This window comes from Tissierella creatinophila DSM 6911, from assembly GCF_001940565.1.
GTDB classification, from domain to species: domain Bacteria; phylum Bacillota; class Clostridia; order Tissierellales; family Tissierellaceae; genus Tissierella_A; species Tissierella_A creatinophila.
Map to the genome: position 1 here is coordinate 1 of NZ_LTDM01000011.1, position 115,343 is coordinate 115,343.

The window sequence follows — 115,343 nt, forward strand, 5'->3', positions numbered from 1 at the left end:
TTCAATTTCCGTTTTGAGTTATAAACAACTTGATACTGTATATATACCCAAAATCGGGGGAATCCCAGCCATTTCAATAGATTGAAATGCAGTAAAATAGCTCGCTACAGAGTTCTGCAACGAGCTATAAGCGGTAATTTTAGGGGGGATTTTATGTTTAATATAGCCATTTGTGAAGATGATAAAAATTTTGCTTTAGAACTGAATAAAACTATTTATAGAAAGTTTCTTAATTATAATTTAAAATGTAAAATCCAAATATTTTATTCTGGAGAAGATATTCTTCATAATATATTTGACTTAGGGGAAAGATACGATATTATATTTTTTGATATAGAACTTCCAGGAGTAGATGGGATAGAAGTAGCCAAAAATATTAGATACTTAGATGAAGACTCAATATTTATATTTATTACATACTTAAATGAAAAGGTATATGAAGCTTTAAACTTAAATATATTTCATTTTATTAGAAAAGATTATTTTCATAAAGAAATAGATAACATTTTAGAACTATTAATTAAAAAATTAGATTACTTAACTAAGTCTTATTTATTTTCTATAGGCGATGAAGAAATTTATTTTAAACTACATGATATCTTATATTTTGAAGTATTAAATAGAAAACTTATATTGAATACAGAAGATAAAAAACATATTTCAAATTATCGCTCTTTAAAAGATATTCCTTTTAACTTAATAGAAAATTACTTTTATGAAGTCTATAGAGGTGTAGTAATAAATTTAAATCATGTGAGGGATTTTAAAGATGATAAAATAATTTTATCTAATGATGCAGTTATATATATAGCAAGAAGAAGAAGTAATGATTTTAAACAAGAGTTTTATAAATTTATTGCTTCTAAAAGAGAGGAATAGATATGTATAATCCCAATACTATAATAAGCCTTATATTTACTATTATACATGCATTTATTTTTATAGGCTTACTATCGGTGTTTAGAAAAGGCAAAGATTATAAATTGTTTGATATAATTGCAATAATAAGTATAGTTATTGTATCTCACATACTTACTTTCTTAGGAATAGCTACTTATATTAAAGTAATTCTTATTTCTATAATGCTATTTTTAATAACATTTTTATATAAAATAAGATTTTATGAAAGAATACTACTCGTTATACTCTATTATTTTATAATAATTGTATCAGAACTTTTAGTCACTCTTTTTCTTTCAAATATTCTATATATAAATTTAGAAACTATAGAATCAACCTATATATACTCATATCTATTTTTAGGGATAATAAGTGAGTTTTTAGCTATAATTATATTTTCTATAGTTAAAAGAAGTTTTTCACTTAAAAAGGTTATACTTCCAAGGTACCTTAATTATATTTTAATATTGATAATACTCTTATCTATTACCTCTATGCTTTTATTATTTAATGCGGCTTTAAATACGGTTTCTAAAAATATACAGTTCATCTTATTTATAATTTGTCTCCTTATATTATTTATAAATCTAAGTATACTTATAATATATTTTTCAGCTAATAACTTTTATATAGGCCTTCAAAAGAAAACAACAAGAAAAATTTATAATAAATCTTATAAAAAGTTTATTATAAATGCTGAGAAAAGAGAAGACTCTCTATCTAAGATGTGGCATGATATAAATAATCACATTAAAACTTTGGAGAAAATGAATGATTTGGAAAGCAATAAGAGCATTGATTATATTAACGCTCTTAAAAACCAGATTGAAAGTATTCCCAATAAAATAAATTCTGGAAACAAGTTAATTGATATAATTTTAAATGATAAATACTTAGAGGCAATTTCACACAACATTATATTTAACATAAAAGTAATAGCCCCACCAAAATTAAATATGGATGATTTAGATTTAAGTTCTATTCTATTTAATACTATAGATAATTCTATTGAAGCCTGTTTAAATAGCAATTTAGAGAATAAATATATCTATTTACAATTGTATCCAGATGGAAACTTTTTATATTATAAAATTAAAAATAATTATGATGAATCTAATAGTTCCTTTAATAAAAAACTTTTTTTAAATAAAAAAGAATATATTCAAAAAGGATATGGGCTTAGGATTGTAAGAGATATTGTAGAAAAATATGATGGCTACATTGATATAGATAAAGGTGATAATGAATACTCTGTGACCATAGTACTACCTTTAAGATATTTAACATTTTAATTAATACTATCAATTTACTTTTTATTTCTCCTAGAGTCAATTATTGAGCCTATAACCATACCAAAAATCATAGTTAATACAGCTGTCATACTATCTGTCTTAATTAAAAAATTTAATGAGAATCCTAATATTAATCCAATTGCTCCTCCAATAGAGGAGTTATTAAGTTATAGTTTCTTTTTTAATGCCTTTCGATTGTTTATAAAAACTTGTAATAAGTGAATATCCAAGTACTAATTGAAATACAAAGACAAAACCAGAACCATTTTGTATAAATATAAAACCAGGGTATGTTAATATTCTATATATTAAATTATCATTATATAAATACATAAAGAGATAACTCATTGAGAAATATAAAGATGGTATTACCATCAAGATTATTTTAGATAAATTAATTTTCCAATTTCCTTCTTTCCTTATCTCCTTAATTATATATTCTAAACCTAATAATAAGCCTATACTTATTTTAATAATCATAGATATTGCAAAATAAACAAAACTTAAATTAAATGTTTCTCTTTGATATATATATTGTTGTTTTTCTACATACCCATCTAAATATATTAATGCAGCTATCAATAATATATACCCTGAATATTTAAGCCAATTGTTATTTTTCATAAATAGAAATTCTCCTTTAAGATATAATATGTTAACCGATTTCTATACTATCACTATATACTTATTTTCTAATTTGTACTTGTTTTTTAGAAATTAAAAAATACTATAGTTTATAAAGTAAAATAATGAGACTTTGTAAATGATGTGCCATAATAAAATAAATAAATTTTTAACTATTGTATATTATTATTGATATCATTTACTTGTCCACCCTTTTCTAACAACATAGTTTTTACTTCTTTAAGTTCTTCGATAATTATGACAGTACATCCAGCAATTAAGCCTGATAGTAATACAATTCCACCATAAATAGGATATAGGTACTCTTGTTCCGCACCTCCTTGAAGAAAGCTCCTAAATAATACAATCCAAATTCCAGCTCCTACAGTCATTAATAAAAAAAATGTAACTAGTGTTCCTAAAATCTTTTTCATATTATCCTCCCTTAAAAATATTAACGTTTTATTTAAAATGTTTGCTATAATTTAATAATTATTTAGGTGTGTTTTATAATTATTATGATTATAAAACACACCCTTTAACAACATCATTAGAAAAGAAGTTATTTATAATAATGTACTCTATAAAGTTAAGGATAAATACAAACAATCTTACCAAAGGATATATAAATTAATCCCCAGTTTAGATAATTATGTGAGCGCTACAAACTTTATCATTATTCTTTATAGTTATACCATTTTACAGTTTCGTTTACCCCGCTACCAAATACTATAGATACACCACCAGGGTATGTAACGGATATATTTCCAGTCAAATACTTATGTCCATATTTAACCAAAACCTCTGCGTTAGATATTCTCGAGTTGTCATAAAGATATAAATGTGCTGTTCCTGACTTTCCTACATATCTAGCATCATCTGGATGTGTTAGGGGAAATTTAAAGTCACATCCACTTCCTGGAACTTTCCCACTAATATTATAGGTTTTATATTTTGTTTTATCAAGATATACATATCTTACCAAATTATCAGAGCCACTTCCAGAACTATATCCTTTGCTCCATGAAAATGCTAATGCGTCAGTTTTTGTGAATACTGGCATTACGTTCCAACTCCAATCTACTAACATGTTTAAGTACGAGTAGGTATTAGAAACACCAGATGCTGCTTTATAAACAGATAATGTTAATGTGCTTGATAGTGCTTCTATTTGATAGTCTTCACCATTAAAATTCTTCATTATTTCTAATTGATCACTATTATATCCCATATCCTTTAATTCTGATTCAGTATGGTTTTTTATTCTTTCTCTTATCTTTTCCTCAATATCTATATTTTTAACTTCTTTAACTTCTAGTTCTGTAAAACCCATATCTACTAATTCTGCATCATCCATGCTTTTTAGTTCTTCAACTAACTCAAGTTCATTAATTACAGTTTCCGATAATAATCTTGGTTCCATTTCCATTGTGCCTTCTGCATTTACAAGTCCCGTAAACGATAGACTAAAAATACAACAAATCATTATAAAACACCTTAATCCTGACTTTGTTTTCATAACATCCTATCCCCTTTCAAATTAGATATGTTTAGTTTTACATGATAAATAACGATTATAATCATAATTCAAATTCCATTTCCCATATAACATCGCCTCCCATTCAATATTGAATTATATGAAAATTACAAAACATTACTATCCTATCAATTCTTTATAACTTTACTTGTTATAATTTTTGTTTCAACAGAAGAGTTATTATATGCTTTCACTTAAAGATGTCCGGTGAGAATTAAATTTTTGTGTAAAGATTCTTATATTTATCCTTCTATCCACTTTATACTGCTATAAATTTGCTGTAATCGAAGCTTTAGTTGTTATTCCTTGATATACATCTATAGAACATTTAGTTTTCTAATATATTAACTCTTTAACAATCACCATTTTTATATCTTATCATATTTATATACTAGTACTAAGCGTAAGATGTAATAAGTTTACTTATCACTTTAATTTTTATCTCCTTCTGTTATAATAATAATATCATGTATAACTTAGACTTTGTTAGATTTTGGTTTAAGTGGTCTTTTTTTGGTCTGAGCGGTAATTTGAGGAGGGATTTCATGTTTAATATAGCAATTTGTGAAGACAATAAAAACTTTACACTAGAATTAAAGAAAATCATTTGTCGAGGTAATACAGCATGGTCATCACAAAACTAATAAATATAATACAGAGCATATTATTAATTTTAATTATATTTACAATTACATTTTTTGTATTTATTAAGAATACATTAGTAAATCCTAAAACTACAGATATTAGAATAATTTCTACATTAATACTATTATTTATAATAACATGGATTATAAAATTTCTACTAAGAAATACTAAAAAATAAAAAGGAGATTACCTCTTCATTTTTATGTATATAGATAAAGCACCAAATGATAATATCACTTGGTGCTTTATTTAAATTATTACATTTTGAGGATTTCCTTCTAGAAACTTTTCTATATTTTTAAATACTATCCCTGCTCTTCTTACCATAGCCTCTTCACTTGCATATGCAATATGAGGAGTTAATACTGTATTTTTAGCATTTAATAGTGGATAGTCACTAGGAATAGGCGGTTCCATATCAAATACATCTATACCTGATCCAGAAATCTTTTCTTCATTTAAAGCCTTAGCTAGTGCATTGTTATCTATAATGGGGCCTCTAGCTGCATTTATTAGTATTGCATCTTTTTTCAACATATTAAGATATCTTTGATCTACTATTCCTCTAGTTTTATCGTTTAGTGGTAGATGGATTGTAACTATATCACTTGTTTTAAATACATCTTCCATACTCATATACTCTACTCCAAGATTCTTTAGTTCTTCATTCTCACTTCTATTAAAAGCTATAACTTTCATACCAAAGGCAATAGCTACCTTTGCTACATCTCCTCCAATGTCGCCTGTTCCAAGTATACCTAAAGTTCTACCATGGAGTTCTCTTTGTCTAAACCCTTCCATAGTTCCACCTTCACGAGTTACTTTGTGGAGTGGTACGACATTCCTTAAAATGCCTATCATAAGTCCAAAGGTAAGTTCAACTACTGCTGGGGTGCTATATCCTGCTGCATTAGAAACTAAGATATCATTTTCTTTTGCTATATCTAAGTCTACATGGTCAACTCCAGTAAATGCAACTGAAATCATTTCTAGGTCACTAGCTGCTTTTATAACTTCTCCTTTAAGTGGAGAATTTGCTATAACTAGTATATTTGTATCTTTTACTCTTCTTTTTAACTCTTCTATATCAGTAGATTTCTCTTCAAATATCTCTAATGTATGTCCTTTTTCTATTAATGGTCTAGCTATTTCCTCTAATTTTTCTTTTTCAACTCCAAGTGGTTCAAGCACTGTTATTTTCAATATCTTCACCTTTCTTATTTAAATATTTAAATGTTTTTTTGGTGGCATTGGTATAAATTTATTAGTTCTTTGCTTATATTCTTCAAAATCAGGTCTACCTTCATATTTCTTTTCTAGAAGTGGTACTCCAGAAACCTTTAATAGCAAGAAATTTATAGCTACTGGTCCTATTATTCCAATAAATGATATAGGTTCAACTAGTGATATTAAAAAGATTCCCCACCACATAGTTGCTTCCCCAAAATAATTTGGATGCCTTGTGTAAGCCCAAAGACCTTCTGTCATAAGTTTTCCCTTATTACTCTTATCAGCCTTAAACTTTTTAAGCTGGGCGTCTCCAACAACTTCAAAGAAGTAGCCAACTATCCAAACTGCTATCCCTATATAGTTTATAAGTTTTAGTCCATTTCCAGGTCTTGTGTTTGCAAGAAATACTGGCTGAACTATAATTATTAAAAGTAGCATCTGAAGCATAAAAACTCTTAAATAAGCTGCTACTGCAACATTTTTCCCTTCATCTTCCCATCCTTTTCTCATAGTAACATATCTTCTATCTTCTTTACTATTCCAGTTTCTCCTAAATAGATGATACGCAAGTCTTCCTCCCCATAGTAATACAAGTATAGTTATAACTGATCCATTTAAAGATTCTGTATTCGAGAAGAAGTAGCTATATAATGCTACAACTATAAATCCACCTCCCCAAGCAATATCTTGTAACCCATTGTTCTTTTTAGCTTGTGCTATGAAAAATACAATTGTAAAAAATACCCATAATGAAATCACAGTTCCTATATATACATTTATCATCATTTTTCACCCCTTTATTTTGTACTGACAGATATAGCAACAGAACCAATACCAGCATTCATTGCAACTATAGTCGATATCTCCATTATATATTCTGGTTCTTTTCCTATCAATTTTGTATAGTATTCCTTAAACTCATTTACTCTTTCATCTCTATTTGCATGGACAAGTGAGTATTTGTCAATGTTGCCCTTTTTCATTATTTCTTTTATCAAATCTTCAATTTTTCTTGTGTTTCCTTTTTCACTAAATGCTTTTCCTATTATTATACCATCTCCATTTTCATCAATGGAGACTACTGGCTTTAAATTTACAATATTAGCTGCTATTGCTTGTGCCTTTCCTATACGTCCTGATTTTAGCATATATTTAAGAGTTGGTACACTTACAAATATATCTGTCTTTTCTCTTGTATCTTTTACACTTTCTATAACTTCATCAAAACTTTTCCCGTTTGCTATTTCTTCAGCTGCCTTTAACACTACAAGCCCCTGCCCACCAGAGTTGAGCTTTGAATCTATAACTTCTATACTTGTTCCATCTTTTTTTAGGTTTTCACTAGCCTTTTTAAGAACTTCATAAGTTCCACTCATTTTACTTGATACAGTTATTACTATTATAAATTTATAATGAGCTGATAGTTCTTTTAATATCTTTTCTGCTTCTTTTAAAGTAGGTTGGGAAGATGAAGGATAATTTTCTAGTTTATCCATAAGTTCATAAAAATGACTTGATGATATAGTAACTTTATCAAAATAGTTTGTATCTTCTATGATTATATTTAAAGGAAGTAGATGAATTTGGTGCTTGTCCATAAGCTCTTTAGGGAGATCTGCTATCGAGTCAGTTACAAGTGCTATTTCACTTTTCCTATCATATATGGATTCATATTGTCTTTTCATATCTTCTACTTTTTGAAAAATTGTATTTCCATAGTTGCGAATTTTAAAGAAAAGTTCTTCGGGTTTACTTGTATGGATGTGAATCCTAACTTTGTTTTTATTTCCTGCCAAGATTAAAGAATCTCCTAAATTATCTATTTCTTTTTTTATTTTTTTAATATCTAAATCTTTTCCTTGTAAAAGTGCTTCGCTGCAATATCTATAATTTAGATCGAAGTTCTCATGAACATGAACATTTGTTGCTTTAAAGTCTATTTTATCTATAAGGATCTTTAAATTTTGTATTTCACCAGTTTTAATAAAGTTTAAAAACCCTTCTATAAAGTGAACAAATCCCTTCGCTCCTGAATCTACTACATTTGCATCTCTCAATACTTTTAATTTTTCAGGTGTCTGGCTTAAACTCTTTAATGCTACTTTTAAAGAGTGTGTAAATAGTTCACTAAAGTCTTTTATAGTTCCTCCTAACAGACAAAGTGAGTTAGCCCAATCATTTATAACTGTTATCATAGTACCTTCTACAGGATTTGATATTGCATTATAAGCGTATTCTCCTGCTTTTTTTACAGAGTTTGCAAAATCCACTACTTCAATATCGTCTTTATCTTCTAATTCCATATACATTCCATTTACAAATTGAGCAAATATGATTCCAGAGTTTCCTCTTGCACCTACAAGTGCTGCATCTGCAATTGATCCAAGGGTTTTTTTAGGAGAATTTTCTATATTTGCATTTTCTATAATAGCGTTCATAGTATACGCTAGATTGCTACCAGTATCTCCATCTGCTATTGGAAATACATTTATTCTGTTTAGTTCTAATTTTTGCTTTATAACTTCATTTGCTCCTGAAACAAATCCATAGTAAATATTTTCACCGTTTATTTGAGTAAATTTCATAGCTTATCACCCTTCAAAATGGATTTTAAATCTATTTGTCAATAAGTTTTATAATATAAAAACTTATCCCTGCAGTAAGTGCATTTAAAGTTGTGCCCCATATAATGTCTATTATAGTTATCTTTAAAGGCCAATCTTTTAATGTTGCTAAATTAGTCATATCATAAGTTGCATATGTCATAAATCCAAACAATGCTCCTATTGAAATTGCATAGATTATACTATCTTTTTTAAGTGCAGGATTTATTGCAAAGAATATTAATCCACCTATAAAAAGCGCATAAAATATTATAGCCGCAGTCCAATTTGTACTATCTGCCATAAGATGGCTTAGGTTTTCTTTATATAATTTTTTAGCTACAATACCTAACCAAACTATATCTATAGCAAAAAACACTAAAAAAGTTACTATATAATGTTTTATAATTTCCATAGTTCTTATCTCCTTTCATTAAAAGTAAAATATGAAGATAATTATCTTCATATTTTACTGCCCCTTGCAATTAAAACTACCTTGTATATCTTTTGTTAAATTGTTTTGTGTTTATATGTCATTTTTACCCCTAATTTACGTTTTTAATTAAACAATAATAAAAACCACAAAAAACTTTAATATAACAAAGTTTTTTGTGGTTTTTCTATCTTTTTTTACTATTTTCTAATACCTTTTTTAAAAACTTTCCTGTGTAAGAATTTTTATTTTTAGCTATTTCTTCTGGAGTTCCCATCGCAACAATGTCTCCTCCCTGATCTCCACCTTCAGGTCCTAAGTCTATTACGTAGTCGGCAGTTTTTATTACATCTAGATTGTGTTCTATAACTATAATGCTATTTCCACCTTCTACTAATTTATTTAAAACTTCTACTAATTTGTGAATATCTGCTGAATGAAGTCCCGTTGTAGGTTCATCCAAGATATAGATAGTTTTACCAGTGGATCTCTTGGAGAGTTCAGTTGCAAGTTTTATCCTTTGGGCTTCTCCTCCTGAAAGCTCTGTTGAGGGTTGCCCTATCTTTATATAGGAGAGTCCAACATCAAATAGAGTCTGAAGTTTTCTCTTTATCTTTGGAATATTTTCAAAAAAACTTAGTCCTTCTTCTACTGTCATATCTAATATATCTGCTATTGTCTTATCTTTATACTTTACTTGCAGAGTTTCTCTATTGTATCTCTTTCCATGACATACTTCGCATGGAACATAGACATCAGGTAAAAAGTGCATTTCAACTTTTAGTATTCCATCACCCTTACAAGCTTCACATCTTCCGCCCTTCACATTGAAACTAAATCTTCCTTTTTTATACCCACGCATCTTAGACTCATTGGTCATTGCAAAAATGTCTCTTATATCATCAAATACACCAGTATAAGTTGCAGGATTAGATCGAGGAGTTCGTCCTATTGGACTTTGATCTATTGCTATTACTTTGTCTATATTTTCTAAGCCCTTTATCGCCTTATGGATTCCAGGTCTTACTTTAGCTCCATTTACCTTTTGAGCTAATGATTTATATAAAATCTGATTTATAAGTGAACTCTTACCAGAACCTGATACTCCAGTTATAACGGTGAAAAGTCCTAGAGGAATCTTTACATCTATATCTTTTAAATTATTTTCTTTTGCTCCTATTATCTCTATCCATTTTCCATTTGGGGTTTTTCGATCCAAAGGAACTTCTATTTCAAGCTTGTGTGAAAGATACTGTCCCGTTATAGAATTTGGATTAGCTTTTATATCTTCAACTGTTCCTTGAGCTACTATATATCCCCCATGAATCCCAGCACCTGGTCCAATATCTACTATGCAGTCGGCCTCATACATAGTATCTTCATCATGTTCTACAACTATAAGTGTGTTTCCAAGCTCGGTTAAGTTTCTTAGTGTTTTTAAAAGTTTTTCATTGTCTCTTTGATGAAGTCCAATGCTTGGCTCATCTAAAACATAGACCACTCCAACAAGACTTGAACCTATCTGCGTTGCAAGTCTTATCCTTTGACTCTCTCCACCGGATAGAGTTCCTGCCATCCTGGATAATGTAAGATAACCAAGTCCTACATCTTCTAAAAACCAAAGTCTTTCGTTTATCTCTTTTAAGATCTGTTCTCCTATTATCTTTTCAGTTTGTGTAAGTTCTAATGTACTAAAAAACTCAATTGATTTTGTGATAGAAAGATTTGTAGTTTCTATAATATTTAGTCCATCTATCCTTACAGATAAAACTTCTTTTTTAAGTCTATCTCCATGACATGTAGGACAAGGAGTTTCAGCCATAAAGGAGTCTATCTTACCCCTCATATAATCAGATGCAGTAGATCTATATCTTCTTTCAAGATTTGGGATTATGCCTTCAAAAGTCCCTCTAAAGTTTTTCATTCCTTCATATCTACTATCAAATTTAAAGGAGATAACTCTATTTATACCGTAGAGAAGTTCATCTAAAAACTTTTTAGGTGCTTCTTTTAATGGTGTTTTCATACTAAAGCTGTTTTCTTCTGCTATAGCTTTAAATATTTCATAATAATAAGTTCCATCAGAGGAGCTTGAAAAAGGTGCTATACCTCCTTCATCTATACTTAAATCTCTATTTGGTATTACAAGATCTGGATCTATCTCTTTGTAAAATCCAAGTCCATTACATGTCATACACATTCCAAATGGACTGTTAAAGGAAAATAGTCTTGGTTCTAGTTCTTCCATAGATATATTGCAATCTGGGCAGGAAAGTTTTTGACTAAACATTACTTTTTCTCCATCTATTATATCTACAAGTACCAGTCCTTCTCCTAGTTTTAGTGCTGTTTCTAGAGAATCACTAAGTCTTCCCTCTACTCCTTCTTTTACAATTATTCTATCAACTACTACCTCTATAGTATGTTTCTTGTTTTTTTCTAAGTTTATATCATCACTTATTTCAATAGCCTCTCCATCTATTATAAGACGCACAAAGCCTTCCTTTTTTATCGTTTCAAGCAGCTTTGTATGTTCTCCCTTTTTACCTCTAACTATAGGTGCTAGGATTTGGAGTCTAGTTCTATCAGGAAATTCCATAATTTTATCTACCATTTGGTCTACTGTTTGACTACTTATCTCTTTACCACAGTTGTAACAATAAGGTGTTCCTATTCTTGCATAGAGTAGTCTTAAATAGTCATAGATTTCTGTAACAGTTCCAACTGTAGACCTTGGATTTTTACTAGTTGTCTTTTGGTCTATTGATATAGAAGGAGATAGTCCTTCTATATATTCTACATCTGGCTTATCCATCTGCCCTAAGAACTGTCTAGCATAACTAGATAAACTCTCTACATATCTTCTCTGCCCCTCTGCATAAATTGTGTCAAAGGCAAGTGAAGACTTTCCTGATCCACTTAATCCTGTAAAAACTATAAATTTATCTCGGGGGATTTCTAGACTCACATTTTTTAAATTGTTTTCTTTAGCACCTTTAATTATTATCTTATCTTTTAACATTTTTTCACCTCTATAACATCTTCTTAAGTTCTATCATCTTATCCCTTATTTCAGCTGCTTTTTCAAAGTCTAGTTCTTCAGCTGCTTTCATCATAGCCCCTTCTAGTCCTATTATCATAGACTCTATCTCATCTTTTGAAAAACTATCATTATATTCTATCTTTTCTTCTGCCACGATAGTTGCCTCTATTACATCTCTTATAGCTTTATTTATAGTAGTAGGAGTTATATTGTGTTCTTTGTTATATTCATTTTGAATTTCTCTTCTTCTTTCAGTTTCCGATATTGCCTTTTGCATAGAGTTGGTGATTCTATCTGCATACATTATTACTCTACCATTTACATTTCTTGCAGCCCTTCCTACTGTCTGAATAAGTGAAGTCTCCGAACGAAGGAACCCTTCTTTATCAGCATCAAGTATAGCTATAAGGGATACTTCGGGAAGGTCAAGACCTTCTCTTAAAAGGTTTATTCCTATTATTACATCATATTTACCAAGGCGTAAATCCCTTATTATCTCCATTCTCTCCATAGTAACTACATCAGAATGAAGATAGTTTACCTTTATACCTATCTCTTTAAAGTATTTTGTTAAATCTTCTGCCATCTTCTTAGTGAGAGTTGTAACAAGAGTTCTTTCATTGTTTTCTATAGTCTTTCTTATCTCTTCTACAAGATCATCTACTTGGTGGTTTATAGGTCTTATATCTATAATAGGGTCAAGAAGCCCAGTAGGTCTTATAATCTGTTCTACTGTCCTTTGTGTGTGAGCTAATTCATATTTTCCAGGTGTTGCTGATACATAGAGTATTTGATTTACAAGTCCTTCAAATTCTGTAAACTTTAAAGGTCTATTGTCCAGTGCTGATGGCAGTCTAAAACCATATTCTACCAGATTCATCTTTCTTGATCTATCGCCTTCATACATTGCACCTATTTGAGGAATTGTAACATGTGATTCATCAGTTATTATTAAGAAATCCTCTGGAAAATAGTCTATTAATGTATAGGGTTTGCTTCCAGCTGCTCTTCCACTTAAATGCCTTGAATAGTTTTCAATCCCTGAACAAAATCCCATCTCTTCAAGCATTTCCATATCATATCTAGTTCTTTGTTCAAGTCTTTGAGCTTCTACAAGTTTATCTTTATCCCTTAACTCTTTTAGTCTCTCTTCTAGTTCTTCTTCAATAGTTATAAGTGCTCTCTTTACTTTATCTTCTGTTGTTGCATAGTGGGAGGCGGGGAAAATTGCCACATGATTTCTATATCCTATTACCTCTCCTGTTAAATGATTTACTTCAACAATTCTTTCTATTTCATCTCCAAAGAATTCTATTCTAACTGTGTTTTCACTAGAGGAAGCAGGAAATATTTCAAGTACGTCTCCTCGAACTCTAAATGTACCTGCTACAAAGTTTATATCATTTCTCATATATTGAATTTCTATAAGTTTTTTCATGACTTCATCTCTATCTTTTATCATTCCTGGTCTTAAAGATACCATTAGATTTTTATAATCTATAGGGTCTCCTAATCCATAGATGCAAGAAACAGAAGCTACTACTATTACATCACGCCTTTCAAATAAAGCGGCAGTAGCTGAGTGACGAAGCTTATTTATCTCATCATTTACAGATGAGTCTTTGGCTATATAAGTGTCGGTATGTGCTACATATGCTTCTGGCTGATAGTAATCATAAAAACTTACAAAATATTCTACCGCACTATCTGGGAAGAATTCTTTAAATTCACTTGCAAGTTGATATGCAAGAGTCTTGTTGTGAGCTATGACCAAAGTAGGCTTTTGAGTTCTTTCAATTATATTTGCCATAGTAAAGGTCTTTCCAGAGCCTGTAACTCCAAGAAGAGTCTGGTGCTTTAAATTATTATTTATTCCATCGACTAGTTTTTCTATTGCTTCAGGTTGATCTCCTGTTGGTTTAAAGTTTGAACTTATCTTAAATTTATTCATAATTTCACCTCATTTGAACATTTGTTCATTATTATATTATATAGTATCTTTCATAAAAGTCAAAATAAATATTTATTCCTTGAGAAAACCTTCAATTTATTATAAAATAGATTAAGGAGTGTGATTTTATGAAACGTTTTTTACTTATTATTATGATGTTACTTATTATATCAGTTTTTACAGCTTGTAACTCTCAGGAGGTAAGTCCTCTCTTATATAAAGATAATCCTAGTGGTAGAGTTATTTCTCATAGTGATGATGTCACCAAATTAAAGTATACTATAGATAAGATTACCCTATCTAAAAGTTATCAATCTATAGATCCAGGTGTAGAAGTTATAACAAATGGATTAGATGCTACTATTCTCTTATCTCTTGGAATAGTGGAATCATCTGGAATAGAAATAGAAAAAATAGAAAAAGATCATAGTAATATAAATATTTATGTCCAAAATGAAAATAAAGATACAAACCCAGAAATAGTTGTTCCTCAAGCTCTAATACATTTCGATGATTTAACCCCCAATGATATTGAAACTTTAAACTTTAATATTATAAATCAAAATTATAGTCCTATCAAGGTAAATATTGATATTGGAGAAGCGATAAGTAAAATCGAATCATCTTTAAAGATTTCTGCCTCTACTTTTCCCGATATAAGTATTGATAGAAAAAATGATAATCTCTTTTTAAATTTAAACTTTATAAATGTAGTAGATTTAGAAAACAAAGAAAATCCTATAATAAATTTAAATGTACTTATTGATCTTACAGATGCTAAAATCGTTAAATCTTCTAAGAGCACTGTTTCATCTTTAATAGATGAGGGAATTATACTAGAATATGTACCCAATAAATATATATTGTATATAAAAGAAGAAACTATTAAAGAGGATATTAATACAGATTTATGGATTTATGATATACAAAAAGAAAGTAAAGAAAAGATATATTCTACAAAGAATAAGATAAAATCTTTAAAGTTTAATGAAGATGAAGACAAAGCATTTTTAATAGAATCCTCTTTAGAATACAATCAACTCTATATTCTAGAAATTAAAGATTTAAAAATGTATAAGGCTAATATAGATAAGGAAATAAACCCTTTTATAGGAACCTGGAAAAACAATGAAACAATAGTTTTAGTGGGTAAAAATGATACTATTTGTGGAGTCTACGATTTGAATATATCTTCTAACAATTTAAATTATATAACATCTATTGATAAAGAAATAAAAGAAATCGACTATTTAAATGATTACTTTCTCTTTTCTGTAGAAATTGATAATTTAAAAGAAATATATATAACAAAAAACTTTATAGATAATTTGTTTATAGATAAAGGTAGTAATCCTTTATTTGTAAATAATAATACTATAGGATATTTAAAAAATGACCCATTGAAAAATAAAAACTTGTTATGGTTTTATGATATAGAAGATAAATCTACAAATTTTCATTCTGAAATGGATGTGCAGGCGTTTTTAAAGTGGAAAGACAATTTGGGAATTATAGAAAAAAGTCAAATTGGTTCTGATAATCCGCTTCATATTTATAATCTTGATAAAAAAGAAATGAAATTTGTAACTTCGGTAAGAAGTGATAAGATATTTTTAAATTCAGATAAAAATATTCTATATATAAATTCTTATATGAATATAAAAGAAAATAAAACTAAAGTTATATCTTTTATAAATTTAAAGCCTTAAAAAAGCCCCTTTAGGAAATTTTTATTCCTAAAGGGGCTTTTTTCCCTATATATCTCTTTTTTATAAGTCCTCTTTTATGGTTAAAGTATTCTATTTTAACTCTATTAAAATCTTTATAAGACAAATCTATAAAGTCTCTCTTATCTCGTAACTGGAGATGATTTACCTTTAATATTACATCACCTCTTTTAATCCCAAGCTTTCTTCCAATCCCTATATAGCTTACATCTGTTACATTTACACCTTTTATAATCATTTTTTTACTATTTAAATTTCTCTTTTCTCTATGTTTATTTATAAATATTATAAACTCATGTCCTATGAGCGAAAACATAGGAGGGATAAATTTATAGGGGCTTATCATCGTTATAATAAAGAGAAATGAACTATATAAAAATAAATAGATAGCTGTTTCTAAAGATTTTTTCTTAGGTGATCTTCCAATTGTAAAATCTCCATAACTTACAATTGCAAAGAGTAAAAATGGTTTTATCATTGTATCTCCTATAAATATTACAAAAGGTATAGGCCAAAACCTATTGAATTCATAGCCATCTTTTATTTGTCCTTTTATATTAAATATATTAAACATCTTTTGACTGTTTCCGTTTATTAAGATTAAAAGACCTTCTATAGCATGGAGTAGGGATATAACTATCATTAATTCATAGATATCTATCTCTGGATAATGAAAGATTAAGCTTATAAGGGAGAGAATACTTCCACCATAGGAAAAACAAATAAATCTTGAATCCATCATAGATAGCACTAGTGAAATAGATAGAATATAGATATATTGTAATGGAAGAATATATATTCTAAGATATATTAAAACAACAGTTGCTATAGCCCCTCCAATTATCCCATAAAAAATGGAGACAATAGTAGATTTTATAGGTTTTTCAACTCTTTTATAGTACTGAAAATATATTATTAAAGCTATTAGTATAAAAAAAGGAGATACTAATCCTTTAACGATATCAAGTATAGTAAATAAAACTATTTGATATAGCCCGTACATGTTAGTATCCCCTTTTTTATATTTTCTTTATTTTATTTTTTCCTTTATAACTTCTAATGCTTTTTTAAGCTGAGTATCTTCTTTTAAGTTTTCTACTCCTATAACTTTTATATCTTCGGGAAGTTCTACCACTATATCTGGTTCTATACCTATTCCATGTATATTTGTTCCATTTGGAGTGAAGTATTCAGATATTGTAAGTTTAATCGCCGATCCATCCTTTGTAGGTAGAGGTCTTATTCTTTGAACTATTCCCTTACCAAATGTTTTAGTTCCTATAAGTTCTCCTCTTTTATAATCTTTTATAGCTCCTGAAAGTATTTCTGAAGCACTTGCACTTCCTCCATTTACTAGTACTACTAGAGGAATATCTATTTGAGATGGTTTAGATTTATAATATTCTTTTTCTCCACCCTTAGTTTCAGTATAAACTATAGTTCCTTCTCCTAAAAGTTCATCTGCTATATCTGCCGTTACATCTAAAAGCCCTCCAGGATTGTTTCTTAGGTCAATTATAAGACCCTTTACATCTTTTCCTTGTAGCTTTTTAAGATCTTTCATAAAGTCTTTATATGTTAATTCATCAAAAGAAGTTATATTTATATAACCTATATTATCATCTACTATGCTTGAATTTACAGTTTCAAGTCTTATTTTTTCTCTAACTATATCTAAATCAAATGTTTTATTTGAACCATCTTTATTTTTCCTTAAAATAGTTAAAACTACCTTTGTTTTAGGCTTTCCTTTCATTATTTTTACTGCCTTATCCATATCTTCTGCCATAAATTCTTTACCATCTACGGCTATGATTTTATCTTCTGGTTTAATTCCAGCTACCTCTCCTGGAGTTCCTTTTATAGGAGAAACTACCGTTATAAGATTATCTTCTCCAGGAGTAACTATTACTCCTATTCCCCCATATTCTCCAGATGTTTGCTGAGATAAATCAGTGTATTCATCTGCTGTTAAGTATTGAGAATAAGGATCTCCTAAAGATGCAACAATACCTTTAAGTTGACCTTCTCTTAAAGTTTCATTATCAACATCCTTTAAATAACTTTCCTTTATAAGTGATTCTACTAACTGAACTTTTGAAAACTCTTTAGCAGTTGATTTTAAATAATCATAATCAGTCTTAGGGATTACAACTTTAGAGTTTAATTGTAAACTAAGGCTATTACTCAAACTAAATGTTGTTATATTTGTTAATATAAGTACTATTACAAAGAAAACAATCAATCTTTTTTTTGACATTTACTTCACCTCTTGTTTTAAGCTTATAAGCTATTTTATTATATGCATTATAATATTATACCACATACCTATTAATTTATAATAAAAAAAAAGGGGATTAATTCCCCTTTATCCATGGCAATGGATCTACAAAGTCTCCATTTTTTCTAACTTCAAAATGACTGTGTGGTCCAGTAGATCTTCCAGTACTACCTACCTTGGCTATTCCAGTTCCTCTTTCTACAGACTGCCCTACACTTACTGATGATGATGAATTGTGTGCATAAAGAGTAACTATTCCCCCACCGTGATCTACCATTACTGCAATTCCATAACTCCCTAGCCATCCGCTATATATTACTGTTCCACTTGACGCGGCTACTACATTACTTCCCGCTGGAGCTGCTATATCAATCCCTGTGTGAAGTTTCTGAGTATGCAGTACAGGATGAATTCTATATCCATAATAAGAACTTATTCTGCCTGAACTAGGTACTGGCCAAGCCATTGTTCCTCCTGTATATGACTGGGAAGATGACGAACTACTTGAGGAAGAGCCTGGAGATGAACCACTTGAAGGTGAGCTATTTGATGCAGCTTGTTTTTTAGCTTCTTCTTCTCTTCTTTTAGCTTCTTCACGTGCTCTTTGCTCTTCTTGTAATTGAAGTATTTTTCCTTTAATGCTTATAGCATAATCATTGAGTTTATCGTATTCTTTTTCAAACTCACCTATATCTTCTTGTAATCTTGACATAAGGTTTTCTTTTTCTCTAGTAGCTGTTTGTAAATCTTTTTTACGAGATTCAAGTTTTGTTTTAGCTGCTGAAAGAGATGCTCTTTGAGCTTCTAATTCTATCTTTTTTTCTTCTATAATATCCTTTTGTTCTCTCATCTCTTCTAATAGTTCTTTATCTTGTTCTGCTATAGCTTGTACCATGTCTTTTCTAGAAAAGAAATCCTGTATATCTTTAGAAGTAAGAAGTAGCTCTAAATAACTTACATTTCCATTAACATACATAACTTTTATTCTAGCTTCAAAGTTTTCTTGTTTTTCTATTAGTTTTTGTTCAGCTTCTTTTAATTCTTTTAAATTCTTTTCTATATTTTTTTGGATTAATTCTAATTCATCTTCTACTTTTGCAAGTTCTATAGAAGCTTTGTTCATTTTTCTATCTAGGTCTCCAATTTGATCTTCCACACTCTTTGACTCACTTTGAGCTCTTTTAATCTTTTCTTGAGTTGTTTTAATCTCATTTTTAATTCCATCTTGTTCTTTTTTTAAATCCTGAACTTTATCTGCAAAGCTTGTGCTTCCAAATGATAAAACCATTGAAGTAAGTAATACTGTTGAGATCTTTCTAATATCTTTTTTTAGCATTTTTTCCCCCTTAAACATTTAAATATTTTTTCATGGATATAATGCTTCCTAAAGCACCTATTCCAGAACCTATAACTAAAAACATAATCGAGATATCTTTTAATATAGTTTCAGGTGGTACAAGCATTATACTATATAGTACACTTAATTTTCCATTTATTAAGTCGAATAAATATCCATATCCAAAATATACTATTAATATAGACATAATAGCTGCTACAATTCCAAATAATACTCCTTCCAATACAAAAGGTGTTTTTATATATGAATTGGTAGCTCCAATATATTTCATTATGCCTATTTCTCTTCTTCTAGATGCTACTGTAAGCTTTATAGTATTTGAAATTATAAATACTGATATGGCGATTAAAACCGCTATGACTATAATTCCACCAAACCTTATATATTTTGCAAAAACTTTAAGCTTATCTATTATGTCCTTATGATATTTTATTTTATCTATACCTTCAATATCATTAATCTTTTCTACTATTTTATCTGTATTTTGTATGTCTATTATTTTTATTTTATAAGAATCAGGCAAAGTAGTTACCCCTTCTAAAAGGTCCGCTTCTTCTCCCCAATCTTTTTTCAATATTTCTAATGCTTTTTCTTGGGATATATATTCTATTGACTTTATACCATCTTCATTTTGGGCAAAGTCTTCTATTAACTTCTTGTTTTCCTCAGTAATATCTTCTTTTAAAAATATTTCTACTTCATCAAATTTACTTTGAACATCTACAACTAAAGCATTTATACTCATTATAAGAACCAAAACAAACCCAAGTATTATTAAGACTGCAGATATAGAGGATATAGAAGCTAAACCCATACCGCGGTTTCTCCACATACTTTTAAAGCTCTGTCTAAAAGTACTTTTTATTATCCTAAAATTATTCATCATATCCTCCTCTTTTTTGATCCCTTACAATCACTCCGTCTTTTAATTGTATAACTCTACGTCTTAAATTGTCAACTATTTCTTTTGCATGAGTGGCCATTATTACTGTGGTTCCTCTTGCATTTATATCATTTAAAATCTTCATTATCTCTAAACCATTGTCAGGATCTAAGTTTCCCGTAGGTTCATCAGCTAATAGTATAGGAGGATTGTTTACTATAGCTCTAGCGATAGAGACTCTTTGTTGCTCGCCACCTGAGAGTTGTTCCGGAAAGCTAGATGACTTTCTACTTAAATCTACTCTATTTAGTACGACAGGAACTCTCCTTCTTATATCTTTAGGGTCAGCCCCTAGTATTTCCATTGCAAAAGCTATATTTTCATAAACTGTCTTATTATTTAAAAGCCTAAAATCCTGAAATACTACTCCTAAATTTCTTCTAATATATGGAATGCGTCTATTATTTACTTTTGTAACATTTACACCATTTATATACATCTCTCCAGATGTGGGAGCCTCCTCCTTTAATAAAAGTTTTATTAGAGTTGACTTACCAGCTCCACTTTCCCCAACTATATATACAAATTCACCTTTGTGTATGTGAAGATTTATATCCGTAAGAGCTTTTACTCCACTTTTATATTCTTTACTTATATTTACTAATTTTATCAAAACTTCACCTCACAATCAGACACTATAATACTATAAATATAATATTATTTTTATTCCTTGATATATCTTATAATCCATTATAGTATATATTCAAGAATAAATAAACACTTTGAGGTGATTTAATTGGAAAAAAAGTTAATTAGAGAACAAATTCTTAAAAAAAGAAAAACTTTAAGCGAAGAAACACGAGAAATTTATAGTCAAAAAATAACAAATAAATTGCTCGCTTCTTCTCATTATATGAATGCAAAGACTATTATGTGCTTTATTAGCTTTTCAGATGAAGTAGATACTCATGATTTTATAAAAAGCGCCATACAGGATGGAAAGAAAATTGTAGTTCCTGTTACCTTCCCTAAAACTCATGAACTCAAGCCCTCTAGAGTAAAGGATTTTAATGAGCTTGAGCCTGGTTATTATAATATATTAACTCCAAAAAAAGAGTTTGAAAGATTCATAGACCCCAAAGATATAGATTTAGTAATAACTCCTGGTGTGGCTTTTAGAAAAGATGGATATAGGGTAGGATATGGAGGGGGGTATTATGATAGATTTTTAAGTAAAATCCCTAATACTATAACCATTGCAATCTGTTTTAGTATTCAATTAGTAGATGAACTTCCAACAGATAGCTTTGATATACCAGTTGATTATATCTATACTGAAAAAAATATAGTCACTTGTAAATAGATGATTAATATTTTATATAGATTTATGATATAATATAAAAGTGTTTAATAAAAGTACGGGAGGGAAATAAAATGAGTAGAGCTGTAGGCACTACAGTAAGAGGAATTAGAACCCCTATTGTTAAAGAAGGGGACGACCTTATAAATATAGTTGTAGATTCTATATTAGAAGCATCAACATTAGAAGGTTTTAAATTTAACGACAAAGATGTGGTTGGTATTACAGAGTCTTTAGTAGCTAGAGCACAAGGTAATTATGCTACCGCAGAAGCAATTTCAAAAGATATAGACAATAAGTTTTCTGGAGATATAGGTTTAGTTTTTCCTATACTTAGTAGAAATAGGTTTTCTATACTACTAAAAGGTATCTCAATGACCGGAAAAAAGGTACATCTTCTTTTAAGTTATCCTTCTGATGAAGTTGGAAATCATCTTATGGATGTAGATAAGATGGATAGCTTAAATATAAATCCATATTCTGATCTTTTAACTGAAAAAGAATACAGAAAACTCTTTGGAGAGAAGGTAAGCCATGAATTTACAGGTATAGACTATGTGAGTCTATATAGAAAAATGGCCAATGACAATATAGATATTTACTTTTCAAACGATCCTAAAGATATATTAAAGTACACTAAAGATGTATTGGTGGCAAATATTCATGATAGAAAAAAGACTAAGAGAATATTAAAAGATGCTGGTGCAAATGTGGTATTGGGAATAGATGACATATTAACTTCTTCTATAGATGGAAGTGGATACAATGAAGAGTATGGACTTCTTGGTTCAAATCTTGCGTCAGATAATGAAGTAAAACTCTTTCCTAGAAATAGCCAATATTATGTAGAAGAGATACAAAAGTTACTTATCGAAAAGACAGGTAAAAATATAGAAGTTATGGTTTATGGAGATGGAGCATTTAAAGACCCTATAGGGAAAATCTGGGAACTAGCTGACCCTGTGGTTTCCCCTGGCTTTACTGAAGGGCTTAAAGGTACTCCTAATGAGCTTAAACTTAAATATATAGTAGATACGGAACTAGGCGAGTTAAAAGGTGATGAAATATTAACTGCTATGAAAAATAAAATCTATAGTAAAGATATAGATCTTTTAGCAAATGCAGAGTCTTTAGGTACAACACCAAGACAAATCACAGATCTTTTAGGTAGTCTTTGCGATCTTACAAGTGGTAGTGGAGACAAAGGTACCCCAGTAGTTCTTGTGCAAGGATATTTTGATAATTTAGCTAGTGAATAAAAATAGGCTATTGCAATTTAATTGCAATAGCCTATTTTGTAAAAAATAACAAGATTAAAATTTATCTTTTCTCTATTATTCTAGCTGGAACGCCTACTGCTGTAGCATAAGGAGGAACTGATTTTAATACTACTGCATTGGCACCTATCTTTGCACCTTTTCCAATTGTTATAGGACCTAATACCTTTGCTCCTGCACCTATTATTACATCATCTTCTACAGTAGGGTGCCTCTTTACATTTTTGTCTCCTCCTACGCCTCCAAGAGTGACTCCATGATACATCAATACATTATCTCCTATTTCTGCAGTCTCTCCAATTACAACTCCCATCCCATGATCAATAAATACATCTCTTCCTATTGTAGCGCCAGGATGTATTTCTATACCTGTAATCCTTCTAGCTCTTTGTGCTATCATCTTAGCAAGTATATTGTGGTCTTTTTTATAGAGTTTATTAGTTAGTTTATAATAGCACATAGCCTTTATACTTGGCGATGATATTATTGCATCAAATAAGTTTTTAGCAGCTGGATCTTTTTTGAGTACATTATAACCTTGCTCTTTTAAAAATTTTATCATAACATCACTCTCCCAATAATAGATCTGTCGATAGATACCTCTCTCCTGTATCAGGTAATACTGTTAGTATTCTATGATTCTTTCCTAATCTTTTTGCCATTATCATAGCTGCGGCTAAGTTTGCCCCAGATGATATCCCACAAAGTATGCCTTCTTTCTCTCCCAACAATCTGGCATATTTAAAAGCTTCTTCAGCTCCAATATGAATTATTTCATCTACTACTTCTCTATCAAATATACTAGGTACAAAGTTTGCACCTAACCCTTGAATCTTATGAGGTGCAGGATCTTTACCAGATAAAACTTGAGATTCTGTTGGTTCTACTGCAACTATATATATTCCTTTTATAACTTCTTTTAACTTTTTACCTACCCCTGAAACTGTACCACCAGTTCCAACTCCAGCTATAAATACATCTAATTTCTTTTGTGTATCTTTTATTATTTCCTCAGCTGTTGTCTCATAATGGGCTTTTGCATTGTTTTGGTTTGAAAACTGATCTGGCATAAAATATCTATTTTCCTTTGCAAGTTTCTTTGCCTTTTCAACTGAACCGGACATCCCCTTCTTACCATCGGTCAGTATTAGTTCTGCTCCATATGCCTTTAATATCTTTCTTCTCTCAAGACTCATAGTATCAGGCATAACTAATATCACCCTATATCCTTTTGATGCTCCTATCATAGCTAAGCCAATTCCGGTATTGCCACTTGTGGGCTCTATTATGGTGTCCCCTTTTTTTAATATCCCTTTTTGTTCTGCCCCTTCTATCATATATAGTGCTGCTCTATCCTTAATACTACCAGATGGGTTAAAGGATTCTACTTTGACAAATATTTCTGCACTATCTTCTTCTTGTAAGTTATTTAACTTTATAATTGGTGTATTTCCTATAGACTCATAAATATTATTTAATATCATGCTATCTACCTCCTGGTTTTTTTATTGTTTTTTCCTACAAATTATAAAAAAACCTTTTGCCTTTCTGTATAATACAGAGGCAAAAGGTTTTTTCGCGGTTCCACTCTGCTTAGGAGAAACTCCCAGCTCATTAAGGTATATCTACCTTAGTTCTATAAGGGGAACAACCCTATAAGTCTACTTTTCTTCGACTTTAAACTCCTTGGTGCACTTGGGCTATATTTGTATAGGTTCTTTTCACCATAGAACCCTCTCTGTAATACACTTTATAGCTTACTCTACCAATTCATAGTATTTTAGTATATTTTAATATTATATGAGATTATATCACAAAAGGTACTAATTTAAAAGTTTAAATAATTAAATTTTTAAAAAAATTTAAAATAAATCTTTTTTGTTCTTTTATTGCCCATAGCTCACATTATTATAGTCTGTTTCTATTAAAAGAGAACTAATTCTAAAATTTTAAAACTTTAGAATTAGTTCTCTTTGTTTAATTTTTAATCATCATAATTTGTATCTAAATAAATTTTCTCAGGAACATCTTTAAGTTTTGTCTTTACTATTGTATAAGGATAAGAGTATTCTTGAGGAAGTACTTCATCAGGCTTTGGATCTTCAAACTCTGCAAATACTCTTATGTCAAATTTATCCTTATCATGATTTTCCCTTACTATCTTTTCTATCTCTACACTGTATCCTTTAGATTTTTTCTCTCCTCTAGTTACTATAATGTATACTTCTCCTTCATATTTACAGCTAAGAGCTCTTTCCTCCATTATATATGTAGGAAGCATCTCTTTTATTTTTTCTGGAATATCTTCTTTTAAAACTATCTTATAATTTATCTCTCCATCATCCCCCTTCAGGATCTTGGGTACTAAGAGACTTCCAATAATAACTAATAGTGCTACTCCAAAGATTATATACCTTTTCAAATCCATCCCCTCCATTTAATTCTTTAACCTATTAGTATTCTTAAGGGTTTTAAAATATGTATATCTAGTCCTATAATAAATTTAAAAGGTCAATATTAGATAATCTCTAATACTGACCTTTTTTATATGTATATTCATTTTACTTTAAAGATACAAGCCCTATACTTATTCTTAATGCATCATCTATATATCTCATCATGTTTTCATCAAATCTTCCTACTTTTTCTCTAAGTCTCTTTTTATCTATAGTTCTAATTTGTTCTAATAGAACCACCGAATCTTTAGGAAGTCCGTATTCTTGACCTAATATCTCCACATGTGTGGGTAGTTTTGCTTTATTGATTTGGGATGTGATTGCTGATATTATGATAGTTGGACTATATTTGTTGCCTATGTCATTTTGAATAACAAGTACTGGACGAACTCCGCCTTGTTCTGAACCTATTACAGGACTTAAATCTGCATAAAAGACATCTCCTCTTTTTACTATCACAGCTTTTCACGTCCTATTAATCTTGTTTCATAAAAATATAAATCTTCCATATCACATTCGAGTCCTATCTCAGCTAAGTCCAAATTAATTTCGCTCATTTCATTGTATCCTGTTTTAAGATTTTCGCAAATATCATGACGCCATTTTTGCTCAAAATATGATTTCAAATATTCTAAAGCAAAATCTTTATGCACGCTATATTTCATCGGGCTCCTCTGATCAAATTCAATCATAAATTCCCCCCCTTTTTTAATTATATACATATAATCAATAAAACAAATATATAAAGAAAACTTTTGTCAGATGCTTTTGTGATTTAAAATCTCTACTTTATCCATTAGCTATACTTTTTCTTACCATAGCCTAAGAGGATAAGGTATTGTAAGAAAAAGCTATCAGATAAAATAATTATATCTTTATATAGAGCCTTATGTCAACTAATTAAACACTTAATTAATCTAAAATATAATCAACAATATGACTAAGTTTATTATTCTTAATATATATTCTAGGTACCCTCCTACCCATCATACATACGACCTCATAATTTACTGTACCTAACCAACTAGCAATTTCTTCTACTGAAGGGCAGTTTTCTTCTTCATATCCAAATAAAATTACTTCATCGCCTATTTTTATATCATCTATACCTGTTATATCTATCATTAATTGATCCATACAAATCTTTCCAACTACTTTAGCTCTTTGCCCTTTTACGTAGACTTCAGCTTTCCCTGTAAGCATTCTTGAATATCCATCAGCATATCCGATAGGAAGAGTTGCTATTTTGGTTCTATCTTTTGCTATGTATAGATGGTTATAACTTATTCCACTTCCCTTTGCTATAGTTTTGATATGAGATATGCTTGACTTTAAAGTCATAGCAGGGATTATATGGAGATTTTCTTCATTTACTTCTTCTGAAGGATAGTGTCCGTAAATAAGAATTCCTGGTCTTATCATATTTAGATTATATTTTTTTATATCTAGTGTTGCCGCTGAATTGGAAGCATGCTTTATTTCTATATAGAGTCCCTTTTCTTCTAACCTTTCTACTACATCCATAAATCTTTTAAATTGCAAATCAGTAAAACTCTTATCTCGTTCATCTGATTTTGCAAAATGTGTAAATATACCTTCTATTTTTATATTTGGAAGTTTTGAAATCTTTATTATATCTTCTATAGATCTATTGTTTGGATAAAATCCTATCCTACCCATCCCTGTATCTATCTTTATATGGATAATTGCATCCTTCTTTAGTGAAACTGCTACATCAGAAAGTATTTTAGCATCTTCATAGCTATATATGTTTTGTATAAGATCATACTTGACTATATTTTTATATTGACTAGGTGGAGTATAGTTTAATACTAAAATTGGCGCTCTTATACCCTCTTTCCTAAGCTCCATACCTTCGGGCATTATAGAAACACCTAGTCTATCTGCTCCATTTTCTAAAAACACTTTCGAAGCACTAATAGCACCATGTCCATATCCATTAGCCTTAACTATTGCCATAATAAGTGTATTTTTATCTGTATTATTTCTCAAGTTTTTTATATTATATGCTAAATTATCTAAGTTTATTTCAAGTATCGCTGGCCTTGTTTCTTGTAAATACTTCATATAATCTTTCTCCTTATTGCCTAAAGTAATATTAATATTAAAATCTTATTATATTATACCACTAAGCCTCAGTCTATGGAAGAAATTTAAAATTTTCATATAAGATAATCGTTCGTGTTACTCCTTCTCTATCCAATATCTCTAAGCTAAAAGGAGTAAGTTCTCTTTTATCAAACAATAAAATCTTCTTATTATTATATTTATTTTTATCTTTTATAGGATAGTCAAAAGCAAAGTATTGCTTACCATCTATTTCTTTTTCCTCTATAAATTTTAATTTTTTTATATTATCAAATATATCTTTAGCTAAAAATCCTTTATCTAAGTCCTTAAAATCATTTAAAGTAATAGATTGTTCTATTGCGGGGTTGTTAATTATTATTTTATTATTTAAGTATTCTGAAGTAATTTTATTATTTTTTCCTGGATATATTATTTCTACTATTGTCTTACCATCTTTTATATGCTTTTCATTCATTTTGTATTGTGCCTTATTCCCATCCATACTTATTGTAATGTTTAAGGAACTTTCATATCCTTTACATTTATTAAATTGCTTTTCTATTTTTTTTACTACTCTTTCCTCGCTAAAACTACATCCTATCATTATTATAGACAATAAAAATATAGTTAATACAATTTTTCGCAAATCCTCTACCACCTTCCTTTTAAAAATTATATCTACTATATTTATATTTATATTATTTATATTTATACTCTTTATTTAAAAAAGCCTATAGAAAAACTAATAGCATACTCTTTTTCATGAGATATAGATATTTCTATAGAATTTAAGTCTATTTCTTTTAAATATTTTCTAATTTTAGAAGAGATATTTATAAACGGTCTACCATTTTTATCGTGGAGAATCTCTATGTCTTTCCAATTTAAATTTCCAATCCCTACGCCTAAAAGTTTAGAAACTGATTCTTTAGTAGCAAAGAGTCCAGCTACTGTTTTAGGATTATTTATTTTATTTTCTATATATTCTATTTCACTATATGTAAAAACTTTTTTATAAAAAGACTCTCTTCTTTTTTCTAATATTTTTTCTATTCTTTTTATCTCTACTATATCTACTCCTGTTCTCATCTCAATCACCTTTGCAGTTTTTATATAATTATACACTATTTTTACAAAATAAAAAATCTCTAGGAGTATTCCTAGAGATTTTTTTATCCTTGTAGAGTAGATTGTAGGTCTGTTTTAGTAGTTTGAATATCTCCTTGAGGAGCTGGAGGAGCTGCTTTATAATACCCTTTTTGTTCTGCCATTTGATAAAGTTGATATTGCATTTGTTCTGCTTCATTTCTAAGTGTTTGAAGAGTAGATCTAAGTTGTTGATTCGAACACTCTGTAATTGCAGTTGTATAAGAACCTATACTTGCTTTAGTTCCTGCTAATATATCATTTACTATGTCTCTTTCTTTCATCTTTACCCTCCTATAGTGAATTTATTAAGTTAGTAGCGGTTGTTTTAGCATCAGTACTTGATTGCTTAAAAAGTTGTTTAAATTGTGGATCTTGGACTTGATTTGAATAAGCATCAAACTTACAACTCATAGTTACATGAGCACCTGCTATTTCTTTTACACTGTTTAATTCTTGTTGAGTTAAATTGCTTAAGTTAATAGTATTTTTAAGTGCCATTATAAATCCTCCTTCAATTTTATTTAACAATATTATTATGTACTAATTGTTTTTTTTTACTCATAGATTATAAATTTTTTTTAATTTTTTATTAAAACAATGAATATGCAAACAAATTCTGATATACTTATATACAAATATATAAAGGTGGGATTTTTTGATGGAATTTATTATAGGTAAAGGAAGTAATATAAAACTAGTAACTGTATATGAAGATATAGAAACACTTGAAACTGGTAAAGAACTTTTTGATTTTCTTAAAGAAAAAGAAATTTTCAAAGGGAAATTTGGAGAAGTTTATGGAGACTTTTCTTTAAATGGAGAAAACATTCTTTTATTGGGTCTTGGTAAAAAAGATAAGATAACAGTTAACGGCTTAAGAAAAGCATTTTTTAAAGCAGCCAAAGAATTGTCAAAGTTTAAAATAAATGAAGTAGAAATCCAGATTAAAGAATTATTTGGGCTAGATGAAAAAGATGTTGTAGGAGCTATAGCTGAAGGTCTGCTTCATTCCCAATATGCCTTTGATAAATATATAAGTGAAAAGAAAAATAAAGTTAAACTAGATAAAGTATATTTAGATATAGAATCTTCAAAAAAAGAAGAATTAGAAGCTACCATTGGAGAAGTAAAAATCCTTATTGATGCTTTGTTTTTAAGTAGAGATTTAGTAAATGAAAGAGCAATGAATATGTATCCTGAAATTTTAGCGAATAAGGCAAAAGAACATTTAGAACCTCTTTTAGTTAATGTAGAAGTATTTGGTAGAGAAAAAATAGAAGAACTCGGAATGAAAGCATTTTTAGCAGTTGCGGAAGGTTCTAATAAAGAACCTAAGTTTATAGTTATGAATTATAAAGGAGATCCTTCTTCTAAAGAAAAACTTGCCCTTGTAGGTAAAGGTTTAACTTACGATTCAGGAGGATATTCTTTAAAGCCTACTGCCGGTAGTATGGATACAATGTACTGTGATATGGGTGGTTCTGGTACTGTTATAGGAGCTATGAAAGCAATAGCATCAAGTAAGTTAAAGAAAAATGTAGTAGGAATAGTAGCAGCTTGTGAAAACATGATATCAGGAGGAGCTTACAAGCCAGGAGATATCATAGGTTCTATGTCCGGAAAGACAATAGAAGTGTTAAATACTGATGCAGAAGGAAGGTTGACACTAGCTGATGCACTTTGGTATGCTGCTACAGTTGTTAAAGCGGATAAAATAATAGATCTTGCTACTTTAACTGGTGCTTGTGTAGTAGCATTAGGAGATGTAACTACTGGAGCTATAACAAATAATCAAGAACTTATGAATAGTGTTAAAAACGCTTCAGAAATAGCAGGAGAGCCAATTTTAGAACTTCCAACAAATCCTGAGTATGAAGAGCTTATAAAAAGTGACTTTGCCGATATAAAAAATGTTGGTGGTAGAGGCGCAGGAACTATAACTGCTGGATTGTTCTTAAGAGAATTTATTCAAGAAACTCCTTGGGTACATTTAGATATAGCTGGAACTGCTTATTTAGATAAAGCTATGGGATACCTTCCAAAAGGTGCGAGCGGAGTTCATGTAAAAACTCTTTATTATCTGGTAAAAAATTCATAATTAAATAAAAAATGTGGAACTTATTCTACATTTTTTTATTTTATTCTAGTCTTTAAGACAATAATAAAATAAGACTTGACAAATTTTGATTTTCATAATAAACTTATAATAATTTAAAGAACTTAATAAAAACTTTGAAAAGAAGAGTAAACTTATGAAATTTCTTAAAAGAGAGTTCTACTTGGTGAAAAGGAACAGAAAAATAATAAGTTGAATATGGTCTTGGAGTTAGGTAGCTGAATTTGTTTAAGTTATCTCGGATGCATCCGTTAGAGTGATAGAGTATAAAAGACTTTAGTCTTTAAGTACTCGAAGAGATATTTATCGTGAGGTAAATATAAACCTAGGGTGGTAACACGAAGCTTTCGTCCCTTTGCTTTTTTTAAAGTAAAGGGTGGAGGCTTTTTTTAATATAGTTTTGAATTAGAGGAGTGAATTGTTTTGATAAAAATAGAAAATTTAAATAAAGTTTTCGAAACTGGTGGTATAAAGTTTGAAGCTATAAAAGATGTAAACTTAAATATAAATGATAAAGATATATATGGAATAATTGGTCTTTCTGGAGCTGGTAAATCAACTCTTATAAGATGTTTAAATAGACTAGAAGAACCTACTTCTGGATCTATTTCAATAGAAGGAGTAGACATTCTATCCTTAGGAAAAGAAGAATTGAGACTATTTCGTAAAAAGATAGGAATGATATTTCAAGATTTCAATCTTTTAAAGCAAAAAACTGTATATGATAATGTAGCCCTTCCACTCTACTTGGAAAAGATGGAGACTAAAAAGATAAAAGAAAAAGTAGATCTTCTTTTAGACTATGTAGGTTTAAAAGATAAAAAAAATAGCTACCCTTCTGAATTATCTGGTGGACAAAAACAAAGGGTTGCTATTGCAAGAGCTATAGCAAATGATCCTAAAGTTCTACTTAGTGATGAGGCAACTTCAAGTCTAGATCCCCAAACAACTGTATCTATATTGGAACTTTTAAAGAGGATTCAGGGTGAACTTGGAATAACCATCATAATGATAACTCATCAAATGGAAGTAGTAAAACAAATATGCAATAAAGTAGCTATCATGGATGGTGGTGTTGTAATTGAAGAAAATACAGTAGAAAATGTATTTAATAATCCCAAGACAACCTTAGCTAAAAGTTTTATAGGCTCAGTAAATACCTTGGCAGAAGAAGAAATTATAAATCCAAATGATTTTAAAGGAAAACTTATAAGGCTAGGATATCTTGGAGAAAGCTCCAATAATCCAATTGTATCTCAAATGATAAAAAACTTCCAAATAGAAGTAAACATACTCTCTGGAAGTATAGATAAACTTCAATCCACAAGTGTAGGTCACTTAATACTTGAATTAATTGGAGAAGAATCTGAAATAGAAAAATCTATGGACTTTTTAAAACAAAAAAATGTAACTGTGGAGGTGATAGAATGAAAGATTTATTTTTAGAAGGTACAATTGAAACCTTATATATGGTCTCTCTTTCAACAATTTTTTCACTTTTAATGGGTTTTCCACTAGGACTTTTACTTGTATTAACTGAAAAAGGTGGAATATGGCCAAAACCACAGTTCAATAAAGTTTTAGATGGAGTAATAAATGTATTAAGATCTATTCCGTTTATAATACTTATGATATTAGTGTTTCCACTTTCAAATCTCATAGTCCAAAAATCTATCGGTACAACCGCTACAATAGTTCCACTATCTATAGCTGCTGCACCTTTTGTTGCAAGAATAATGGAAACAAGTATAAGAGAAATCGATAGAGGTGTAATAGAGATGAGTCAATCACTTGGCTCTAGTGTAGGCGAAATTATAAAATATATTCTTATACCTGAAGCCCTCCCTTCTATTGTCTCTGGTATAACACTTGTAATTATAAATATAATAGGCTACTCTGCTATGGCAGGTGCCCTTGGAGGCGGTGGCCTTGGAGATATCGCTATAAGATTTGGTCTTTATAAGAGTGGAGAAAAGCACAATATGTATATAGCTCTTATTATAATAATATTATTAGTTCAAAGTGTACAATTTATAGGCAACAGAATTATGTTTAAAATAGATAAAAAATAAAATTAAAAATAAAATTAGGGGGAATAAAAATGAAAAAAATATTTAAAGTTTTACTTATTTCTGTATTATCATTATCAATTTTTACTGCTTGTTCTAAAGACTCAGGCAGCACAACCAAGTTAGTAATAGGTGCATCTCCAGATCCTCATGCTAAAATATTAGAATTAGTAAAAGATGATTTAAAAAAAGAAGGCATAGAACTTGAAATCCAAGAATTTACAGACTATGTTATACCAAACAAAGCTTTAGCACAAAAAGATTTAGATGCCAACTTTTTCCAACACGAACCCTATTTAATAGACTTTGCCAAAAAAGAAAATCTTGATCTTGTATCCCTTGGAAGTACTCATGTAGAGCCTATGGCACTATACAGTGATAACATGAAAAATATAGATGATTTAAAAGATGGCGCTGAAATAGCTATTCCAAATGATACTGTAAATGGAGCAAGAGCACTTATCTTATTAGAAGTAAATGGTCTAATAAAAGTAGATAAAAAAGCAGGACTAAATGCTACTGAAAGAGATGTAATAGAAAATCCTAAAAATTTAAAATTTACTGCTTTAGAAGCGGCTCTTTTACCACAAGCTCTAAAAGATGTAGATGCAGCTGTTATAAATGGAAACTATGCAATAGAAGCAGGTCTAAACCCAGTAAAAGACGGTATTATAGTTGAGGGAGCAGAATCTCCCTATGCTAATATAGTAGCGGTTAGAAAAGGAGAAGAAGGAGAAGAAAAGTTTAAAAAACTTTTAAAAGTTCTTCAATCTGAAAAAGTTAAAAAATTCATAGAAGAAGAATTTGATGGAGCATTTGTTCCAGCATTTTAAATAAAATCCAGGTTAAGGAGTATATGCTCTTTAACCTGGATTTTATTTTTGAATTTATTTAGATCGGCAAATTGAATCATTCAACCTACAATTAATTGCCTATTTTAAAATTTGTTCTTTAGCCTTCTCCAATTTTTCCATTGGTAAGTCCCAGTCTTTATATCCATCTGATAGTAGATTATAATAATGATCTGGCGGACTTTGAGGATCTTTTTCTATCATGATATAAGCAAATGCTTCATAAGTATTTCCTTTTTCATCTGAAACTTCTATTCCTATTCTATTATAAAGGTCAGGATAACCTTCTAAGGTATCTAGAATTTCTAATTCTTCTTTAGATATTACATAGATTGCTCCTAATACCTCATCACCTTTATCTTCTATAATATCTGCCAATTCATTAAAAATCAAAGTATATCCTTTTAAACTTACCTTTTTTATAGGTATTGCATCAGGACATCTAGATAACATATGATCTTTATTTAAATTACTTGCATAAGCAAAATACAACATCTTAAAACCTCCTCTTTATATATTATTACTCATATATTACCCTAATGATGAATATATAAAACTTTTAGATTTAAGTTAATTTCCCAATAAAATGGGTATTATATTTTAAGTAAGATTTAATTAAAAATAGGAGGATCACTACATGCCTTGGACTGAAAAAGATTATCCAGATGCTATGAAAAATTTAGAAGAAAAAACTAGAAATAAGGCAATAGAAATAGCGAATTCCCTTTTAGATGATGATTATGATGAACCACGTTCTATTGCTATTGCCATTACTCAAGCCAAAGAATGGGCTTCTAAAATAAAAATAATACAGGCAAATGGAGATCATCAGCACGTAGTACCTCATAATGGCCAGTGGGCAATACTTAGAGAAGGAAATGAAAGGGTAAGTCATGTATATGATACTAAAGAAGAAGCTCTAAAAAAAGCAAAAGAAATGGGCAAAAATGAAAACGTTAGGGTAATTGTTCATAAAAAAGATGGAAAGATACAAGATAATTTAATCCCTTAAATAAAGAATAAAACAGGAATAAAGATAAATTTATCTTTATTCCTGTTTTATTCTTTATTATATATTAGACACTTCGTTTTACCTTAGAGAAGTATAAACCAATTAAGAAAAAAAAGATACCAAATAAAACTTGCATAAATATTTCATATTTTATATCTAGAAATGAATTTGTATTCATTTCATTTATCTTTACAAAATAATATGTTGGGAAAAATTTAGCTATTCTTAGAACATTGTCTGCTAAAAATTCTTGCGGAACCATTACCCCTGAGATAAATGCTGTTCCAAGAGAAAGTGCACTACTTATCCCATTTATTACAAATCTACTGTTAGTTAAATTGTTTATTAAAAATGTAAATCCTAATATGGCAAAAGAAAATGTAAATATATTTAATAGGTACTTGGAAAAGTTAATTTCAGCTATATACTTCCCCTTTAATAAAACACTCCCCAAGATAAAAATTGATGTTATGAGGATTGCTAAGGTTACCTGCCCAAGATATATTTCCATATTAAATTTAAAAAACTTTTTAGATGATACTTTCATCCTATCTTGAATATTTTTATCGTTAATTTCTAACATCAAAAGACCTATTACAGCAACATATATAGCTATTATTATATATCCTGTATAATTAAAATAGTATTTAAACCAAGTATTTACTCCATTATCCTTTTTATAATCATCCACTTTTAAAACTTCTACTTCTATTTCTCTATCTAGTACATTTTCTACTTTGCTTAAATCAAATTTACCATCTGAATAGGTTGCATTAGCAAATATAAGGAATTTGTTTATTTCATTTTCCACTTGTACAGATCCTAATTTTCTTTCATCCCTCATTATTTCTATTGATTCTTTTTTATTTATTACGAGGTTTTCAAAATCCTTAGGTATTATAATTACTGCATCTATTGCTTCAAGAAATATCTGTTCCTGTATATATTCCTTATCATTTTCCATAGTAGTTAATATGTTATCATCCTCTAAATATTTTATAAATGAGATAGATAGTTCACTGTTGCTCTCATCTACTACACCTATATCTAAACTTTTTTCCATAAATATGGTTTCAGTTTTTCCTGTAGCTGAACCATTGATTATTGACAATATAAAAAATATTACAGTATAAGATATTATTATCCATTTGTGTTTTAAAGCTATTTTTAAAAAATACTTATATACTGTCATATTCTCTCCTCCTTAAAAAGATATAGGAACCAAACATTAGCATTAAAGAATAGGCTATTAAAAGTAATATTCCACTAGATAAATTGTTTGTATTGTTTAAAAGGTTTATTCTATATAGGTTATTAGTTATTATTGCAATAGGATTAATTTTTCCTAGTAATGGAACGCTACTATCAATCAACACCTTTATATCTGGAGACATAAGACCTGATAAAAAGGATAAAAAAAGTGTAACTGTTATTGAAATCATAGTCTTAACACTCTGACTTTTTTTATTAGAAGCTCCAATAAATATTCCAAGTGAAATTCCAAATAGATTTCCAAAGAGTATAAATAGGCTGCTAGGCCCCAAGCTCCTTATTAGATCTAGTTTCAATACAAACTTTATAAACAAAAGAAGAAGTACATTTGAAAGTATGTTTATAAAAAGCCCAACTAATACTCCGGATGTTAAAAAAGTAGACTTTCTGATAGGTGTTACATTTAATCTTGCGCCTATGGGAGTTAGATTTGCTTGAACTAAATTAACTATTTCAGTCCCAGCAAATATTCCATAGGTTGAAACCATAGCAATAAGAGAATAAAAAATCACTAGTATACTATTGGACTCTTGAGCTTTCCCCTTTAAATAATCTACTTCAAAATCTAAGTTTTCTAAGGGTTCATTTAAATCTACAGTCTGTTTTATTTGATCTAATATACTTTTTATAATAGTTTGATCACGTCCTGACCTATCTACTAAAAGAGTCAAATCCTCTTTTACAAATCCATCTATCTCTTCATTTTCTAAAGATTTTTTGGCATCTTCTTTTGACATTTCTACCACATTTAGTATATCTATATCCTCTAATATAGAAGCTACATCATTCCCATTTTCAATGCCAAGATTTATAGTTTCAATTTTAGGATTGGTTAAACCATTAAATGCTATATAGAAAAATGTTACTAAAATTATAGGATATATAAGTCCCCAAAATGAAAAACTTATATCTCTAAACATGTTTTTACCTATATATAAAGAGTTTCTCCATATGTTTTTCATTATTCTCTCAGCTCCTTTCCAGTAAGCTCTAAGAACACATCATTTAAACTTGGAACTCTACTATAAAGTTTTGTATATACTAAATTATTTTCTTTTATAAACTCTAGTAAGTTTGATAGATTGTTCGTTCCATTTTCAAAACTTATTGTATATTCACAATTAGACTTTTCTATACTTAGTACATGTGGTATTGAACTTAACTTTTCTATTAATTCTCCTTTTATCTCTTCAAATCCAACTATTATCTTTTCTTTTGTGCTAATCATCTCTTTTAACTCTTCTATTGTTCCTGATACTAGAGATTTTCCCTTATCCATTATTATTATCCTATCACAAAGCATCTCTGCTTCTTCTAAATAATGAGTTGTATAAATAATAGTACTTCCATCTCTATTAAGTCTCTTTATTCCTTCTAAGATAAAGTTTCTGCTCTGAGCATCAACTGCAACAGTAGGCTCATCTAAAAATATAAGTTTTGGCTTATGAGATATCCCACAAGCTATATTAAGTCTTCTCTTAAGTCCTCCACTAAGCTTTTTAGGATAAAACTTTTTATACTCATCCAGTCCTACAAAATCTATTGCTTCACTTACATATTTTTCACGAAGTTCTTTATCATCTATATACAGTCCACAAAAGTAGTCTATATTTTCTCTTACTGTTAAGTTTTCAAAGATAGAAACCTCTTGAGGAACTATCCCTATTTCTCTTTTTATCTTATAGGAAGTAGGTGTCATCTTTTTTTGGAGTATTTCTATTTCACCCTTATCAAAATTTAATAATGAAAGAATGCAATTTATTGCTGTAGTTTTTCCTGATCCATTAGGCCCTAAAAGTCCAAGTATTTCTCCCTCTTTAACTTCCATATTGAAATGGTCTAATGCAATAAGTTGTTTGTATCTCTTTACTAGATTATTGACTTTGACTATCATATATCTCACTCCTCTATCCTATTGTTATATTAATTATATCATTATGTATTCTTTTAACGTAGTGTACAATATCACTACTTCCATATGACAAATGTCACATCAATTGTATTTTCTAATAATTATTAGTATAATTAGATTGTAATTTAAAAATTATCAATTTAAAAAGGGGATCTTTATGAGAAACTTTATAGAAAAATTATTTGTAGTTATCTTTTGTCTTTATAATACTTATATAATAGATCCATCCAAGGATTTAGTCTTCTTTTTTCTTATAAGTATAATCATTTCCTTTGCCCTAGATTTATTTAATTCTAAAAGGATAAAAATTCTAATCTATCTTGTGTTCTTATTACTTTGTTTTTATGATAGTTTTTTTATATATTATTTGCCTCTAATCTTATACACTATGTATTTAGAGTTTAACTTTCATTCCTTACTTGTACTACCTCTGCTATTTGTAAATTTTTCTATAATAAATCTATTAATATCTACTATATCTATCTACTTTTCTCATATGACTAAGGGGTTTAATCTATTTTTAAATGAAAATAAAATGATAAGAGATGGATTAAAAGAAGATGCCATCTATTTAAGAAAATATAACGAACAACTTAAAATAGACAGAGAAAAAAACATCTACATAGCTATACTTACAGAGAGAAATAGGATTGCTAGAGAAATCCATGATTCTATAGGCCACTCTATAAGTAGCGGTATTTTACAGGTAGAAGCCTTAAAAGTAGTTTCCAATGATAATACCATCAAGGGATTAGATTTACTTCAAAATACTTTAAGCAGTGGTATGGATGATATTAGAAATAGCATACATAATCTATATAATGATTCTCTTGATTTAAGGAAGAGAATCGAAAGTCTTTGTGATGAAGCGATTTCTTTGAATATAAGCCTTAATTATAAATTAGACGAACCTCTTTCCTATGATTTAAAGTTTGATATTCTTTCAATTATAAGGGAATCCATTACCAACACTATTAAGCATTCTGATGCTAATAAGCTAAACATAAACCTTTTAACACAACCAAAGTTTTATTCTATTATAATAAAAGATAATGGAAAAAATTTCAATGAAACTAAAGATCTATTAAGTAAAGGAATAGGACTGATTTCAATGGATGAAATAGCTCGGAAATATAATGGGTTTTTAAATTATGAATTTAAAGATGGATTTAAAATCCATATAACTCTAATGAAAGGATGATTTTTGTGAAAATTATAATAATAGATGATGACTATCTAGTAGTAAACTCTCTAAAGACAATAATAACTGCAAGTGGGATAGAAGTTGTAGCTGTTGGATACAATGGATTAGAAGCTATTAACCTCTTTGAAAAATATAGACCAGACATAATGCTTATGGATATAAGGATGGAAGGGTTAAATGGAATAGATGCCACTAAAGAAATCCTCAAAATAGATCCTAATTCTACCATTCTTCTTATAACTACATTTCAAGATGATGAATATATTGCTTCAGCTCTTAGTTTAGGATGCAAGGGCTATATATTAAAACAAAATATTAAAGGAATTATCCCTGCTATAAATGCAGTTTACTCTGGCAATCTAGTCTTTGATTCAAAGATAGTATCTAGTATTCAAAATAGGCCTAGTAAAGATTTAGATATGGATTTATCTGAAAGAGAATTTGATATTTTACTGCTTGTAGCAGAAGGACTAAATAATAAAGAAATATCTCAGAAACTATTTTTAAGTGAAGGAACCATTAGAAATTATATATCAACCATGCTAGATAAACTGCATTTAAGAGATAGAACCCAGCTTGCAATACACTTTTATAAGACAAAATTTGGAGTAAATAGTAAATATCCCAGATGATTAAGCTTAATCATCTAGGATATCTATACTTTTATCATGTGTTTTTCCAAAGACCATGAGTGCTGTAACTGCACCAAGAAGTGCCATAACCATATCCCATTGAGTATCCCACTCGTCCCCTTGATATGAAAGTACCATATATCCTGGAACTCCTGATATACGGGAGGCTACAAACTCCAATAATTCATAAGCCGCACTTACAGCTAAAACTATACTTATTACAATATAATAAAACATCTTTGATCTTTTTAAATATCCCTTTCTTAAAAGAAGCTCTTTTGCCATAACAGCAGGGGTAAAACCTTGGGCAAAATGACCTACTCTATCAAAGTAATTTCTATTTAAGTCAAGTCTTTGCATAAGATAATCGAAAAAAGGATTTCTTTCATAGGTATATTTAGATCCTATCAAAAGAATTATTGTCTGAATTAAAACCACAAGATATACAAATGTAGAAAATTTAAATCTCTTGTAAGTTAATGCTAAAACTAAAACCATAATAATAGCAGGTAATGCTTCTAAAATCCAGGTTAAAAAAGAATAAGGTTTAATAGCTGACCAAATTAAAACCATAAAGAATATTAAGAGCATAAATTTATGACTTCTATCTATTTTCCCATCTCTTTTCATAATATACTACCCTCCAATCTTTTTAAGACTTTTTAATTTATTACCCTATAAGCCCATAAAAATGACATAAATTATTGAACTTTTATATGAATTATTTAAAAATATGGGTATTAATATAAAGTATAATGATATGAAAATTAAAAATATGATTAGAGGAGAAGGAATTATGAACTATTGGTTACAAGCTTTAAAACTAATTATAGGTCTACTATTTTTAACTACTGTTTTAAGGGGTTTAGGTAGGCAAAACCTATCACAACTTACCCCTTATGATATAGTTTATATCATAGTCTTAGGAGGGGTTCTAGATGGAACATTTTATGATGATGATATAGGACTACTTCCCTTTATCTTTTCTGCTATAGTTTGGACTATATCTATATATATAATTGAAATATCTGTAAAACGTTATGACTTTTTGAGAATTTTTTTTAGAGGAAAGCCAGAACACATATTAAAGAATGGAAAACTAAATATGCATATAATAGAAAAGAACAATTTAGAAATGGAACAAATAAGAATGCTCCTTAGAAAGGATGGAATCTTTTCTTTAGAAGAAGTAAAGGATATATACCTGGAAATAGATGGTACTCTTTCCTTAATTAAATATAAAGATTATCAAGGAGTAACGAATTCTAACTTAGGTATTAAATTAGAAGAAGATTACCCCAATATACTTTTAATTGATGATGGAAAAATTGAGATGGAAGCTTTAAAATATATAAATAAAACAACAGATTGGTTAAAAGGTGAAATGGACAGATTAGGAATATATGATATCTCTAATATAATTTATTGTGAATGGTCCCAAAGAAAGGGTTTTTATTATAAGACAAAAGATGATGTGCTTGTTATAAAAAAGAATGGACACGCAAACTAAGACTAGATTAGATCTAGTCTTAGTTCCTTTTTTATCTTTTCTTCCATATACTCTACTAAATACTCTACTAAATTCACATTTTGATATTCTTCTATATTTATCCCTACTTATTTTTTAATAATTTCTCTCCAAAATAATTAATTCCTATAGCTCCTAGTGGTGCTGTGATAATGATAGATAGAACTGCAATCGCAAGTATTACTTCTCCCCCTTCTACTCCAAGAGTTAGAGGAATAGCTCCTATGGCTGCCTGAACTGTTGCCTTAGGTGTATATGATATAATACAAAATAGTTTTTCTTTTAAATTTAAATTAGATCCCATAAGTGAAATTATAACACCTGTACTTCTACCTATAAGACCCATTGCAAGTATTATAATACCAATTTTCCCTGCTTTAAGTGCAATTGAAACATTTACTTCAGCCCCAACGAGTATAAAGAGAAGCATCTGTGCGAACGTCCATATCTTATTAAATCCATTTGAAAGTTCTTTTCCTATTCTTGGCAATTTTTCTGAAATAATAAATCCAATAGTCATAACTCCAAGTAAAGAAGCTATTTCTATACTTGGTTTTAATAGTTTTTCCACTTCAGTAAAAAGTATTGATATTCCAAGAACAATTAAGATCTTTTTAGTATCTGTTAAATTATATCGTTTAAATATATGTACTAAAATAAAAGCAAATATCACTCCAAGTAATACTCCTAGTATTATAGATACAGGTATATTTAATAATTGTAAACCAATATATTTATCTCCTCCACTATAAAGACTTAAAAATGCGCCAAAGATAGTTATAGCAAATACATCATCTATAGAAGCGCCAGCTATTATTAAAGTTGGAATAGCCTTTTCTTTCCCCAGTCCCTGTTTTATCATCTTAAGCATAGAAGGAACTAAAACTGCAGGAGAAACTGCTGCTATAATAAATCCAAGTATACCCCCTTGTATAAATGAGAAGTTTAATAGTTTAACAGACATAAAAGCTATAGTAAAACCCTCTACAACTCCAGGAATAAAGCTCATCTTTAAAGCACTTATACCATTTTCCTTTAAGTCTTCCTTCTTTATTCCAAGACCTGCTCTTAAAAGTATGACTATTAGTGCTATCTTCCTTAAATCTCCTGATGAACTGAGTATATCTTTCCCTAGTAAACCTACTCCATATGGACCTATTAATACTCCAAGTATGAGTAATCCTAAGAGTCCTGGAAGTTTAAACTTTTCAAAAATAGTATTAAATATAAGACCCAATATTATAATAATTCCTAAACTAAATGCCATTTTCATCTCCCCTTTTCAAATAAAAAGCTCCTACAAAAATACAAGTATTCGAAATACAAGTATTTTTGTAGGAGTCATTAGCTTTATGCGGTTAAAGGTGAACTCCATCACCATCTATTCTTTTATAATCTTACTTGTTTTATAACCTAATGTCAATATATGTAGCTATGTGCTCCATATTCTTCTACTGTTTTATCTGCATTTTCATAGATAAGCTTTGGATATCCAAGATATCTTAAAATAGCAATTGCATTTCTACTAGTAGCAGGTCCATCTCTTAAAATATAGTCAAATATAATATCATTTTCTTCGACAGATTCCTTAAAATTATAATTATGGAAACTTTTATTTACAATAGTTGTAAGCTCTAAATCATGAGTTGCAGCTACAACTAGTGTATTTCTATCTATCATATAATTTAAAACTTCTCTAGCTGCACTTATTCGCTCTGCTGTGTTTGTTCCTCTAAATATTTCATCTAATATGCAAAGAACTGGAGCTTTTCCATCCAAGCTATCAACTATCCTCTTTAAAGACTTAGCTTCGGCCATAAAATAGCTATCTCCTTCCTCAATACTATCAGTTGTTCCAATAGATGTTAAGAGTCTATAATAGTTAGCTGAATATTCTTTTGCAAGTGCAATATAAAACACTTGAGCAAAAATGGTATTTATCCCTATTGTTCTTAAATATGTTGACTTACCAGATGCATTTGATCCTGTAACTAAAGCCCCTTTATTATCTAGTTCAAATGTATAGGGAATAGGTTTTTCAAGTAGTGGATGATACAGTTCTTCTACTTTTAAATAAAACTTTGAATTATCTTTTAAAAGCTTTGGCTCTGTATAATATTCTAATCCATCTTTATATGAAGCTATAGAGATATAAGCGTCTATCTCTCCTATAAGTTTATATACTTTAAATATGTTTTCTCTATGTTTATTTAATAAATTTACTGTTTTATAAAAAATAATAATTTCTCTAAGTAAAATCATATTGAAATAATCAATAAGTATGTGTAATTCACTCCTAATATTTGAATCTGTATTAAGAGATGAAACATTTTTATAAATCACATTTGTAGTTTTAAGTAGTTTTCCTAACTCTTCATTTTCTATGTTAACAGAAGTGATGTCTATTTTAGCAATATCTTTAGTAGTTTTTATTAAACTAGATATATATTTAAATGCTTCTATTTCTCTATAAACCTTATCTTTGTTTTTTTGATATATACCTCCGTTTACACTCATTGCAATTAAAAATACCATTAACGCTATTTGTTTGTTTACCAAAAATAATCCAGCTGCTATAATAGGTAGAAAAGACATAAATCTATAAAGAGGTAAATATTTTACATCTACTCCTACCCCATTTTCAAAATAAGAAAAAAGTTCTTTACAATCTTTTTTCCCAAGTAGTGAAAGAGTGTATTGAATCTCGTTTACTACATCTTTCTTATCTAAAAATGAATTTATAGCATCATTTCTCCTCTTTAATTCTTCTTCATTAAATAATGGTTTCCTAAGAATACAGTATAACTTTTGCATACCAGGCAAAGACTTTGTATGGTCAACTTTAGAAAAAACTGCATCCATATTTAGATCTCTCCAAGTTATATCATCTATAATAAATTTGTTGTCATCTTTACTATTTAAAAAGTCATATAATTTCCTTATAAATGAAAAGTCTCTTTTTTCTTTATGATCCTTTCCCCATTTTTCTCTAAGATTTTGTTTTAAACGCTTTACTAATTGTTTCTTCTCCCATATATCTATATATACCAATGCTGATAATCCTATCAAAGATATAAAAAAATATATATATGTAAATTGAAGCCCTAAAATAATTCCTGCAATTATAGTTATAACAAAAAATGGTTTTATAATATATTTTAATAAGTTTCTGCTATTATAAATAGATATCAACCCCTTTATAAAAGGACGTGTAAAACACGTCCTAAAGTATTTTCTATACTCTTCCAACTGGTGAAAGATAAACTGTGAATTCATTCTCTCCATCTACATCTATTAAATTATCTATTAACTCTTGACTATATGATGCTATAGCACATGTTCCAAGCCCTATCGTTTCACAAGCTAGATATAATGCCTGACAAATATGTCCTGCATCAAGAAGCATTATTTTGTAAGATCTATCAGCGTATCTCCACTCTGTTCTGTAAGGCACACAGCTCCAAACAAAAGTAACAGCGGACTTACCCGCAAACTTTTGTCTATTAGCTCCTATGGTTATCTTTTCATTTAACTCATCATGTTCTTTAATAAATAAGAGTTTATGTTCTAATGGAAGATATCTATATATCCCTTTCTTTAATCCCTCTACATTCAACACTGCTAAATATGTTTCAAATGGATGTCTCCCACCTGCTGAAGGTACTGGTCTAAGTCCTACATAATTGTTGCCTTTTATCTCTTTAACCTTTTGGGTCATAGTTAAAAGATATGATAACTCTTCTAAGCTAATAGCTTCGTCTTTATATACTCTATGGCTCTTTCTATCTAATATGGCTTCCATTATGTCGCTCTTAGTTATAATAGACCTATCTACTTCTGGAAGGCCTATTAATTCTTCATCTTTACCAAAAGGCTTTTCAAGTGGGGGCTGCTGAATTCCTTTATCTTGATCTGTTTCGATTGCTTTATTAAAATAAGATTTCATAAATTGTCTATTCATATTTTTATTTCTCCTTTTATATCTATTAGATATTTAAGTCCTTGACTCCATATATTTCAAGTATATCGTTAAGACCCATTTCTATTTCTTCTCTAGCAAAATTTCCCTTCTTTAATTCTTCATCACTTAAACCATTTAGTCTATTATAAAAATCTAGTGAAAGTCTTAAAAAGTTTAAATCACCACTATCTATAGTTTCAAATAATAGATTTTCGGCTTTATTTATCTTCAGTTCACTAAGTAGTTTAAGTATCTCTTTATGGAGAAGATCTGTCTTTTTATAATTATATTCATCTACTATTTCATATTCTACAGATTTTCTCTTAAATAGTATCCACATTATTATTCTGATAGTATTCTTTATCTGTCTAATTAGCCAATCCTCTTTATACATTACAATCAGTCCTCTTTTAAAATACTAGAATGAAGTTAAAATAATTAAATATATCTCCTAATCCATTTTATATCGCTTCTTAATACCTTTATCTTATTTTTTATTCTTCTATAAATAATCCAAGCTATAATATTAGTTATTATATCAAATATAATTGAAATAATAGTAAAAGTTCTTACAAGAGTATCCAATGATATCACTCTCTTTCTTAAAACATTTGTAGTAAATTTATATAATGTCTTTAGGATACTCTTTTTGTGCCTAAGTCATTCATTATTAGATTATTTTAGTATTTTATGTATCGTATACTTTTACATAAGACGATTTCTTCTTAATTTGTATAAATTTTAATGGATTCTTCTTTAAGACCTTCCATTATAATTATATCACAATATTTTTCATTTAAAATCTTTTAAATGAAAAATAAAACTATTACTACTATTTTTTAGTATATTCAGTACACCTACTATAAATTCACCACATATATGTAGTAAACGAATAAGATTTATTACATAATAAAAGAGCCTAGGCTCTTTTATTCCCATTTAGGCTCTCTAAAGTTTTCAGGACTTCCTATTCGGTTTGCCTCTTCTTCTGATACTATATACCCTGTTATTCCCTTTTCATCATAATTTTTAACAATGTTTATAGCACGTTCTCTTGACATGGGTTCTGAAAACTCTTTATCTGTTATAACTACATACATCTTATCCATATATCTCACTCCATTTTTAAATTTATTCTCTAATAGTATGTGATAAGATGAAAAATAAATACTTTCTTTTAAAATATTTTTAATACAAGTTTATTAAATTGTTTTATTTTCCTTCTCCTTTTTCTAGATAAACTCTTTTAACGAATGCACTTTATTGCCTTTTCTGTCAACAGTACCATTGGAACATACAAGAGAATTAAGTATTGCCTCTTCTGTAGCTTCCACAACTCCTTTAAATATATCATTCATCTTATTTTCATTTATTATATCTATATTAATTCGATCTTGTTCTTCATAATGATTTATTTTATTAGCTGTAGAAAATCCTATAACTACCTCTCCACTACCATTTCCTGTATAGCTGCCTGTTCTAGATATACCAGGATAAGTTCTTTTTATTATTCTTTTTAACTGTCTAGAAGATAGTGGAATATCTGTAGCTACTATAAATATTATAGATCCTTTATCTTCCATTCTTTTCGTCCCCTCAATATCATTAAATATTCTTTTTCCTATATGATCTCCATTTAAAACAAAATCTTCCAATGAGCCAAAGTTACTTAAAACTAACACCCCAACTGTATATGTATTATTTGCTAGCTCAATAATTCTAGAAGATGAACCAATTCCACCTTTTAATCCATAACACATCATACCTGTACCTGCACCTACATTACCTTCTTGAAATTTAATATCTGCATTTTTTATTGCTTCATAAATATGATTTTTCTCTACATGCAGTCCCCTAATATCATTTATCGTTCCATCATTACACTCACAAATTATAGGATTGACAGTACCAGTTGTATCTCCTATGTCATCGTTATTTTCAATCATCCATCTTACCAACGCTTCATGAGCTGTACCTACACTAAGAGTATTTGTCATAATTATAGGTGTTTCAATGGTTCCTAGTTCATCTATTTGGATAAGACCCGTTGACTTTCCAAATCCATTGATAACATGACTTGCGGCTATTAGTTTTTCTTTAAATATATTGCCTACATGTGGAATTATTGCTGTAACTCCAGTCTTTATCTTACCATCATCTAAAGTCGTATGTCCTACTTTTACACCTTCTACATCAGTAATAGAATTATTTTTTCCTGTTGGGATACTTCCTATAATAATTCCATATTGTCTTATCTTTTTATTCAAAATATAATCATCCTTTCCTAAAATATCTTTAAATCATTTGGCTACCACGGGCTTCCTGCATTATCTGACCCTACATTAATAAAAATACTATTATTTATTGATAATATGCTTTGCTATATCATAATCCTTTTTATGAACATAAAAAATATATTCATAATTTAAATCCATATTTTGACCAAATGAACCTGATCTCCCTCTTGTGCCACTTGAGAAAGGTGATGGGGCCATTCTATTGACTGTTTTAATATAATGCTTTATATTATTTGAAAATAACCTTGCCCTTATACTGCTTTGTTCTGCCATTGAAAAAACTATACAAAGTTCTTTTCTATTAAAAATAGTAATAATATTAAATACCCCCTTTCCTTTTATACCAAGATATGCAGATTATTTATATTAGGTTATTATCTAAGATAAATTTAAATTTATCTTTAAAGTTTTCCACCACATTTTGGACAGTATTCAAACTCATCTTCTACTCTAAAATTACAATTCTCACAAACCCTTATTCTATTATAATTTATATTTACAGGTTCTAAATCTCTGTCTGATATTTTTACCTTTTCACCTCTTTTAATAGCCTTTCCTAAATTTTCATCTATTGTGTAAAGACTGCCACAGCACGTGCTTCTAATATAATATTCTTTATTCCATTTGAAAATTGGTATAAAAAACAAACTAAAATATGAGTATGTCATAAAAGCTTCTAGTCTTCCATAAGCTCCACAGGTTTTACATACAGTTGTCTGTGAAAAAATTAAATCTTCTTCTTTATTTGAAATACCAAATATAAAAAACATCTGCTTTCTCCTTATCTATTATTGAAAACTACATTCTCTCTCCACACGATTTACAAAATTTCGCATCTTCTTCATTTAACTCTCCGCACGCCCTACATTTTATTTTAATGACTTGTGTGGATTTTGTTTCTTCGTTCTTCTTTTTATCTTTAACTATATCCATATTGTCTATTGCATCATTTATCATTCCACCTGCCGCAGAACTATAGGGTTTTAGATCATCTCTTGCTTTTTCAGGATCCAATAAAAGACCGGAGCCTGCAGCTCCCTTTGCACCTAAATTCATTAGAAAGCCTCCTACTATCATAAAAATCATTCCTAAGGGGGCTGTCATAAAGGAACTTGGCATACCGGGTTCAAATCCAATATCATCAAATGCACTACCAGTAAATGTAGTAAAAAAGGTTGATATAAAAAGTATAAACCCTATAGCACTTAGACCCATCCCTATATAGTAAATAGTTTTTCTTTCTTTAGAAATTTTGTTTGACATATCTTCCATCTCCTTCATATTATAGTAATTAAGCTTTAATTATCCTAATTATACTATATACATATCTAAGTTTATACTCTCTTTTATTTTAAAATACAAATTAATCAGAAATATCTAAAAAAGTATTGACAAATTTATTTTTATACCATATTATAGTTAATAATAATATTAATAAAGGCACAGATGGAGAAAAATGTATCTCATCTTATTTATAAGAGAGCCAGAAAAGGTGAAAGCTGGTATTAAGAGGATATAATATATTCACTCCTAAGCTGATTTGTTGAAAATTCAAGAGTAGACAGATACGAAAACCCATCGTTATCAGGGATAAGACTATTAGGTCTGATTTAAGTGATGACTCTTTTGTCATAACTAGGGTGGTACCGCGGAGATAATCTTTCGTCCCTATAAATATAAGCTTTAAGCTTGTGTTTATAGGGATGGAAGATTTTTTTATTCTCTAGATACTTAGATCACAAAATTAAGGAGGAATTATAAATGACAAAGAAAAGATTAGGTAGTTTATTAGTAGCTTTAATGTTGGTATCAGTAATAGTTACAGGATGTGCTTCAAAAGAAGATACACCTACAACAAAAACCCCAGAAAATAAAGATGAGTTCGTAATTGGTATTAGTCAGCTTGCAGAACACCCTGCTCTTGATGATGCAAGACGTGGATTTGAAGATGGACTTAAAGAACTTGGAGTAAATGCTAAAATAGATTTTAAAAATGCTCAAGGTGATATACCAACTGCTACTACTATATCACAAAAGTTTGCAAATGATAAAGTAGATCTTATATATGCAATAGCAACTCCTGCAGCACAAGCTGCCAAACAAGCCACAGAAGATATCCCAGTACTTTTTAGTGCAGTTACTGATCCAGTAGAGGCTAAAATAGTTAAAGACTGGGATAATGTTGGAGGGAATGTAACTGGTACATCCGATATGGCTGATACTGAAAAACAGCTTAAGATGTTTAAAGAAATAGATCCTTCTATTAAAAAAATAGGTATTATATACAATACAAGTGAACCAAATTCAGAAGTTCAAATTAAAATAGTTGAAAAACTAGCACCTAGTGAAGGTTTAGAGGTTGTAACTATGGGTGTTAATAATGTAAATGAAATGGCACAAACTTTAGATTCTCTTTTAAAAAAGATTGATGCTCTTTATATCCTAAGTGATAATATGGTAGCTTCTTCTATAGATCTTGTATCCAATAAACTTATAGAAAGAGAAATGATCTCTGTATCTGCAGAAGAAAGTCAAGTTGGTGGTGGAATTTTAATTACAAATGGGCTTAGCTATTATGAACTTGGAAAACAAACTGCAAGAATGGCTAAGGAAATATTAATAGATGGAAAAGAAGTTTCTTCTATGCCAGTTGAAAGAGCTCAAAAAACAAATACGGTAGTAAATGAAAAAACTTTGGAAGCATTAAAACTTGATAAAGACCTAAATCTTTTTAAAGATGCGAATATGGTTGGAAAATAATTGAACTTTAAGTTAGAGTAAAACTTATGCTTATATAAATCAGACTATAGAAACTCTCCGTCAATGTATCTCTATTTATTTAAAAACTTATTAAATGTCCTTGACAAATTTACTTTAAAGGGCTAAAATAGACTTAATAAATAAATACTTTGATGGAGAGAAAAATATCACTGTTATTCAAAGAGAGCTAGCATATTGGTGAAACCTAGTACTAACAAGATATAATATACACTCCTAAGTAGATTCGTTGAAAAATAAAAAGTAGGCGAATACGAAAGCCCATCGTTATAAGGGATAGGACTGTTAGGTCTGATTGAAGAGATGACTTTTTTGTCATAACTAGGGTGGTACCGCGGAAAAACTTTTCGTCCCTATAAATAAGCTAAGCTAAACTTGTTTATAGAGACGAAAAGTTTTTTTATTTCCAAAACACTCTTATTCAATCTTTTCTAATTATCCATAAAGTAAACTTATATTAGATGAACTTTTCTAATATAAGCTATCACTTATCTAGCTCAGCTGGATAAAATTATATTTTAGGGGGATAAGAAAATGATTAAAAAAAGAATTAGTAAAATGTTATTAGGTTTAATGATAGGAGCAACCCTTTTGTCCGGATGTGCAAAAAAAGATGGTAAAGATGGTCAAGTTTCTGGTAATGGAGAAGATAAAACAAGTGACAAGGAGTTTAAAATTGGTATCAGTCAACTTGCAGAACACCCTGCTCTTGATGATGCAAGACGTGGATTTGAAGACGGACTTAAAGAACTTGGAGTAAATGCTAAGATAGATTTTAAAAATGCTCAAGGTGATATACCAACTGCTACTACTATCTCACAAAAGTTTGCAAATGATAAAGTAGATCTTATATATGCAATAGCAACTCCTGCAGTTCAGTCTGCAAAACAGGTTACATCAGAGATTCCAATACTTTTTAGTGCAGTTACAGATCCAGTGGCTGCGGGGATTTTAGATTCTTTTGAAAAACCTGGTGGAAATATAACTGGTACTTCAGATGAAAGTCCAATTGATAAGCAGCTTAAGATATTTAATGATCTTGACCCTTCTATTAAAAAGGTAGGAATTATATTTAATACAAGTGAACCAAATTCAGAAATTCAAATAGAAATAGCAAAAAAATTAGCTCCCAAGTTTGGTCTTGAGATAGTTTCTATGGGTATTTCCAATATTAATGAAATCCCTCAAACCATGGATTCAATGGTTAAAAAAGTAGATGCAATCTACACTATAACTGATAATATGGTAGCTTCTGCAATAAACATTATCTCAGAGAAGGCTATAGCAAATAATATGATCACAGTTGGTGCTGAAGACTCTCATGTTGGTGGAGGAATCCTTATAACTGATGGACTTAGCTACTATGAACTTGGAAAACAAACAGCTAGCATGGCTAAGAGTATTTTGATAGATGGAGATAAACCATCTGATATAGCCGTTGAAAAAGCTCAAAATACATCTAAAGTATTTAATGAAGAAACAATGAAAAAACTTAATCTTGATCAAGGAAATACAGCATTTAAAGATGCAACAAAATTTGAAAAGTAGTAATTGGAGGTAAAAAATAAATGAATTCACTTATAATCACATCTCTAGAGCAAGGTCTTATATTTGGAATCCTTGCCCTAGGAGTATTATTGACTTACAAGATACTGGATATAGCAGACCTTTCAGTAGAAGGAACATTTCCATTTGGAGCATTTATATTTGCAAAATTTATAAGCAGTGGAATGGATCCCATTACAAGTTCTCTATTAGCATTTGTACTTGGAACTCTTGCAGGACTTTTAACTGCTACGCTTTTTATAAAGCTTAAGATAAAACCAATACTTGCAGGGATTTTAACTATGACTATTCTCTATTCAGTAAATTTAAGAACTAACGGGAAAGCTAATATTGGATTATTTGATTTTCCTTCCATCTTTGATAATGTAAACAAACTCTTACTCTTATTTATTATAGTAATAGTTATAAAAGTGCTAATGGATTTATTTTTAAAGACAGAGTCAGGCTATCTTCTAATAGCTACAGGAGACAATGAAGCTTTAGTAAGATCCCTCGGTCAAAATAGTAATAAATATAAAATAATAGGTCTTATGCTTGCAAATGGATTAGTAGCTCTATCTGGTGCTCTTATGGCACAATATCAAGGTTTTGCAGATATGACTATGGGAAGCGGTATAATAGTTATAGCACTTGCCTCCATAATCATAGGAGATACTGTAAAGAAAAGCTCTAATAAAATTAAAAATACTACAAGAGCAATATTTGGTGCTATGGTTTATAAGATTATAGGTGGAATCGCAATAGATTTAGGACTAAACAATCATGATTTAAAAGCAGTAAACGCGCTTATAGTAATATCTTTTATTTTTTACAATAATAATTCATCAAAGATAAAAAGATTCTTTAAAAATCTATTTAAGAAAGAAAGGGGCGAGATGAATGCTTAAAATAAACAATCTATCAAAATCATTTAATAAAGAAACTGATCATGAAATACAGCTGTTTAAAAATTTTAATTTAGAGATACAAAAAAATAAATGTACTGCTATAATCGGTTCAAATGGATGTGGAAAAAGTACTCTGTTAAATATGATTGCTGGAAGTATAATTTTAGATGATGGGGAAATCATGCTAGAGGATAAAAATATAGGCCGATTAACAGAAGAAAAAAGATCTGTTCATATAGGTAGAGTTTATCAAAACCCTTCTATGGGTGTCTCCCCTTCTCTTACAATACTTGAAAATATGAGTTTAGCAGATAAAAAAAGTGAACGTTTTACACTTAAAAGACTTGTGAAAAAAAATAGGATACCTGAATATATAAAACTTTTAAAAGAACTCGACTTAGGGCTTGAAAACCAGTTAAATACTCAAGTCAAATATCTTTCTGGTGGTCAAAGACAGTCCCTCTCTCTTGTAATGGCAACTATGAAACTTCCTGATTTACTTCTTTTAGACGAACACACTGCAGCTCTTGACCCTAAGACATCTTTCGTAGTAATGGAAAAGACAAAAGAAGTAATTGAGAGACATAATATTACAACTATAATGATATCTCACAATATGAAAGATGCTATAGATTATTCAGATAGAATTGTCATGCTAGATAAGGGAAAAGTTATACTTGATAAAGATAGTAAAGATATAACTGAAGCTGAACTTATGGAAATATATAGAATGAGAATCTCTAGAGACATAGCATCTTAAACTATAAAAAATGTTATGGAACAATTTGTTCCATAACATTTTTTATCTATACAGTCCATTGTCCATGAATTACTCCTACTAAATACCATTTGCCTTCCTGCTTTTCAAATACAAGTTTTAAACTTTCCCAGTCAATCCCCTCATATTGTTCTTCAAAGCCTTTAAAATATAATTCAGCAAATTTACTATCTGGATATGCTTCTTTTACATTATCTAAACTATTTCCACTTGAAACAATATAGTTATTTCCTATAATTTGAGGATTTAAAAAATCTTTATCATATACAAACTCTTTATAATAATCCTTAAAGCTAAGTTCTATAGGATTACCTTTCCCATCATAACTTCCCCAAATATAAGTTTTAGAATCATTAAATACATCTACAATCTCATCTCTTTTTAAGACTATATTTTTTTCTAAATCTACATATGGATACGGAGTAAATCTAACACCTTTTTCAGGATGGATATAGTCTTTTAACTCTTCCATATCTTCTTTTTGCAATGATTCTAATACTTTTACTAAAGTAGTGAGTAGATGATCATCTCCCTCTATTTCTTCATCTTCTTCTAATTCTTTTATTTTCTGCTCAAGTTCTGATATTTTATTGTCCTTTTCTCTTAGCTCTTTCTCTAGCTCTTTATTACTATTATCATTATCACTTGGAGCATTTTTAGGAGTACAAGCTGATATAAAAAGAGTAATAGTTAAAACTAACAATACTATTAAAATTCCTTTATTTTTCACGAATAACACCTCTCTTGTATAGATTTATACCCTTATTTTAAAACTTTATACCTCTAGAGTTTATTTCTATTCTTTTTTATTCTTTAGTTATAAGACCTTTTTTATGAGCATCTTCTATCATGAATTTTGCAAAATCCCAAAGCTTGTCTGAAGAATACTTTACTGGTTCTATTCTCTTATATATATCTTTTTTAGATATATTAAACTTTTTCCAAGTACCCCCTTCATTATTATAATTGTTTAGCATCGGCTGAAGTCTATCCATAGATGCTGCAAATATTGCTTCATCTGTATCCATATCTTCAAATTCAGTCCAAAGAGTTTTTATTTCTACTCCTTTACCATTGCTTAAGCTCTTAGATATAGATTCTATTGCCTCTTCTTCTCTTTCTCTTTTACCCTTGTTTGCTTCTTTATCAAAACAAAATGTATCTCCTGCATGAAGTTCTACTAAATCATGAATTAAAAGCATCTTTATAGTTTTAAAGACGTCTATCTTTTTATTGCTGTATTCTGAAAGAATCATAGCCATAATAGATATATGCCAAGAATGCTGGGCATCATCTTCTCTTCTTTCTTCTCCTATAATGCTTGTTTGTCTTAATATAGTTTTCATCCTATCTAATTCTACTACAAATTCTATATCTTTTAATAAATTTTCATCAACCAAAAAATCATTCCTTTCATCAATAATACTAATTTCATTATATATGTATTTAGATAATTTTTAAAGAATATAATTCTCTAGACTTATCTTAAAAAACAATCCAATAATCCATTAAAATAATCCAACCCTTCCTCTATATGGATTATATACGCTTTAATAGATGTATAAAAATTTAGATCTAGAGAAAAAATACTAATATATTAGTTAGAAAGGAAGAGTTTAATGAAAAAACTTTTTTGCCTTATTTTAGTTTTTAGTTTATTAACTATTAACATTTCCTATGCATCTTCTATTTATTATAAAGATGTAAAAAATAGTGAACTCCAAATTTTATTAAATAAAATAGATAAAAATTATGACAATCCTGATGTATCATCTGAAGTTACAAATCTTCCTTGGAGAAATGATAGTAAGTTTTTATATTCCAAAGAAAAATATAATACTCCTATATTAATGGCAGCTTATGTGGCAGTTTTAAAGAATCCATTACCTGGGGAAGAAGCAAATGTAAAACATGCAGCATCTATGGTAAAAGAAAAAGTAATAAAACCAGGAGATGTATTTTCTCAAAATAAAACTATAGGACCTTATACTAAAGAAAGAGGTTTTAAAGAAGGATCTTCTTACAGTGCAGGAAAAATTGTAATGTCAGAAGGAGGAGGAGTTTGTAAAATAGCTACTACTCTATATAATCTAGCTGTACTTTCAAATTTAGAAATAGTAGAAAGATATAATCATTCAATGCCTATAAACTATGTTCCCTATGGTCAAGATGCAACAGTTTTTTACGGAAGTAAAGACTTTAGATTTAAAAATACTACGGATGGAAATATTTTAATTTGGTCAGAGCTTATAGGAAATAAACTATATATGGGTTTTTATGGAACTAAAAATCCTCCAAAAGTTACTTGGGATCATATAATAACAGAAAGAAGAGAACCAGGTAAAAAGTATATTAAAAATGAATCTTTAAAAAAAGGTGAAATGATTGAAAAAATTAAAGGCTTAGAGGGTGCCACTGTAAAGAGTACTATCACTATAGAATATTTAAACGGCGATATATCAGTAAAGAATATGGGTATAAGTAGATATAATGCACTTCCATTTATCATAGAAACAAACTAAGTATAAAAAAATCTATGCATTATGTTTTTATTAATGGGTATAGATACTAATAGCACTAATAGAGGAGGTATTTAAATGGATGATAAAAAAGTAAAAAAAGAAAATGTAAAAGATGATAAGCTCGATATGAATTGTATACCTGATGAAGGAAAATACAAAGAAGGACCTTTTGACCCAAAAGATATACCTCTAGATGGAACATATAAAGAGCATATGAGTCCTAAAAGAGAAGATACTGCAACAGATGTATACTATAAAACAGAATGTAAATTATCAGATTCTAAAGTAGCAATTCCAACAAAAGATTCAGTTGTAGAAGCTAAAGATTGGGTAGATGATGAAAATAGAAAATAGTCCTTTAAAGGACTATTTTTTTAATCTATAGGATAAGTTTTATAAAATTCTATTCTATCTTCTAAACTTGGATGTGTAAGATAAAATATTTCATATAATTTTGATGTTCTTTTAACTCCTAAATTATTCTTAGAAAGTTTTTCCATAGCCGAAACTGCCGACTCTCTATCTCCGGTAAGGGTTATCTCTACGATATCTGCTTCAACTTCCATCTTTCTAGATATATAATTGGATAGAGGATCTCCAAAAAATAAAAATACATTTAATAAAAGTATTAGTAGTGGCAGTGATGCATAATTAGATAAAGTCTTAAATCCAAAACTACCATAGGAATAATAAAGCATCCATTCACTACCTATATAAACTAAGAAAAATAGTATAAACGTACCCAATATAGAAAGAAGAATATTTTTCCAAATGTGTCCATTTATATAGTGGCCTATTTCATGAGAAGTGACACTTAAGATTTCTTTTTCATTTAATTTTTCTATGGTGGTATCCCAAAGAACTATTCTTTTAGAACTAGATATTCCTGTCATATAAGCATTCATTGTCTTTGTATCCTTACTTTTATCTACTTTATATATCTTTGCATCTTTTATACCAGCTCTATCTAAAAGCGTAGTAATCTCTTTACCCAAGTCTTCATCTGCTATAGAAGTATATTTATTAAATATAGGATCTATAACTAAAGGAGATATAAATACCATAAAGATAATAACAGGTATCACGAGCAAACTTAATTTTATCCACCAAGTTCTAGATCCCCTAGATATAATACCATATGGAACCCATAAAAATAGAGCTGTTAAAAGATCACTTGTTAAAAATGACTTTATGTTTAATTCTAACCATCTCCATATACTTTGATTTGATAATCCATATTTATGATTTAGATAATATGATGAATAAAAATTTAATGGTAAGTTTATTAAAAAAACTATAAAGAAAAATATTAATCCATATAATATACCAGAAACTATAGAGCCTCTTCCTTTAGATACAAAGCTACTTATCTTTTGAGAGAACTTAGTAGTTAAAAATAGTAATGGAATTAAAAAATTTAACAATAGCCTAACTCCCCATACCTTTAGGCTCTCTTTTCTAAGTTCCAGGGCTGATTCATTTACTCCCTCTTCTTCTCTTAGGTTTTCTATATTTCTATATTCACTAAAAATCATCAGGGATATAAAAATTAATAGTAAAACAAAAAATATAATTATCGTCTTTTTGAGTCTAATATCCATATATTAATCCTCCTATTTAAATCTAACTTTATTATATCCCTATTATTTTCTTTTAATAATTATGCCTTTACTTTTAAACTCTCTACTGACTTTTTTATTCTATCCAAACCATCTTCCACTATACTTCTAGCACATCCCACATTTAATCTAAAGTATCCTTCTCCACCTTCTCCATATGGTCTACCATCATTTAATATTATTTTACCTACATTTAGTAGAGCTTCGTTTACCTCATCAGCTGTCTTATTTAAACCTCTAAAATCAAGCCATAATAAATAAGTAGCTTCAGGCTTTACTACTTTTATCTCTGGAATATTTTTCTTTATATATTCTATCACAAAATCTATATTGTCTTCTATATATAAAAGTGCTTCATTTAACCACTCTTCACCCTTACTATAAGCTGCTTCGAGTCCTACGCTTCCAAAAATTGATACATGCCCTATCTCCATTTGCTCTAGAGATTTTGTAAATCTTTCTCTAAGCTCTTTATTTGGAACTATTGCTATAGAAGTAAATAATCCAGCTATATTAAATGTTTTACTTGGAGAGATAAGCGTTATAGTTCTATTTGAAAGTTCTTCTGAAATAGATGCTATAGGAATATGCTTTGTTCCTCTCAAAGTTAAATCTGCGTGTATTTCATCTGAGATTATTGTTAAATCATTTTTAATGCAAATTTCTCCTAAACGATTTAATTCTTCTTTTGTCCATGCTCTTCCTACAGGGTTATGAGGATTACAAAGCATCATAACTTTTGTTTTATCATCTATCTTCTCTTCTAAATCTTCAAAATCCATTACAAACTTTCCGCTATCAAATTTTATAGGATTTACTTTTAATTCTCTTCCATAATTTTCTACTACTCTAAAAAATGGTGGATAAACTGGAGTTTGAACTACTACATTGTCACCCTTTTCTCCTATCTCTTTTATACCAATATTTAAGCCTACAATTACTCCAGGTGTAAAGATAATCCATTCTTTTTTTATATCCCAATGGTATCTTTTCCTTACCCAGTTTATTATAGAATCATAAACGTTTGTCCCTATATAAGGATAACCAAATACTCCATGTTCTACACGTTTCTTCAATGCATCTATTACATCTGTAGGTGATTGGAAGTCCATATCTGCAATCCACATAGGCAGAAGATCTTCACTTCCATAATTATCTTTTAAATTGTTCCATTTCGTGGAATCTGTATCTTTTCGATTCACTATTTTATCAAAATTATATGACATATATTTTCCTCCTTGTTTTCTATAATCCTATTGTCTAATATTTTTATCCTAGTGTCAACGATAATAAAATATTGAGTCAATTTGATTTTCAAAGCATATTCTATTAAAAAGGAGGTTTTTTTGATGTCCAAAATGATAAACAGAGCGCATGCACGTATGATGGGTAGTAAATACGCTCCTCATCTATGTGGTAATTTATATTTTTATGCTGTAGAAGAAGGAACTGAAGTTTTTGTAGAAGTATGGGGATTACCTTTATATGAGCCTGGAACTGATGAAAAAGATCCAATAGGTCCTCTTGGATTTCATATTCATGAATTAGGTGTTTGTGAAATAAAAGATCCACAAAATCCATTTACCTCTGCTGGAGGTCACTATAACCCAGACAATCAACCTCATGGAAATCATGCAGGGGATTTTCCAGTACTATTTTCAAACAATGGATATTCTAGGATGAGCTTTTTTACAGATAGGTTTAAGGTAAAAGATATAATAGGTAGGTCAGTTATAATCCACCTAAACCCAGATGATTATAGAACTCAGCCCGCAGGAGATTCGGGTAAGAGGATAGGTTGTGGAGTCATAAAAGATATATAAGTTCTAGAAAATAAAATAAACCGATGACTATATCAAATGCAATATGTTCATCGGTTTATTTTATTTATTTTTATTTAATGAAATAACCATTATAATCCCTTATATAATGATAAGTCATCTTTATAGTTCTACTCTTTCTTCTATTAAATATCCTGTTCCCATAAAGAAAGCTATTCCAAATAGGATTTCAGTTATAAAACTTGCTATATTTAAATAAGCAGGATACATTCCATCTACCATTGGACTACCCATACCCATGGAAAACTCCATCATTCCTGTATTCATCATCCCTGGAAAAGTATCTAAAGCAGTTATTTTAAAAGTATTTAAGTCTAAATAGTACGGAAGCGCAAGTCCTATTTTACTTGATATATAACTTGTGATACCACTTATTATTAGGAATATAATAAACCACATCCCACCTATTTTTTTGTTTCTTATGCTAACTTTACTTAATGATATTGAAAAATAGATTAGTATAAGTGTTAGAAGTGCAGATACTATACCAGTAATTCCTGCAGTTACAAAACCTATATTTACTATTTTTATAAACTCTTCAAATATAATCTTTACCTCGCCTTTAAATAATATTAAAGAAAGTACTATATTATATAAAGCGGTAGATATTCCTAAAAATATATTCCACATTAACGCTACTAAAAGTTTACTTCCTAAAATCTGGTTTCCGCTAAGAGGAAGTGTAAAAGTTAAATATCCCCTATCTTCATATAGTTCTTTTTTAAATGAACCTACTATATAGAAAAATGCTGTTATAAAAGCTCCAAATATAATAAATATAGACAACACAAACATAAATCTTAAAAAGTTCATAGATTCATTTATTTGATTGTACTCAAAATTCCTTATTTCCGTGAATATATTATACTGAATTACACTTGATGCTAATAGGATTACTAAAAGTATTCCAAGTATAAATTTATATGTTCCCTTTATTTCATATTTCATAAACTTCTTCATATTTTCCCCTCCTATCCAAAGATTTCTTTATATAAATCATCTATTTGCATTCCTTTTTCTTCTCTCAAAGTTTCTGCATTACCAATTAGTTCTATAGTACCACCCCTTAAAAATGCTACATCATCGAATAAGTTTTCCATGTCACGCACTAGGTGAGTTGTTATAATCATAGTACTTTCTTCATTATAATTTTTAACTATTGCATCTAAGATTTGATCTCTTGCTACAGGATCTACTCCTGCTATTGGCTCATCTAATATATAAACTTTAGCATTTCTAGATAAGACCAAACTCAAATTTAATTTTTCATGCATTCCTTTTGACAGCTCTTTTATCTTCATACCTTTGTTTAATCCCATAAATTCTAATAAATTAATCGCTTTATCTTCATCAAAGTCTTCATAAAAATCCTTAAAAAATCCTATTGCATCTTCTATATTCATCCATTCATATAAAAAATTTCTATCTGGTAAATATGATACTATCGATTTTGTATAAGTACCCGGTGTTTTGCCATCTATAAGAACTTCTCCTTTATTTGGTCTTAAAAGCCCTGTAAGTATCTTTATAAGAGTTGTCTTACCACTACCATTTGGGCCAAGGATACCTATTACTCCACCTTTTTTAATATTTAAACTTAAACTATCTAGCGCTCTTTTATTTCTATAAGTCTTTGTTATTCCTTTGATTTTTATTATATCTTCCATACTCTACTCCTCCTTTACTTTATAAGTCTATTAACTTTTTTATTTCTTCTTTAGAAAAATTAAGTGATTGCATATCTATTAAAAAATTATCAACGAGTGATTTAGCCATATCCTTTTTAAGTGATTCTATCTTTTCTATATCCTCTGTTGCAAATGTACCCATTCCTCTTTGAGTAAAAACAAGACCTTCTCTTTCAAGTTCTGTATATGCTCTTTGGATAGTATTTGGATTTACTGTTAAAGTGGTTGAAAGTTCCCTTACTGAAGGAAGTTTGTCTCCTTCTTTTATCTTCCTAATGACCATTTCTTTTTTAATATAATTCATTATTTGTATATATATGGGCAAATTGTCCTTAAAGTTCATCTTTTCACCTCCAATTATCGTATCTGTGTATTAATTATATAGTACACTAGCATATCAGGATTGTCAAGAGGACTTATAAATTTATTTTAAAAATAAAAAACTCCTACTTATACAATAGGAGCATATCCTATAAAGAGATTTATTTTTAGTAGTCTATTTTTTCATAGACTTGCTTTTTATAGCACACTCTCTTACAGCTTGCATTATAGAGGCTCTAAAACCACCTTTTTCTAAACTAATAACTGCTTCTATTGTAGTGCCTCCTGGTGAGCATACATTATCTTTTAATCGTCCTGGATGTTCGTCCCTCTCTAATACCATCTTAGCAGAGCCTAGAACCGCTTGTGCTGACATATTATATGCCATCTGTCTTGGTATGCCCTCTCTCACTCCTGCATCTGCCATAGCTTCAATTAACATAAATATATAGGCAGGAGAAGATCCACAAATGGCGGTAAAACCATCCATAAGCTTTTCATCTATTATTTCTACTTTACCAAAGCTTTTAAATATATCTAGTACATCTTCTATTTCTTGTTCTAATAAATTTTCTCCAAGTGTTATAGCACTCATCCCTTCACCTACAAGTGCGGGAGTATTTGGCATAGTTTTAATAAATTTACTTCCATCTTTTAAGTTTTTCTTTAAAAAGTCTAAACTTATTCCTGCTCCAATAGATACAACTATAACTTCCTCTTTTATATCTTCTTTTATTTCCCTTAATACATCTTCGTATAGATAAGGCTTTACAGCTAATATTAAAATATCTACTTCTCTAGCAATTTTCTTGTTTTCTAAAGTAGTTAAAACACCTAACTCTTTTTTTATTCTTTCTAAAGTTTCAGAACTTTTTGCAGATACAATTATATTTTCCCTATCTACCAAATTAGATCCCAGCATCCCATTTATCATTGCCTTTGCCATATTTCCGCATCCTATAAATCCTATTTTCTTATCCATAAATTGCCTCCTTTTTTATATATTATACCATTTTAAACATAAAAAAAGGAGGTTCCCCTCCTTAATCTAAATAAGTTATAGTAGCATAGTATACGTTTGCATTTTCTGCATATTCTATATTTACTATCTCTTTTACTTTTTCTTTATTCTCTTTTATCCATTGTTCTACTTTTGCTTTTAGGCCTGATCCATCGTGTTCACTTATAAAAGCTATATGCTTCATGAAATCCCCCCTATTTTTTAATAGCTTTAGCCATAGGGTCTGATAAAACTTCATATCCTCCCATACTTGCAACAGTTATCATAATAGCATTTATTATAGATAAAACTATTCCAGAAGGACTAAATCCATCTTTATGAAATATAAGCGTTAAGATTAAAGCAATTATAAATGTATAAATTCTTATAATTGAATCTTTAAACTTCTTTTTAATAAAAGGCTTTGTAAACTGTACAATAATTATTACAGCTGTAACAAGCCCCCCAAAAGTAGTCAATATATCCGCATTCATAAAATCCTTAAACATACATACCCTCCTCCTTTTATCTTCTATTATGAGGATATGTTTATATTTGCCAATTTATGAAATCTATTTAAAATTTATATTTCTTTAAATACAAACATTATAAAATCGTGGAAATGTAAAGAAACAAAAGAAGAACAACTATGAAATTTCATAGTTGTTCTTCTTTTTATGCTTTTATAGTTTTCTTAGCTTTTACTTTTTCAGCTTTTTCTTTTCCATATAGGCCTGTTAACATAAGTGTTACAGCACCATCTCCTACTATATTGCAAGCTGTTCCAAAGCTATCTTGAAGAGCAAATATAGTAAGCATTAGAGCTACTCCTGAACTGTCAAACCCTAATACTCCAGTTATAAGTCCAAGGGAAGCCATTACAGTTCCTCCAGGTACTCCTGGTGCTCCTATTGCAAAAATACCTAAAAGAATAACAAAAGTAATCATATTTAATACAGATGGAAGTGTACCATAAAGAACTTGTGATACTGTCATTACAAAGAATACTTCAGTAAGTACTGATCCACAAAGATGTATTGTAGAGCAAATTGGAATACTAAAGTCTACTATTTCCTCATCTAAAATTGGTGATTTTTTAGCGCAGTCTAAAGCTACTGGAAGAGTCGCCGCTGAAGACATAGTTCCTACTGCTGTTAAATAAGCTGGTCCATAGTATTTAAATACATCTTTTGGATTCTTTTTAGAAATAGCACCAGCAATTCCATAAAGTACTGCAAGCCAAATAAAATGCCCTACAATCACTATAAGTATAACACTTATAAATACTGGAAGTTGTTTAGTAATACCACCTTCGTAAGCAAGTCCTGCAAAAGTTGTAGCTATAAATAGTGGTAATATAGGTATTATCATCTTTTTAACAACAGCCATCATAATATTGTTAAACTCTATAAATAGGCTTTCCATTGTCTTTGATTTAGTCCAAATAATAGTAAGTCCCATAACAATTGAAAATACTAGAGCCGACATAACTGGCATAATTTGTGGTATATTAAGCTCTAATATTAACTTAGGTAATTCTTTAAGTCCAGCTGGATCTGAAATAATATTTAATCCAGGTATAATTATATAACCTGCAATTGCAGAGAATGTTGCTGCTCCAACTGATGAAATATAAGCAATTATTAATACAGTTCCCAGCATTTTACTAGCATCTGATTTTAGTCCAGTAATAGAAGGGGTAATAAATCCTATTATTATTAATGGAACGCAGAAAAATATAAATTGCCCGATAATATGTTTTAAAGTCATTATAATTCCAATAAAGCTTTCGTTTGCTACTAACCCAATACCCATACCAACTATAACTGCTAATATAAGTAATACTATTAAATTTTCTCTAATTTTTGCCAATTCTCTCTCTCCTTTTAATGCGTTAGCATTATGTCTATAATTTCGTGGTCAACTGATTTCATTCCTTCAATACAAAATCTTCCTAAGTTTTGAATAGTCATCTCAGCTTCAGGACTAATTATTCCATCAATATCTCCAATAACTACATCTGCCATTGCAAGCTTTGCTTGAATAATCGCTTCTGAAGAAGCAGTAGATAGTTTAAATGCACATCCACCTTTAGCACCATCACATACCATTCCTGTAAGAGTTCCTACCATGTTTTTAATAGCTCCACCAATTTGTTTAATCGTTCCTCCAAGTAACCAAGTAATTGAAGCTGATGCTCCTATTCCTGCTGCTACAGCGCATCCACATACTGGAGAGAGTCCTCCTGTAAATATCTTAATATAAGCTGTAGTTAAATGACTAAAAGCTAGAACCCTAGCTAACTTTTCATCATCACAGCCCATATGTTCACACATAACAGTAGGTGGAATAATAGCTGTAATACCATGGTTTCCACTACCTGCACTACTCATAACAGGCATATTTATTCCTGCCATTCTTGCATCACATGCAGCGGAGGTTAGAACCCTAGCACGATTGATGACATCCTTTTGCATCACCCCCTCCTCCATAAGTAAATTCATAGCTGCTCCAAGTCCTGGTCCTGATTTTTCTTCAAGCCCTACTTTAGCAATATCCATGTTTAATTTTACCCCTTCTAATAAAAACTTTATCTTAGAAAATGAAACTGTCTCTACAAAGTCTCTTATATCCTCTAGAGTTATATCTTTTAGATATTCATTTGTATTTACAGTTTTTTGTCCTTCTTGTTTATTAAATAAAACTTCTCCATTTGCTTCTACATATACAATATTTGTGTGAGTATCTTTTATAACGCATTTTCCTTTTCCTTCAATTGTTTCAACTGTAGCCTCTATAAAAAAGTTTCCTTTTTCTTGTTCTAATACTACATCTACAAGGTTTAAATCTACTAATTTTTGAGCTGAGATTGTAGTTTCTTTATCTACTCCTTTAAAAACTTGAAGACCAAGATCAGGATCACCACATGTTATCCCAAGAGCTGCTGCAAATACAAGTCCTATTTCTTTTGTTCCAGGTATACCTACTCCCATACCATTTTTATATATATTAGGGCTTACCTTTACATCTATATGTTTAACTTCTCCTTTAACCATTTCAAAAGCTTTAGAAGTAGCAAGTCCAACTGCTACAGGCTCTGTGCAGCCCAGGGCTGGCTTTACTCCGTTTATAAGTGATTTTAATAGACTTTCATTATAACTAAATATCTTTTCCATAGAAATTCATCCTTTCTTTATAACTCACCATTATTAACTGCAAGTTTCATGCCAAGAAAAGACAAATTCGATATTTATTTTATCTTTTAAAATGTCTATTTTATGAGTTTTAATCTCTTAGGTAAAAAATATAAAAATAAAGTATATATTTTTAGACTCAGTATTTTTCATATATGGAAAGTTTATTTTCAAGTTTGAAAATAAAACTATTCATTTATCTTTCTATATAAGGTAGTAAGACCTATCTCTAACTTTTCAGCTACTAGTTTCTTTCCTTCTACACTGTCTCCGTATTTTTGAATAAGCTTTGTTATAACTGACTTCTCAAAATCTATCTTTAAATCTTCTAAGCTTTTTTCTTCTACTATTTCTAAAACATGTGCATTTTTTTCTTCTTGGATATATTCAGGTAAGTTTTCTATTCTTATAAATTTATCCATAGAAAAACAGACTCCATGTTCCAATACATTTTCAAGCTCCCTTATATTTCCAGGCCAATCATATTTAGAAAATAAATCTCTAACCTCAAGTGAAAGAAACTTTTTCTCTTTATTCATTTTTTTACATAAAGATTCTATTATATATTCTGAAAGTAGAAATACGTCATCTTCTCGACTCTTTAAACAAGGAAGATTTATAGGTATAACATTTAATCTATAATATAAATCTAGCCTAAACTCTCCTTCTGCTACCATCTTCTTTAAATTTTTATTGGTAGCAGAAATAACTCTTACATTTATATTGATATACTTTTCTCCACCAAGTCTATCTATTGTTCTTTCTTGAAGTACTCTTAAAAGTTTTGTCTGAAGATAGATAGGCAAATCACCTATTTCATCTAAAAATATAGTTCCATTGTTAGCAAGTTCAATTTTCCCTTTTTTCCCACTTGTATTGGCTCCAGTAAATGCACCTTTTTCGTAACCAAAGAGCTCTGACTCTATTAAGTTTTCTGGGATACTTGCACAATTTATAGCTATAAATGGACCATCTCTTCTAGGACTTTCATTGTGAATAGATTTTGCAAATAGTTCTTTACCTGTACCACTTTTCCCTTCTATAAGGATTGTAGAGTCAGTAGATGCAACTATCTTTGATTTATTTATAGCTTTTAATATAGCACTACTTCTTCCTATTATATCTTTGAAATATATCTTTTCCTTGTTTTCATGAGTTTTAACGAGATTTATTATATCGCTCATAAAGTCAAAACTTATCATAAGTGAAAATTCGTTATCTCCTAAAACTATTTTGTTTATACTATAAATAACTCTTACCTTTCTATCATTTATAGTCCACAAATCTACTATTTCTTCATTCCAATTATGGGAAAGCTTTATGTTTTTTATAAACTTATTTATATTTCTTTCTATTATCTTTTGATGAGATATGTTTATGTTTAATATTTGTAATGCTTTACTATTTATATGAATTATTTCATCATTAGAATTTAAAATAATTATTCCTTTATTTAAACAATTTATAATTTCATTAACTTCTGTAGTATCTTTTTTAAGTTTATTAGTCATCTTTATATTTATTATCTCTTGTTCAACTATTCCCGCCGTTTTTTTTAGCATATTAAAATATTCTTCTTTTTTTAATCGTATAAGACTCGCCTGTTCTGGATCAAAACTTGCAAAAGCTAGTACACCTATAGTTTCTCCATTTTCTTTTATTGGATAAATCATATTTGCAAATTCTAGACAACTATCTTTATTTGAACACTTCATACACTCTTTATCACGAGTTAAGTTTATTATTGATTCTCCTGTTTGTAGTACCCTTGCAAAGAGAGAATCATCTGCACATACATCATCTATCTTAGTATAAAAATCGCCTGTCCCTACTATCCTAGTTAAATTTTTATCTGCAATTGCAACTTCTACATTTAAAGCTAATGCAACTGTTTCAGCTAGGCTTTGCATTTTATATTGTATAAGTCTTAAGTAAGACATATGATCACCTTTCACCTTTAATATAACTCTATTATACCAAATTATTTTTAAAATAGTTGAAAAGATTATAGTCATGAGATAGAAGATATAAATTAAAAAATAGCTATTATATAATAGCTATTTTTTAATTTATTTATTTATAAGCAGTTTATATAAAAACTCTTGCTGGTTACAAATAAAGCAAGGAAAAAAGTCCTTGCTCTATGCTATCTTTCTCTTATAAGGCTTCTAATTGGTGCTGCATGTGCTAAAAGATATCCACCTATTCCTGTAGCTATCATAGTACTAGTTGTTCTACCATTGATTTTATTCATAAGCATTTTAGAAGACTTTCGACTTGCCTTCATTGCATCCTTACTCATCTTTTTTGTATTATCCATAAGACTTGGAACAAATGCCATAGCTGTTAGAAGAGTAGTGGTGATTGTTTTTCTTTTCATAACTTCACTCCTATATAGATATATTTTTAAAAATACATTCAAAGTTATTTTGTCTTTTTTTTATAAACTTATACGAGGAAGTTAATGTATTTAAATTCAAATAAAAAAATCTAAAAATTATTTTTTTAGATTTAAGATGGCACACCCGGAGGGACTCGAACCCCCAACAACTTGATTCGAAGTCAAGGACTCTATCCAATTGAGCTACGGGTGCTTATAGATAAAATAATACTTTATATAGGGATAATTGTCAATTTGTTTTTATAATTTAAAGCTATAAAACATCTTTTTATTTTAACTTTATATAATTAGTTCATTAATAATTCTTGCAATCAATGTTCTTGGTAAAATTACCATCTTTTGTGAACGTGTTTTAACTATTTCTTTCATTGCTTGGGAATATCCCATACAGTCTAAAATAATATATTCTATGTCTTTATTTTTAAAGTGTTTGGAAACATTTTCAATCGTTTCAATGTCTTTGTATGGAGAAGCTGTTTTTACTTGTATTTTTATACCTGATTCTTCCCACCAATTTGTTATTGAATCTATTTGTTCATCTTTTGGAATAATAACCCCTATTTCCTTTTCATTTGACAACTTTGAAACTATGCTATGCAATATTTCTTGGGGAATTAATAAAGGTTTATTATGATTATATTTAGGGAACCTCCCCGTACACAGGATAAGTATCATATCTACATCTTTTTCTAGATCTATTATACACTCTTGCATACAGTCTGTAATCTTTTTTTCACTTAATTTTACTTCCCTACCATCTTTCATTCTTGAAACAAGCATCTTTTCTCCATGAGATGGTTTAAAATTATCTATTACTTCTTGATATGTATAATTATCTAGTATCCCTCTTTCAATAACAGTAATATTTTCATTTAATATATTAACTAAATCTTCAGTTAAATCAATTCTCGGAGATTGTCCAATGGTTATAATTCCAAGCTTTCCCATATCAATATTCCTCCTTTTATTAATTGTACTAATGGCTTAGACTACACAAAATATCTTATATATGATATAGTAAATATTAATAATTATAAAATTCAATAAATATTAATTCCTAAAGAGGTGATAAAATGAAACTTAAGGAATTTCAACAAATTTCAAATATAGAGTTACTAACTAAAAATTTATATGATAAAGAATCAGAAATAAAAAATATCTCTATTGTATTTTCATTAGGTGAGCTACACTGGGTTAAAAAAAATGACCTTGTTATTATAATACCTAAATTTATATCACAGGATGAATTAGAATCGATAATTAAAAGTTTGTCCTCAAAGATGGTTCTTGCCTATTTAATAGTTACAGGAAAACATATTTCTTTCTCCACTATAGATATATCGCAAAAATTTAATAAGTCACTTTTCCATTATCATTCAAAGAAATATCTTTCAAGTTTTTGGAACTTATTATGTGATAGCCTAATAGATAAAAATTCTATAGAAGAATTCTTTTTCCTTCAACTAAAATATAATTTAATAAATTTAATGAACACAAAATATTTCAATGAAAAAAACATTATTAGATTGATAAGTATATTTTTTGACAGAGAATGCTATCTATTATCTTCTAAATGCAATATACTTTATTATGGTAAATATAGCACTTTTAATGATCTTCCTCTAATAGATTGGTCAAAGTCCATCTCTACTTTTACTAAAAAACCAAGTTACAGATTTGAACCTATAAGTTTACTTTTTAATGATAAATCTTATCTATGCTTTCCTTTAAAATCAGAGATGAGTATATTAGGTTTTCTATGCATCGAAGATGATCATGAAAGATTAAATAAAATAGATATACCTAAGATATATGAAATACTTCCATTTCTTATTATATGTGCGTCACAACACTCTACTTCAAAACTTATTAAAACAAAATCATTTGATGATTTCTTAAAAAATATTTTATATAAGTTTACAGAAGATGTTGAAAAAATTAAACGCCAGAGTATTAAGTTTGATATAGAATATTATAAAAATAGGTTTATATGGGTTATAGACGTTCAGTCTTTAAATCAAAATCTAAATATAGAGGATACTTATATATTAAATGAAATACTAGATTACATAAAAGACTTATCCAAAAAGTTCTTTTATAAAAATATATTTCTATCGGAGAAAAACACTGTAATATCTATACAAGAAAAAGAAGATGTATTAGATGAAATATATATATCAAAATATAAAAATATATTAAATTCACTTGAATTTGCATTTCCCGAATTTAAATTTTATTTTGGTTTTAGTAGAGCATATATGAAATTAGAAGAATTATCAAAGGCATATGAAGAAGCTTTATTTAGCATTTCTATAGGTAAAAAAATATTTATGGGTATTGAAAATATTTTTAACTATAATGATTTATTAGTATACCACCTTCTATATGATCAGAAAGATAATAATATAATAAAGAGGCTCTATTATAATACTATCTTTCCTATAAAAACTTATGATTTAGAGAAAAAAGATGTACTGCTAGATACTTTAATTCATCTTATATCAAATGATTTTAATTACACAATTACTGCCGATGAATTATTTATCCACAGAAATACATTATATCAGCGTTTAAATAAAATCGAATCAATTATAAAAATGTCTATTAAGAGTGCTGAAACAAAACTAGTTTTAAATTTAGGAATAAAATATAAAAATATTATGGATATAACAGAAAATGGCAATAACAGATAATTATTTCTCGTATACTATAACCCCGTCTATTATTGTCATAATTATATTTGTCATACTTTTAAACGGATCACCATCTAACACTACTAAATCTGCATCTTTTTCAACCTTTATACTCCCTATCCTTCTTTCTAAGCTTAATGTGTGGGATGGATTTATAGTTATAGATTTTAATATATCTTCATATTCCATCCCATTTTTAGCCATTAAACAAGCTGATAATAATAACAATTCAATATTTATATCAGGATGATGGGTGGATAAGGATGTCTTAATTCCCTTTTCACATAATAAGTTTCCAATGTCATCTCTTCTATTTATGTTTTCTATACTAGAATTATCCCCTAATAAAGATTCCAATATTACTGGTATTTCATTTTGATATAATTCATCTATTGCCATATAACCTTCAGCACAACCATTTATTATTATACTTATCCCAAATTCATTTTTAAGTTCTATTGCTTTTAATATATCTTGAATTCTATTTGCAGTGATTTTAAGTGGAATTTCACCTTTTATAACTGGTATCAAACTTTCATATATAGCATTATAGTCTTCAAATTCTATTTGATCATTCGTCTTTTTCTCCATATACTCTTTAGCTTTCACTAAACTTTCGCGTATAGTATTTACCACGCCCATTCTTGAAAATGATTTTTTAGGTTCATCACCAAGAGTTGCTTTTATATCAACAAAAGATGATATTATCCTTTGTTCTAAATTTTCACCACCTGTTTTAATTACACAACTTTGAGCTCCTAATGCATTTAAATTCCCAGAACTTACAACTACAGTTGTAACCCCTGACTTTAATGCCTCTTCAAAATATTCATCTTTAAAGTTTATTCCATCTAATACTTTAAACCCTGAAATTGAATCTTGATTTTTTTCATTTGAACTTCCCACTTCTACCTTAACCCCTGATTCAATAAGTCCTATAGATGTTGATATATCTATAAGCCCTGGAATAACTATCATATTTTTTAAATCTATCTTTTTTGCATTTATTTCGCAAATATTAGGACCTATCCTTTTTATCTTACCTTTATCTATTAATATATCTCCATACGTTATATTCTCATCATCTACCGTGATTATTTTAGCATTTTTTAATAGTAACATAATTTCTCCTTTTAATTTCTAGAATAAGCTATTTCTCCATTTATTATTGTAGTTACTACATTAGTTCTAATTTCAAGTGGATCACCATTATATATAACTAAGTCTGCATCCTTCCCACACTCTATACTACCTATCCTATTTTCTATATCCATAGCTTTTGCAGGATTTATTGTTAACATTTTTATAGCTTCGTTATAATCTAATCCATCCTTTACCATCAATCCTAAGAAGGAAGATAAATACCTAGCATTTGAAAACGGATGGTCAGAAGTCATAGATATCTTAAATCCCTTTTCATTTAGAACCCTTACCGCTTCTGATGATCCGTTTATCAGTTCTCTTTTACTTTTCACCATAAAAGGAGGTCCTAGAAGTACAGGTATATCTTTATTCTTTATTTCATCAAATATTAGGTGCCCTTCAGTAAAATGATCTAAAGTATATCTAAATCCAAATTCTTCACAAATTCTAATCGCTGATAATATATCGTCACCTCTATGTGCATGAATTTTCAATGGTATCTGTTTTTCTATAACTGGCCTGTATATTTCCCAATAGATATCTTTGGATGTCTTTTCTTTTTCCATCATCTCAATATATAAAACTGCTTTTTTAAATTCTTCTCTTATCATCCCTGATATAGCCATTCTACTTGAAGGTGATTGTTCCCTAGGACCATATACACTTTTAGGATTTTCTCCAAATGCTAATTTTAAAGCACTATAATCTTTTACCAGCATATCTTTTATTGTATTCCCATGAGTTTTAAGTATTGAAGCTTGACCTGCTATTAAATTGCCACTTCCAGGCGTAACCATAACTGTTGTAAATCCAGCAGACTTTATTTCATTAAAACTTTTATCTCTTGGATTCACCCCATCTATAGCTCGCATATGTGGTGTAATAGGATGTGTACATTCATTTGCATCATTTCCATTAGTCGTATCTGTCCACATTCCTATGTGGCTATGTGCATCAATAAAACCTGGGAAAACTTTTTTACCATCTGCATCTATAAGTTTTAAGGATTCTCTAACATCTAAATCTTTTTCTATTTTTTTTATCTTTTTATCTTCTATTAAAATATCCGCTTCTATAAAAAGTCCTTTTTTCACATCATAAATTTGTCCATTTCTAATTAGTATTTTCATTTTTTTCTCCAGTATCATTAGTCTTCGCTTTTCAATAAATCAACTATTATCCCAATATACACTTTTGTAGCATTTATAACATCTTCTATATCAACATTTTCATTATATGAATGAATTCCTTCAGTATTAGCTGGTCCATATTGTATAGTAGGAATATTTTTATACCTATAATATCTAGCATCACTTGATGCCCATTGATATGCTGGTAAAACCTCTTTATTCCAAATCTTTTCCGCATTTTTTACGGCAGATTTAACTATATCCTCTTCAACATCAGTATAATTAGCATCTGAATTCCAATTAAAATCATATTCTATTCCAGTTAATCCTAAATCATCAATTATATTTTTAACTTCATTTTTAATATCTTCTGCTCTTACACCAATTGGCATTCTAATATCAATAGCGGCTTCACAATAATCTGGAACCATATTAGTCTTTATGCCACCTTTTATAGTTCCAATATTTACTGCTACATGGTCTATTACATTTTCTACGCCTTCAGCTTTCAGAGCCTCTCTTGCTATAGTTTTAGAATCTTTTAGTACTCCTAATTGTTTTTCTTCGAACTTACCCTCTATTTCTGACATTTCCTCAATTCTTAAAAGTACTTTCATAAGTTTAGTTATAGCATTTTCTCCTACATATTGTCCTATACTTCCATGGGCAGATTTACCATAAGACTTTAAGTTTATCCAAAGCGAACCCTTTTGTCCTACTTCACAGTTACTATATGATGTAGGCTCTGCTACTAAGCAAGCAGATGCATCATCTCCATATCCACTATCTAACAGCCATTTAGTACCAAAATCTCCTCCTGTTTCTTCATCAGAAACGACATGTAATTTTATATTACCATCTAATTCTATATTATTCTGGGCAAGAAGTTTAACCGCAAAAAGTATTCCAGCTAGACCAGCTTTCATATCAGAAGTTCCTCTGCCAAGTATTTGAGTAGTAGTAATTTCACCAGAAAAAGGATCGAAATTCCATTTGTTTCTATCTCCTACTGGCACTACATCAGCGTGTCCATTCATTATTAAAGTTTTTCCCTCACCTTTCCCATAGCTCGCCACAATATTAGGAAACTCCTCTTTTATACTTACCATTTCTTTATCTATAGCATTATGTTCTAAATAATTATATATATAATCCATTACTTCTTTTATCTTTCCATTTGGATTTTCACTTGGTATCTGTATCAGTTCAGAAGTAAGGTTTAGTAATTCATCTTTTCTTTGTTCAATAATATCCCATAATTTTTCTTTTATATTTTTATTCATTTTTTTCATTTCCTTTCTGTTGATATAGAAAACATGCAACTTTATGACTCTTACCTACATCTACTAATTCAGGGTTTTTCTGACTGCAAATAGCCATTTCATGAGGACATCTACCTGTTAAAGGGCAATCTTTAGGAAGGTTTAACGGGCTTGGAATTTCACCTTCTAATGTCAATTTTTCCTTCTTTTCAAAAGGACTTTCAGGTGGTATAGCTGAAAAAAGAGCTAATGTATAAGGATGTTTTGGATCACTATATATACTTTCATTGTCGCCTATCTCTACTATTTTTCCCAAATACATTATTACAATTCTATCACTAATATATTTTACTACACTAAGATCATGTGAAATAAATATATATGTCAATCCATGCTTTTTTTGAAGATCTTTAAATAAGTTTAATACTTGGGCCTGAACAGAAACATCTAATGCCGAAACGGGTTCATCGCATATTATAAGTTTCGGATCAAGTGCTAGGGCTCTTGCAATATTTATTCTCTGTCTCTGTCCACCACTAAATTCATGAGGATATCTATTATAGTGTTTAACATCAAGTCCCACTTCTTTTAAAAGTGTTTCTACCTTTTCTCTACGTTTTTTAGAATCATCAATATTGTGTATAATCATTGGTTCTTCTATCAAATATCCTGTAGTTTTTCTAGGATCTAAAGATGAATATGGATCTTGAAATATAATTTGGATATCTTTTCTAATACTTTTTAATTGTGATCCTCTCAAATCGTTTATTTTCTTCCCATTATATAGTATTTCTCCTTCTGTTGGATTTAATAACTTTATAATAGTTCTCCCAAGTGTAGATTTACCACAACCAGACTCTCCAATTATGCCAAGCGTTTCTCCTCTATATACTTCAAAAGACACATTATTTACTGCTTTTAAAATCTTAGGCTTATCGAATAACTTTTTACTTTTAATTTTAAATTTTTGTGATAAATTATTTACCTTTAATATTACATCCTTCATACTTAGACCTCCTTTCTCTCAAGAGTATTTTCTCTCGTTTGAAAATGACAACTTACAAAATGCCCTTCATCTACTTCTATTAATTCTGGCATCTTTGTTCTACAAATATCTTGCACATAAGGACATCTATAATGAAAGTTACAAAAATTACCAGTAAGTCTTAAATCTGGTGGACTTCCCTCTATAGTAATAAGCGGTTTATTGCTATCTTGACTTAGTTTTGGCATAGAATCTAATAATCCCCAAGTATATGGATGTAGCGGGTTTTTATATAGTTCTTTTACTTTTGCATATTCTACAGTTTTCCCTGCATACATTACCATAACAGTATCACACATATCCCATACTACTCCTAAATTGTGAGTAATCATAAGTATAGATGTATTAGTCTTTTTCTGTACATCTTTTAGTAATTCAAGCACTTTAGCTTGTACTGTAACATCTAATGCAGTAGTAGGCTCATCAGCTATTATTAACTTTAGATCTCCTACCAATGACATTGCAATCATAACCCTTTGTCTCATTCCACCTGAAAACTCATGTGGATATGAATTAAACCTATCTTCTGCATCACTTATTCCAACGTTAATAAGTGCGTCTATCGCTATTCGTTTTGCTTCTTGTTTAGAAATCTTTTGATGTGTTAGGATTACTTCTATCATTTGTTCTCCAATCCTATATACTGGATCTAAAGAAGTCATGGGATCCTGAAATATCATTGAAATATCCTTTCCTCTTATACTTAATAATTCTTTATTGCTCATTTTAAGTATATCCTTACCTTCAAATAGGACTTCTCCATTTACAATCTTACCAATGGGCTTGCTAATAAGCCTTGTAATCGATGATGCAGTTACACTTTTACCCGAACCTGATTCCCCAACTATTCCCATAGTTTGACCTTTTTCTAAGGTAAAGCTAACACCATCGACAGCTTTTACAATACCGGAGGAAAGATAAAAATATGTTTTTAAATCTTTAACATCTAACAGCTTTTCCTTCACTTTCCCACCTCCATTTTATATTTTAACATTACCTTTTCATCTTAGGATCAAGGACATCTCTTATTCCATCGCCCAAAAGATTAAACCCTAATACTGTTATAAGTATAAATAAACCTGAAATTGTTGCAACATGTGGATAAGTATTTAAAAAGTCTTTTCCACCTCTAAGAATATTACCCCATGAAGCCGTAGGCGGTGAGATTCCAAGACCTAAAAAACTAAGTGCAGCTTCTGATATAATTGCACCAGCTATACTAAGTGTTGCATATACAATAATAGGGGACAATATATTTGGAAGTATATGATTTAATAATAATCTTGTATTGGATGCTCCTAGAACCCGTATAGCATTACAATACTCTTCATTTTTAACAACATGTACTTGACCTCTTGTGATTCTTGCATAGCCTGGTATATTAGCTATCCCTATTGCAAGTATTACATTCCGAAGTCCATTACCTAAAACCGTCATCAATACTATTGCTAGGAGTACAAACGGAAATGCAAACATCGCATCCATAAGTCTCATTATAATAGAATCAATTGTTCCTCCACTATATCCTGATATCAATCCCAGTAGTACACCGATTATACCTCCAACTAAAGTCCCTCCAATTGCTACAATCATCGATATACGTGCCCCATAAATTATTCTACTTAAAATATCACGACCTACATCATCTGTCCCAAAAATAAAACCTTCTACTCCAGGCTTTAGATGAACTTTAGAAAGGTTCATTTGATTTGGATCATGAGGAGCAAATACAGGAGAGAATAAAGCTAAAAGAGTCATTATAATTACTATAAAAAGACCTATCATTGCAGTCTTATTTCTTTTTAATTTACTCCATGGACTATTAGCTTTTTTCTCTGTAAGAAATAATTTATCTTTATCTTTTAAATCGACTGTATTCATTATTTATCCCCTCCTTTTCCATCATAGTTTATCTTAGGATTAATATATAAATATGTTATATCAACAATTAGATTTATAAACACAAATATAAACGCTATAAGTAATACTGCTCCTTGAATTAACATATAATCTCTATTTTGTATAGCATCTACAATTAATCTTCCAAGTCCAGGCCAACTAAAAATAGTTTCCGTGAGTATAGCTCCTGATAAAAGACTAGAAGTTTGTAAGCCGATAACGGTAACTATCGGAGGAAGTGCATTCTTAAGTGCGTGTTTCCATATAACACTTTTTTCTTTTATTCCCTTTGAGCGCAATGATTTTATATAATCTTCCTTTACAACATCCAACATACTTGATCGTGTTACTCTTGCAAAAGTTGCAGCAGGTATTGTAGCAAGTGCAACACTTGGCAGGATTAAATGACTTATAAAATCCCATAGACCATTTTGTAAACTTCCCATTCCAATAGAAGGTAACCATTGCAAATTTACACTAAATATTAAAACTAACATAAGTCCTAACCAAAATATAGGCATAGATACACCAATTAATGCTATTATCATTGAAACATAGTCAAATATTGAATAATGCTTTGTTGCAGAAATTATCCCTATAGGTATTCCTATTATCAAGGCAAGGAAAAGACTTACTATAGAAAGTAATAATGTGTTAGGAAATCTCTCAAATAATAATGATGTAACTGATTGACCATATTGATAAGATCTACCAAAGTCACCCTTTATTATATCTTTTAAATATATTAAATATTGTTCTCCAATACTCTTATTTAGTCCTAATTCTTCTCTTAATTGTTCAACTGCATCTACAGGTGCTTGAGGGCCAAGCATTGTAGCTGCTGGATCTCCTGGTATCATTCTAGTAATAACAAATATAATTGTAGAAACAAGAAATAGAATAGGAATGAGTTGAAGAAGTCTCTTAAATATTGTCTTTAACAATTCTCCACCTCCTAATTTATTTAAACGAAAGCTCTGCAGTTTGCAGAGCTTTCGTTTATATTAATCATTAAGCCATACATTTATATCTTCTGAAACAAATATCTTTTTTTGATCTGCTCTCATTTGGAAGCCTTCAACTGCTGGACTAAATCCATATATAACTTTTTCATTTGAGTAGTCTATTCTTGCATAACTTTCAGTAATTATTTTTAGAGCTTCTTTATATAATTTTGCTCTTTCCTCTTGATCAGTAATCTTAAGAGCATCATCTAGTAATTTATCTACTTCAGGATTATTAAATCCTTGACCATTTCCAAGAGCTCCTATTTCTGAACTATGGAACATCTTATTTAGGAAGAAAAATGGATCTGGATACCATGTCCAACTCATTCCATATATATCTGCTTTACCCTTTGATGCTATCTCACTAAATGTTCCCCATTCAGCTGTATTTATTTTAAGATCTATATTTAGATTTTCTTTTAAATATCCTTGTAATATAGTAGCCATCTTAACTCTTGCAGGAGCATCAGATGTATATATATTTAAGCTAAATCCATCCTCATAGCCTGCTTCTTTAAGAAGTTTCTTAGCAAGTTCTGGATCATAAGAAGGAACTAGGTCCTCTAAAGATTCATCATACCCCCAAGAACCTGGTGGTAATGCCAAATAAGCTCTTTGTGCTTCATCATATTGGTAGATTCCTTTAACCATCTCATCTATATCTACTGCTCTTATTATTGCCTCTCTAACCTTTTTATCAGCAGTAGGTCCTTCCATTAGATTCATGTATAAGTATGCAACATGAAGCCCTGGAACTTCTTGAAGTTTTAAATTTTTATCATCTTTAACTATTTTTACACTTTCTCCACCTAAATCTGTAGCTATATCAATTTCTCTAGTTCTAAGTGCATTAGTCATTTGGTTTCTATCTGTTATAAATTTGAAAGTTATTCCATCAAGATAAGGCTTTTGTGCCCAGTATTTGTCATTTCTCTTTAGAATTGCTTCTTGATCAATTTTAAATTCTTCAAGAGCAAATGGTCCTGTTCCAGCTAAGTTAAATCCAAACTTGTCACCATGACCTTCTACTTCTTCTTTAGGAATTATTGAATTACCAGCATCAGTTAAAGCAGTTAAAAATGCTGCATTGGGTTCATTTAAATAAGCTTTAACTTCAAATTCATTGATTACTTCGATCTTTTCTAACATTCCAAGTCTGTTTAATGATGACTCTTTTGCAGATCTTTCTAAAGAATATTTAATATCTTCCGCAGTCATTTGTCTACCATCTTGATATTTACCTTTTTGGAAATATACATCATTTCTTAATTTAAAAGTATATTCAGTCCCAGCTTCATTTGAAGTCCATTCAGTAGCAAGATTTGGTACAATTTCACTTAAATCTTGCGAATAATTTACTATAGTATCGCATACGTTTGATATTATATTGCTTTCATATACTCCTGTATATAATATAGGATCTAAATTTTTAGGAGTAGATGACAAAGCAATCTTTAAAACCCCACCAAATTTATCTTCTTCTGCAACAGTAGTTGGATCTTTTACTCCCTTACTTCCTCCATTACCAGTAGTATCACCACCTTTTTTATCTGGATCTCCACAACCAGCAATCAAAGTTAAACTGAAAACTAAAACTAACAATAACGCTATATTCCTTTTAATATTTTTCACTTTTTTTCCTCCTTATATTTAATATAAACCTTTAGTTTGAAACCTTTCCATACCTCCATATAGCTTTTTAAGTAAATGGAACTCATCTTCATCATAAAATGTAAATTTCTTTTCTCCAAAGTCTTTAGCAACTTCAAGTATAAACCTGGAAGTCATTTCAATATCCATTATATGTGTTGCTCCTGTAGCACATCCAGCAACTGGTACTTCAGTTGTTATTGCTACACCAACAACTGGTGCTTTTGTTGAAACAGCAGGTTGTAATATACTGTTGATATGATATACGCCATTACCATATGGTGTGATATCTTGTTGGGATAATGAAAATACATGGGGAAGTTTTCCTGTGGTTCTCATCATTATCTCAAGTAAATAATCATTTGCCTTTAAGATATATCCTTCTTTTACAGTATTTGATATTGCAAATCCTTTTGTATTGATAAGTTTATTTCCCTTTGTTGTATCAACAGATATTATAGCTTCCATTTCATCTGTTACTTCCATAGTATTCATTGTTTCTATATCTACAGGTGAACCCATAAACTTAACTGGAAAATGATCACTTGTGGGTGCATCAGGACAAATATGTGTTGTTATTATTATATCACCTTTTAATACATCTCCTACTTTTTGCATATCTACTAACTTTAATGCTGTAGAAAGAGCTGATAATGCACCATCTCCATCTGATACAAAGCCTATTACTTCTGGTCTTGCACCAAGACCACCAAGTCTTCCTATAATTCCAAGTGTGGGAGAATTTCCATTCTTACTTTTGCCATTTGAACCCATAATTTTAATTTTTATAAAATCAGTACTTCCCTGTTTTCCCCTTACCTTATTTACTTCAACCTCCTTTGCTCCTCTATTCTTTAAAAATTCTTTAACTTCTTTTCCACTTGCATCGGGTTTATCCAATAGTTCATACATTTCCATAACCTGTTTTAGCATTCCATCTCCCCTTTAGCCTTCATTATAATTTGTCTTTTCTGAATATTCTTTTTAAAATTATATCATTTATTGAATAAGACATGAGCACATAAATATATCTTACTTTTATACAATATGCACATTAAAATAGCCAAGGCTTATTATAAGCCTTGGCTATTTTACTTTTTTTATAAACCATATCTCTCTTTAGCGCTATCTATTATGCCAAATATAAGCTCTTCATAACTAAATTCCTTTTCTGACATATTGCATATATCACTATAGCCTTCTTTAAGTCCAGGAAGTGAGTTTACCTCTATTACATATGGAATATTGTCTTTAACCCTTATATCTACTCTTGAATAATCTTTTAAATCTAGTTCTTTAAATGTATCCTTTGCAACTTCTTCTATCTTCAATTTAAGTTCTTTTTCTATTCTTGCAGGTATATGACGAAGCATATACTTATAATACTCATTTTTTATTTCAAAACTATTTATACGGTTTAATCCTTCTGGAAGATTCGAAAAGTCAACTTCTAATATCGGAAGAACTCTTTTACCATTTTCTATAACTCCAACCGTAAACTCTTTTCCCTCTATATATTCCATTATCATTATTGGAGGATTATATTTTTCTAAAGATCTTTTAATTACCTTTTTTAAAGCTTCTTTATCATTTACTATATTATCTTGATATATTCCCCTACTAGATCCTTCATCTGAAGGTTTTATAAATAGTGGGAATTTCATACTTATATTATCTAGCTCCTCTAAACTATTTACATAGCTAAAATCAGGCGTTGGAATACCGGCTCCTTTAAGTATCTTACCTGTATAGACCTTATTATATGCAAGTCCATGACCTAATGGTTTAGATCCTGTATAAGGCATCTCTATTGATTCTAGAATTGCAGGAAGCTGAGAGAGTCTTGATGAACCCACTACTCCATTGCAAAGATTAAATACTAAATCAATCTTTTGTTCTTTTAAGTTTTTAATTATATCTTCATCAAATATTAAGTTTACACAGTCGTATTTTTTAGAAATTACCCTGTTTAAACTTATTACAGTTTCTTGTTTTTGTGCATCTTCTGATTGACCTTCTATATCTTTAAGATAAGCTGTTCTACTTTTATCAGTTACAATCGCAATTTTCATCCTACCCTCTCCTTTCATCTTTCGTATATCTTTTTACCCTTAATTTATGATAATATTCCCACAATAAAAAAGAGAATAAAAAAAATTGGCCATAAAAGCCAATTTTAGGTTTTGGTGCGGGAAAGAGGACTTGAACCCCCACGTCAATGACACTAGATCCTAAGTCTAGCGCGTCTGCCAATTCCGCCACTCCCGCATAACTTTTGCACTTAAAATAATAAATGGTGATCCATCCGCGACTCGAACGCGGGACACCCTGATTAAAAGTCAGGTGCTCTACCAACTGAGCTAATGGATCATATGGGGTGGATGAAGGGATTTGAACCCTCGACCTCCAGAGCCACAATCTGGCGCCCTAACCAACTAGGCCACACCCACCATACCCTTTAAAAAAGCTCTAGTAGTTTTTGGAGCGGGTGAAGGGAATCGAACCCTCACGGCTGGCTTGGGAAGCCAGTGCTCTACCACTGAGCTACACCCGCAAGTTTCCTTCGGGCTTAAGTGCTAACAATATAGAATTATATCAGGGTTTTTAAAACTTGTCAACACATTTTAGAAAAATAATTTTAAAATTTATTTCCAAGCTTAAAAACTGCTAATTTAAGCCATCTAATCTTTAAATAATCTTTTAAATTTTTCTTCTATACGCTTCTTTCTAGAAAAAGTTTCATCTTCATCTACAATTATTTTCAATACATCTCCTTCTTTTGCAAATTTTGGAATTATATCAATAGGGATATTCATCATATCCCTATTTTCTAATTCTACTACCACAAATTCCCCTTCGAATCTATCTATTATAAATTTCATCCTTCCACCTCAATTAATTTATATCTACATATTTTCAGGATTTACCTTTGCCGTTATATATTTTATAATAAAACTATCTTTGATATTTTTCAAGTTTTTTTCTAGAGCCACATATAATTCTTTATAACCCTTAGCTACTATCTTTTTTATAAATTCTATATTTTCTCCATCACTTTTTATTACTATGCTTCCGTCTATATCTGTCCTATAAACTTTTAGACCTCTTTTATCAAAGTTTTCTAAAGTGCTTTTATGGGGATGACCATATGTGTTTTCTGAAGCTAGACTCATTATAGCATACTCAGGGTCCACTGCATCAAGAAATTCATTGCTTGAAGATGTATAGCTACCATGATGTCCAGCCTTTAATACATCTGCCTTTAAAATGGATTTATGAGCCTCTAACATCTCCTTTTCAGATGTCTTTTCAGCATCACCAGTAAACAAAAATGAGTTATCACCATGCTCGAGTTTTAAAACAATAGAGTAATCATTTACAAGTTTATATTTATCAGAATTTGGAGCAAGCACAGTTAGTTCTGCATTCCCTAAGGCAATTGTATTTAGAGGAACTGGTTTTTCTATTTTAAGACCTTCCTTTTCTATTGTATCTAATAAATCTTCAAATATTCTAGTGGAATTTAAAACATTTGGAAGCATTATATTTTCAACATTAAAATTATCTAATACTGCAATTAGCCCTCCTATATGGTCTTCATGAGGATGGGTTCCAACTACATATTTTAAATCTTTTACACCTTGTTCTATTAAATAATTGACAACTGTTTCACTTGAAGATCTTGTACCCGCATCAATTAACATATTTTCTCCATCACTTTTTATTAATATGCTATCTCCTTGACCTATATCTATTAAATGAACTTCAAGGTTCATTTTCAACTCTTTAGCTATCATATCTGGTGAGTATACAATAGCAAAAAGTAGACCTAGTGATAATAATAAGGTTACTATCCTTTTCATAATCTCACCTCTTAATAAATTTTATTTATATTTATTAATTTTCTAAAAGATTAGTTAATGTCTTTTTAATCTCTTCTAAGGCCTTAGCTCTATGACTTATTTTGTTCTTTACTTCCCCAGAAAGTTCTGCAAATGTCTTTTCATAACCTTCTGGGGTAAATAATGGATCATATCCAAAATCATTATGTCCTTTAAGTTCAAAGCCTATACTCCCCTTACATTCTCCTTTTACGGTTAAAACTTCTCCATTTTCAGTTATAAGTGCTATCACTGAAAAAAAGGAAGCTTTTCTCTTATCCATAGGAAGATCTTTCATCATCTGAAGAAGTTTTTGATTGTTTTTATCATCATTACCTTCTTCTCCAGCATATCTAGCAGAATAAACTCCTGGCTCCCCATTTAGACTCTCTACAAATAATCCAGAATCATCTGCCATAACCATAAATGGTGTTTTTTCTTTTAGAGCTTTTGCTTTTTTTATACTGTTTTCTTCTAAAGTAGTTCCATCTTCTACCACATCAAAATTATTTAATCCTATATCTTCTTTTGATAATACTTCTATATCAAGATCTTTTAATATTTCTTTCATCTCTTTTATCTTATGTTTATTATCTGTAGATAAAACAATTTTTCTATCTTTCAAATTCTAGTCCTCCCATTTCTTTTAATATATCTTTTTGCATCTCTATAATTTCTTTATTGCCTTTTTCTCCTAAATCTAATAACTTATTTAGCTCATTCCTTGAAAAAGCACTCATCTCTCCTGTTCCTTGAACTTCTACAAATCTGCCATCATCAGTCATAACTATATTCATATCTACTATAGCCTTATGATCTTCTTCATAGCAAAGGTCTAAAACTGCACCTTCTTTTATAATTCCTACACTTGTAGCTGATAGGTAGTTTTTTATAGGTATAGTCTTAACTTTCCCTTCGTTTTTAAGTTTATTAAATGCATCTACCATGGCTATAAAAGCTCCTGTAATTGAAGCGGTCCTCGTTCCACCATCTGCTTGCAAGACATCACAATCTATCCAAAGGGCTCTTTCCCCCATAGCTTTCATATCTACTACACTTCTAAGACTTCTTCCTATAAGTCTTTGTATTTCTTGAGTTCTTCCATCTACTTTGCCTCTTGAACTATCCCGTGCTTTCCTACTTATGGTAGATGCTGGAATCATAGAGTATTCTGCTGTTATCCAACCTGAGCCTGTACCCTTTAAAAAATATGGCACTTTTTCTTCAAACATAGCTGTACATATTACTTTAGTATTGCCACATTCTATTAATACAGACCCATATGGGTGAATTATATAATCTCTAGTTATTTTTATTTCTCTAAGTTGATCAAATTCTCTATTATCTATTCTCATCTTTATCTCTCCAATCTTTTCTCCTCTTTAATTCTATCAGACTTTTAAATTCTTTTCTATCTTTACAAAATAAAAATCTTCTATAGAAGATTGGAACTTTACTATTCTACATAAAAAATGTATCTATAGAGTCTATAGATACATTTTTTATGTAGAATTTTCTAATATTCATTTGCAAATGCTGGAACTGTGGTATTTACTATTTTCCCATTTAGTAATACTTCTACACTTTTAATTTCTTTAAATTGTCCTAGAGTAAGACCTATATTTTTCATTAATTCTGATACTTCCTTCTCATTTAAAGAAGATGTTGTATCTGATGTAATATCTACATAAGCTATATTATCTTTTATCTCCACTCCTGCTAGCCCCAAGTCCTTTGGAAGATCACTCTTTAATCCCACATCACTAGGAGGCCCCTGAAGCATCAAATCTAAAGCAGTATATACATTAGGCTGAGGCGCCATAGTAGGCACTGTAACTGGAATAAAATAATCTAAATCTAAGTCATTTTCTCCTTTATAGTAGACTACTACCTTTGAGCTTCCATCTTTTATATTTCCAACTACATTTATATTTTCACGACTTAGCGGCTTATTTATTGCTACACTTTCGTGAAGTACTGAAAGCTCTTCTCCTTCTACTGTAATCTTAACCTCTTTTATACTTGGAAATTCTGTAAGTGTATAAACTACACCTTTAATTAGATTTTCTTCATCTTTTTTATCCTCTACATTCTTTAATTCTTCAGAGAAATCTACCTTACAAAGTCCCGTAGCTTCATCAATTGTTATACCATTTACCTTAGTTCCTACTGGTAGTATAGGTTCAAGTCCTTTTGAAGTTAAACTTTCTCTTAACTCAGAACTATCAACCATATTTAATAAACTAGCTTTTGCTATTCCTTCATCCCAAGGAATCCTCTTCATAACTGGAACTAAATAGCCCTCTTCACTTTTAAAATATAATACAGTCTTTCTAAGTCCCTCTTCCTCTACTACTTCCAAGTTATCATCAGATTTTACGATTTGAAGATCATCATCTTTTTGATTCATACTTTCTTTTACAATACCAGTGCCAAATTTCACAAGAGATATTCCTAGAATTGCAATGATCCCAAATATGAGTATTCTCTTATTCACCATAATTAATCCCCCTCCTATATTAATACTAATATATTGTATGAGAGGGACAAATATGATATGAGTATTTATTTCTTTTTGGTATTATAAAAATAACCACCACTTATAGGATTTATATTGTTTACTGTTATAAATATTCTTTTATCAAAATCGTGTACTATCTTTTGTAATCTACTTAAGTCTTTTCTATTTAATGCAATTATTAAAACATCCTTAGGGCCTTCTTTTCCTTGCCCTTCTATTACCGTAACGCCAAATTTGTTTTCTCTAAGTTTATCTACTAGATAATCATTTTCTGTACCTCTTAAAACTATTTGAGCCTCTAAATTGCCTAATGCTATTTTGTTTTCTATAGTTATGCCCACTATATTTCCACAAGCGAAACCAAGTCCATAAGCCAATAATTTCCAAGGATCATTTAAACTTCCCATTACTTTTCCAAGTGCTGCTATATATATAGTTGCCTCAAAAAAACCTATTACTGCTGCCTGTATCTTTCTTCCCTGAACCACCATAAGCATTCTTATTGTAGATAAAGACATGTCAATTACTCTTGCAAAAAATATAAAAAAATATCCACCCATGTTTTCCCTTCCTTTCTATAACTTTACTATACCCTTATTATAATAGTATAATAACTTTCTCTTTAGGTCAAAATAACTTCATTGTAATTTAGGAGGAATTTTATGATAATGTGTACAGAAAATTGTGCTTATCAAGAAGATGGGCTATGCAATTTAAAAAAAATTACTTCCTTTTCAAGTAAACCTATTAAATATTGTCCTTATTTTAGAGGAAAAGATAAAAATAGAGCCTAGGCTCTATTTTTATCTTTTATTTAATTTTTCAACTAATATCTTGTTTACTATTTGAGGATTGGCCTTTCCCCTTGTTGCCTTCATTATTTGACCTACTAAAAAGCCCACTGCTCTATCTTTACCATTTTTAAAATCTATAATTGACTGTTCATTTTTATCTAATATTTCTTCTACAATATTTTCAAGTTCGCCTTCATCACTTATTTGGATAAGACCTTTTTCTTTTACTATTGTCTCTGGTTTTTTACCTGTTTCAAACATATCTCTTAATACTTTTTTACCAGTATTGTTATTTATCTTTCCTGATTTTACTATATTTAATAGATCTGCTAAGTCTTTAGATGTAAATTTTAAATCTGCTACAGAAGCATCCTCTTCATTTAATCTTCGAAGTACATCTCCCATTATCCAGTTACTCACAAGTTTTATATCATCTATATATTGTAGAGTTTCTTCAAAGAATATAGATACCTCTTTAGAAGAAGTTAAAACTTCGGCATCATATGGTGAAAGTTTATATTCTTTTATAAACCTATCTCTTTTATCGTGTGGAAGTTCTGGCATAGAACTTTTTATCGCCTCTATCCACTCATCACTTACTTCTATAGGAAGTATATCACCATCGACTGCAAATCTATAGTCTTCGGTTCCCCCCTTTTGTCTCATAATAATTGTCTTGTTTTCAACTTCATCCCATCTTCTAGTTTCCTTTTGAGTATCTTCGCCTTTTTCTAAAAGCTCGATATGTCTTTTTTCTTCATATTCGATAGCTTTTACAGCAGAACTAAATGAGTTTAAGTTTTTAACTTCTGTAATGGTAGTTCTTTTACCTGTTTTTTCATCTACTATATTTATATTTACATCACAACGTAGAGAACCTTCTTCCATCTTACAATCTGAAACCTCTATATATTTTAATGTGGCACGAAGACCCTCTAAAAACAACTTAGCCTCTTCGCCAGAGTTCATTTCAGGTTCACTTACTATTTCGATTAAAGGTACTCCTGCTCTATTATAGTCAAGAAGTGTATCTCCTGTTTCGGTATGAACTGATTTTCCCGTATCTTCTTCTATATGAATTCTTATAAGATGAACATCTTTTTTACCCTCTTGTGTCTCTATACTTACATATCCACCTTCACATATAGGGAGTTCATCTTGTGAAACTTGATATCCTTTGACAAGGTCTGAATAAAAGTAGTTTTTTCTATCCATCTTAGTCTTTTGATTTATAGATGAATGTAGGCTTAGCCCTGCTTTTATGGCATATTCCAATGATTCTTTACTAAGGTGTGGGATAGCACCAGGCATACCTAAACAAATTGGGCAGCAGTGTGTGTTTGCCTCTCCTCCAAATTCATTTGTACAATCACAAAATATCTTTGTCTTTGTCATAAGTTCTACATGTATTTCAAGACCTATTACTGTTTTATATTCCATTTATTTCACCGCCCCTTCAAAAGCTAATGCCGCTTTTATAATCATCTCATCCTTAAATCTATCCCCTATTATTTGTAAACTAGTTTGTGAGTTTTTTCCTCCCATAGGAAGGGATATAGAAGGTAGACCTGCTAGATTTATACTCGCATTATAATCATTATACTGCTTTGTATCTTCTTTTAAATTTGCCGGCTTATTTAAATCAGTTGGAGTAATAAGCAAATCAAATTTAGAAAACGCATTATCAAAATCATCTATAATTAATGTTCTAACCCTTTGAGCTTTCTTATAATACTCATCACCTCTATGACCACTAAGTAAATAAGTTCCAAATAAAATTCTTCTTTTAACTTCTTCTCCAAAACCTTCAGTTCTAGAAAGTTTATATAATTCATCTAATGTTTCATACTCTTTAGCTCTAAAACCATATCTAACTCCATCAAATCTCGCCATATTTGAACTTATATCACTGCAAACTATAATTTTATAGATAATTTCTGAATGAACAATATTTGGTATAGAAACTTCTTCTACTAGGGCTCCTAAAGATTTAAATTCTTCTATAGATTTTTGGAAATCTTCTCTTACAGAAGTGTCCATTTCTAAACTCATCCATTCTTTGGGAATTCCAATTTTAAGCCCTTTTATCTCTCCTTCTAAATCTACATTTAAACTTGTATCTTTCGTAGTTATATCTAATGGATCTCTTCCAGAGATAGCACTTAACATAAGAGAAGCATCTCTTACATCACGACCAAATACACCTATAGTATCCAAGCTATTAGAAATAGTTATAAGACCATATCTAGATACAAGCCCATAAGTAGGCTTTATACCAACTACTTGGCAATATGCTGCAGGCTTTCTTATTGAATTACCAGTATCAGATCCAACAGAAAGTGATGCCTCTCTTGATGCAACACTAGCTGCACTTCCTCCAGATGATCCTCCTGGATTTTTTGTAATGTCCAATGGATTTTTAGTCGCTCCAAAGTAAGAGCTCTTAGTAGTTTCCCCCATAGAAAACTCATCCATATTAGTCTTTCCAATTATGATCCCATCTTTGTCTTTGATTTTTTCTATAACGCTCGCATCATATGGAGGAATAAAGTTCTCTAGCATCTTAGAACCACAAGTAGTTCTAAAATCTTTTGTAATTATATTATCTTTTACAGATATAGGAAGCCCAGCTAAGATGCCTAATTTTTCTTTGTTTTTTAATTTTCTATCTATTTCTTGGGCTGCCTCTAAACTCTTTTCTTTATCAAAAGTGATAAATGCATTTATCACTTTTTCTTTTTCTTCTATATTTTTTATATGTGATTTTATTGTTTCAAAGCTTGAGATTTCTCCTTTTAATAGCTTTTCTCGCATTTCCCAAGCTTTTAAATCTGAAATGTCCATCTAATTCCTCCCTGTTAAAGTTTGTATTATCTTTATCTACTTCTATTATACTTTTATTTTGTCCAATTGTACAATTAAAAAGTCAATTCATTAGAATTGACTTTTTAATATCTATTAGCCTAAGACAGTTTTCGCTATTTCTACTGCTTCTTTTGCATCCTTTGCATAGAAATCTGCATTTATCATCTCTGAATACTCTTTATTTAAAACTGCTCCCCCAACCATGACTTTTACTGAGGGATCTGTATCTTTTAGTTTCTCTATTGTATCCTCCATACTTTTTACTGTGGTTGTCATAAGAGCACTTAAGCCTACCAATTTAATATCATTTTCTATAGCAGCTTTTACTATTGTTTCACTAGAAACATTCTTTCCTAAATCTATTATCTCATAATTATAGCTTTCAAGTAAAACCTTTACTATGTTTTTTCCTATATCATGTATATCTCCATTTACAGTGGCTAAAATAATCTTGCCATTTGATATATCCTCAGAAGAAGATTCAAATATCTTTTCCTTTATAATTTCAAAAGAACTTTTCACAGTTTCTGCCGACCGGATAAGTTGAGGAAGAAATATATCACCATTTTCATATCTTTCACCTATTAAATCTAGTGCTGGAACTATATAATCGTTTATTATATCTAGGGGCTCCTTATATTCTAATAGTTCTGCAGTTACACTCTTAGCTTCTTCTTTTGTTCCACTTAATATTATTTCAAATAGATCTCTATCACTTTCTTTACTTTCTTTTTTAACTTCTTCTATTGACTTAATATTTTCATGGGACTTTAAGTACTCGGTTGCACCTTTGTCTTGATTCCATAAAACCTTAGAAGCTTTTATAGTATCCATCATAGCTTTATTTAATGGATCTATAATAGGTAAATCTAGACCTGCATAAAGTGATGCTGCTAAAAAAGTCTTATTTATTAACCCTCTATTAGGCAGACCAAACGAAACATTGGAAACACCAAGTGCTGTCTTTACTCCTAATTCTTCTTTTACAAGAGTTAGTGTCTTTAGTGTTTCTCTTACTTCTTCTTGCTGAGCTGCTGCAGTTAATGTTAAACAATCTATGATTATATCTTCTTTATCTATACAATAGTCTTTTGCCCTATCCACTATCTTTTTAGCTATTTCAAACCTTTCTAAAGCACCCTTAGGTATTCCCTTTTCATCTAAAGTAAGTCCTATTACACTAGCACCATATTTTTTTACTATAGGCAATATAGTGTCCAATACCTTATCTTCTCCATTTACAGAGTTTACTATTGCCTTACCATTGTAGATTCTAAGTCCACTTTCTATTACTTTAGGATCTGTAGAATCAATTTGAAGAGGAATATCTAGTATAGATTGTATTTCTTTTATGACTTTTATCATAGTCTTTTCTTCATCTATCTCGGGCAGACCTACATTGACATCTAATATTTCAGCTCCTGCATCTACTTGTGCTATAGCTTCTTTCAAAATATATTCTATATCTTCATCTACAAGTGCCTTTTTGAATAACTTTTTGCCCGTAGGATTAATTCTTTCGCCTATTACTTTTACTCCATCTATAATTACACTTTTTGTAGGAGTACATACCCCTATTATATTATCTACATTCTTTTTTTGGGGTTTTATATCCTTTATAAAATTTACTAAAGCCTTTATATGTCTATCGGTTGTACCACAACATCCCCCTATCACTCTAACTCCCTTTTGAACAAATCTAGCACCATATTTTGCAAACTCATCTGGCAGTATATTAAAAACTGTATTTCCATCTATAACACTTGGAAGTCCTGCATTTGGTTGAACCATAACTGGAACTTTTGAAATACTTAACACCTCATCTATTAATGGTTCTAATTCTTTAGGTCCAAGTGAGCAGTTAACCCCAAGGGCATCTACTCCAAGACCCTGTAAGACCATAACCATAGATGTAAGATTACATCCTGTAAAGGTCCTTCCATCATCTTCATAGCTCATAGTACAAAATATAGGTAAGTCGGAGTTTTCCTTGGCTGCAAGTATTGCGGCTTTAACTTCATAAAGATCTGTCATTGTCTCTATTAAAATCAGATCTACCTCATCTTTTACACCTTGAAGGATTTGTCTTTTGTAGATATCATAAGCCTCTTCAAAACTTAATGTTCCCATAGGCTCTAATAATTCTCCAATGGGTCCTACATCTAGGGCAATATAGACATCTTTATCTTCTATTGCTTTTTTTGCATTTCTTACACCTGAATGAATCAATTCTTCAACCGTATAGGAACTTTCCTTTAACTTAATTTCATTTACACCAAAAGTATTAGTAGTTATGACATTGGCACCAGATTCTATATATTTTTTATGAATTTCTATTATTTTCTCTGGGGAATTAAGATTGAGTGATTCTGGTAGTTCTCCCATTTTTAGTCCCAAGTTTTGAATCATGGTTCCCATGGCTCCATCAAATATCAATATATCATTTTTAAGCTTTTCTCTAATATCCACAAACTTCTCCCCCTATACTAAAAGCGCATGTACTATACTTATTACAATCGTTGCAACTCCTTGACTTTTCTTTTTCATGTTTTTCTATTACACCTAATATGGCTGTAACTGACTTTCTAGGTATTAAAATACTATTAGAAGATGCCGTTAAACCTATAGACTTTTGACAACCCAGTACACTTAGAAATTCCTGTTGAACTCCTATAGAGAAGTCTCCATAACCGGGACTATATCTACTTGTCAATACTTTGTTTGTATCCTTTAAACTATACTCTATCTCTTTACATACTCTATCACAAAATTCTTCGATAAAAGCCGTAGCCGCTGCATCAAATATTAACGCTTTTGTCATGTCTATTTTCTCATAATATCTTATTTTAGTATCTACATCATGCCCTAAAGTTGCCGACATTAAAATACAAGTATCTGAATTTTTCAGATGATCTTTGATATCTTCTCCCGGTAAATAAAAGTCTGTTTCTTTTAAATAAAACCCATCTTCTTCCTTGCAAATATTAAAAGTTTTATATACGTATCTTTCTTTAATTAAACACTTTATCTCTTCTATAGTATCATCTATCATCCTGTCAATAACTACATCTATTGTTTGACCTCTATAACCTAGATATCTTAAAATTTCATCTTTGATTTTAAACCTTATTTCCATATAAAACTCAATCCTTTACCCTAGACTTGCCACTTTACTTTCTTTTCTTACAGAGCTAAGTATACAATCCATATTTTCATTTATTCTTTTAGCTATATAAGGATTATTCATAGTATAGAGATGAACTCCTCTAACTCCTGAAGAAATAAGATCAACTATTTGTTCTAAAGCATAAGCTATTCCTGCATCTCTTAAAGCATCTTTATCGTGTTCATATTTATCTATTATTTTGATAAACTTCTTTGGAAGTGTAGCACCACAAAGTGAAGTTATCTTTTCTATCTGTCTTTTGTTTATTACTGGCATTATTCCTGCTTGTATAGGGGCTTTTATTCCCTTTTGTTCGGCCTTATCTAAAAAATCATAAAAGTAATTATTATCTAGAAAGAGTTGAGATATAAAATAATCTGTTCCAAATTCTTCTTTACGCTTTAACACTTCAATATCTACATTTTTATCTCTGCTTTCTATGTGTCCTTCTGGATAACAGGCTGCTGCTATTCCAAAGTCACTATTTTCTTTTATATATCTTATAATATCTTGGGAATTTATGAATTCAAATCTATCTATATTGCTTCCATCTTCAGGTCTATCTCCTCTTAATGCAAGGATATTATCTATTTTCTTTTCTTTTAAATCCGCTAGTACATTATCTATCTTTTGTTTGTCAGAACCTATACAAGTTAAATGGGCTAAACTTTCAATCCCATACTTATCTTTTATTAGATTTGCTATTTCAGCTGTCCTATTGTTTGCTATACTACCCGCAGCTCCGTAGGTAACACTTATATAATCTGGTTTTAATTTACTTAATTCTTCAATAGTACTGTATACTGTTTCTATAGGATAATCATGTCTAGGTGGAAAAATCTCAAAGGAATATACAAATTCTTTTTCATTAAATAGATCTCTTATTTTCATTTTAAATCTCCCCTTTAATTTTATTTAATTTTTCTATATTAAAAAAAGCCCTCGCCCCTTTGCTAAATGCAAAGGGGCGAAAGCTTCGCGTTACCACCCTTAATTTATATAAACCTCGCAGTCTATAACTCTTCAAGTACATTAAAAAACTTTTAAATACTCTATCACTATAACGTGTGAACACGTGAATACCTAAAGTTAACTTCGATATTCAGACTCCAAGACCATATTGGGCGCAGTTCCACTTTACTCTATCTCACCATCTTAGAGTTCTCTGTATAAGTATCCCCCGCTTACTCTTCTCTTCTTCGCCTATATTTACCATTTAATTTATACTAGTATAACAACTATTATTTTATTTGTCAACCATATCTTTTTGAATTTACAGAAAACTTTATTTTTTCTCTAGTCTACAACTTTTAAAATCTTGAAATATCCATATTGTTCTTCAGATGTATTTTTAAGAACTTCTTCTCTTGGAAGAGATTTCCATACACTTTCTTTTCTTAAATCATTTTTCATCTCATTTACATTATAAGTTATCTCTACTTCTTTTGTATCTATTTCTTTTATAACTTCTACCTCACCTAAAAGATCATTTAAATCTTTTTCAAAACCTATGGTTTCTTCTTCTGTTAAGTTTAATTTACAAAGATCTGCTAAATATTCTATTTCTCTTTTATCTATCATAAAAATTCCCCTTTCTATTCTATCTCTTATTTTAACATATTTTTTAATCTATTTTCATCTATTATTTCAATTCCAAGTTCTCTTGCCTTTTCATATTTAGATCCAGGGTTTTCTCCTACTATTACAAAATCTGTCTTTTTACTAACACTTCCTGTCACTTTGCCCCCCATAGTTTCTATTTTGTTTTTTATATCAGTTCTAGAAAGATCTTCTATAGTTCCAGTTATAACTACCGTTTTATCTGTAAAGATAGACTCTTTCTTTTCTAAATCTTCATGATGAGGCACTACTCCTTCTTCTAAAAGTTTATCTAAAGCATTGAGAATCTTTTCATCGTGGAAAAACTCTATTATGTTTTTAGCTATAATAGGGCCTATATCTCCTACGTTTATAAGTTCATCAAATTGAGCTTCTTTTATATTATCTAAGCTCTTAAAACTATCTGCAAGATCTGTAGCTGTTTTTATTCCCACATTATTTATTCCAAGTGCATATATAAAAGACGCTAAACTTACATCTTTGCTCTTTTCTATAGCTTGAAGTAAATTATTGCTTTTTTTCTCCTTAAATCCTTCAAGATGGATTAGATCATCATACTTTATCTCATATATTTCAGGAAGATCTCTTATATCTAGTTCTTCAAGAAGTTTTTGGGCGGTCTTTTCATTGAACCCCTCTATATCCATAGCATTCCTACTTGCAAAGTGAACAAGTCTTTTTACAAGTTGTGGCTTACAAGAAAGAGAGTTTGGGCAAAATATATGAACACCATCTTTAATAAGTTCACTTCCACAAGCAGGGCAATCTTTGGGAAGTTCTATTTCAAAAGTTTCTTCATCAGTTGGAAGAGTTCCTAAGATTTCTGGAATTACATCATTTGACCTTCTTATTAAAACTTTAGAATTTAATCTAACTCCTTTTCTCTCTATATCATCATAATTGTTTAATGTAGCACGAGATACTCTAACTCCCCCTATATCTACTGGTTCTAAAATGGCACTTGGAGTAACTTTAGCACTTCTTCCTACATTCCACTCTACACTTAAAAGTCTAGTACTTGTCTCCTCTGCCTCAAACTTATATGCTATAGCCCATCTTGGAAATTTATTTGTAAACCCAAGCACTTCTCTAGTTCTTATATCATTTATCTTTATAACAAGTCCATCAGTTAGAATGTCCAGATCATGTCTTTTAGTCTTTATAATATCTATCTCTTTTTCTATTTCAAATATATTCGTAAAGATTTTAAAATACGGAAAAACTGGAAGTTTGTTTTCTCTTAAAAACTCTAGAGTCTCTAAATGAGTTTTAAATCTTTTTCCTTCAATATAACCTATATTATAAAAATATCCTGTTAAATTTCTGCTAGATGTAACTTTAGTATCCAGATTTCTAAGTGCCCCTGCTGCTGCGTTCCTTGCATTTTTAAGAGGTTCTATAGCTGTTTTATTATATTTTTCAAGAGCGGATAAAGGCATAAGTCCTTCACCTTGTATCTCAATTAGACCTTTAAAATCTATCTGTAAAGGAATAGATTTTATGGTCTTAAGTTGTTCAATTATTCCTTCCCCAACTGTTCCATTTCCACGCGTTGCTCCTTGAACAAGCTTTCCATCATTGTAGGTTAAGTTTATGGTTAACCCATCAAATTTATATTCTACTATATAAGTAGGTTCTGGAAGTTTTTCTTCACCTTTACTGTTATAGTCTTCTATAAGGCGCCTAATTCTAGTATCCCACGCTTCTAGTTCTCCTATACTTTGACTTTTATCTAGACTCCAAAGTCTCCCCAAGTGAATATGTTTTTCAAACCTATCTAAGATAAATCCACCAACTCTACTAGTTGGTGAATAGTCTTTTTTTATCCCAGTTTCTTCTTCCAAATTTACCAATTCATCATATAGCGCATCATATTCTTTATCACTTAATTTTGGATTATCCATTGTATAATAATGATAATTTAAATCATCTATGATTTTTATAAGTTCTTCTATTCTCTTTTCCTTATCCAACTGTTTCTACCCTCCTATTATTTCTATAGGTGCGATCGATAAAAGAAGCCTTTTTAGTCCTCCTTTATCAAATGCAATAGTAAGTTCCTTGTCTCCTTCTCTTTCTTTGACCATAGCTACAGTACCTATACCCCATTTCTTATGCTTCACTTTATCTCCTATATTTACTTCTTTATCTCCATCATTTCTCTTTTTCATCATGGCAGGATTATAGTTTAAGTTAGGCATAGTAAAGTCTTTTATTCTGATTAGACTCTCATCGGCACTTTTGGACTGTATATTTGCTTTTTTAACTTCCGGTTTCTCTATAGTATCCCCCATCTCCTCTATAAATCTAGAAGGAAGAGTGTAATTGGTATTTCCGTAAATTGTCCTTCTTTTAGCATTTGTGATGAATAAGACCTCTTCTGCTCGTGTTAGAGCGACGTACATTAATCTTCTCTCCTCCTCTATATCTTCATCACTTTCTAAGCTTCTAAAGCTAGGAAATAGACCCTCTTCAAGCCCTACTACAAAGACCACTTTAAACTCAAGTCCCTTAGCACTATGAATTGTCATAAGAGTTATAAGATTGTTTTCATCCACTGTCTTATCTACATCTGAAAGAAGTGAAACTGATGCTAGAAAATCTTCTAATGTAGCATCTTCATTTATATTCTCAAAGTTAAGAGCTACAGAGATAAACTCTTTGATATTTTCTATACGAGTTCTAGCTTCAATTGTGTCTTCTTTTTTAAGCTCTTCAATATAGCCAATGCTAGAAATCATCTCCTCTATAAAGTCTTTTAATCCCATCACTTCTTTTTTAGCCATAAGCACATTCATAGTATCTATAAAGGGGGAGACACTATTTTTAGCTCTTGCATTTAATGAGTCTATTTCATCTAGTGAAAGAAGCGCTCCATAAAAAGATTCACCGTGCTCTATTGCATATTCTTCTATTTTGGATATTGTAGCAAGTCCAACTCCTCTTCTTGGAGTATTTATTATTCTTTTTATTGATATATTGTCATTAGGGTTTTGAAGTACCTTTAAATAAGCTATAACATCCTTTACTTCTTTCCTATCGTAAAATCTAAGTCCTCCTACTATCTTATATGGGAGTTCTTCTTTCATAAAACTTTCCTCAAACGTACGAGACTGTGCGTTTGTCCTATAAAGAACTGCTATATCTTTTAGTTTATATCCCTTATATATAAGCTGATGAATCTTATTTGCAATAAAATGACCTTCCTCTTCAGAATAGTCAAGCTGTTCATAAACTACCTTTTCTCCTTCTTCTCGGTTCGTCCAAAGATTTTTGGCTTGTCTCTCAAAATTGTTTCCTATAACCTTGTTTGCAACATTTAATATATTTGGCGTCGATCTATAATTTTGTTCTAAAAGGATTACGGTGGAGTTTTCAAAGTCTTTTTCGAAGTTTAAAATATTGCCAATATCCGCCCCTCTCCAACCGTAAATCGACTGATCAGAATCCCCTACCACGCATATATTCTCATGTTTACCAGATAAGAGCCTTGCAAATTCGTATTGAATTTTATTCGTATCCTGGTACTCATCGACGAAAACATGTTTAAATTTGTTTTGATAAAACTCCAATATATCTTTATTTTCTTTAAGTAAAACTACAGTTTTTATAATAAGGTCGTCAAAATCAAGTGCATTATATTTCTTTAGTTTCTTTTCATAAAGAGCATATAGTTCACCTATGGTTCTCTCCCTAAATTCACTATAGTTTTCATTTATATAACTATCAGGCTCTATACTTGCATCTTTTAATGAACTTATCTTTGAAAGCACGGCTGATTCTTTGTACATGGTTTTATCTATATTTAGTTCCTTTATACACTCTTTCATAAGTGTTATCTGATCATCCCTATCATATATAGTAAAGGACCTGTCATAGCCTAGTCTGTCTATGTCCCTTCTTAAAATCCTCACACATATGGAGTGAAAAGTTCCCATCCACATTTTATCTACATCAGCATCTATAAGCTCTTTTACCCTATCTTTCATCTCGCTTGCGGCCTTGTTCGTAAAAGTAATAGCAAGGATACTACTTGGGTAAACTCCCTTTTCTTCTATCAAATAGGCTATCTTATGGGTAACAACACGTGTTTTCCCAGACCCTGCTCCCGCCATAATAAGCAAGGGGCCTTCTGTATGAAGAACAGCATCTCTTTGCCTATCGTTTAATCCTTCTAAATAATCCATTCTCTCACCATCCATTTATTAATTTCCTTTTAATTATATCTTAAGTAGGAGCTTTTTTCCATTGTAGAAACGTATATTCTTAATAACTTTCACTTCTATAGTATAGCCAATACCAATATAAACTTAAAACAATTTTAAAAAATAAAAAAACCATGATAGTTTCACGGTTTTTATTTTTAAAATTACCCAATATATGGTTTTTATATTCTCACTTTTATATTATCTATTATTTATATTCTCTGGATTCATATCATGATAAAATAATCTCTTTTCAGCTACATCTTGCCACTTAGTTCCTTTTTTACCATAATTGCAGTATGGATCAATTGAAATTCCGCCCCTTGGGGTAAATCTTCCCCATACTTCAATATATTTTGGATCTAAAAGTTTTATCAAATCCTTCATTATTATATTCATACAATCTTCGTGAAAGTCTCCATGATTTCTAAAGCTAAAAAGATAAAGCTTTAAAGACTTACTCTCTACCATAAGTACATCCGGAACATATGATATATATATTGATGCAAAATCAGGTTGTCCTGTCTTAGGGCAAAGACTTGTAAATTCTGGAGAGTTAAACTTTACAAAATAATCATTCTCTCTATGCTTGTTTTCAAATGTCTCTAAAAAAGATGGATTATAGTTATAATCATAACTTGTTCCTTGGTTTCCTAGTAATGTAACCCCTTCTAATTCTTCTGCTTTTCTTTCAAACATATTTATCTTCTCCATTTCTATTAACTTTAGATTCTATTTCTTAATTGTTTTATAAGAATAACACCAACTATCCCTGGAATGATTTGGCCAATACATAAACTAGTTGCCAATATCTTATAAGGGATATTTAGTATAATTGAAAGCCATATAGGAACTATTAATCCTGGTCCAAAAATTATTGGAATAGCTATAAACCAGTCATTTAATTTTAATTTTTTCACTAAATAAATTGATGTGCTAGTTACAATGCCAACCACTAATCCTCCCAATATATCAAAAAAACCTAATCCCCCCATAATTATATTGCTCATCATATTGCCCACTGCTAAAGGAACTATTAAAAATGGGTGAATGGCACTAAGTGCATAAAACGATGTAGCTATTCTTATTTGATATTGACCAAAGGCAAAACCTTGGGTTAGATACATCAGTATAACATATAGTCCTACACAAACTCCTGATATAGCTACCTTTCTAGTAGTTGTCATTGATTCTTTCCCTATTAATATTGATTTACTATTCATGTTTTCTCTCCTCACTCTTATCAAATTCTAAATAAGAAGTGTCCTTTATATCCTGTAAACATATGTTTTTCCCAAACAAAAAAGGGCACAAAGTGCCCTATAAAAAACAAAGTATTTTTATCTATAGACCCTTAGTTTTATTTATAGACAGGATGGTTACGAACTGTCTTATTTAGTTATAGTTTATCTTAATATAGTATAATGTTTAATGAGTAGTATGTCAAATATCTTTATAGTCGATTACTTAAATCCTTTAAAGATCTTCTGCGTAGTATGAACTTCTTACTAATGGTGCTGACGCTACTCTTTTAAATCCCATATCTATTGCAATTTCCTTATATTCATCAAATTGTTCTGGTGTAATATATTCGACTACTGGTAGATGTAATGTGCTGGGTTGTAAATATTGTCCTAGTGTTAACATATCGCAATCTACTTCCCTTAGCCTTTTAAGAACTTCTATTACCTGATCTTTAGTTTCTCCAAGTCCTAGCATAACACCAGATTTAGTTTTAATCTTTGGTTTTGCTTGTTTCACATAATTTAGTACTTCTATTGATCTATCAAATATTGCCATAGGCCTAACTTTATCATATAGTTCTGGAACTGTTTCTACATTATGGTTTAAAATATTTGGTTCTGCATCTATAATGATATCTAGAAGTTTTTTATCCCCTTGCATATCTGGAATCAAAAGTTCTATACTTACATTTGGAGATGTTTTTCTTATCTCTTCTACAACTCTTTTAAATTGATTGGCACCTTGATCTTCCAAATCATCTCTAGTAACTGATGTAATGACTGCATGCTTTAAATTTAACTTCGATACTGCCTTTGCAACATTTTCAGGCTCTATTTCACTTACTTCATCTGGCTTTTGGCGAGTTACATTACAAAAAGTACAATTTCTAGTACAGTTTCTTCCAAGTATCATAAATGTAGCAGTACCTCTTTCAAAGCACTCCATACGATTTGGGCAACTTGCTTCATCACATACTGTATTTAAAGAAAGATCTGATATCATAGAATTTACCTTCTTTGTAGCAGCTCCTCCTTGCATCTTTGTTCTTATCCATTCTGGTTTTCTTAAATACATTAATTTCACCCCCCAAGTTTTGTTAAATTTCTAATAAATCTCCAACTAACTCTTTAACTGTAAGTCCTTTAATATATTTATCTATTTCTATTTTATTTAAGCAATTCTCTAATTCATCCTTATTATGTTTTACACCAATTAAAGCTGACTCTAGTTCCTTTATATTTCTCTCACCAAAGAAATCACCATATATTGAAATATCTGTTATTATACTTTCTTCTACATTTAGATTGTATTCTATTAGACCACTAGGGTATTTGACTGAGTTTTCATAAGTGTATACAGGGCATTTACCATAGTTCCACTCCCAAGTTTCAAATCGTTCTTTAGATATCTTTTCTATTTCCTCTATATCATTTTCATTAAACTCAATAACACGTTCTATATTATGTGCATCTATTATATAGTTCTTTAAATACTCTCTAAACTCTTCTAAAGTCATAGCTTCCCTTAAATGAGGAAGAATGTTTGTAACCCTTCCCCCTACAGATTTTATACCTTTATCTTTAAATTTTAAAGCCTTGCTTTTAAGCGCTGATGATAGTCTAGTCATATCACAATCAAATAGAAGTGTTCCATGATGAAGCAGCTTGTCCTTTTGAAAATATTGAGCATTACCAGAAAACTTTTTACCATCTATCGTTATATCATTTCTACCTGTAAATATAGCATTTACTCCTAGTGACTGAAGAGCATTTATAACTGGTAGTGCAAACTTCTCAAATCCATTTTTCACTTGACGGTTTTCTTCATTTCTATATGTTATAAAAGAAAAGTTCATATTTCCCAAATCATTATAGACAGCTCCACCACCTGATAATCTTCTTACTATATCTATCTTATTATCAGTTATATAGTCATAGTTTATCTCAGATAATGTATTTTGATTTCTTCCTATTAAGATTGAGGGCTTGTTAACCCAAAGCATAAAAATTTCATCGTCAAATTTATTCATTAAGTATTCCTCTGCTGCATGGTTAAAAAAGCAACTATTGCTGTTATTTATTACATAAATCATATCTCGTCCTCCAGTTTTAATAAGATTTTGTTTGGTTTTTAAATGCTTCCTAGTATTATTTATGAATATAATTATAACAGATATTAAGATAATATTGTTAGAAAATTGAAAATTATTTTCAATTTCCTGTATTATAAAAAATGAATATAGTATATATATTTAAATTGAAATTTTTTCCTAGTATTAAAATCCCATTAAGTAACAAAATAACTTTATACCTAAAATAGGAGTGATTCATATGGCAAAAAATTCAGACCCAAATGCTAGAAAAGCTCTTGATGAGATGAAGCTTGAAATAGCAAAAGATTTAAGTATAGAATTAACTAATGCAGGTATGGTTGGGGGTCTTATGACAAAGAGACTCGTTGAAATGGGTAAAAAACATCTTACGGAAAAAGATAATCAAGATACATTTAATCCAAGTTAATATAGTCAAAAAAGAGACTTTAGCCACTTTAAAAGCTAAAGTCTCTTTTTTAAAACCTTTTTATATTGTTCACTTAGATATACTTGTCAACTACTCCCATTATTATTTTTCAAACCTTATTAACACTGTTTTAAATGACGCTATTGCAATTGCTAAAGAAAAGACTACGATATCTATCCATATAAAAAGTTTAAATAATAAACTTAAAATAGCATATAAAAAAATAAAAACTGTCATCTTTAAAAATATATCTAGATGTGCTTTTGCATACTGTTTTCTCTTCTCACTAGTTGATGCTTTTGCTTCATTAAAAGTTGGACCACCATTAATCCAGTATACATATTCACCTTTATATATTATGAACATCAATATATCTAAAGTAAAAATAGTCATAATTAGTGAAAAAATCACTTGAGATTTTTCAGATAAATATATAAGTCCCCAAGGTGCTGTTATTACAATAGGGAACAAAAAAATCCAAGCAATAAATGGTTTATAAGTTTTATTATTGATTCTGAACACCTTCTTTAATTTTATTTATTATTTCAGATATTCTATTATTTAGATGGTGAACCCTCTCCCCCTAAGCAATAAATTTGCTATAGAAGGGGATTGTGTTAATGAAATCTTGTTCAATTTATAAAGAATATTTATTAATCATTTTAAACTTCTATTAATATATATGTTTAATGCCTTTACTGCTTTAAAAGATAGAGTGATTAGTGAAATATAAAGCATAATTTCTAATATAGTTTTAATAAATCCTAAACTAATACTTAAATAACCAAAACCTCCTATAAAACCTCCCATATCTTGCATCATAATAACTACCTCCTTTTTAAATTTCATACCCATGAATCAATTTATATTATCAAGTAAATTAGATTATATTTCTTTATTTAAATATATATTCACACTATATCTACATTTTCTATCTTCTATTCTTACCTTGGTTATATAGTAAACCAATTCCCTTATAGAACATTATATCATTTATTTCTATTTTTTTAGGAAATAAACACAAAATACTCAGTCCATATTATCCATGGATTTGGAAAAAAATTAAAGGGTATATAATGAAAAAATAAAAAGGAGAATGACAATGAAGCTTTATTCGGGCAATACGTATTGGGATAAAACCTTAAAACTTAGCAAAAATTTTCTTTCTTTGAATAAGAATATTTCTACTGAAGTTCTTATTGTAGGTGGTGGAATGTCTGGAAACATATGTGCAAATATCTTAGCTATACACGGCCATAAGGTGACTGTAATAGAAAAAAATACACTTGCTATGGGCAGTAGTGTAAGTAATACAGGACTTTTGCAATATTCTAGTGATATTATGTTATGGGAGCTAGAAGAAAAAATAGGACGAGAAAAAGCTGTTCTTTTTTATAAAATGTGCTTAGATGCCATGGAAAGTCTTACAGATCTAAATAGGCGTTTAGAAATGGAAACAGATTTTATACAAAGGTCTAGCATATATTATGCTTCTAATGAAAAAGATGTAGAAAAAATAGAAAAAGAGTTTGCTTATTTAAGTAAATATAATTTTCCTGTAGAATTTATCGATGAAAAAACTCTCAAAAAAGAATATCATATGGATAAACCTTGTGCTCTTCGTACATGGAAAGATGCAGAAGTAAATCCCTATAAATTTATAGAAGCTATTATATATCAAAACATCCAACTTGGCGTAGAATACTTTGAAGAAACAGCTATAGATTTAGACAATATAGAGAGTTCAAGGGCTTATACTAAAGATCATTTTTCTATAGATTTTCAAAGTATAGTCTTGGCTACGGGATATACAAAAATCTATGATGTCATAAAATATAAAGCAAAGATAAATAGAAGTTATGCTTTTTCTGGAAAAGTTAATAAAACTCCTCCTTGGAAAGACTCTGCGATGATATGGGAGACAAAAATGCCTTACCTCTATTTTAGAACTGCTAAAGACAATCGAATAATTGCGGGAGGGCTAGATCAAAAAATCTCTCATGTTGAAGAAGATGAGAGTATTATTTATGAAAAAACAGAAGAAATAAAAAAAGAAATAGAAAACTTCTTTCCCTACTTAAATATTCAAATTGATTATAGATGGAATGCTCTATTTGGAATCTCAAAGGATAGTATGCCTTTTATTGGAAGAGATCCCCAAAATTCAAATAAGTATTATCTCCTTGGATATGAAGGAAATGGAACGTGCTATTCTATGGCAGGTGCTAAAATTATAAACGACTTAATACAAGGAAAAGCCAATCCCTATTCCGAAATCCTAAGAGTAGATAGAAGGTAACACAATAACTGTATAACCAAATATACAGAATGTGCATAATTAAATATATCTTTATGTATATTTTGTATCATCGGACAACCCTGTCTACTTTCCTAGATAAGTAAATTCACCCTGAACATCAGGATCAGACAGGGTGGTCTGTCATTTTTTTGTTTTAATCTTCAATAATTGCAATAGCCCTAACTGGTGATCCGTCTCCTGATTTAATCTTTAGTGGTAATCCATAAAACATAAAAGTTTTCCCTCTTGGGATCAATTCTAAATTGATTAGTCCTGTATAGGTTATAATCTCTCTATCTAATAGCATCCTCTCCAAATCTTCTGTTATATTTCCACCTACAAATCCTGGATTTGAGTCCATTATTTTTTCTAGATGCTCTGCCCCTACTTCTTCTATAAAAAATAATCCTATTTCACTTGGCAACGCTTCGGATAATTCTACAACTTGTGCATGACCAAAAAATCTTTCAATAGATATTTCATCTAATGAAGCCTTTCCTTTATGCATATGGGAATAAGCGTCAACATGGGTTCCTGTATGGGAGCCCATATTCAAATTTCTTAATTCCCATGTGTCTTTTTCATAGGAATGAACTAACTCAATCTTTACTTGTGGATCACCTAAGAAGACGTCCATATCAGTATATAAACTCATAGACAAATCAATAACTTTCATTATTATGACCTCTTTCTAAATTTCTTAAGGTATTCTCCTACAGATCTATCCATTTCTAAAGAAAAGTCAGACATATATTTCCTTTTACATAGAGCTTTTATATCCTCAGCTACATTTTTATTAATAGTGCTTGTTTTTTCATTTCTGATTTTATGCATCTCATCATGTTGTGCTTTAGTTAGTCTATGGTATTTATTTTCATATACGATATACTCTCTTTCAAAGCGAATAGGTTTTTTCCTCTCCCTTTGCTGTTTTGTTGGATAGCCATATACTAGCATTGATACAGGTATTACAAATTCAGGCAGATTTAAAAGTTCACTTACAACTTCACAGTTTTCTAAGATATCTCCAATATAGCACGATCCTAGTCCTAAAGATTCTGCTGCTACTACTGTATTTTGTGCAGCTATTAAAGCATCTGATGATGCTAGTAAAATATCTCCTTCACCAGGTTTTCTTGGATTACAACCATTTAAGTTAAAACAATCATACCATCTTTGATAATCTGCTAAAAATATTAATACAATGGGAGCCGTTGCTATAAATGGTTGATTATCACAAGTTATGGAAAGTTTAGCTTTTAATTCTTTATCAGTTATATCTAAAATACTATACAACATCATACCTCCTGCAGTTGGTGCTTGAAATGCTGAGTTTAGAATTTCATCTTTTAAATGAGTTTCTATTTCTCTATCTTCAAATACCCTCACAGACTTTCTTTCTTTAATTTGTTTTATTACTTCATTCATCTTTACCCCTCCTTCAAATTATTCTATTTACTTATAAATATATTATAACACGCATTTATCTATCATAAAATAACAGAGTATTTTTTTATCCATATACTCTTGCATCTTATCTTAATTTCAGTTCTCAATAAATAAAATTAAGTTGACAGTTAAATTAAAACCATTTATAATTGTATTGTAAACCCATTTTATAAATTCGGTTAACAATAGGAGGCGTCAATATGAAAATTTCTACAAAAGATATGGCATTAGTTGCTGTATTCACTGCTCTTACTGGCATTGGTGCATTTATTAGTTTCCCAATTGGTCCTGTACCTATTACTTTACAATCTTTATTTGTCATTTTATCTGGTATTGTTATTGGTCCTAAACTTGGTGCTTTATCTCAGATAATCTATATCTCTCTAGGACTTATTGGTATTCCTATATTTGCTGGTCTTACTGGAGGAGTACAGACAATTATGAAACCAAGTTTTGGATTTATAATTGGATTTGTATTTGCAGCTTTTATAGTAGGAAAGATTGTAAATTCAGAAAGAAAAGTATCTAGTAAAAGAATCTTTATAGCCGCTTTAGTTGGCACCATAACTATTTATTTATTTGGATTGCCTTATATGTATTATATGTTAAACATCATTATGGGAAAAGAATTTTCATTTATACAAATATTCAATATGGGCTGTTTGCTTTTCTTGCCAGGTGATTTTGCGAAATTTATTATAGTTTCGATTGTTGGCACAAAACTTTTAAAGACGTTAAATATATCTAAACTATCTTTAAATTAATTTAATTAATAGGGTCAATTTGACCCTATTAAAATGATTTAAATATAACCATTTACACCTCTAACTGAAACTTCTCCTGCAAATATACTTTCAGTCTTTCCATCATCAAATTCTACTATTAACTCGCCTCTGTCATTTATATCTAATGCTTTTCCTATTCTTTCTTCCCTACCTCGTATTACCCTAACTTCCCTACCTATTGAAACAGAGTTTTCTCTACATATCTCTATAGCCTTTGAAACATTTCCATCATCCTTAAAAGCAATATATAGCTTTTCAAATTCATTTAATATATTGGCTAATAGAAGCTTTCTGTCTATTTCTTTTTTCTGCTCTATTTTAATCGATGTAGCTTTTTCTTTTAATTCATCTGGTATATCTACTTCATCTAAATTTACATTTATACCTATCCCCATAATAAGATGGTTGATCATATTTAATTCAGCACTCATTTCAGTAAGAATACCACATACTTTTTTCTCAGATATCAGTATATCATTTGGCCATTTTATCTCTGAAACTATATTCATCTTCTTTAGTCCCTTAAATACAGAAGCTGCACCTAAAAGTGTTATTGCACCTACTTTAACTGGTTCTACATCAGGTTTTAAAATTATACTCATCCAAATACCTTTACCTTTAGGCGATACCCAGTTTCTACCCAGCCTACCTTTTCCATCTGCCTGCTCTTCTGATATTACAATTGTTCCCTCATCTTCTAGAGAAGCTATTCTCTTTGCTTCTTTATTGGTAGAATCCATCGTATCATAATAATATATATTTCTCCCTATAAATTCTGTACTAAGATTGTTTTCTATTTCTTGGAGTGTTAATATATCAGGTGATGAGATAATCCTATATCCTTTTCTAGGTATTGATTCTATAATATATCCTTCTTCTTTTAGCATATTTATATATTTCCATATACCGCTACGAGTCATATTGAACTCCTGGGATATCTTTTCTCCTGAAACAAAATCATCACTATTTTTTAGTCGCTTTAAAATTTTATTTTTCACTTTTCTCTTTACCTACTTCCATACATTTTCTTTAAAAGTTTATATTATTTATTTTATCCAATAGTTTTTATGGTCTATTACATATTGTCTGAAACTAATAGGTTCCCTTCCTATTATCTTTTCTAAATCATAATTTATATCTTTAGCTATTCCAAGCTTTGTCGTAAGGTATAAAATAGACATAACATTTGCGAACTCTTTAGGAGTTCCTCTTTTTATCCTTTCTTTTCTAAATTTTAAAAGACTTGGGTTTTTATATTCTATCTTTCTTTCAAGCATTTCTGACATTGTTTTTGCTATCTCATAATAATCAATTGCTCTTTTACCAGTAAGAGTTATTGCTGTGTTTCTATACTTCTCATCTATTAAAGATATAGCTGCTGCTCTAGCTATGTCTCTTGTATCAATAAAGCTTGTCTTTGATTTTCCTGCTGGTATATATAACTCATCCCTATCTCTTATCTCTTCTCTATGATTTGTATTTAAGTTCTGCATAAAAAAGCTTGGTCTTAAAAACACATAAGGTATACCTAAAACTTTTATCATACTTTCAATCTTTCTATGAGGAACTATCGGGTTTTTTTCAACTCCAAGCAAAGATACAAATACGATTTTTTCTACACCTTTTTCTTTAGCAGCCTCTAAAAAGGGAAGCATGTCCTTGTTAGGATGTTCAAGCTCAGGTGGTCTAACTAAAAATATACCCTTAATTCCTTCTAATGCATCTTCAAAAGTTTTATCATCTAAAAAGTCAAATTTTACTAATTCTATATTTTCTTTATCCGTAAATTTTTCCTTAGCCTTTTTTACATCGTGAACTGCTAATTTTACATGTTTTTCTAAGCTAAGCAATTCTTCTACTACATACATACCAATATTTCCAGTTGCACCTGTTATTAAGTATTTGTCCATTTTATTACCTCATGTTTTCTATTATTTTTTTTGTTATCTTTTTAAACATATCTATTTCATCTTTGGTCAAACCCTCTATAGCGTCATTTACTACTGAATCATTTATCTTTTCTAAAATTGGTAGTTTAGCTTTGGATTTATCTGTAAGTTTTAATATGAAAGATCTTTTATCATTGGGATTAGATAGTTTTTTTACATAGTCTTTATCTACTAACCTATTTATTATTCCAGATATCGTTGGTTTATCCATATCTAATCTTTCTGATATTTCCACTGCTGTTACGCCTACTTCTTGTCCATATTTAAAAGAATTCATTTCAATATCTTTTATTGTTGCAAATTGCGATAGAGTTATATCTTCTTTTTCAAGTTCCCGATTTAATCTATTTCTTAAAAGTTTTGAACAATAATTTAATATAAAACCAATATTCATCATATCACCTTATTATCTTATTTTAATATAGTTAGTACACTAACTATATTACCATTATTCTTTAAAAAATACAATACAAAAGAAGCTAGAAATTTTACTTTCTAGCTTCTTTTGTATTAATCTTTTTTCTTCTTATTCATAAATTTACTAAACCATAGGTTTTCATTTTTGTTTATTATTTTGTGAAAACCCTCTGTCTCAATACTACGCCTTTTACATATCTCTTTTATAATTTCTTCCATATCACAAGATACCCTAGCTGCGGTTCCACAGCTTGTACTTATTTGACGGGGCATTGGCATAAGTTTTACTTCTATACCTTCTTCTTTTATCATTTTCTCAAATGCTAAGGCATGATTTACTGTTTGAAAACTAAATACACAATAAAATTCTTCCATATCTACCACCTTACTTAGAAAGATTTATTTCAAAATCCTCATTAGTTTCATCTACATCTACTTTATAACCTCTGCTATTAGCAAATCTAGATATATTTTCTACAGCCACATTTGTGTCAACTATTATCTTTAACTTTTTATCGCCGCTATCAATAGCATTCATAGTCATAATTACAGGCTCAGGACAAGATCTGCCTCTAGCATCTATTTCTTTAAGCATTTACCTTCGCCTCCTTTAACCCAACTTTTTGTTTAGCTTTTGAAGTTTCAGCTACTACTCCATAAGCTAATATAGATATAAATATTATACCTACTATAACTGCTATCTTTCCATTTGGTGGTACTCCAGCAGGAGATGCAGCTAGTCCAAAGTTGTGCGAAAAAGCAGCTCCCATAATAAGACCAAATACCGTAACACCAGCATCTACATCCCCTTGGCTCGCAAGAACTGTTTGTCTAATAGGACAACCTCCAAGTAGTACTGAACAAAGTCCTACTAAAACCATTCCTAAAAAGTTCCATAAGTGTTCAGTGTGAGCTATTGGTTGATCAGCAAATCCCAAATTAAATGTATCCAAATTTAAAACAAGATTTCCTACCAATCCAAATGCAAAGATTCCTATAAGTCCCCATAGAAAAAATGTATCTTTAATAAGTATTATATCTCTAAATCCACCTGCTGTACAAACTCTGCTTCTTTGAAGAGATATACCTACCACTGCTCCAAGAGCAAGAGAAATTGCTATAGGCGCTCCCATAGAACCTGGCCCTTCTTTACTAAACAAAATAAATGCAGGTTTTATAACTAAAAACACAAGCAATACAACCCCTATTATAGGATATATAAAACCAGCAACTTTAGGCTGCTTTATACTTTTTCCAAGAGTGTATCCTCTTTTAAGAAATCTTGTTCCTATAAATATTCCGCCTATATATCCACCAAGTCCAACCAATGCATTTAAATCTCCATTTGCAAGTCTTAAAACCATTCTTAGTGGACAACCTAAAAATACTAAGGCGCCTATCATTAAAAAGAAACCCATTACAAACCTTAAAATTGGAGAAGATCCTCCCCTTACTTTAAAATCTCCAGTTAAATAAGATATAAAAAATGCACCAAATATGATTCCAATAATTTCTGGTCTTATATATTGGACAACTTCTGCCCTATGTAAGCCCATAGCTCCTGCAATATCTCTCCAAAAGCATGCAATACAGATACCCATGTTTCCAGGGTTTCCCAGTTTCATAAGTATAGCCCCAACTAAACCTATAATGCCTCCATACAAAAACATTTTCCCTTTACCTTTCACTTTATCTCATCTCCTTTAAATATAATTACAGTCTACAATGCCATTATACTTAAAGAGGAATGGATTTGTCAAGTGCATTAAAGTGTTAAAGTATGAAAGTATTTATTTGTATATTAGCATTATATATTTATTGATATCAATACATGAAGTATAATACTATGCTTTAAAGTATAACATTTAATTCTATAAACTCAAGAAGAAAGGTAATATTTAATATCGTGCTCTATCTCTTTCATTATAATAAGTCTATATAGTTTTTCTCTTTATATCAGTCTTTATAGTTACAAAGTAATTTAAAGAATAGAGTGCAACTACACTTGCTAAGATAACTACGATCTCAAATATTCCAAATCTGGTTGCTATAGTATTTCCTATAGATAATAAGATCTTATCAAAAGTTTTTATATTAAATGTTGATATTATTATATTAATTCCTATTATAACTACCCATAGTTTATATCCAAATTTATAATTTAAGCTTGCCAATAAATTGAAAACACATGTGAAAGTTAAGAATAAAATAAACAAAGTAAAAATTATAAATAACACATTATCTGTTTTAAGATTAAAATTTATAAAATCATATAGAGGTTCTTTACCAACAAGTTTCACAATACTTGGGTCTATTTTTAGTAAAACGCCCTGTATACTTGCAAATATAAATGATATCACTATATTATCTATTAAGAAAGATAAAAAGTAATCTTTTCTAGTCATGCTAAAAGAAAGTGATAGTGGAAAGCTTTCATAGTTTCTCTCATAATTATATACTAATAAAGCTACGAATATTATCATAAGGTTTACTCCAACTATTGAGAGAGAATCAATTCCTTCTGTATTTCCCAAACTAAATCCTATATTAAAGTTTATAGAATTATTGACAGAGCTTAAATCATTTAATATATAGAAAAATATATCAACTACTATAACTGTACTCCAAAATCCTAGTATAAACTTTTTTGATTCTATAAATTGATACTTTATTGATTTTTTTATAGCTTCCATCTATATTATCCCCTCTACGCTTTCTTTTTCAGTTAATAAGACAAATAACTTCTGAAGCGGTATTGCACTTATTTCTATACCTTTTTCTTTTAAATTATCTTTTTCTTCTTTAGTTAAACAATCAAATACACCTACTATAGTTATAGTGCCAAATTCTTCTTTGCTAATTATATTTTTCCCCTTTATAATGGGCTCTATTTTTTCTAATTTCCCACTTAAAAAGTATGCTTTTCCCATTAAACTTTCTACTTCTTCTTTTAAATAAACTTTTTGATTCTTTAATATGATTACCTCTTCAAATAGGTGGGTGACTTCATCTATTAAATGAGTTGATATAATAACAGTTCTAGGATTTTTTTCTACATCTTGCAGGAGTAAATTATAAAACTTATATCTATAAGATGCGTCAAGTCCCAAGGAGGGCTCATCAAATAATGTTAATGGCGCTCTTGATGCTAAACCAATTATTAATCCTACTATGGTTTTATTCCCTCTTGATAGTTTACTATAGTTCTTCTTTATATTTAAATCGAATTCTTTGATTAAAAACTTCATATATTCTTCGTCCCAGTTTTTATATAAAGTTTTAGCTGCTTTGAGTATCTTTTTGACCTTTATATCTTCTATTCCAAATCCACTTTCTCTAACTATAGCTATGTTTTCTAGTACTTTAGAATTTTCATGTATATTTTCTCCATTTAAAAGTGCTTCTCCACTATTAGCTCTTATCACATTAGACATTATATTTAATAGAGTAGTCTTACCTACACCATTTCTGCCTAATAGTCCATATATCTTATTTTCTTCTAATTTTAAATTTATATTTGAAAGAACCTTTGTAGATCCATACGCTTTATTTAAATTTTTTATTTCAATCATTTTGTCCCTCCTCAATTCTTTTTATATATCCTATTATTTTTTCTCTATCTATTTCAAGCCTTTCAGCTTCTTTAATTATCTCTGGCAGCCTTTCTTTGAAAAACTTATCTTGTCTTTTTTTTAATATCTTTTTTCTTCCATTTGGAGTTACAAACATTCCAATTCCTCTTTTTTTATATAGAATCCCTTCATCTACAAGTATATTTAAACCCTTTCTTGCTGTAGAAGGATTTATATTGTAGACCTTTGCAAATTCATTTGTAGAAGGAGCTTGTTCTTCTTCCATTAAGTTTCCTGACAATATATCGTTTTCTATTATTTCTGCAATCTGTATATATATTGATTTATCCGAATCTAAGTTAAGCAAATTTTCACCTCCGTTAAAATAAAGAAAACTTACATCAGATTGGGTTTTATAATCCACCTGATACATACTATCACTTATCTACAATCCATAAAATCATCTACTCCAATACAAAAGGAAAAGATTATTGTAATTATAGATTATAGGATACAATTTCTAATCTATTTGGTTGTGTGGTTAGTTGGTTATGTAACTAAGTATATATGTATATTTGATTTTTGTCAATGAGAAAATAAAAGAAAAATTTCTATATTTCGCTATCTATTTCCTAAAACTATTATAGAGTGGACAACTCGGTTCACTCGGAGAAGATATACTTGATTTATGATTTACATTGGATATCCAAGGCAGATATAGTTGTCTTTCCCTAAGATCTCTTTAATTTGAAGTGTATAACATTTACTTATACGGTTAAAATATTATATAACAAATAAATTCTATGGAGGTTTTACGATGAAAGATACTTTGAAAAAACAACTTGACACTTATAAATTTGACAATTCAAAGCACAGTAAAGAAGCACTCTTAGATAGCCTAAGTTCCCTTAAAGGTGCAACTATAGGCGATAGGGCTACTAGCGCAGTAGAAAATGCTAAGGAAGCACTAAACTCTACTACTAGCAATAAAAGCAAAATTGTAAATTCAGTTGAAGATGTTATAAAGAATTTAAGCTAAATTTAAAAAACTAAAAAATAGAGTGATGAACAGATTTGTTCATCACTCTATTTTATATTTGACAATATATATTGTTCACTATTTAGTACACCAATATTTTGAGGACTATTTATCTTTTAAATAATACTCCATTATATTTCTTACCTTAGGTACTACATAATGGCTTCCGCCCCTACCTTCTACGCCTTCTATCATCATTGAAATAACTATCTTAGGATTATCTACATTCATCACTACAAACCATCCATTCTCTTGCCCTTTATCTTTTTGAGATAATTTTAGCTCTGCTGTTCCTGTTTTTCCTGCAAGTTTTATGCCTGGAAGCTTTGCTTCATGAGCTGTACCATCTTTATCTTCTATTACATTTATCAAGCTATTTAATACTATAGTTCTGTTTTCTTCTGTGACAATATTTTCTTTCCAGATCTTAGGTTCTTCACCTTCCTTTTTTTCAAGTACTGGTTCCATAATATTTCCATCATTTACTAAGTTGCTATATACAAGTGAAAGATGAAGTGGGCTCATAAGAACTTGTCCTTGCCCATAACCTGTGTCTGCAAGGAGTATTTCATCTCCTATCTTTTCTTCATTTGCAATTTGAGACTTTGCAAATGGATATTTTATAGGCAATTCTTCGCCAAAACCAAATTTTTTAGAACCAGCTATAAAATCTTTTGTTCCAATTTTTAATGCACTCTTAGCAAAATATATATTGTCCGAATAGACAAAAGCGTTGTTTAAGTCTACACTTGAAAGTTTTTGACTCACCCTATTTATCTTATACCCACCCCAAGAAGAATCCTTTTGCCAACTCTTACCTTGTATATTTATCTTTTCTAGTGGATTTATTGCTCCTTTTTCAAGACCAATTGTAGCTGTAACTATTTTAAATGTGGAACC

At 29.8% G+C, this 115,343-nt stretch carries 121 protein-coding genes, 5 tRNA genes, 1 riboswitch and 5 other annotated features (1 of these 132 running past the window's edge); of the genes, 26 read left to right on the top strand and 100 right to left on the bottom strand.

Going from position 1 to position 115,343, the window contains the following annotated elements:
- The first annotated feature begins 153 nt into the window (after nucleotides 1–153).
- Together TICRE_RS03665 and TICRE_RS03670 are read left to right on the top strand one after the other, a co-directional pair.
- Nucleotides 154–879 carry a LytR/AlgR family response regulator transcription factor gene (locus tag TICRE_RS03665; protein WP_075725254.1) on the top strand — a complete coding sequence of 242 codons (726 nt, stop codon included), beginning with the start codon at nucleotides 154–156 and terminating at the stop codon, nucleotides 877–879.
- Between the two features lie 2 nt (nucleotides 880–881).
- Nucleotides 882–2,192 (top strand): sensor histidine kinase, encoded by a 1,311-nt coding sequence (locus TICRE_RS03670; protein ID WP_075725256.1) that lies wholly within the window; start codon nucleotides 882–884, stop codon nucleotides 2,190–2,192.
- 162 nt (nucleotides 2,193–2,354) lie between these two features.
- On the opposite strand, the gene TICRE_RS03675 is transcribed toward TICRE_RS03670, so the two are convergent.
- The 9 genes from TICRE_RS03675 to uvrB form a co-directional block, all read right to left on the bottom strand.
- A complete protein-coding gene (locus tag TICRE_RS03675) occupies nucleotides 2,355–2,816 on the bottom strand; it encodes a hypothetical protein (RefSeq protein ID WP_075725258.1) in 462 nt (153 codons plus the stop codon).
- 173 nt (nucleotides 2,817–2,989) lie between these two features.
- Nucleotides 2,990–3,250, bottom strand: coding sequence for a hypothetical protein (locus TICRE_RS03680; protein WP_075725260.1), 261 nt, complete (start codon nucleotides 3,248–3,250; stop codon nucleotides 2,990–2,992).
- A gap of 242 nt (nucleotides 3,251–3,492) precedes the next feature.
- A complete protein-coding gene (locus tag TICRE_RS03685) occupies nucleotides 3,493–4,335 on the bottom strand; it encodes a hypothetical protein (protein ID WP_075725262.1) in 843 nt (280 codons plus the stop codon).
- Between the two features lie 912 nt (nucleotides 4,336–5,247).
- A complete protein-coding gene (locus TICRE_RS03690; RefSeq protein WP_075725264.1) occupies nucleotides 5,248–6,201 on the bottom strand; it encodes an NAD(P)-dependent oxidoreductase in 954 nt (317 codons plus the stop codon).
- 18 nt (nucleotides 6,202–6,219) lie between these two features.
- Complete coding sequence (locus TICRE_RS03695) at nucleotides 6,220–7,011, bottom strand: DUF1295 domain-containing protein (RefSeq protein WP_084191803.1); 792 nt, start codon at nucleotides 7,009–7,011, stop codon at nucleotides 6,220–6,222.
- Nucleotides 7,012–7,025: 14 nt separating this feature from the next.
- On the bottom strand, nucleotides 7,026–8,813 hold the full coding sequence (locus TICRE_RS03700; protein ID WP_075725268.1) for a DAK2 domain-containing protein: 1,788 nt from the start codon (nucleotides 8,811–8,813) through the stop codon (nucleotides 7,026–7,028).
- 31 nt (nucleotides 8,814–8,844) lie between these two features.
- Nucleotides 8,845–9,246 (bottom strand): DUF2177 family protein, encoded by a 402-nt coding sequence (locus tag TICRE_RS03705; protein WP_075725270.1) that lies wholly within the window; start codon nucleotides 9,244–9,246, stop codon nucleotides 8,845–8,847.
- Nucleotides 9,247–9,451: 205 nt separating this feature from the next.
- Nucleotides 9,452–12,286: an excinuclease ABC subunit UvrA gene (uvrA, locus tag TICRE_RS03710; protein ID WP_075725272.1), complete on the bottom strand. Its 2,835-nt coding sequence runs from the start codon at nucleotides 12,284–12,286 to the stop codon at nucleotides 9,452–9,454.
- Between the two features lie 10 nt (nucleotides 12,287–12,296).
- On the bottom strand, nucleotides 12,297–14,258 hold the full coding sequence (uvrB, locus tag TICRE_RS03715; protein ID WP_075725274.1) for an excinuclease ABC subunit UvrB: 1,962 nt from the start codon (nucleotides 14,256–14,258) through the stop codon (nucleotides 12,297–12,299).
- Nucleotides 14,259–14,386: 128 nt separating this feature from the next.
- On the opposite strand from uvrB, the gene TICRE_RS03720 reads away from it, so the two are divergent.
- Nucleotides 14,387–15,967 carry a hypothetical protein gene (locus tag TICRE_RS03720; protein WP_075725276.1) on the top strand — a complete coding sequence of 527 codons (1,581 nt, stop codon included), beginning with the start codon at nucleotides 14,387–14,389 and terminating at the stop codon, nucleotides 15,965–15,967.
- Between the two features lie 10 nt (nucleotides 15,968–15,977).
- Here the strand turns inward: TICRE_RS03720 and TICRE_RS03725 are convergent, their stop codons facing one another.
- The 5 genes from TICRE_RS03725 to ftsE form a co-directional block, all read right to left on the bottom strand.
- Nucleotides 15,978–16,988 carry a PDZ domain-containing protein gene (locus TICRE_RS03725; RefSeq protein ID WP_075725278.1) on the bottom strand — a complete coding sequence of 337 codons (1,011 nt, stop codon included), beginning with the start codon at nucleotides 16,986–16,988 and terminating at the stop codon, nucleotides 15,978–15,980.
- Nucleotides 16,989–17,015: 27 nt separating this feature from the next.
- Nucleotides 17,016–18,245 carry a S41 family peptidase gene (locus TICRE_RS03730; protein ID WP_075725280.1) on the bottom strand — a complete coding sequence of 410 codons (1,230 nt, stop codon included), beginning with the start codon at nucleotides 18,243–18,245 and terminating at the stop codon, nucleotides 17,016–17,018.
- 97 nt (nucleotides 18,246–18,342) lie between these two features.
- On the bottom strand, nucleotides 18,343–19,602 hold the full coding sequence (locus tag TICRE_RS03735; RefSeq protein ID WP_075725686.1) for a murein hydrolase activator EnvC family protein: 1,260 nt from the start codon (nucleotides 19,600–19,602) through the stop codon (nucleotides 18,343–18,345).
- 10 nt (nucleotides 19,603–19,612) lie between these two features.
- Complete coding sequence (gene ftsX / locus TICRE_RS03740) at nucleotides 19,613–20,506, bottom strand: permease-like cell division protein FtsX (protein WP_233120142.1); 894 nt, start codon at nucleotides 20,504–20,506, stop codon at nucleotides 19,613–19,615.
- The gene (ftsE, locus tag TICRE_RS03745) at nucleotides 20,499–21,179 is read right to left on the bottom strand and encodes a cell division ATP-binding protein FtsE (RefSeq protein ID WP_075725285.1); all 681 of its coding nucleotides are present in this window, start codon (nucleotides 21,177–21,179) and stop codon (nucleotides 20,499–20,501) included. The genes ftsX and ftsE overlap by 8 nt, the downstream gene beginning before the upstream one ends.
- A gap of 123 nt (nucleotides 21,180–21,302) precedes the next feature.
- On the opposite strand from ftsE, the gene TICRE_RS03750 reads away from it, so the two are divergent.
- Nucleotides 21,303–21,869 carry a 5-formyltetrahydrofolate cyclo-ligase gene (locus TICRE_RS03750; RefSeq protein ID WP_075725287.1) on the top strand — a complete coding sequence of 189 codons (567 nt, stop codon included), beginning with the start codon at nucleotides 21,303–21,305 and terminating at the stop codon, nucleotides 21,867–21,869.
- A gap of 71 nt (nucleotides 21,870–21,940) precedes the next feature.
- Nucleotides 21,941–23,125 (top strand): coenzyme F420-0:L-glutamate ligase, encoded by a 1,185-nt coding sequence (locus tag TICRE_RS03755; RefSeq protein ID WP_075725290.1) that lies wholly within the window; start codon nucleotides 21,941–21,943, stop codon nucleotides 23,123–23,125.
- A gap of 61 nt (nucleotides 23,126–23,186) precedes the next feature.
- On the opposite strand, the gene epsC is transcribed toward TICRE_RS03755, so the two are convergent.
- From epsC to TICRE_RS03805, 10 genes are all read right to left on the bottom strand, one after another.
- Nucleotides 23,187–23,705, bottom strand: a complete 519-nt coding sequence (gene epsC / locus TICRE_RS03760) for a serine O-acetyltransferase EpsC (RefSeq protein WP_075725292.1) — start codon at nucleotides 23,703–23,705, stop codon at nucleotides 23,187–23,189.
- Nucleotides 23,706–23,709: 4 nt separating this feature from the next.
- The gene (cysK, locus tag TICRE_RS03765) at nucleotides 23,710–24,627 is read right to left on the bottom strand and encodes a cysteine synthase A (RefSeq protein WP_075725294.1); all 918 of its coding nucleotides are present in this window, start codon (nucleotides 24,625–24,627) and stop codon (nucleotides 23,710–23,712) included.
- A 72-nt stretch (nucleotides 24,628–24,699) separates the two neighbouring features.
- Nucleotides 24,700–24,926: a binding site (T-box leader), on the bottom strand.
- A 201-nt stretch (nucleotides 24,927–25,127) separates the two neighbouring features.
- Nucleotides 25,128–25,565 carry a protease complex subunit PrcB family protein gene (locus TICRE_RS03770; RefSeq protein ID WP_158016409.1) on the bottom strand — a complete coding sequence of 146 codons (438 nt, stop codon included), beginning with the start codon at nucleotides 25,563–25,565 and terminating at the stop codon, nucleotides 25,128–25,130.
- Nucleotides 25,566–25,704: 139 nt separating this feature from the next.
- On the bottom strand, nucleotides 25,705–26,058 hold the full coding sequence (locus tag TICRE_RS03775; RefSeq protein ID WP_075725298.1) for a type II toxin-antitoxin system PemK/MazF family toxin: 354 nt from the start codon (nucleotides 26,056–26,058) through the stop codon (nucleotides 25,705–25,707).
- Nucleotides 26,055–26,291, bottom strand: coding sequence for a hypothetical protein (locus TICRE_RS03780; protein WP_075725300.1), 237 nt, complete (start codon nucleotides 26,289–26,291; stop codon nucleotides 26,055–26,057). Before TICRE_RS03780 ends, TICRE_RS03775 begins: the two co-directional genes overlap by 4 nt.
- Before the next feature lie 220 nt (nucleotides 26,292–26,511).
- Entirely contained in the window at nucleotides 26,512–27,687 is a 1,176-nt protein-coding gene (gene alr / locus TICRE_RS03785) for an alanine racemase (protein WP_075725302.1), read from the bottom strand.
- Nucleotides 27,688–27,760: 73 nt separating this feature from the next.
- A complete protein-coding gene (locus tag TICRE_RS03790; protein WP_075725304.1) occupies nucleotides 27,761–28,336 on the bottom strand; it encodes a hypothetical protein in 576 nt (191 codons plus the stop codon).
- Between the two features lie 71 nt (nucleotides 28,337–28,407).
- Nucleotides 28,408–28,815 carry a holo-ACP synthase gene (gene acpS, locus TICRE_RS03795; protein ID WP_158016411.1) on the bottom strand — a complete coding sequence of 136 codons (408 nt, stop codon included), beginning with the start codon at nucleotides 28,813–28,815 and terminating at the stop codon, nucleotides 28,408–28,410.
- 47 nt (nucleotides 28,816–28,862) lie between these two features.
- Nucleotides 28,863–29,120 carry a spore coat protein gene (locus tag TICRE_RS03800; RefSeq protein WP_075725306.1) on the bottom strand — a complete coding sequence of 86 codons (258 nt, stop codon included), beginning with the start codon at nucleotides 29,118–29,120 and terminating at the stop codon, nucleotides 28,863–28,865.
- Between the two features lie 10 nt (nucleotides 29,121–29,130).
- On the bottom strand, nucleotides 29,131–29,337 hold the full coding sequence (locus TICRE_RS03805; protein ID WP_075725308.1) for a hypothetical protein: 207 nt from the start codon (nucleotides 29,335–29,337) through the stop codon (nucleotides 29,131–29,133).
- A gap of 160 nt (nucleotides 29,338–29,497) precedes the next feature.
- Between TICRE_RS03805 and TICRE_RS03810 the strand changes: the two genes are divergently transcribed.
- The 4 genes from TICRE_RS03810 (at nucleotide 29,498) to TICRE_RS03825 (ending at nucleotide 33,857) form a co-directional block, all read left to right on the top strand.
- Nucleotides 29,498–30,937 (top strand): leucyl aminopeptidase, encoded by a 1,440-nt coding sequence (locus TICRE_RS03810; RefSeq protein ID WP_075725310.1) that lies wholly within the window; start codon nucleotides 29,498–29,500, stop codon nucleotides 30,935–30,937.
- Between the two features lie 125 nt (nucleotides 30,938–31,062).
- Nucleotides 31,063–31,313, top strand: a binding site (T-box leader).
- 65 nt (nucleotides 31,314–31,378) lie between these two features.
- Nucleotides 31,379–32,386 carry a methionine ABC transporter ATP-binding protein gene (locus TICRE_RS03815; RefSeq protein WP_075725312.1) on the top strand — a complete coding sequence of 336 codons (1,008 nt, stop codon included), beginning with the start codon at nucleotides 31,379–31,381 and terminating at the stop codon, nucleotides 32,384–32,386.
- Nucleotides 32,383–33,027, top strand: a complete 645-nt coding sequence (locus TICRE_RS03820) for a methionine ABC transporter permease (protein WP_075725314.1) — start codon at nucleotides 32,383–32,385, stop codon at nucleotides 33,025–33,027. The genes TICRE_RS03815 and TICRE_RS03820 overlap by 4 nt, the downstream gene beginning before the upstream one ends.
- A 29-nt stretch (nucleotides 33,028–33,056) precedes the next feature.
- Entirely contained in the window at nucleotides 33,057–33,857 is an 801-nt protein-coding gene (locus TICRE_RS03825; RefSeq protein ID WP_075725316.1) for a MetQ/NlpA family ABC transporter substrate-binding protein, read from the top strand.
- A 99-nt stretch (nucleotides 33,858–33,956) separates the two neighbouring features.
- On the opposite strand, the gene TICRE_RS03830 is transcribed toward TICRE_RS03825, so the two are convergent.
- The gene (locus TICRE_RS03830; RefSeq protein ID WP_075725319.1) at nucleotides 33,957–34,370 is read right to left on the bottom strand and encodes a gamma-glutamylcyclotransferase family protein; all 414 of its coding nucleotides are present in this window, start codon (nucleotides 34,368–34,370) and stop codon (nucleotides 33,957–33,959) included.
- Nucleotides 34,371–34,512: 142 nt separating this feature from the next.
- Here TICRE_RS03830 and TICRE_RS03835 point away from each other — a divergent pair, with 142 nt between their 5' ends.
- Nucleotides 34,513–34,887, top strand: coding sequence for a DUF2188 domain-containing protein (locus TICRE_RS03835; protein WP_075725321.1), 375 nt, complete (start codon nucleotides 34,513–34,515; stop codon nucleotides 34,885–34,887).
- 64 nt (nucleotides 34,888–34,951) lie between these two features.
- On the opposite strand, the gene TICRE_RS03840 is transcribed toward TICRE_RS03835, so the two are convergent.
- The 3 genes from TICRE_RS03840 to TICRE_RS03850 are packed head-to-tail and all read right to left on the bottom strand — an operon-like array spanning nucleotide 34,952 to nucleotide 38,053.
- Entirely contained in the window at nucleotides 34,952–36,079 is a 1,128-nt protein-coding gene (locus tag TICRE_RS03840) for an ABC transporter permease (RefSeq protein WP_075725323.1), read from the bottom strand.
- Nucleotides 36,066–37,121, bottom strand: coding sequence for an ABC transporter permease (locus tag TICRE_RS03845; RefSeq protein WP_075725325.1), 1,056 nt, complete (start codon nucleotides 37,119–37,121; stop codon nucleotides 36,066–36,068). Before TICRE_RS03845 ends, TICRE_RS03840 begins: the two co-directional genes overlap by 14 nt.
- Complete coding sequence (locus TICRE_RS03850) at nucleotides 37,121–38,053, bottom strand: ABC transporter ATP-binding protein (protein WP_075725327.1); 933 nt, start codon at nucleotides 38,051–38,053, stop codon at nucleotides 37,121–37,123. Before TICRE_RS03850 ends, TICRE_RS03845 begins: the two co-directional genes overlap by 1 nt.
- Nucleotides 38,054–38,459: 406 nt before the next feature.
- On the opposite strand from TICRE_RS03850, the gene TICRE_RS03855 reads away from it, so the two are divergent.
- Entirely contained in the window at nucleotides 38,460–39,272 is an 813-nt protein-coding gene (locus TICRE_RS03855) for a sensor histidine kinase (protein WP_158016413.1), read from the top strand.
- A 5-nt stretch (nucleotides 39,273–39,277) separates the two neighbouring features.
- The gene (locus tag TICRE_RS03860) at nucleotides 39,278–39,907 is read left to right on the top strand and encodes a response regulator transcription factor (protein WP_075725331.1); all 630 of its coding nucleotides are present in this window, start codon (nucleotides 39,278–39,280) and stop codon (nucleotides 39,905–39,907) included.
- A gap of 6 nt (nucleotides 39,908–39,913) precedes the next feature.
- Here TICRE_RS03860 and TICRE_RS03865 read toward each other — a convergent pair whose 3' ends face one another.
- Nucleotides 39,914–40,537, bottom strand: coding sequence for a DUF2238 domain-containing protein (locus tag TICRE_RS03865; protein ID WP_075725333.1), 624 nt, complete (start codon nucleotides 40,535–40,537; stop codon nucleotides 39,914–39,916).
- A gap of 130 nt (nucleotides 40,538–40,667) precedes the next feature.
- On the opposite strand from TICRE_RS03865, the gene TICRE_RS03870 reads away from it, so the two are divergent.
- Complete coding sequence (locus tag TICRE_RS03870; protein ID WP_158016416.1) at nucleotides 40,668–41,417, top strand: DUF421 domain-containing protein; 750 nt, start codon at nucleotides 40,668–40,670, stop codon at nucleotides 41,415–41,417.
- A 103-nt stretch (nucleotides 41,418–41,520) separates the two neighbouring features.
- Here the strand turns inward: TICRE_RS03870 and TICRE_RS03875 are convergent, their stop codons facing one another.
- The 9 genes from TICRE_RS03875 to TICRE_RS03915 all read right to left on the bottom strand — a co-directional run bounded on the left by TICRE_RS03875 (nucleotide 41,521) and on the right by TICRE_RS03915 (nucleotide 48,956).
- Entirely contained in the window at nucleotides 41,521–42,702 is a 1,182-nt protein-coding gene (locus TICRE_RS03875; protein WP_075725337.1) for a cation:proton antiporter domain-containing protein, read from the bottom strand.
- A 61-nt stretch (nucleotides 42,703–42,763) separates the two neighbouring features.
- Nucleotides 42,764–42,823, bottom strand: a riboswitch (Fluoride riboswitch).
- 31 nt (nucleotides 42,824–42,854) lie between these two features.
- Entirely contained in the window at nucleotides 42,855–44,504 is a 1,650-nt protein-coding gene (locus TICRE_RS03880) for a MutS-related protein (RefSeq protein ID WP_158016418.1), read from the bottom strand.
- Nucleotides 44,505–44,670: 166 nt separating this feature from the next.
- Nucleotides 44,671–45,396 carry a SagB/ThcOx family dehydrogenase gene (locus TICRE_RS03885; RefSeq protein WP_075725339.1) on the bottom strand — a complete coding sequence of 242 codons (726 nt, stop codon included), beginning with the start codon at nucleotides 45,394–45,396 and terminating at the stop codon, nucleotides 44,671–44,673.
- A 25-nt stretch (nucleotides 45,397–45,421) separates the two neighbouring features.
- Nucleotides 45,422–45,790 (bottom strand): DUF6483 family protein, encoded by a 369-nt coding sequence (locus TICRE_RS03890; protein WP_075725341.1) that lies wholly within the window; start codon nucleotides 45,788–45,790, stop codon nucleotides 45,422–45,424.
- Between the two features lie 535 nt (nucleotides 45,791–46,325).
- Nucleotides 46,326–46,505, bottom strand: a complete 180-nt coding sequence (locus TICRE_RS03895; protein WP_075725343.1) for a hypothetical protein — start codon at nucleotides 46,503–46,505, stop codon at nucleotides 46,326–46,328.
- 123 nt (nucleotides 46,506–46,628) lie between these two features.
- Nucleotides 46,629–47,663, bottom strand: coding sequence for a DmpA family aminopeptidase (locus TICRE_RS03900; RefSeq protein ID WP_233120143.1), 1,035 nt, complete (start codon nucleotides 47,661–47,663; stop codon nucleotides 46,629–46,631).
- 90 nt (nucleotides 47,664–47,753) lie between these two features.
- On the bottom strand, nucleotides 47,754–47,966 hold the full coding sequence (locus TICRE_RS03905; RefSeq protein ID WP_198927475.1) for a hypothetical protein: 213 nt from the start codon (nucleotides 47,964–47,966) through the stop codon (nucleotides 47,754–47,756).
- Between the two features lie 128 nt (nucleotides 47,967–48,094).
- Nucleotides 48,095–48,463, bottom strand: coding sequence for a zinc ribbon domain-containing protein (locus TICRE_RS03910; RefSeq protein ID WP_075725350.1), 369 nt, complete (start codon nucleotides 48,461–48,463; stop codon nucleotides 48,095–48,097).
- A gap of 28 nt (nucleotides 48,464–48,491) precedes the next feature.
- Nucleotides 48,492–48,956 (bottom strand): zinc ribbon domain-containing protein, encoded by a 465-nt coding sequence (locus tag TICRE_RS03915; protein WP_075725352.1) that lies wholly within the window; start codon nucleotides 48,954–48,956, stop codon nucleotides 48,492–48,494.
- 171 nt (nucleotides 48,957–49,127) lie between these two features.
- Nucleotides 49,128–49,366 (top strand) — a binding site (T-box leader).
- Between the two features lie 88 nt (nucleotides 49,367–49,454).
- Between TICRE_RS03915 and TICRE_RS03920 the strand changes: the two genes are divergently transcribed.
- The 4 genes from TICRE_RS03920 (at nucleotide 49,455) to TICRE_RS03935 (ending at nucleotide 53,684) form a co-directional block, all read left to right on the top strand.
- Nucleotides 49,455–50,453, top strand: coding sequence for an ABC transporter substrate-binding protein (locus TICRE_RS03920; RefSeq protein ID WP_075725354.1), 999 nt, complete (start codon nucleotides 49,455–49,457; stop codon nucleotides 50,451–50,453).
- Between the two features lie 140 nt (nucleotides 50,454–50,593).
- Nucleotides 50,594–50,829, top strand: a binding site (T-box leader).
- A gap of 176 nt (nucleotides 50,830–51,005) precedes the next feature.
- Entirely contained in the window at nucleotides 51,006–52,019 is a 1,014-nt protein-coding gene (locus TICRE_RS03925) for an ABC transporter substrate-binding protein (RefSeq protein WP_075725356.1), read from the top strand.
- 20 nt (nucleotides 52,020–52,039) lie between these two features.
- The gene (locus tag TICRE_RS03930) at nucleotides 52,040–52,924 is read left to right on the top strand and encodes an ABC transporter permease (RefSeq protein ID WP_075725358.1); all 885 of its coding nucleotides are present in this window, start codon (nucleotides 52,040–52,042) and stop codon (nucleotides 52,922–52,924) included.
- Complete coding sequence (locus TICRE_RS03935; protein WP_075725360.1) at nucleotides 52,917–53,684, top strand: ABC transporter ATP-binding protein; 768 nt, start codon at nucleotides 52,917–52,919, stop codon at nucleotides 53,682–53,684. The genes TICRE_RS03930 and TICRE_RS03935 overlap by 8 nt, the downstream gene beginning before the upstream one ends.
- Nucleotides 53,685–53,730: 46 nt before the next feature.
- On the opposite strand, the gene TICRE_RS03940 is transcribed toward TICRE_RS03935, so the two are convergent.
- Together TICRE_RS03940 and TICRE_RS03945 are read right to left on the bottom strand one after the other, a co-directional pair.
- Complete coding sequence (locus TICRE_RS03940) at nucleotides 53,731–54,432, bottom strand: hypothetical protein (RefSeq protein WP_084191811.1); 702 nt, start codon at nucleotides 54,430–54,432, stop codon at nucleotides 53,731–53,733.
- Between the two features lie 76 nt (nucleotides 54,433–54,508).
- On the bottom strand, nucleotides 54,509–55,102 hold the full coding sequence (locus TICRE_RS03945; RefSeq protein ID WP_075725362.1) for an HD domain-containing protein: 594 nt from the start codon (nucleotides 55,100–55,102) through the stop codon (nucleotides 54,509–54,511).
- Between the two features lie 219 nt (nucleotides 55,103–55,321).
- Between TICRE_RS03945 and TICRE_RS03950 the strand changes: the two genes are divergently transcribed.
- Together TICRE_RS03950 and TICRE_RS13385 are read left to right on the top strand one after the other, a co-directional pair.
- Nucleotides 55,322–56,224: a VanW family protein gene (locus tag TICRE_RS03950; RefSeq protein WP_075725364.1), complete on the top strand. Its 903-nt coding sequence runs from the start codon at nucleotides 55,322–55,324 to the stop codon at nucleotides 56,222–56,224.
- Between the two features lie 75 nt (nucleotides 56,225–56,299).
- Entirely contained in the window at nucleotides 56,300–56,578 is a 279-nt protein-coding gene (locus tag TICRE_RS13385; RefSeq protein WP_075725366.1) for a CDIF630_02480 family spore surface protein, read from the top strand.
- A gap of 20 nt (nucleotides 56,579–56,598) precedes the next feature.
- Here the strand turns inward: TICRE_RS13385 and TICRE_RS03960 are convergent, their stop codons facing one another.
- Nucleotides 56,599–57,825 carry a M48 family metallopeptidase gene (locus tag TICRE_RS03960; RefSeq protein WP_075725368.1) on the bottom strand — a complete coding sequence of 409 codons (1,227 nt, stop codon included), beginning with the start codon at nucleotides 57,823–57,825 and terminating at the stop codon, nucleotides 56,599–56,601.
- Nucleotides 57,826–57,884: 59 nt separating this feature from the next.
- Nucleotides 57,885–59,069: a MalY/PatB family protein gene (locus tag TICRE_RS03965; RefSeq protein ID WP_075725371.1), complete on the bottom strand. Its 1,185-nt coding sequence runs from the start codon at nucleotides 59,067–59,069 to the stop codon at nucleotides 57,885–57,887.
- A 123-nt stretch (nucleotides 59,070–59,192) separates the two neighbouring features.
- On the opposite strand from TICRE_RS03965, the gene TICRE_RS03970 reads away from it, so the two are divergent.
- Nucleotides 59,193–59,666 carry a superoxide dismutase family protein gene (locus TICRE_RS03970; RefSeq protein ID WP_075725373.1) on the top strand — a complete coding sequence of 158 codons (474 nt, stop codon included), beginning with the start codon at nucleotides 59,193–59,195 and terminating at the stop codon, nucleotides 59,664–59,666.
- A 120-nt stretch (nucleotides 59,667–59,786) separates the two neighbouring features.
- Here TICRE_RS03970 and TICRE_RS03975 read toward each other — a convergent pair whose 3' ends face one another.
- The 12 genes from TICRE_RS03975 to TICRE_RS04025 all read right to left on the bottom strand — a co-directional run bounded on the left by TICRE_RS03975 (nucleotide 59,787) and on the right by TICRE_RS04025 (nucleotide 69,236).
- On the bottom strand, nucleotides 59,787–60,644 hold the full coding sequence (locus TICRE_RS03975; protein WP_075725381.1) for a hypothetical protein: 858 nt from the start codon (nucleotides 60,642–60,644) through the stop codon (nucleotides 59,787–59,789).
- Nucleotides 60,645–60,655: 11 nt separating this feature from the next.
- A complete protein-coding gene (locus tag TICRE_RS03980) occupies nucleotides 60,656–61,351 on the bottom strand; it encodes an ABC transporter ATP-binding protein (protein WP_075725383.1) in 696 nt (231 codons plus the stop codon).
- 19 nt (nucleotides 61,352–61,370) lie between these two features.
- On the bottom strand, nucleotides 61,371–61,715 hold the full coding sequence (locus TICRE_RS03985) for a GntR family transcriptional regulator (RefSeq protein WP_075725384.1): 345 nt from the start codon (nucleotides 61,713–61,715) through the stop codon (nucleotides 61,371–61,373).
- A 153-nt stretch (nucleotides 61,716–61,868) separates the two neighbouring features.
- Nucleotides 61,869–62,675, bottom strand: a complete 807-nt coding sequence (proC, locus tag TICRE_RS03990) for a pyrroline-5-carboxylate reductase (RefSeq protein WP_075725385.1) — start codon at nucleotides 62,673–62,675, stop codon at nucleotides 61,869–61,871.
- Nucleotides 62,676–62,736: 61 nt separating this feature from the next.
- Nucleotides 62,737–62,898 (bottom strand): hypothetical protein, encoded by a 162-nt coding sequence (locus tag TICRE_RS13165; RefSeq protein ID WP_158016420.1) that lies wholly within the window; start codon nucleotides 62,896–62,898, stop codon nucleotides 62,737–62,739.
- A gap of 10 nt (nucleotides 62,899–62,908) precedes the next feature.
- The gene (locus tag TICRE_RS03995) at nucleotides 62,909–63,202 is read right to left on the bottom strand and encodes a hypothetical protein (protein ID WP_075725387.1); all 294 of its coding nucleotides are present in this window, start codon (nucleotides 63,200–63,202) and stop codon (nucleotides 62,909–62,911) included.
- 166 nt (nucleotides 63,203–63,368) lie between these two features.
- Complete coding sequence (locus TICRE_RS04000; protein ID WP_075725389.1) at nucleotides 63,369–64,565, bottom strand: dicarboxylate/amino acid:cation symporter; 1,197 nt, start codon at nucleotides 64,563–64,565, stop codon at nucleotides 63,369–63,371.
- Nucleotides 64,566–64,579: 14 nt separating this feature from the next.
- Nucleotides 64,580–65,869 carry an L-cysteine desulfidase family protein gene (locus TICRE_RS04005; protein WP_075725391.1) on the bottom strand — a complete coding sequence of 430 codons (1,290 nt, stop codon included), beginning with the start codon at nucleotides 65,867–65,869 and terminating at the stop codon, nucleotides 64,580–64,582.
- Between the two features lie 206 nt (nucleotides 65,870–66,075).
- A complete protein-coding gene (locus tag TICRE_RS04010) occupies nucleotides 66,076–67,827 on the bottom strand; it encodes a sigma-54-dependent Fis family transcriptional regulator (RefSeq protein WP_075725393.1) in 1,752 nt (583 codons plus the stop codon).
- A 206-nt stretch (nucleotides 67,828–68,033) separates the two neighbouring features.
- Complete coding sequence (locus tag TICRE_RS04015) at nucleotides 68,034–68,267, bottom strand: hypothetical protein (RefSeq protein WP_075725395.1); 234 nt, start codon at nucleotides 68,265–68,267, stop codon at nucleotides 68,034–68,036.
- Nucleotides 68,268–68,404: 137 nt separating this feature from the next.
- Nucleotides 68,405–68,481 (bottom strand) — tRNA-Arg (locus tag TICRE_RS04020).
- Between the two features lie 86 nt (nucleotides 68,482–68,567).
- Nucleotides 68,568–69,236 carry an AroM family protein gene (locus TICRE_RS04025; RefSeq protein WP_075725397.1) on the bottom strand — a complete coding sequence of 223 codons (669 nt, stop codon included), beginning with the start codon at nucleotides 69,234–69,236 and terminating at the stop codon, nucleotides 68,568–68,570.
- Nucleotides 69,237–69,361: 125 nt separating this feature from the next.
- On the opposite strand from TICRE_RS04025, the gene TICRE_RS04030 reads away from it, so the two are divergent.
- On the top strand, nucleotides 69,362–70,981 hold the full coding sequence (locus TICRE_RS04030; RefSeq protein WP_075725399.1) for a PucR family transcriptional regulator: 1,620 nt from the start codon (nucleotides 69,362–69,364) through the stop codon (nucleotides 70,979–70,981).
- On the opposite strand, the gene TICRE_RS04035 is transcribed toward TICRE_RS04030, so the two are convergent.
- The 20 genes from TICRE_RS04035 to TICRE_RS04130 form a co-directional block, all read right to left on the bottom strand.
- The gene (locus tag TICRE_RS04035) at nucleotides 70,982–72,103 is read right to left on the bottom strand and encodes an amidohydrolase family protein (RefSeq protein ID WP_075725401.1); all 1,122 of its coding nucleotides are present in this window, start codon (nucleotides 72,101–72,103) and stop codon (nucleotides 70,982–70,984) included.
- An 11-nt stretch (nucleotides 72,104–72,114) separates the two neighbouring features.
- A complete protein-coding gene (locus tag TICRE_RS04040; protein ID WP_158016422.1) occupies nucleotides 72,115–73,254 on the bottom strand; it encodes an amidohydrolase in 1,140 nt (379 codons plus the stop codon).
- Nucleotides 73,255–73,271: 17 nt separating this feature from the next.
- Nucleotides 73,272–74,537, bottom strand: coding sequence for a M20 family metallopeptidase (locus TICRE_RS04045; protein WP_075725405.1), 1,266 nt, complete (start codon nucleotides 74,535–74,537; stop codon nucleotides 73,272–73,274).
- A complete protein-coding gene (locus TICRE_RS04050; protein WP_075725407.1) occupies nucleotides 74,530–75,522 on the bottom strand; it encodes an ABC transporter ATP-binding protein in 993 nt (330 codons plus the stop codon). The genes TICRE_RS04045 and TICRE_RS04050 overlap by 8 nt, the downstream gene beginning before the upstream one ends.
- A gap of 2 nt (nucleotides 75,523–75,524) precedes the next feature.
- Nucleotides 75,525–76,526, bottom strand: coding sequence for an ABC transporter ATP-binding protein (locus TICRE_RS04055; protein WP_075725409.1), 1,002 nt, complete (start codon nucleotides 76,524–76,526; stop codon nucleotides 75,525–75,527).
- 28 nt (nucleotides 76,527–76,554) lie between these two features.
- A complete protein-coding gene (locus tag TICRE_RS04060) occupies nucleotides 76,555–77,442 on the bottom strand; it encodes an ABC transporter permease (protein WP_075725411.1) in 888 nt (295 codons plus the stop codon).
- On the bottom strand, nucleotides 77,442–78,404 hold the full coding sequence (gene nikB / locus TICRE_RS04065) for a nickel ABC transporter permease (RefSeq protein WP_075725413.1): 963 nt from the start codon (nucleotides 78,402–78,404) through the stop codon (nucleotides 77,442–77,444). The genes TICRE_RS04060 and nikB overlap by 1 nt, the downstream gene beginning before the upstream one ends.
- Before the next feature lie 60 nt (nucleotides 78,405–78,464).
- Nucleotides 78,465–80,099, bottom strand: a complete 1,635-nt coding sequence (locus TICRE_RS04070) for an ABC transporter substrate-binding protein (RefSeq protein ID WP_075725415.1) — start codon at nucleotides 80,097–80,099, stop codon at nucleotides 78,465–78,467.
- A gap of 18 nt (nucleotides 80,100–80,117) precedes the next feature.
- Complete coding sequence (locus tag TICRE_RS04075) at nucleotides 80,118–81,050, bottom strand: DUF1177 domain-containing protein (protein ID WP_075725417.1); 933 nt, start codon at nucleotides 81,048–81,050, stop codon at nucleotides 80,118–80,120.
- A 167-nt stretch (nucleotides 81,051–81,217) separates the two neighbouring features.
- The gene (locus TICRE_RS04080) at nucleotides 81,218–82,189 is read right to left on the bottom strand and encodes a D-alanine--D-alanine ligase family protein (protein ID WP_075725419.1); all 972 of its coding nucleotides are present in this window, start codon (nucleotides 82,187–82,189) and stop codon (nucleotides 81,218–81,220) included.
- Between the two features lie 112 nt (nucleotides 82,190–82,301).
- A tRNA-Leu gene (locus TICRE_RS04085) sits at nucleotides 82,302–82,385 on the bottom strand.
- A gap of 26 nt (nucleotides 82,386–82,411) precedes the next feature.
- Nucleotides 82,412–82,487, bottom strand: a tRNA-Lys gene (locus tag TICRE_RS04090).
- 3 nt (nucleotides 82,488–82,490) lie between these two features.
- A tRNA-His gene (locus tag TICRE_RS04095) sits at nucleotides 82,491–82,567 on the bottom strand.
- Between the two features lie 30 nt (nucleotides 82,568–82,597).
- Nucleotides 82,598–82,671 (bottom strand) — tRNA-Gly (locus TICRE_RS04100).
- Between the two features lie 127 nt (nucleotides 82,672–82,798).
- Nucleotides 82,799–82,999 carry a DUF3006 domain-containing protein gene (locus tag TICRE_RS04105; protein WP_075725421.1) on the bottom strand — a complete coding sequence of 67 codons (201 nt, stop codon included), beginning with the start codon at nucleotides 82,997–82,999 and terminating at the stop codon, nucleotides 82,799–82,801.
- A gap of 24 nt (nucleotides 83,000–83,023) precedes the next feature.
- Nucleotides 83,024–83,980, bottom strand: a complete 957-nt coding sequence (locus tag TICRE_RS04110) for a ComEC/Rec2 family competence protein (protein WP_075725423.1) — start codon at nucleotides 83,978–83,980, stop codon at nucleotides 83,024–83,026.
- Between the two features lie 34 nt (nucleotides 83,981–84,014).
- Nucleotides 84,015–84,569 carry an RdgB/HAM1 family non-canonical purine NTP pyrophosphatase gene (gene rdgB / locus TICRE_RS04115; protein ID WP_075725695.1) on the bottom strand — a complete coding sequence of 185 codons (555 nt, stop codon included), beginning with the start codon at nucleotides 84,567–84,569 and terminating at the stop codon, nucleotides 84,015–84,017.
- A gap of 43 nt (nucleotides 84,570–84,612) precedes the next feature.
- The gene (gene rph / locus TICRE_RS04120) at nucleotides 84,613–85,353 is read right to left on the bottom strand and encodes a ribonuclease PH (RefSeq protein WP_075725425.1); all 741 of its coding nucleotides are present in this window, start codon (nucleotides 85,351–85,353) and stop codon (nucleotides 84,613–84,615) included.
- A gap of 161 nt (nucleotides 85,354–85,514) precedes the next feature.
- Nucleotides 85,515–86,498 (bottom strand): GerMN domain-containing protein, encoded by a 984-nt coding sequence (locus TICRE_RS04125; protein ID WP_075725427.1) that lies wholly within the window; start codon nucleotides 86,496–86,498, stop codon nucleotides 85,515–85,517.
- A 65-nt stretch (nucleotides 86,499–86,563) separates the two neighbouring features.
- Nucleotides 86,564–87,079: a DUF2179 domain-containing protein gene (locus TICRE_RS04130; RefSeq protein ID WP_075725429.1), complete on the bottom strand. Its 516-nt coding sequence runs from the start codon at nucleotides 87,077–87,079 to the stop codon at nucleotides 86,564–86,566.
- A 102-nt stretch (nucleotides 87,080–87,181) separates the two neighbouring features.
- Here TICRE_RS04130 and TICRE_RS13730 point away from each other — a divergent pair, with 102 nt between their 5' ends.
- Nucleotides 87,182–87,313, top strand: coding sequence for a hypothetical protein (locus tag TICRE_RS13730; RefSeq protein ID WP_269843973.1), 132 nt, complete (start codon nucleotides 87,182–87,184; stop codon nucleotides 87,311–87,313).
- A 9-nt stretch (nucleotides 87,314–87,322) separates the two neighbouring features.
- On the opposite strand, the gene gatB is transcribed toward TICRE_RS13730, so the two are convergent.
- The 12 genes from gatB to TICRE_RS04190 form a co-directional block, all read right to left on the bottom strand.
- On the bottom strand, nucleotides 87,323–88,753 hold the full coding sequence (gatB, locus tag TICRE_RS04135) for an Asp-tRNA(Asn)/Glu-tRNA(Gln) amidotransferase subunit GatB (RefSeq protein WP_075725431.1): 1,431 nt from the start codon (nucleotides 88,751–88,753) through the stop codon (nucleotides 87,323–87,325).
- Complete coding sequence (gene gatA / locus TICRE_RS04140; RefSeq protein ID WP_075725433.1) at nucleotides 88,754–90,157, bottom strand: Asp-tRNA(Asn)/Glu-tRNA(Gln) amidotransferase subunit GatA; 1,404 nt, start codon at nucleotides 90,155–90,157, stop codon at nucleotides 88,754–88,756.
- Between the two features lie 114 nt (nucleotides 90,158–90,271).
- Nucleotides 90,272–92,647, bottom strand: a complete 2,376-nt coding sequence (locus TICRE_RS04145; RefSeq protein WP_075725435.1) for a homocysteine S-methyltransferase family protein — start codon at nucleotides 92,645–92,647, stop codon at nucleotides 90,272–90,274.
- Nucleotides 92,637–93,314 (bottom strand): hypothetical protein, encoded by a 678-nt coding sequence (locus TICRE_RS04150; RefSeq protein WP_075725437.1) that lies wholly within the window; start codon nucleotides 93,312–93,314, stop codon nucleotides 92,637–92,639. Before TICRE_RS04150 ends, TICRE_RS04145 begins: the two co-directional genes overlap by 11 nt.
- A 15-nt stretch (nucleotides 93,315–93,329) precedes the next feature.
- The gene (gene metF / locus TICRE_RS04155; protein ID WP_075725439.1) at nucleotides 93,330–94,235 is read right to left on the bottom strand and encodes a methylenetetrahydrofolate reductase [NAD(P)H]; all 906 of its coding nucleotides are present in this window, start codon (nucleotides 94,233–94,235) and stop codon (nucleotides 93,330–93,332) included.
- A 69-nt stretch (nucleotides 94,236–94,304) separates the two neighbouring features.
- Nucleotides 94,305–94,553: a binding site (T-box leader), on the bottom strand.
- Between the two features lie 87 nt (nucleotides 94,554–94,640).
- Complete coding sequence (gatC, locus tag TICRE_RS04160) at nucleotides 94,641–94,925, bottom strand: Asp-tRNA(Asn)/Glu-tRNA(Gln) amidotransferase subunit GatC (protein WP_075725441.1); 285 nt, start codon at nucleotides 94,923–94,925, stop codon at nucleotides 94,641–94,643.
- Between the two features lie 26 nt (nucleotides 94,926–94,951).
- Nucleotides 94,952–96,937 carry an NAD-dependent DNA ligase LigA gene (ligA, locus tag TICRE_RS04165; RefSeq protein ID WP_075725443.1) on the bottom strand — a complete coding sequence of 662 codons (1,986 nt, stop codon included), beginning with the start codon at nucleotides 96,935–96,937 and terminating at the stop codon, nucleotides 94,952–94,954.
- A gap of 6 nt (nucleotides 96,938–96,943) precedes the next feature.
- Nucleotides 96,944–99,151: a DNA helicase PcrA gene (gene pcrA / locus TICRE_RS04170; protein WP_075725697.1), complete on the bottom strand. Its 2,208-nt coding sequence runs from the start codon at nucleotides 99,149–99,151 to the stop codon at nucleotides 96,944–96,946.
- A gap of 219 nt (nucleotides 99,152–99,370) precedes the next feature.
- Complete coding sequence (gene queF / locus TICRE_RS04175; protein ID WP_075725445.1) at nucleotides 99,371–99,868, bottom strand: preQ(1) synthase; 498 nt, start codon at nucleotides 99,866–99,868, stop codon at nucleotides 99,371–99,373.
- Between the two features lie 26 nt (nucleotides 99,869–99,894).
- Entirely contained in the window at nucleotides 99,895–100,392 is a 498-nt protein-coding gene (locus tag TICRE_RS04180) for a QueT transporter family protein (protein WP_075725447.1), read from the bottom strand.
- Nucleotides 100,393–100,645: 253 nt separating this feature from the next.
- Complete coding sequence (gene lipA / locus TICRE_RS04185) at nucleotides 100,646–101,488, bottom strand: lipoyl synthase (protein WP_075725449.1); 843 nt, start codon at nucleotides 101,486–101,488, stop codon at nucleotides 100,646–100,648.
- Nucleotides 101,489–101,510: 22 nt separating this feature from the next.
- A complete protein-coding gene (locus tag TICRE_RS04190) occupies nucleotides 101,511–102,506 on the bottom strand; it encodes a lipoate--protein ligase (RefSeq protein ID WP_075725451.1) in 996 nt (331 codons plus the stop codon).
- Nucleotides 102,507–102,744: 238 nt separating this feature from the next.
- Between TICRE_RS04190 and TICRE_RS04195 the strand changes: the two genes are divergently transcribed.
- Complete coding sequence (locus TICRE_RS04195) at nucleotides 102,745–102,933, top strand: alpha/beta-type small acid-soluble spore protein (protein WP_075725453.1); 189 nt, start codon at nucleotides 102,745–102,747, stop codon at nucleotides 102,931–102,933.
- Between the two features lie 102 nt (nucleotides 102,934–103,035).
- Here the strand turns inward: TICRE_RS04195 and TICRE_RS04200 are convergent, their stop codons facing one another.
- Both TICRE_RS04200 and TICRE_RS13390 read right to left on the bottom strand, forming a co-directional pair.
- Nucleotides 103,036–103,404, bottom strand: a complete 369-nt coding sequence (locus tag TICRE_RS04200; RefSeq protein ID WP_075725455.1) for a hypothetical protein — start codon at nucleotides 103,402–103,404, stop codon at nucleotides 103,036–103,038.
- A 186-nt stretch (nucleotides 103,405–103,590) separates the two neighbouring features.
- On the bottom strand, nucleotides 103,591–103,755 hold the full coding sequence (locus TICRE_RS13390; RefSeq protein ID WP_198927477.1) for a hypothetical protein: 165 nt from the start codon (nucleotides 103,753–103,755) through the stop codon (nucleotides 103,591–103,593).
- Between the two features lie 346 nt (nucleotides 103,756–104,101).
- On the opposite strand from TICRE_RS13390, the gene TICRE_RS04205 reads away from it, so the two are divergent.
- Complete coding sequence (locus tag TICRE_RS04205; RefSeq protein ID WP_158016423.1) at nucleotides 104,102–105,232, top strand: NAD(P)/FAD-dependent oxidoreductase; 1,131 nt, start codon at nucleotides 104,102–104,104, stop codon at nucleotides 105,230–105,232.
- A gap of 154 nt (nucleotides 105,233–105,386) precedes the next feature.
- On the opposite strand, the gene TICRE_RS04210 is transcribed toward TICRE_RS04205, so the two are convergent.
- A complete protein-coding gene (locus tag TICRE_RS04210; RefSeq protein WP_075725459.1) occupies nucleotides 105,387–105,908 on the bottom strand; it encodes a cyclase family protein in 522 nt (173 codons plus the stop codon).
- Nucleotides 105,909–105,910: 2 nt separating this feature from the next.
- Entirely contained in the window at nucleotides 105,911–106,660 is a 750-nt protein-coding gene (locus TICRE_RS04215; protein WP_075725461.1) for a nitroreductase family protein, read from the bottom strand.
- Between the two features lie 221 nt (nucleotides 106,661–106,881).
- Between TICRE_RS04215 and TICRE_RS04220 the strand changes: the two genes are divergently transcribed.
- Nucleotides 106,882–107,445: a biotin transporter BioY gene (locus TICRE_RS04220; RefSeq protein ID WP_075725463.1), complete on the top strand. Its 564-nt coding sequence runs from the start codon at nucleotides 106,882–106,884 to the stop codon at nucleotides 107,443–107,445.
- A 38-nt stretch (nucleotides 107,446–107,483) separates the two neighbouring features.
- On the opposite strand, the gene TICRE_RS04225 is transcribed toward TICRE_RS04220, so the two are convergent.
- From TICRE_RS04225 to TICRE_RS04265, 9 genes are all read right to left on the bottom strand, one after another.
- Nucleotides 107,484–108,464, bottom strand: coding sequence for a biotin--[acetyl-CoA-carboxylase] ligase (locus tag TICRE_RS04225; RefSeq protein ID WP_075725465.1), 981 nt, complete (start codon nucleotides 108,462–108,464; stop codon nucleotides 107,484–107,486).
- Nucleotides 108,465–108,512: 48 nt separating this feature from the next.
- The gene (locus TICRE_RS04230) at nucleotides 108,513–109,376 is read right to left on the bottom strand and encodes an SDR family oxidoreductase (protein WP_075725467.1); all 864 of its coding nucleotides are present in this window, start codon (nucleotides 109,374–109,376) and stop codon (nucleotides 108,513–108,515) included.
- A gap of 4 nt (nucleotides 109,377–109,380) precedes the next feature.
- Entirely contained in the window at nucleotides 109,381–109,812 is a 432-nt protein-coding gene (locus TICRE_RS04235; RefSeq protein WP_084191817.1) for a MarR family winged helix-turn-helix transcriptional regulator, read from the bottom strand.
- A gap of 113 nt (nucleotides 109,813–109,925) precedes the next feature.
- Nucleotides 109,926–110,207, bottom strand: a complete 282-nt coding sequence (locus TICRE_RS04240; protein WP_075725471.1) for a DUF3343 domain-containing protein — start codon at nucleotides 110,205–110,207, stop codon at nucleotides 109,926–109,928.
- A gap of 10 nt (nucleotides 110,208–110,217) precedes the next feature.
- The gene (locus tag TICRE_RS04245) at nucleotides 110,218–110,427 is read right to left on the bottom strand and encodes a sulfurtransferase TusA family protein (protein ID WP_075725473.1); all 210 of its coding nucleotides are present in this window, start codon (nucleotides 110,425–110,427) and stop codon (nucleotides 110,218–110,220) included.
- Nucleotides 110,420–111,520: a YedE family putative selenium transporter gene (gene yedE, locus TICRE_RS04250; protein WP_233120144.1), complete on the bottom strand. Its 1,101-nt coding sequence runs from the start codon at nucleotides 111,518–111,520 to the stop codon at nucleotides 110,420–110,422. Before yedE ends, TICRE_RS04245 begins: the two co-directional genes overlap by 8 nt.
- A gap of 246 nt (nucleotides 111,521–111,766) precedes the next feature.
- Nucleotides 111,767–112,525, bottom strand: coding sequence for a hypothetical protein (locus TICRE_RS04255; protein WP_075725474.1), 759 nt, complete (start codon nucleotides 112,523–112,525; stop codon nucleotides 111,767–111,769).
- Nucleotides 112,526–113,404 carry an ATP-binding cassette domain-containing protein gene (locus TICRE_RS04260; protein WP_075725476.1) on the bottom strand — a complete coding sequence of 293 codons (879 nt, stop codon included), beginning with the start codon at nucleotides 113,402–113,404 and terminating at the stop codon, nucleotides 112,526–112,528. It abuts the gene before it with no gap.
- Entirely contained in the window at nucleotides 113,397–113,771 is a 375-nt protein-coding gene (locus TICRE_RS04265; RefSeq protein WP_075725478.1) for a GntR family transcriptional regulator, read from the bottom strand. Before TICRE_RS04265 ends, TICRE_RS04260 begins: the two co-directional genes overlap by 8 nt.
- Nucleotides 113,772–114,221: 450 nt before the next feature.
- On the opposite strand from TICRE_RS04265, the gene TICRE_RS04270 reads away from it, so the two are divergent.
- Complete coding sequence (locus TICRE_RS04270; RefSeq protein ID WP_075725480.1) at nucleotides 114,222–114,443, top strand: hypothetical protein; 222 nt, start codon at nucleotides 114,222–114,224, stop codon at nucleotides 114,441–114,443.
- 105 nt (nucleotides 114,444–114,548) lie between these two features.
- Here the strand turns inward: TICRE_RS04270 and TICRE_RS04275 are convergent, their stop codons facing one another.
- Nucleotides 114,549–115,343: the final stretch of a penicillin-binding transpeptidase domain-containing protein gene (locus tag TICRE_RS04275; protein WP_075725482.1), read on the bottom strand. Its footprint extends 1,221 nt past the window's final position; the window shows 795 of its 2,016 coding nt (coding positions 1,222–2,016); the start codon falls outside the window, past its right edge; it ends in the stop codon at nucleotides 114,549–114,551.

What these genes read in the sequence shown, in the direction of transcription:
- TICRE_RS03665 (WP_075725254.1), top strand. Translation starts at nt 154, where the DNA reads ATGTTTAATATAGCCATTTGTGAAGATGATAAAAATTTTGCTTTAGAA.
- TICRE_RS03670 (WP_075725256.1), top strand. Translation starts at nt 882, where the DNA reads ATGTATAATCCCAATACTATAATAAGCCTTATATTTACTATTATACAT.
- TICRE_RS03675 (WP_075725258.1), bottom strand. Translation starts at nt 2,816, where the DNA reads ATGAAAAATAACAATTGGCTTAAATATTCAGGGTATATATTATTGATA.
- TICRE_RS03680 (WP_075725260.1), bottom strand. Translation starts at nt 3,250, where the DNA reads ATGAAAAAGATTTTAGGAACACTAGTTACATTTTTTTTATTAATGACT.
- TICRE_RS03685 (WP_075725262.1), bottom strand. Translation starts at nt 4,335, where the DNA reads ATGAAAACAAAGTCAGGATTAAGGTGTTTTATAATGATTTGTTGTATT.
- TICRE_RS03695 (WP_084191803.1), bottom strand. Translation starts at nt 7,011, where the DNA reads ATGATAAATGTATATATAGGAACTGTGATTTCATTATGGGTATTTTTT.
- TICRE_RS03700 (WP_075725268.1), bottom strand. Translation starts at nt 8,813, where the DNA reads ATGAAATTTACTCAAATAAACGGTGAAAATATTTACTATGGATTTGTT.
- TICRE_RS03705 (WP_075725270.1), bottom strand. Translation starts at nt 9,246, where the DNA reads ATGGAAATTATAAAACATTATATAGTAACTTTTTTAGTGTTTTTTGCT.
- uvrA (WP_075725272.1), bottom strand. Translation starts at nt 12,286, where the DNA reads ATGTTAAAAGATAAGATAATAATTAAAGGTGCTAAAGAAAACAATTTA.
- uvrB (WP_075725274.1), bottom strand. Translation starts at nt 14,258, where the DNA reads ATGAATAAATTTAAGATAAGTTCAAACTTTAAACCAACAGGAGATCAA.
- TICRE_RS03720 (WP_075725276.1), top strand. Translation starts at nt 14,387, where the DNA reads ATGAAACGTTTTTTACTTATTATTATGATGTTACTTATTATATCAGTT.
- TICRE_RS03725 (WP_075725278.1), bottom strand. Translation starts at nt 16,988, where the DNA reads ATGTACGGGCTATATCAAATAGTTTTATTTACTATACTTGATATCGTT.
- TICRE_RS03730 (WP_075725280.1), bottom strand. Translation starts at nt 18,245, where the DNA reads ATGTCAAAAAAAAGATTGATTGTTTTCTTTGTAATAGTACTTATATTA.
- TICRE_RS03735 (WP_075725686.1), bottom strand. Translation starts at nt 19,602, where the DNA reads ATGCTAAAAAAAGATATTAGAAAGATCTCAACAGTATTACTTACTTCA.
- ftsX (WP_233120142.1), bottom strand. Translation starts at nt 20,506, where the DNA reads ATGAATAATTTTAGGATAATAAAAAGTACTTTTAGACAGAGCTTTAAA.
- TICRE_RS03755 (WP_075725290.1), top strand. Translation starts at nt 21,941, where the DNA reads ATGAGTAGAGCTGTAGGCACTACAGTAAGAGGAATTAGAACCCCTATT.
- epsC (WP_075725292.1), bottom strand. Translation starts at nt 23,705, where the DNA reads ATGATAAAATTTTTAAAAGAGCAAGGTTATAATGTACTCAAAAAAGAT.
- cysK (WP_075725294.1), bottom strand. Translation starts at nt 24,627, where the DNA reads ATGATATTAAATAATATTTATGAGTCTATAGGAAATACACCAATTATA.
- TICRE_RS03780 (WP_075725300.1), bottom strand. Translation starts at nt 26,291, where the DNA reads ATGATTGAATTTGATCAGAGGAGCCCGATGAAATATAGCGTGCATAAA.
- alr (WP_075725302.1), bottom strand. Translation starts at nt 27,687, where the DNA reads ATGAAGTATTTACAAGAAACAAGGCCAGCGATACTTGAAATAAACTTA.
- TICRE_RS03800 (WP_075725306.1), bottom strand. Translation starts at nt 29,120, where the DNA reads ATGAAAGAAAGAGACATAGTAAATGATATATTAGCAGGAACTAAAGCA.
- TICRE_RS03805 (WP_075725308.1), bottom strand. Translation starts at nt 29,337, where the DNA reads ATGGCACTTAAAAATACTATTAACTTAAGCAATTTAACTCAACAAGAA.
- TICRE_RS03810 (WP_075725310.1), top strand. Translation starts at nt 29,498, where the DNA reads ATGGAATTTATTATAGGTAAAGGAAGTAATATAAAACTAGTAACTGTA.
- TICRE_RS03820 (WP_075725314.1), top strand. Translation starts at nt 32,383, where the DNA reads ATGAAAGATTTATTTTTAGAAGGTACAATTGAAACCTTATATATGGTC.
- TICRE_RS03825 (WP_075725316.1), top strand. Translation starts at nt 33,057, where the DNA reads ATGAAAAAAATATTTAAAGTTTTACTTATTTCTGTATTATCATTATCA.
- TICRE_RS03830 (WP_075725319.1), bottom strand. Translation starts at nt 34,370, where the DNA reads ATGTTGTATTTTGCTTATGCAAGTAATTTAAATAAAGATCATATGTTA.
- TICRE_RS03835 (WP_075725321.1), top strand. Translation starts at nt 34,513, where the DNA reads ATGCCTTGGACTGAAAAAGATTATCCAGATGCTATGAAAAATTTAGAA.
- TICRE_RS03840 (WP_075725323.1), bottom strand. Translation starts at nt 36,079, where the DNA reads ATGACAGTATATAAGTATTTTTTAAAAATAGCTTTAAAACACAAATGG.
- TICRE_RS03845 (WP_075725325.1), bottom strand. Translation starts at nt 37,121, where the DNA reads ATGAAAAACATATGGAGAAACTCTTTATATATAGGTAAAAACATGTTT.
- TICRE_RS03850 (WP_075725327.1), bottom strand. Translation starts at nt 38,053, where the DNA reads ATGATAGTCAAAGTCAATAATCTAGTAAAGAGATACAAACAACTTATT.
- TICRE_RS03855 (WP_158016413.1), top strand. Translation starts at nt 38,460, where the DNA reads ATGTATTTAGAGTTTAACTTTCATTCCTTACTTGTACTACCTCTGCTA.
- TICRE_RS03865 (WP_075725333.1), bottom strand. Translation starts at nt 40,537, where the DNA reads ATGAAAAGAGATGGGAAAATAGATAGAAGTCATAAATTTATGCTCTTA.
- TICRE_RS03870 (WP_158016416.1), top strand. Translation starts at nt 40,668, where the DNA reads ATGAAAATTAAAAATATGATTAGAGGAGAAGGAATTATGAACTATTGG.
- TICRE_RS03875 (WP_075725337.1), bottom strand. Translation starts at nt 42,702, where the DNA reads ATGGCATTTAGTTTAGGAATTATTATAATATTGGGTCTTATATTTAAT.
- TICRE_RS03885 (WP_075725339.1), bottom strand. Translation starts at nt 45,396, where the DNA reads ATGAATAGACAATTTATGAAATCTTATTTTAATAAAGCAATCGAAACA.
- TICRE_RS03890 (WP_075725341.1), bottom strand. Translation starts at nt 45,790, where the DNA reads ATGTATAAAGAGGATTGGCTAATTAGACAGATAAAGAATACTATCAGA.
- TICRE_RS03895 (WP_075725343.1), bottom strand. Translation starts at nt 46,505, where the DNA reads ATGGATAAGATGTATGTAGTTATAACAGATAAAGAGTTTTCAGAACCC.
- TICRE_RS03905 (WP_198927475.1), bottom strand. Translation starts at nt 47,966, where the DNA reads ATGGCAGAACAAAGCAGTATAAGGGCAAGGTTATTTTCAAATAATATA.
- TICRE_RS03910 (WP_075725350.1), bottom strand. Translation starts at nt 48,463, where the DNA reads ATGTTTTTTATATTTGGTATTTCAAATAAAGAAGAAGATTTAATTTTT.
- TICRE_RS03915 (WP_075725352.1), bottom strand. Translation starts at nt 48,956, where the DNA reads ATGTCAAACAAAATTTCTAAAGAAAGAAAAACTATTTACTATATAGGG.
- TICRE_RS03920 (WP_075725354.1), top strand. Translation starts at nt 49,455, where the DNA reads ATGACAAAGAAAAGATTAGGTAGTTTATTAGTAGCTTTAATGTTGGTA.
- TICRE_RS03925 (WP_075725356.1), top strand. Translation starts at nt 51,006, where the DNA reads ATGATTAAAAAAAGAATTAGTAAAATGTTATTAGGTTTAATGATAGGA.
- TICRE_RS03930 (WP_075725358.1), top strand. Translation starts at nt 52,040, where the DNA reads ATGAATTCACTTATAATCACATCTCTAGAGCAAGGTCTTATATTTGGA.
- TICRE_RS03935 (WP_075725360.1), top strand. Translation starts at nt 52,917, where the DNA reads ATGCTTAAAATAAACAATCTATCAAAATCATTTAATAAAGAAACTGAT.
- TICRE_RS03950 (WP_075725364.1), top strand. Translation starts at nt 55,322, where the DNA reads ATGAAAAAACTTTTTTGCCTTATTTTAGTTTTTAGTTTATTAACTATT.
- TICRE_RS13385 (WP_075725366.1), top strand. Translation starts at nt 56,300, where the DNA reads ATGGATGATAAAAAAGTAAAAAAAGAAAATGTAAAAGATGATAAGCTC.
- TICRE_RS03960 (WP_075725368.1), bottom strand. Translation starts at nt 57,825, where the DNA reads ATGGATATTAGACTCAAAAAGACGATAATTATATTTTTTGTTTTACTA.
- TICRE_RS03965 (WP_075725371.1), bottom strand. Translation starts at nt 59,069, where the DNA reads ATGTCATATAATTTTGATAAAATAGTGAATCGAAAAGATACAGATTCC.
- TICRE_RS03970 (WP_075725373.1), top strand. Translation starts at nt 59,193, where the DNA reads ATGTCCAAAATGATAAACAGAGCGCATGCACGTATGATGGGTAGTAAA.
- TICRE_RS03975 (WP_075725381.1), bottom strand. Translation starts at nt 60,644, where the DNA reads ATGAAGAAGTTTATGAAATATGAAATAAAGGGAACATATAAATTTATA.
- TICRE_RS03980 (WP_075725383.1), bottom strand. Translation starts at nt 61,351, where the DNA reads ATGGAAGATATAATAAAAATCAAAGGAATAACAAAGACTTATAGAAAT.
- TICRE_RS03985 (WP_075725384.1), bottom strand. Translation starts at nt 61,715, where the DNA reads ATGAACTTTAAGGACAATTTGCCCATATATATACAAATAATGAATTAT.
- proC (WP_075725385.1), bottom strand. Translation starts at nt 62,675, where the DNA reads ATGGATAAGAAAATAGGATTTATAGGATGCGGAAATATGGCAAAGGCA.
- TICRE_RS13165 (WP_158016420.1), bottom strand. Translation starts at nt 62,898, where the DNA reads ATGAAGCATATAGCTTTTATAAGTGAACACGATGGATCAGGCCTAAAA.
- TICRE_RS03995 (WP_075725387.1), bottom strand. Translation starts at nt 63,202, where the DNA reads ATGTTTAAGGATTTTATGAATGCGGATATATTGACTACTTTTGGGGGG.
- TICRE_RS04005 (WP_075725391.1), bottom strand. Translation starts at nt 65,869, where the DNA reads ATGGAAAAGATATTTAGTTATAATGAAAGTCTATTAAAATCACTTATA.
- TICRE_RS04010 (WP_075725393.1), bottom strand. Translation starts at nt 67,827, where the DNA reads ATGTCTTACTTAAGACTTATACAATATAAAATGCAAAGCCTAGCTGAA.
- TICRE_RS04015 (WP_075725395.1), bottom strand. Translation starts at nt 68,267, where the DNA reads ATGAAAAGAAAAACAATCACCACTACTCTTCTAACAGCTATGGCATTT.
- TICRE_RS04025 (WP_075725397.1), bottom strand. Translation starts at nt 69,236, where the DNA reads ATGGGAAAGCTTGGAATTATAACCATTGGACAATCTCCGAGAATTGAT.
- TICRE_RS04030 (WP_075725399.1), top strand. Translation starts at nt 69,362, where the DNA reads ATGAAACTTAAGGAATTTCAACAAATTTCAAATATAGAGTTACTAACT.
- TICRE_RS04035 (WP_075725401.1), bottom strand. Translation starts at nt 72,103, where the DNA reads ATGTTACTATTAAAAAATGCTAAAATAATCACGGTAGATGATGAGAAT.
- TICRE_RS04040 (WP_158016422.1), bottom strand. Translation starts at nt 73,254, where the DNA reads ATGAAAATACTAATTAGAAATGGACAAATTTATGATGTGAAAAAAGGA.
- TICRE_RS04045 (WP_075725405.1), bottom strand. Translation starts at nt 74,537, where the DNA reads ATGAATAAAAATATAAAAGAAAAATTATGGGATATTATTGAACAAAGA.
- TICRE_RS04050 (WP_075725407.1), bottom strand. Translation starts at nt 75,522, where the DNA reads ATGAAGGATGTAATATTAAAGGTAAATAATTTATCACAAAAATTTAAA.
- TICRE_RS04060 (WP_075725411.1), bottom strand. Translation starts at nt 77,442, where the DNA reads ATGAATACAGTCGATTTAAAAGATAAAGATAAATTATTTCTTACAGAG.
- TICRE_RS04075 (WP_075725417.1), bottom strand. Translation starts at nt 81,050, where the DNA reads ATGCTAAAACAGGTTATGGAAATGTATGAACTATTGGATAAACCCGAT.
- TICRE_RS04080 (WP_075725419.1), bottom strand. Translation starts at nt 82,189, where the DNA reads ATGAAAATTGCGATTGTAACTGATAAAAGTAGAACAGCTTATCTTAAA.
- TICRE_RS04105 (WP_075725421.1), bottom strand. Translation starts at nt 82,999, where the DNA reads ATGAAATTTATAATAGATAGATTCGAAGGGGAATTTGTGGTAGTAGAA.
- TICRE_RS04110 (WP_075725423.1), bottom strand. Translation starts at nt 83,980, where the DNA reads ATGAAAAGGATAGTAACCTTATTATTATCACTAGGTCTACTTTTTGCT.
- rdgB (WP_075725695.1), bottom strand. Translation starts at nt 84,569, where the DNA reads ATGAAAGAAATATTAAAAGATCTTGATATAGAAGTATTATCAAAAGAA.
- rph (WP_075725425.1), bottom strand. Translation starts at nt 85,353, where the DNA reads ATGAGAATAGATAATAGAGAATTTGATCAACTTAGAGAAATAAAAATA.
- TICRE_RS04125 (WP_075725427.1), bottom strand. Translation starts at nt 86,498, where the DNA reads ATGGTGAATAAGAGAATACTCATATTTGGGATCATTGCAATTCTAGGA.
- TICRE_RS04130 (WP_075725429.1), bottom strand. Translation starts at nt 87,079, where the DNA reads ATGGGTGGATATTTTTTTATATTTTTTGCAAGAGTAATTGACATGTCT.
- TICRE_RS13730 (WP_269843973.1), top strand. Translation starts at nt 87,182, where the DNA reads ATGATAATGTGTACAGAAAATTGTGCTTATCAAGAAGATGGGCTATGC.
- gatB (WP_075725431.1), bottom strand. Translation starts at nt 88,753, where the DNA reads ATGGAATATAAAACAGTAATAGGTCTTGAAATACATGTAGAACTTATG.
- gatA (WP_075725433.1), bottom strand. Translation starts at nt 90,157, where the DNA reads ATGGACATTTCAGATTTAAAAGCTTGGGAAATGCGAGAAAAGCTATTA.
- TICRE_RS04150 (WP_075725437.1), bottom strand. Translation starts at nt 93,314, where the DNA reads ATGGAAATAAGGTTTAAAATCAAAGATGAAATTTTAAGATATCTAGGT.
- metF (WP_075725439.1), bottom strand. Translation starts at nt 94,235, where the DNA reads ATGAAAATAAGAGATCTATTTAATGAAAAAGAATTTGTATATTCCTTT.
- gatC (WP_075725441.1), bottom strand. Translation starts at nt 94,925, where the DNA reads ATGATAGATAAAAGAGAAATAGAATATTTAGCAGATCTTTGTAAATTA.
- pcrA (WP_075725697.1), bottom strand. Translation starts at nt 99,151, where the DNA reads ATGGATTATTTAGAAGGATTAAACGATAGGCAAAGAGATGCTGTTCTT.
- queF (WP_075725445.1), bottom strand. Translation starts at nt 99,868, where the DNA reads ATGTTTGAAAGAAAAGCAGAAGAATTAGAAGGGGTTACATTACTAGGA.
- TICRE_RS04180 (WP_075725447.1), bottom strand. Translation starts at nt 100,392, where the DNA reads ATGAATAGTAAATCAATATTAATAGGGAAAGAATCAATGACAACTACT.
- lipA (WP_075725449.1), bottom strand. Translation starts at nt 101,488, where the DNA reads ATGTATTTAAGAAAACCAGAATGGATAAGAACAAAGATGCAAGGAGGA.
- TICRE_RS04190 (WP_075725451.1), bottom strand. Translation starts at nt 102,506, where the DNA reads ATGATTTATGTAATAAATAACAGCAATAGTTGCTTTTTTAACCATGCA.
- TICRE_RS04195 (WP_075725453.1), top strand. Translation starts at nt 102,745, where the DNA reads ATGGCAAAAAATTCAGACCCAAATGCTAGAAAAGCTCTTGATGAGATG.
- TICRE_RS13390 (WP_198927477.1), bottom strand. Translation starts at nt 103,755, where the DNA reads ATGATGCAAGATATGGGAGGTTTTATAGGAGGTTTTGGTTATTTAAGT.
- TICRE_RS04210 (WP_075725459.1), bottom strand. Translation starts at nt 105,908, where the DNA reads ATGAAAGTTATTGATTTGTCTATGAGTTTATATACTGATATGGACGTC.
- TICRE_RS04215 (WP_075725461.1), bottom strand. Translation starts at nt 106,660, where the DNA reads ATGAATGAAGTAATAAAACAAATTAAAGAAAGAAAGTCTGTGAGGGTA.
- TICRE_RS04220 (WP_075725463.1), top strand. Translation starts at nt 106,882, where the DNA reads ATGAAAATTTCTACAAAAGATATGGCATTAGTTGCTGTATTCACTGCT.
- TICRE_RS04230 (WP_075725467.1), bottom strand. Translation starts at nt 109,376, where the DNA reads ATGGACAAATACTTAATAACAGGTGCAACTGGAAATATTGGTATGTAT.
- TICRE_RS04235 (WP_084191817.1), bottom strand. Translation starts at nt 109,812, where the DNA reads ATGATGAATATTGGTTTTATATTAAATTATTGTTCAAAACTTTTAAGA.
- TICRE_RS04240 (WP_075725471.1), bottom strand. Translation starts at nt 110,207, where the DNA reads ATGGAAGAATTTTATTGTGTATTTAGTTTTCAAACAGTAAATCATGCC.
- TICRE_RS04245 (WP_075725473.1), bottom strand. Translation starts at nt 110,427, where the DNA reads ATGCTTAAAGAAATAGATGCTAGAGGCAGATCTTGTCCTGAGCCTGTA.
- TICRE_RS04255 (WP_075725474.1), bottom strand. Translation starts at nt 112,525, where the DNA reads ATGGAAGCTATAAAAAAATCAATAAAGTATCAATTTATAGAATCAAAA.
- TICRE_RS04260 (WP_075725476.1), bottom strand. Translation starts at nt 113,404, where the DNA reads ATGATTGAAATAAAAAATTTAAATAAAGCGTATGGATCTACAAAGGTT.
- TICRE_RS04270 (WP_075725480.1), top strand. Translation starts at nt 114,222, where the DNA reads ATGAAAGATACTTTGAAAAAACAACTTGACACTTATAAATTTGACAAT.